Genomic DNA, 115,343 nt, shown 5'->3' with positions numbered 1-115,343 from the left:
TCTCATTATATACCAATGACGAGGGTGTATTCGGCTGACTCACTGTTAGCCATGCTCCGGAGATACGGAAATGTTGTTATTAAACCAATAGTTGGCGGTGGAGGCTACGGTGTAATTAAAGTGTTTCGGGATAGTCGAGGTTATGGATTTACTTATATGGACAGAACTCGAATTTACAAGGACTTTAGATCCATGAGACGAGCGCTTCATTTCGTCAAGGTTAGACGTAAATATTTGATTCAACAGGGGATTTCTCTCGCCAGAATTGGTGGGCGTCCTATTGATTATCGGGTCAAAGTAGTGAGGAATGGCGGTGTTTGGGAGTTTCGCTCTATGGTGGGAAGATTGGCCCGGCCTGGCCTGTTCGTAACTAATTTATGTAAAGGAGGCACGATGCTTTCTTGTCGAGAAGGACTTCGCAGATCCTTGCCTCGAATTAAAGCCTCAGCGAAGAAAGCAGAAATGCGCAGGCTGACGCTCGTATGTATCGAACTGATGGAGCGGCATTTCCCTGGAATAGGCGAACTGGGTTTTGATTACGCCGTGGATTATTCAGGTAAAATATGGATTCTGGAGGTTAATACAAGACCTCAGTAAATTAACAAAAATTTTAGAATTGACGATAATAGAGTAGTAAGATAAAATTGCGTTTAGTTGCGTTCTTTTGGGGTAAATTATATTGTGATTTATTTACAATAAAAATATATTTTTAGCTGTATACAAGTGGTTCAGTCCTGTGTATAACTATTATCCCCATATTCCACTGTGCAGTTATCACCTTTGTAACGCTTACGCACATATTATACACAGGATTTCCACATGTACTTGTGGATAACACGAACGCTTGTTCGAAAAATGATAGTTTGATATGATAGATTCAGATCCAAATACAGGAAAGGTAGATGAACGTTATGGTTGAATTGTCCGATGAGATGCTTCTAGACTCTTACCATAGAGCGATAGAACTGCAACTAGAGCATGATTTCATCGCTCTTCTACTCGTTGAGATTCGCAAACGAAACTTACACTCTCCAGTTCATGCGGTTCTTCATTAAAAGAGCGCAAAGTATACCTTTGTAGCTGGCTACATATAAATAAACCGCGAGTCACAAACATAAAAGGGTATCCTGATAGGCTAGTATTGATAGGCCTGTCAGAATACCCTTTTTTATTATGGTAGATAGAATTAGAGTTTCATATTACTACTGTGTCCTGGTGAAAGCTTGGCTTCCGGATCGATGTAGACTTTTGCATTATTCACAGCCGTTGGGGCTTCGCCGAATCCTACAGCAATTAGCTTCAGCTTACCTGGATATGTGGTGATATCGCCGGCTGCAAAGATTCCCGGAATACTCGTTTCCATACGTGAGTCAACGACAATGGAGTTCCCTTCAATATCGATACCCCACTCTGCAATGGGTCCCAGAGAGGAAACAAATCCGAAATTGACGATTACACTGTCGACTTCGATTTCTTGTGTTTCCTTGGTCTTGATATGAGATAAGGTAACCTTAGTAATAAACTCGTCACCATGCAGTTCTGTAATTTCAGTAGGTGTAATTACGTTAACTTTGGAAGCCATCAGATTCTCTACGCTGTGCTCATGCGCACGGAATTTATCCCGGCGGTGAATCAGGGTTACTTGCTCCGCGATCGGTTCCAGCATTAGTGCCCAGTCTACTGCGGAATCTCCTCCACCGCTAATCAGAACTTTTTTATCTTTAAAGGCATTTAAATCATTTACAAAATAATGAAGGTTGGCTTTTTCAAACCGTCCTGCGTCTGGCAGTTCTAAACGACGAGGTTCAAAAGCGCCTACGCCAGCTGTAATGATAATAGCTTTACTGTGATATTCTGCTACATCAGTTGTAACAACAAAATGGCGTTCGTCCCGTTTCTGAACAGAAATTACTTTCTCCTCCAGCCGGATATTCGATTGGAACATATCCATTTGCCGTGTCAGGTTGTCAACCAATTCTTGTGCAGTTACTTTTGGAAAACCTGCTACATCATAAATGTATTTTTCAGGATAAAGTGCAGCAAGTTGTCCTCCCAATTGGGGCATACTTTCAATAAGTGTTACTGATGCCTGACGCATCCCACCGTAAAATGCGGCAAACATGCCAGCTGGACCGCCACCTATGATTAAAAGGTCGCTCATAGGAACGCCGGATTGCTCTTGTGTCACGGGATATTACACCTCCGAGTTGATATATTCATTTTGCCATACTTGTATTCTTTCTTATTATAAACATTGTGACACATACCTGCAAAGAAAGACTTTAGAACACAATAAGAATGTGACGTTTTTTAGTATTTTAATGTTTGATTAATAGTACACTAAGGTTTACAATGGATATGGTCAATTTAGAAATCCTTTAAGTTTGATTGGAATTTCTTCTAAATATAAGTGTATAAATTCACAAAAAGGACCGTACATTGTTTCAATAAAAAATACAAAGACAGATTTACCTCTTGGAAGGAGCCGGAACATGAGTAGTATTCCCAAAATCGTAATCTTAGGCGCGGGCTATGGGGGTATTTTGACCGCACAGCGCTTACAGAAGGCTTTGAACTATAATGAAGCGGATGTCACGCTCGTAAACCGTCACGAGTACCACTATTTTACTACCCATCTACATATGCCTGCCGCGGGTACAGACAGTATTGAACACACTCGGGTGTCTATTTCTAAACTAATCGATGAATTCAAGATCGATCTCGTTAAGTCATCTGTTCAGGAAATTCGTACCCAGCAGAAAAAGATTATTTTGGAGGATGGTACTCTTTCGTATGACTATCTCGTCATTGCTTTGGGCGGAGAGCCTGAAACATTCGGTATTCCAGGACTTGATAAATACGCACTGACGATCCGGAGCATCAACTCCGTTCGTTTGATTCGTGAACATATTGAGTATCAATTTGCCAAATATAAGAACGAGAACAATGCTCAGGAGCATATTAATTTCGTAGTCGGTGGTGCCGGCTTTAGCGGAATTGAATTTGTGGCCGAATTAGCTGACCGCATCCCTGGGTTGTGCAAAGAATTTGACGTTGATCCAAGCATGGTAAATATATATAACATAGAAGCTGCTCCAACAGCTCTGCCTGGATTTGCTCCAGAACTTGTTGAGTATGCGATGAACTTGCTCACTAAGAAGGGTGTTACATTCAAGATGGGCGTTGCGATCAAAGAATGTTTACCAAACGGTGTAATTCTGGCATCAGGCGAAGAGATTAAGGCTTCTACAATTGTCTGGACAGGCGGAATTCGAGGGAATCGTCTGATTGAAGCTGCAGGATTTGAAGCTATGCGTGGACGTGTGAAAGTAGATGAATATTTACGTGCACCAGGCCAAGACAATATCTTCATTATTGGAGACGGCTCCTTGATGATTAACCCAGAAGGGCGTCCTTATCCGCCAACGGCACAAATTGCTATGCAACAGGGAGAGTGCTGTGCACATAATTTGGTGGCTGCGATCCGTAATCAACAACCCAAGAAATTCGCATTCAGCAATAAAGGAACAGTAGCTTCTCTAGGTAAAGGTCAAGGGATTGCTGTAGTTGGCAGCAAAACTTACAAGGGCTGGACTGCAGCTCAATTGAAAAAAGTTGTGGATATGCGCTATTTGTTCATTATCGGTGGGATTCCGCTGGTTCTGAAAAAAGGAAGATTCTTATAAGATGCGTCACTGCAGCGTGCAGGTGCGTGGATTGCTGACCCGAGAAGAATTGGACCGATATAACGGACTGATTGAGGTTGGATCTTATCTGGAGGATCAGAATCAGTACGATCTAGCGTATGTTGTTCAAAAGGAAATTGATCTGCTCATTCTCCCTGGCATTGAACGCTTAAAGGAAAAAGGGCGAGCGCGTGACAGGGCTACGGCTGAATATTTGGAAAGTCTGCGTGATGATGAAGATGACAGCGAAGAGGATGAGGAAGCAGGAACTTCGTTATAGCGTTTAAAAAGGGTGAGTCTCCATAAAGATCTGGAGACTCACCCTTTTTGTTATTACAATTACAATTTAAGCATTTCTTCAAAAGAATCCTCAGTCAGCAGGTTGCCGACATAGAAAGGTCCGAATTCGCCGTAGCGAGCACTGACTTCATCAAAGCGCATTTCGTAAACCAGCTTCTTGAATTGCAGCGGATCTTCAGCGAACAGGGTTACGCCCCATTCCCAATCATCAAAACCTACGGAGCCGGTGATAATTTGTTTCACCTTACCAGCATAACCACGTCCGATTAATCCGTGAGAAGCCATCAGCTCCCGACGTTTATCCATATCAAGCATATACCAGTTATCGGCGAGCTCGCGTTTCTTGTTCATTGGATAGAAGCAAATATGCTTCGCTTGCGGCAAAACAGGTTTTAGACGTGCGATAACATGCGGATTCTGCATAGGATCACTACCATCGCTGCCCCCCGCAAGGTAATTGCTTAATTCAACAATACTTACGTAGGAATAGGCTTTAGTTGTATATTGAGCAAAAGCGATTTTGTTAAAGGCCGTCTCAAGCTGGTTCAAATCTTCCAAGCTTTCGCGCAAGAACATCATTACGAAATCGGCCTTCTGGCCAACGATGGAATATACCGCGGAGCTGCCTTGTTTGGCTTCTTCGACAGGACTCCATTCTTGCATAAAAGCATGTAATTCTTCCAGAGCAACGGCACGTTCTTCATCATCTGCTGCCGTCCATGCGGTCCAGTTCAGTGAGCGGAAGTCATGCAATGCATACCAGCCTTCCAGTGTCATAGCGGCTTCGTTCATGATCTCACTCCTTAAAAGTTTTACGAAGCATAGGCTCCGCTTGAAATAACATCGCGTAAAACTTGCATCGGAAGCATACGCTTTGTTTTACGAAGCATAGGCTCCGCTTGAAATAACATCGCGTAAAACTAGCTACGAAGCTCCTGCATCATAGACTATGTATGATTTATTAATCTATATGCATTGTATCGCAATCAAGTTGCTTAGAGCAAATGATGACATTCCGTTGTAAGAGTATTAGACCTAATTTTGAATAAAGTTCATTGCTTCGTGACATTTTTTCTAGTAAACTTACTACTAGCTCGTATAAGATGTGCGCTTCTTTATAGAAAGGGGTAGTGACGGTAAGATGGGGTTTATTCCAGTGTTTATCCTAACCGTTTTATTCTTTGTGATGATGTTTGGTATTGGATTTATTCTTAACATGTTAATGAAGACAACCTGGTTTCCCGCTTATCTATTCGTACTTATTATTCTACCCGTCGTAGTCTATTCCATTTGGGATAGAAGCGCGATGTCGCTCTGGGAGCATCTCTCCAGTTTCCACTTTGTTGATTACTTAACTGGTGTCGCTGGTCTTGCAGGTGCTATATTGAGTGGATGGACCATTCAAAAACTGCGCTTTGGCGGTTACAAGATGTTTTAAAGATTTAATCGGAAGACCTGCGGCTCTGATGTGAGAGTCGTTTTTTTGAACATATAAGCTTTTAGTTCTACGCTAAGAATCAATTTTGAAATTCAGCGAGAAACGGAACCTTCCTCATTTCCAGAGGACAGTGAAGCCGTTTCTTCTTGTTTAATAGAGGTAGATAATCGTATGAAAAAGCTGATTATATAGCGAAAAGAGTCGGAATTGGTAGTTTATTTACATTTCCGGCGACGTTTTTTATGATAGAATAGAATCCTGTATGAATTCGTGAAAACAAGGGGGTATCCGTAGATGCGCATGAGTAACTTACATCATTTCACCGAACATCATCGGTACTGCGTTTCCCGCGAATTTGGTCTTAGTGTTATAGATGGACGTATGCTTAGCTCTGTGTATCAGCCTATGGTAGGAGCTTTTGCAATCAGTTTCTATCGCTTGCTGGTTGAACATGTGCCAGCAGATAGCATTGGCTATTCTGGAGTGGAGCAACAGCGCAGATTATTTATGACGCTAGGCGTTGAACCAAATGAGAAAGGCCGCAAATATTTAATAGATCAGGCTTCCCGGTTAGAAGCGGTAGGTCTGCTACAGACCTGTCGAATCTATGTGCCGGAAACCGATGATTACTTATATGAATATGAGCTTATGCCGCCGCTATCGCCAGCTGACTTTTTTGCCACTCAGCATTTGACGTTGCTGTTACGCGATAAAATCGGCAAATTTGCTGTGCTGTCCTTACGGGAACAATTCTGGAATCGAGAGCCAGAAGAATGGAGTCGCAGATCCATAGGCAAAGAGAATATCTCCGTGCCTTTTTATGATATTTTTCAACTTAATACACATGTCATTGATTATGAGCTGGAGCAGGCACTTGCAGAAGTAGCCACTGTGCGTCAGCCTGGTATGCGTGAATCTGGAGAACAAGCGATTGGATATAGTGATATTATTTTGCGTTTTCCAAGAGAGTCCGTGAACCGGGCTCATGTAGAAAAACTGCGTTTTGACCATACTCAAATGGGTGTTATTAACTATGTAGCTCATAAGTACGAACTCAGTCCGCAGGATTTATGTCGTCTGCTGGATGAAGATGGCGTGTTCTCACCGGATGGCGAGGTTATTCTGGATGCACTGCAATATAAAGCGAGCCAGCATTTCAGGCAGGATATGAAACGACAAGAAAAGCGTGAAGTTGCTGCTGCTAAGGTTGTTTCCATCCGTTCCAGTGCCTCTGAAGAGAATGATGATTCTATAGCACCACCGGAGCAATCAGTAGAGATGGAGTATTATGTAGAAGTACCACCACAATTTTTGTCCAAATGTGACATCCACCAATATAATATGATGCTGCGGAACGAACCTTATACGCGGCTGCTTCAAACTTTTTTCCCAGGTGCAGTACCCAGTCATTTGATGGATATGTTCGAGAAAATAGATTTGAACTATAAGCTAAGCGGTGAAGTAATCAATGTACTTATTCATTACTTAATGACTATGGTAGCCTCAGGTGGAGAACAGCGAATGAACCGCAATTTTGTGGAGGCTATCGCTTCCAATATGCTGGTTAAACAGGTGAACACCTACGAAAAGGCTGTAAAATATATCAGGGATCAGTCCAAAGTGAAAGGCAAGGGAGCTACAACTAACACGGCGGCAGGATCTCGATCACGTTCATATGCCAAAAATACAGGTCGATCCGCTAAACCGGAAATTCCGATTGTGCTGGACGATGGAAGTGCCGGAACGGTATCGGAAGAGGAATTCGCGGCGATGATGAAGAAAGCGGCAGAAATTAAAGCCAACAAGAAAAAAGGCGTTTCCCAAGCGCCGTAATGAAAGAGAGGTGGAACTATGGAGTCTATGGGCGATGTGCTTCGTTCGATTAACAATCCAACTCTACGGCAGCGTCAACGCGATCTTGAACAGGAGTTATTCAATCATCCGCTTGTGAAGGCATTACAGTCTGAACATCCTGAGTTAGATGATTCGCGACTGCGGCTTCATATGAGCCGCCTGTATCAATATGTAGAGGAAAGCCGCCACTGTGCGAACTGTCCGGGTCTAGAGAAATGTCCGAATGATTTCCCTGGTCACTTTAGCAAACTTACGGTCGAGAGCGTGAATGGTTCGGCGGACTTATATGAGCGCAAGACGGCATGCCGGCTTAAAGTGGCACAGGATAATCAGGATAGCATCCGCAAACGTATCCGTAGCTTTTATGTGGACGAGCGTGTGCTCAATGGCGGTTATGATGAAATAGATATTATGGGCAAGGATCCACGCCGGGTCTCTGCTGTTAATAAAATATTTGATTATATCACGAGCGTTAAAGAAGAGGGTCTGACCTCGCGCGGGATTTATCTACATGGGACTTTCGGAACAGGCAAAACATTTCTGATGTGTTACTTGCTTCATGAGCTTGCTGTTGCCGGCTATACTGGAGTTATCGTATATATGCCAGATTTTATCGAGGATTTGAAGTCGATCATGATGGACGGCCAGAAGATGAAGGAAACCGTAGATACGTTGAAAAACTGCGATTTACTTATTTTTGATGATATTGGTGCGGAGAACTTGAATCCATGGGCGCGTGATCATGTGCTTGGTGCGATTCTGAATTATCGGATGAACCGTAAGCCAACCTTCTATACCTCGAATTATCCGCTCGATGGATTGGAGAAACATCTTAGCTTTACAAGCAAGGATGGCGAGGAGATTTATAAAGGCCAACGTTTGATGGATCGTATTGCTCCTTTTGTGGATGTCATTCCACTGCATGGGGAGAATCAACGAGGGACGATTAGATAAACTTGAAATATTCATAACCGTAACATTCAAAAGAGCAGCGATTCTCCTTTTATTGGAGGATCGTTGCTCTCTGTTTTTTCTTATTTACTCTCAAAAACAGAAGCCGCCCCCTAAGTAGCATTCACTACTTTTGAGACGGCCTCTGTTTATATTGCGATGATTCCCTTACTCCGAAATGAACTTAATGATAACCATGCCGAAAAAGACAACGGTCATAAATGCAGTCATTCCGAAAAATCCATTCATTAAATCGCCTAGATCATTGCGGGGTTCTTCGTTGATATGTTCTCGTGGGTCCCGTGCTTGCGCGTTGACATCCATAGCTTCTGCCTCCTTACAGGGACAATGCCTGTATTGTTAAGATGCAAATTGAGTTGACCATTATGAAATAAGTCATTGACATTTAATGCGCTTTCTTAGAGTATACCGAAAGGCTGGGGAGATTGTAAAGAAAAGAGTAACGTAAATAAAATTAGTTTGAGGGCAATATAATTGTATGTGATATATAACATATCCCTTAAAGATATGTTATACTGGAATTGTGTCGGTAAGTGGTAATTTGGTTATCATATTACATGAAACAATTTATTAACTTATATTTTCGGAGCAGCTTCCATAAACTAAGCTTTGGTTTAGAGTGGAGTAATGTTTCGTAAAACTTTAGAGGAGGAACAATATCATGGCTATCGTGAACGTGTCTGACCAAACCTTCAGTAACGAAGTGGAAGGTCAAGGTACTGTAGTAGTAGACTTCTGGGCTCCTTGGTGTGGTCCTTGTAAGATGATTGCTCCAATCTTGGACGAATTGTCCGCAGAACTGGGAGACAGCGTGAAGATTGCAAAATTGAATGTGGATGAGAATCCGGAAACGGCTTCCCGTTTTGGCGTGATGAGTATCCCAACCCTGATCTTCTTCAAAGACGGTCAACCGGTAGATAAAGTTGTGGGATTGAACTCCAAAGAATCCCTGAAAAATATCGTAGCTAAACATCAATAATTGTTAAATGCTACTGTTCGGGCCTCGGCCCTGCCGCTCAGCGCCTTCGGTTCATTCCGGAGGCGTTTTGTGTGCTGAATGCCAATTAATTATGGGTCCAATTTAGCTGGAGGGGATCATTTTGGACAATATCCGCAACAAACTGGCTCTATTACCCGACCTGCCCGGGTGCTATCTGATGAAGAATGAAGAAGGCACCATTATTTATGTGGGTAAGGCGAAGGTGCTTAAGAACCGGGTTCGCTCTTATTTTACAGGCAGTCATAATGGTAAAACTCAGCGGCTTGTCGCTAATATTGCAGATTTCGAATATATTGTTACGTCCAGTAACATGGAAGCGCTCATTCTCGAGTGCAATCTGATTAAGAAGCATATGCCGCGTTATAACGTACTTCTGAAGGACGATAAGACATTTCCTTATATCAAAATAACGAATGAAACTCACCCTCGGCTTGAAGTCACACGCCGGGTGATTAAAGATAAAGCAAAATATTTCGGCCCTTATCCTAATGGTTATGCTGCACAGCAAACGAAAAAGCTCCTCGATCGTATGTATCCGCTCCGTAAATGTGGCGTAATGCCAAAGGAAGTCTGTCTTTACTATCACATGGGCCAATGCTTGGCGCCGTGTGAGAAGGAAGTGCAGAAATCCGAGTATGAGCAGATTACGCAAGATATCGCTGCTTTTCTGAGCGGAGGTCATGATGCGGTTAAGAAGGATCTACAGCAGAAGATGCAGGAAGCTGCTGAGGAATTATATTTTGAACGGGCGAAGGAACTGCGGGATCAGATTATCCATATTGATGCATTGATGGAGAAACAAAAGATTAACACCACAGATACTAAGGATCGTGACGTATTTGGTTATGCGGTAGACAAGGGATGGATGTGTGTACAGATTCTGTACATGAGACAAGGGAAGATGATTCAGCGCCACTCCTCTGTCTTTCCGTTCTATGGGGAAGCCTACAGTGACTTTATGTCTTATGTGACGCAGTATTACAGTGATAATCCTGCTCTGCCGCAGGAGATTCTTCTGCCGGATGTGCTTGACGAGGAAGCAGTGGTTGATAAAGAAGCTAAACCGGCGATTGTCATTGCTGCTCCAGCCGAAGAAGATCTACAAAAGGGGGAAGATACCCCCGAATCGCCTGAAGAAGTTGAGGCCCGTGAAATGGCCGCTGCGGAAGCATCAGCAGCAGGTGTCGTTGATGCTGCAGGTGGCGCCTCTATTCTACAGGAGTGGCTCGGCACCAAAGTGCTAGTTCCACAGCGTGGCCTCAAGAAGCAGATGGTCGGTATGGCCTGCCAAAATGCTACAGTCGCAATCGACGAGAAGTTCCGGCTTATTGAACGAGATGAAGTACGTACCTCTGGTGCTGCAATGAGCTTAGGCGAGAGCTTGGGGCTCGAACGCTTAAGCCGGATCGAGGCGTTCGATAACTCGAATATTCAAGGGACTAATCCGGTTTCTGCGATGGTTGTCTTCATTGATGGCAAGCCCGCACGAAAAGAGTATCGTAAATATAAGGTTCGTACGGTGGTGGGTGCGGATGATTATGGAACGATGCGCGAGGTCATCCGGCGGCGGTATGAACGGGTGCTGAAAGAGAACCTGCCGATACCAGATCTTATCGTAGTCGATGGTGGTAAAGGGCAGATATCCTCAGCTATTGATATTCTGGAGAACGAGCTGGGGTTATTCATTCCGGTCTGTGGTCTCGTTAAGGATGATAAGCATAAGACGGCTCAGCTTTTGGTTGGAGATCCGCCAGAACCTGTCGCTTTGGCTCGGGATAGTCAGGAATTTTATCTGTTGCAACGGATTCAGGATGAGGTGCATAGATTCGCCATCACCTTCCACCGTGAACAACGTGGGAAGTCCATGGTTACTTCTAAACTGGACTCCATACCAGGTATAGGCGAGAAGCGGCGCAAGGCGCTGCTTAAGCATTTCGGATCACTAAAGAAAATTAAAGAAGCCTCCATAGAGGATTTTAAATCACTTTCTATTGGCGAAAAGCTGGCTAGTCAAATTCTTGAGGCGCTCAAGGATGAAGAGCCAGCGACATAGGCATTCGAAATACTGGAATGATGTATACGTAAATATAAAAAAGGTGTCACAGCAGTTTTCTGCTGTGACACCTTTTTTAATTATAGGTTATCCACCCGTTACTTCTTTAAATTACAGATGTAGGTTCAACCGGCTTAGGTTCTGATTTTTGCGGTGGATTAAACCGATAGACGATGTAGGCGACTATGAACGGCATGATAATCGCGAAGATACCAGCCCCTACATTCACGCTTTCCTTCATAAAGATCAGCGTAGCGCCCATCAGAATGCTGTCAAACACGACGTGACTGAACATGACGGCAATAAAGCCGTAACGAAGGAATATATAGCTAAAGAGCAAACCGATCACGGTCAGCTCAATAGGACGGGAACTGATGGGGTAGATCGGATACAGCGTATGGCCAAACGCCCAAACCAGCGTGGTGATCAGGCAAGCAATGAACGTGCTTCGGAATACTTTTTTCAACATAGGAATTCCGAAAAAACGATAAATGGCTTCCTCGGATAAACCAGCGAGCCATGCAACGATGGGCAGCAGCCAAGCATATCTCATGTTGTAAGGAGATTGAGTAGCGTCAGTAGTGGACCAGTTCTGCAAGGTAAGTGATAATACGATGAACATAAGGGTCTGCACCCCTAGCAGCACGAATGCCCAGACGTATCCAGCCCGGATACTATCCAGAACATATTTTCCATAGCCAGGCTCTTTAGCACGAGGCCATGGGTTCATCCCCTCTTCTTTTTTCCATAGGCCGTCCCCTCCAACTAAAGAAAAATAGAGCAGGGAAGACATTAGGAGGCTATATAAGGCATAAATGATGAACATTATGACGGAAGTTATCTGAGCCTCGAGTCCTTCGCCTGAGGATTCAGGGAGCATATTATAGGTGCTGATCATCATGATTACAAAATAAGCTGAGCTTAGGAATATTCCACGCTTAAAGGAGGTATGTTCTCTTCTAAGTATGCTGTAGATGAGTGCCAGAATTCCTAAAGCTAAAGTAGGCAAACCGTAGCCGAATAAAGTAAACTTTTCCGCGAGAGAGGTCTGGTCCTTTACATAGGTGGTATGCCAGGCTGGAGCGGTGAATCCTGCTTTAAAGCTGGATACCTGTTCGCCAGTGAAATCGAAATAATAGTGTAGTAAGGATTCGCCGATCTGAACGGAACGATCTGTATACACGAGCCCGTAGTTTCCCGTATTCGATTCAATTTGTAGCTTGGCGGGATTTACATCCCATTCCTGAAGCCAGGGACGGGCAAGATTTTCTTTTTGTGCAAGTGATAAGGTAGTACCCTTGTCCTCTTCTTTTGCACTGGTGGATACATTGTTTGGTAATCCGGTACCTGATCCTTCTGCACCTTGTGTGAAAGCGACAACTGCACCAGTATACATATTGAGGTCAACAGAGATCAGTGGCTCTTGTTCCGCTGAAGGACTAAGTGTTACACGGAAAATGTCAAAAGGATATCGTTGATCCAATTTCTTTTTTGTATAGTCCTCCAAAAGCTTCTCGCGGGACATATAACCATAAAAGGAAGAGTCCGTATCGTACAGTACATTCCACTGATCGGTTGGTGCTTTGGTGTAGTTCAGCTTTTGTTCTGCGAATGATATGGCTTTGTCGCGGGCTTCCGCCTTACTGATGACAGTAGTATCTTCCCCGGCAGGGCTATTTAGCACCGAGGGAGCAATTTGAAACATAATAAATAGAATAAGACCGATAATGCCCGAGATGATGAGCCTCTTGGAGAGGGCACGTTGCTGTAAGGGCTGGCCAACGGGATTCATGTAACGCCTCCTTGTAAACTGACAATGTTATGTTCCATTATAGTATTAGTGCCATGATAGTTACAAAAATCATCGTATATTCTTTTTATGGGTAATAGAGATATTATAGAATAGGTAGCTGAATATATACCATGAATTTAAGGTGATTATTTCTTCATTTTTCATGAAAATCGATGCAATTGCAGGGAAAACACGGAAAAGTGATGAGAAAAGGCACTCTTAGTGGTACATCCTCTCCAAACCGCATTTTTCATATGAATCACCATTAATAGTGTCTTTGTGATTTATCGAAATAACATATATAATTTGTATGCAATTGTATATAGCCGAATTTCAGGTGAAAACGGGGGAACCATAAGAAGTAATGAAAAGATGAGTATACGCCATAGGCGTTGTCTTTATTCATCAGGGGTGAATTTCGTTCTAGGAACGAATAGGGCAGCCTGCACAGTCCGAATCCGTCAGCTAACCTCGTAGGCTAATTTACTGCAGGAACCAAGGGTAGCATTGGTTTTCCAGTGCTTTTTTTGTTGGAATTCTTTAAATTTAGATAAGAGGGTGAGCGTAGTGGCTTCACAGTTTCGCAGGGTTTCTGAATCAAAGTTCCTGAAGCTCTCTCCGCCTCAGATTATGGTGCTTGGTTTTGCATCGATCATTCTGATTGGAGCCTTGCTGCTTATGCTTCCCATTTCAAGTACCAGTGGGAATGTTGTGAGTTTTATTGATGCGTTGTTTACTGCAACATCGGCCACCTGTGTGACAGGACTTGTGGTGCTGGACACCGGGACGACATTCACCATTTTTGGGAAAACCGTAATTATGGTGCTTATCCAGGTTGGTGGCTTAGGGTTTATGACAATGGCGACCTTATTTGCCATGATGATGAAACGCAAAATTTCCTTGCGGGACAGACTGATCCTTCAGGAAGCAATGAACCAAGGCTCTATGGAGGGGATTGTTCGACTGATCCGGAGAGTACTTATTTATTCCTTGGTCATCGAAGGCTGTGCAGCGGTGCTTCTGTCCATACGCTGGGCGTTTGATATGCCACTGGGAAAGGCCATTTATTTTGGAATATTTCATGCGGTGTCTATGTTTAATAATGCTGGATTTGATATTTTCGGGGATTTCCGGAGTTTAACCGATTATGTATATGACCCGCTAGTGAACATCGTGGTGATGTTTCTGATTGTCTCTGGCGGTATTGGTTTTATTGTCATGTCGGATCTGGTGGAGTTTCGTGTCAAACGTAAATTATCTTTGCATAGCAAAGTTGTACTCTCCACCACTGCAGGGCTTATTCTTATCGGCGCTTTGGTTATTTTTATATTTGAATTTACGAATCAGCGCACACTGGGGAATTTAAATTTCGGCGGCAAAATATTATCGGCATTCTTTCAGTCCGTATCGCCCCGAACCGCTGGCGCCAATACGGTGGATATTGCCGGACTGCGGCAAGCCTCACAGTTCTTTATGGTTATTCTTATGTTTATTGGTGCATCTCCAGGATCAACAGGTGGCGGGGTCAAGACTACAACCTTTACGATTATGATTGGTGCAGTAATCGCGATGCTGCGCGGACGTGAAGATGTTGTACTGTTCCGTTACCGGTTGGCGCAGGAGCGTATCTATAAAGCGTTGACGCTAACATTACTCGCTTTGCTATTGGTCCTCACGGTGTCGATGTTACTGTCCACAACAGAGGATAGTAATTTCTTAGCGATATTATTTGAGACGACCTCAGCTTTTGCCACGGTGGGACTAACCATGGGCCTGACACCTGAACTGTCTATCTTCGGCAAGATTCTGATCTGTCTGACGATGTTTGCGGGGCGGCTAGGTCCATTGACATTAGTGTATGCGCTTGGACCAAAACAGGGTAAACCATTGTATAAGCACCCAGAAGGTAAAATAATTATTGGATAGGAGTTAATCCGAAATGAAAGCACAGCAATTTGTAGTAATCGGGTTAGGCCGCTTTGGCTCAAGCCTTGCACTTGAGCTGATGGAAATGGGCTACGAGGTGCTCGGCATTGATCACCATGAGGAGCGTGTGGAGGAAATGAGCGATCACCTGACGCATGCGGTAGTGGCTGATGCTACAGATGAAGGAATTATGCGCTCGCTCGGCGTACGGAACTTTGACTGTGGGATTGTAGCGATTGGTGACAATATGGAACGAAGTATTCTGGCTGCGATTTTGTTAAAAGAGATTGGAGTCAAGCAAGTGGTAGCCAAGGCGATCTCGATCCTTCATGGTCGTGCGTTGTCCAGGCTGGGCGTGGACCGGGTTATTTTTCCGGAGCGGGATATGGGCATTCGTGTAGCACATCAGCTCGTGACACCCAATTTGCTGGATTATATTGAACTGTCCAAGGATTATAAAATCGTCGAGCTAACCGTTCCGTCTTGCATGAACGGGAAAAGCTTGTCAGATTTAAATACAAGAGCGAAATATGGCTGCAGTATTGTTGCCCTGAACCGGGAAAGTGGAATTATAGTGGCTCCAACGGCACATGATCATTTGAGTGAGGGCGACGTTATGGTACTCATTGGTTCTAATGAAAGTATTGATCGATTTGAGGATGAAGTTGTAAACCAAGATTAAATAGAAAAGCCCTCCGTCCTTTACATGGGACGGAGGGCTTTTTTTAATTAAGGCTGCACGCAGAGGTATGTACTATTTCTCTCGTTCCGTTAGAAACATCTCTTCTGTGACCTGCACGAGGCTGCGGGCCGCTGTGCTCAGGCTCCCATCGTCACGGTAAATCAGGCAGGTAGTTCGCTGAGTCTGCTCCAGCTCCTTAATATGCAGAGAGACCAGCCCACCGCCGTTTAACAGCTGCGGACGCAGATAAGACTTGGGCAGTAACGCTGCCACATTGACTGTCGGCAGCAGCCGCACGATGGCTTCGAAGGAGTCAATCTCCATCCGAACGTCTGGATCAATTCCACAGCGCTGGAACAGATCGTCTGTTAGACGTCGGTACCAGGTGCCTTTGGAGAACAGGATCATAGGCAGTCGGGACAGATCATCCATGGTTAGCTTGGTAGATTGATTCAGAGGATGATGCTCAGAAACAACCAGTCGAAGTTGATCCTCAAACAGAGAAATACAGCGCAGTCCAGGTTCTTGAATAGAGGAAGCGATCAGACCTATATCTGACTTTCCTTCACTGACAGAGGAGACAATTTCATGTGTTCGGCCTGTGATTAGCTTCAGCTCCGCAGTTGGGTATTTCTCCATATATGCGTTAACTAGTGGAGGCAGAGTGGTCTGCAGTGAGGTAAGTGACGCCCCTAAGGTGACGAGCTTAGGCTCGCCTTCTTTGTATTTTGACAATGCCTCCAGAAATTTAGAGCGCTGCTGCCGTTGTTCAAGTGCGTAGGAATAAGTAAGACGCCCAACCTCGGTTAACTCCAGACGCTTGCCATAACGATTAAATAGCGCGACACCCAGTCGTTCTTCCAGCTTGGAGATTTTACGAGATAGGGCAGGTTGGGACAGATTGAGCTGGCGGGAGGCCCGATTCAAGCTGGAGTGCTCCACAACCGCTGCAAAAACATCTAAATCGTCAAACATATTTATGATCCTCTCGTAGTGCAATCTATAAACAGTAGTGATGAAATTCATAGCCATGAAGACAATACTTCTTGCTCCATAAGGAAATAAAAGATTTGTCGGAAAATGTTGTTTCTCTAAATGAGAATTATTATCATATAAAATCTATTCTTATGCGTTTATTGTATAACGTTTAATAATTAGATTGCAATTCCCTTATAAGGGAAAAAGGAGTAACATGAAAAGTGACACAAGATATTCACATTTTGTGAAAAAGAAAACAAAGTCCGGAAAACCAAGGATAGCGGTAAATATAGACGTTTTGTCATGACATATTCTACGTTATCCTGTGTCAAATGTAGTTCCGGCGGTGAATACACAATAATGAAAACGCTGTTTTAATCGGAAAGGGGTTACTTTGTATGAAAGGATTTTATTCCAGAAAGATTCATTCCTTGCTAGGCGTTATCCCGCTTGGAGCTTTCTTCATTGAGCACATGATGACGAATTTTGCGGCTGTAGAGGGTGGCGCTTCCGGTTTCACTGACAGCGTGATATGGCTGAATAGCCTGCCGCTTGTCTTCTTCCTGGAATTGTTCGGTATATGGCTACCTCTGCTGTACCATGGCGTATATGGACTGTATATTGCCTATCAATCCAAGCCGAACTTGAACCGTTTCAACATTGAAAGAAACTGGCGTTATACGCTGCAACGCATTACAGGAATTATTACCTTTATCTTCATAGTCTGGCATTTGTTCCAAACCCGGGTTCAGGTGGCAGTTGGTAGTGTTGAGCATGAAGAGCTGGGCGGTCTGATGCATGATATCGTGACTCAACCACTGATGTTGACACTGTACATTATCGGTATCGTTGCAGCATGCTTTCACTTCTCAAACGGCCTATGGTCTTTCTTGATCAGCTGGGGAATCACGGTAGGACCTCGTTCACAGCGGGTATCCTCTTACCTTTGTCTCGGTATATTTGTTCTTGTAACGTTTATGTTCCTCATTTCGCTAGTCACTTTCCGTGATGCTGAATTTCAAACCGCAGCTTCCATAGCTCAGTCCATAAAGACTTTCATCTAAGTAATTATCCTCTCAGGACTAGATTCCAGAATCCTTTCTGATATTTTCAATAAAGGGAGTGAACTATCATGGCAACAGCAAATATCATTATCGTGGGTGGCGGTCTGGCCGGCCTGATGGCTACCATCAAGGCGGCGGAGTCCGGTGCGCATGTTCAATTATTCTCATTAGTGCCTGTAAAAAGATCACACTCCGTTTGTGCGCAAGGCGGCATCAACGGCGCGGTAAATACGAAAGGGGAGGGCGACTCTCCTTGGGAGCACTTCGACGATACCGTTTACGGCGGTGACTTCCTGGCGAATCAGCCACCGGTCAAGGCGATGTGTGAAGCAGCACCGGGTATCATCCACCTTATGGACCGGATGGGCGTAATGTTCAACCGCACACCTGAGGGATTACTCGACTTCCGTCGTTTCGGCGGAACGAAGCGTCACCGCACTGCATTTGCTGGCGCAACGACAGGCCAACAGCTTTTGTATGCGCTGGATGAGCAAGTGCGCCGCTGGGAGTCCGAAGGTCTTGTAACGAAACGTGAGAACTGGGAGTTCCTCTCGGCCATCGTCGACGACGAAGGTGTATGCCGCGGCATAAGTGCCCAGAATCTCAAGACGATGGAGATTGAGACTTTTCCTGCAGACGCTGTTATTTTGGCTAGCGGCGGGCCTGGTATTATTTTTGGTAAAACAACGAACTCCGTAATTAATACAGGCACAGCAGCAAGTGCGGTGTACCAACAGGGCGTACATTATGCCAACGGAGAATTTATCCAGATTCACCCAACGGCTATTCCAGGAGATGACAAGCTCCGCTTAATGTCGGAATCAGCACGTGGTGAAGGCGGCCGCATCTGGACTTATAAAGATGGAAAGCCGTGGTATTTCCTTGAAGAGAAATATCCAGCCTACGGTAACTTGGTGCCGCGCGATATTGCTACACGTGAGATTTTTAATGTGTGTGTGGATCAAGGGCTGGGCATTAACGGTGAGAACATGGTGTATTTGGACCTCTCTCACAAGGACCCGAAAGAGCTGGACGTGAAGCTTGGCGGGATTATTGAAATTTACGAAAAGTTCATGGGGGATGACCCTCGTAAAATACCGATGAAAATCTTCCCGGCTGTGCACTATTCCATGGGCGGTATGTGGGTTGATTACAACCAAATGACAAACATTCCTGGTCTGTTTGCGGCAGGCGAATGTGAATACCAATATCATGGAGCGAATCGTCTAGGCGCTAACTCTCTGGTATCTGCCATTTACGGTGGTATGGTTGCTGGACCAAAGGCTGTTGAATACATCAAAGGTCTGAAGAAATCGTCACAAGATATCTCTTCTTCTGTCTATGATAGCTTCCACAAAAAGCAGACGGACAAATATGAGTCTCTGCTAGCGATGTCAGGTACAGAGAATGCTTATGTGATTCACAAGGAACTGGGCGAATGGATGACCGCCAATATGACGGTTGTACGGCACAATCCGAAGCTGGAAGCGACCATTGGCAAAATCAAAGAGCTTAAAGAACGCTATCGCAATATCAATATGAACGATACGTCACGCTGGAATAACCAAGGTGTAGCTTTCACCCGTCAGCTATGGAACATGCTGGAGCTGTCCGAAGCGATGACACTGGGAGCGCTTATGCGCAATGAGAGCCGCGGCGCTCATTACAAACCGGAATTCCCGGATCGTAATGATGAGGAATTCTTGAAGACCACGAAAGCAGCTTGGACTGCAGACGGTCCGCAAATCTCTTACGACGAAGTCGATGTCTCACTGATCCCTCCACGGGTCCGTGATTATTCGAAGGATTAATCTTTCCAGCAGTGAAACAGCTTGCGAGGCAAGCTTAATGAAATAAAATTAGGCAATTTGAGGAGGGAACCATTATGGCGGAAACTGCTACAGCTCCCAAAAACGTAAAGTTTATCATCACCCGCCAGGACGATCCACAAAGCTCATCTTATGTTGAGGAATTTGAGCTCCCTTATCGTCCGGGTATGAATGTAATCAGTGCTTTGATGGAAATTCAGCGTAACCCTGTGAATGCCAAAGGTGACAGCACCGTTCCGGTATGCTGGGATTCCAACTGTCTAGAAGAAGTATGCGGAGCTTGCTCGATGGTGATCAACGGCAAACCTCGCCAAGCCTGCGCAGCGCTTATAGACAATCTGGAACAACCTGTACGCATTGAGCCAATGAAGACATTTCCGGTGGTGCGTGACTTAGTGATTGACCGTACCCGGATGTTCAACGCACTGAAACGAGTAAAGGCCTGGATTCCAATCGATGGTACGTATGACCTTGGGCCGGGACCACGTATGCCGGAGAAGAAACGGCAATGGGCTTATGAATTATCTAAGTGTATGACTTGCGGCGTATGCTTGGAAGCTTGTCCGAATGTCAACGAGAAGACGGATTTCATCGGACCCGCAGCCATCTCTCAAGTACGCCTGTTCAATGCTCATCCTACGGGTGAAATGAATGCGGATGAAAGATTGGACGCATTGATGGATGATGGCGGTATTGACGGTTGTGGTAACTCACAGAACTGTGTGCGCGCTTGTCCAAAAGGTATTCCTCTTACCACCTCCATTGCAGAAATTAATAAGCAGACGACAAAACATATGTTCAAACGCTGGTTAGGTGTGTAATAAGTAGTACCGCCGGATCTTTAATATTGAGCTATCCTCAATGGTGGATTTATATTCGCTGAGGATAGCTTTTTTGTTTATAATTGGTAGGGAATAGGAAATTCGTCTAGCTCAGAAGAATGAATAGCATATGCTATAATATCCATTGTTAACGTACGTTAGGTGTGGAACAACAGGGAGGAATAATCGTGATTTGTCGGGAGCATGATGGAGCAATTGTAATGGTTAAACAGCATGATCACGGGAAGTTAGCTGGAGAGCTTGCCATTTGGTTTAAGGAAGAGCATGTGCCAGAAGAAGGACGCCGGGATGAGGTGCTTTGGGCGGTAGCTGAACATGACCGGGGCTGGATTGATCTGGATGAGACGCCCTTTTGGAACGATGCGGAACACGCGCCTTACAGCTTTATTGATTTTCCTGTAGTGCCGAAGCTGACCTTTTATAAGCGAGGACTTGATGAGATCGAGGCGCGGACACCTTATGGAGCGCTTTTGTGCAGCTTGCATTTTGAACGACTCATTAAGATTTCGGGACTGGATTATCCAGAACTGACTTTATATCAAGAGCATGAAGAGGAACGTAGATCCCGTATTCACCGAGAACTGGAAGTATCTAAACCTATTGGTGAGGATGAGCTGTATTATGATGCCCGTCTTTTGGAATTCTGCGATGACTTATCTCTATATTTGGCTTTAAATGAACCGGGTAGCCCGAAATCTGAGGAGCATCCATGGTGGCGTGAAGGATTCTCTGGCAGTGAAGATTTCAGTTTTACGTCAGGTCGTACGATAACCGTGGAGTGGAAAGATAAGTCAACGTTAGTGCTGGATCCTTTTCCCTTTAAGAAGACGGTGGAAGTAGCCTTTATGCTGAAACGAGTCCAACGATCAGAAATTGCTAATAGAGGCATCGCACCCGCATACCGTGATACGCCAGAGGAAGAATGTAGAATTGTACTGACGGCTCTAAACGAAAGCTGAAGGGAAGGAGAAACTCCGTATGAAGATACAATCGTCTGGGGCTTCTCCCAATAAGAAAAATAATCATTCAGGTAAAGGCACCCACTCTAGTGCCTCTGGACGTCGATCTAAGGGCAAGACAACAATGACCCGACGGCAATTCCTGGTTCGAGGTGCGGCTACTGTAATCGGCGCAGGCTTGCTCACAAGTGGTTACGCTTGGCAAGGGGAGCCCAACTGGATTCAGGTTACTAAGCTGAAGTTGTCCTTCAAAGATATTCCCTCTGCTTTTTCAGGCATGAAGGTTGTCCATTTCAGTGATACTCACCTTGGGTTTAATAAGGATGCCCGTGATCTGGCTCGACTTGCAGAACGTATCGCTAAGGAGGAACCGGATCTTATATGCTTTACAGGTGACATCGTGGACAGCAACCCTGAGGATCTTGTAGATGCCATACCTGTATTGGCAGAGCTGAATGCTCCACTAGGAAAATATGCGGTGCTAGGCAACCATGATTTCAAGAATACGAAGCGGATTATCGAGTTGTTTACATCTGCTGGTTTCCGGGTGCTAAGGAATGAATCTTATCTTCTGAAAAGAGGCGGGGCAGTTATGGCTGTGACCGGACTGGATGATCTGCTGCATGGCGAGCCTGACCCTGTGAAGGCACTCAAGGGTGTACCTGCAGGAACCTTTACCGTTCTGATGATGCATGAACCGGATTATGCTGATATAGCACAGGCTCATTCCTTTCATCTACAGCTATCCGGGCACAGCCATGGAGGACAGATTCGCCTGCCGTTTGTAGGTGCGCCATTCACCCCTTATGGGTCTCAAAAGTACATAAATGGATTGTATTATACAGATACCAAGCGCATGCCAGTGTATGTGAATAGAGGTTTTGGCGAAACAGTCATGCCTTTTCGTTTTCTATGTAGGCCTGAGTTAACGGTGCTGACATTGCGCCATTCATCGGATGAATAGGCTGATATTTTAGCGGCATGGAGGAGGAGAGAGTATGAGCACTTATGAGGCAGTATCGTTCCAGGCGCAACAAGGTGTGGCGGTTGACCTTAGGATGATTCAGCCCGAGGATGCCTGTCATTTGCAGCAACTGCTCTCCCACCCAGAAGTGCAGGCTCATATTCAAATACGCACCGGAGCTGGATCAGACCTTGCTCAGGTGGAGAAGCTGGTGAACCGGATGTTATTCGCATTCGATCCTTGCGCGTTACATGCGGGTATCTATTTAAAGGAGCAGCAGAAGTTGATCGGTATTGTTGCTTTACAGCATTGGAACCGCCGTGAGGGCAAGGCCACGTTAGGATATATGCTAGACCCGGCGTACTGGGGAGGCGGATTGGCGACAGAGGCGGTTGGCTTATTTTTAAATTACAGTGTTCATACGCTTGGGATCACACGGATCGAAGGGCGCTGCCGAGGAGATAATATTAGATCCGAACGTGTAATGCTTAAGAACGGCATGATGCTGGAGCGAGTGATGCCCAGAGTAGGCTCCTTGGACGATGTAATGAAAGTATTCACATTGTTACACAAATGAAATAATGCCGTTATGAAACTCTAACAGTGTCCGGTTAAACTAAGTACATGACCCCCTTTTAAAAATATACTGCTTTGGGACCCGATGATTCGGGTCCATTTTTTTTTGTCAGGACCTAATCCGATCGTTTATGATTAACAAACAGTCGAATGAATTGAGAAGGAGGCGTAACATTTTGAATGATGTAATACAGACGTTAATGAATCACCGTTCTTTCCGGCAGTATTCTGATCTACAAGTGGAGCCGGATAAGCTAAAGATAATGATCGAATCGGCCCAAGCAGCGCCCTCATGGGTTCATGGACAGCAGGTCTCCATTATAGCTATCAAGGATCCTGCGCGTAAGCAGCAGCTTTCGGTCTTGTGCGGCAATCAGAAGCATGTAGCAGCAGCCCCCATCTTTCTGGTGTTCTGCATGGACTTCTATAGAGCGAAATTAGCAAGTAAAATGGAAGGCAAGTCTTTTGAAGCGGTAAAAGATGTAGATGCTCTGCTCGTTGGAGCTACAGATGTTGGTATCTCAGTGGCTAACGCGATTGCAGCGGCAGAATCCATGGGACTTGGGATCATCCCTATTGGGGGTGTCCGGCGCAATACAGCAGGCGTTATTGATCTGTTGAAGCTGCCGGAGTACGTATTCCCTATCGTCGGGCTCTGTGTCGGATATCCAGCCGAAGAGACCGCACAGAAGCCGCGGCTGCCGCTGGAAGCGGTGTTTCATGAGGAACAATACAATCCAGATGTGGAAGGTCTCCTGGAGGCGTATAATCAAACCCACCGTGAATATATGCAGCAGCAGGGATTAACGGAGAGAGATTGGACGAGCACGATTGCTCATTTTTACGATATCAACCCGGAATATGGGGATGCGAAGCGCACCCTGAAGCAGCAAGGGTTTACCTGTGACAACCTATAAATAAACGACAATGCACCAAGCGGAGATTGGTTTAACGGAGGGTAACCCCACCCCTAAACCAATAACGCTTGGTGCATTTGTTCAAAATAAAAGAAATCTTTACAGTGAAACTTTAATTTTCTCGCGCTGCTTGTAATAAACCCAATGTGTAAAACCTATCGCTTTTAGCTGTGCAGCTACCGCATCTAGGTCTTCTGCGACTCGGGACGGCTTATGCGCATCCGAACCGAAAGTAACCTCAACGCCAAAATGATGTGCGCGCTCCAGTATATCTTCTGATGGATACCAACCGCCAACCAGCTTGGTTCCGCCTGAGGTATTAATTTCGATCGCCACGCCGCATTCACTAATTACTTGCAGACAGTCATCAATTGGCTTTGGAGCAGGGATTTCTGAAAAAGCAGGATAATTTCCCTTCATCGCATCAATGTGTCCGAGAATTTGAAACATGCCACTGCGGGCGGAATCAGCAATCAATCGATAATAATCAGACTTCACACGAATCTGTTCATTTTTGCTAAGCCCTTTCCAGCGACCCTTGTTAAAGATACTGACGCCACCAACACTATGTACCGATCCAATCACATAATCAAAAGGGTAGGCGGATAATGTTTTGCGGTAAAGCTCGGCATGCTCAGGGAAGTAGTCTGATTCAATACCTAGCAGAACGTCGATTACACCTTCGTATTCTTTTTTGAGGGAGAGGACTTCCTCAACATAGTTTGAGAATTCGGACTTACCCATAGCAATTAGAGGAAAAGCTTGCTCGGAAGGGCTTCCGAAATATGGGGTGTGGTCAGAAATGCCTATTACCCCTAAACCTGCTGAAATTCCGGCTTCGATATAATCTCTAATCGTTCCATCAGCATGGCCACAGCGAAAATGATGTGTATGCAGGTCAAATTTCATCAAGATCAACTCCTTTAAACAAGGTTATGCAATTAGCTCAGAAGTATCGATTCCACTTTTGGGTGTTTTTTATTCAGACCCAATAAATTGTGTCTCCGGCATACCTTTGAGATCACTGAGAAACTGTCTCATGGCTGAGTTCACGTATTTTCCAGACTTCGTTATGACGCCTACAGGATGCGTGACTTCCAATTCAATAATAGGCACAATTTTGAGGGAACCGGCTCGCACCTCAGCGGTCACTGACTGCTTGGAAATAATGGCTGCACCTAAATCGAGTTCTACCATCCGTTTCACTTCCTCGCTGCTGGTCAGTTCCATAATTACCTGTGGCTCTATGCCATGCTTGGAGAATACCTCGTCGGCAAATTTACGGCCCACTGTATCCGGTGAGAGCAGAATTAGCGGGGTTTTGTTTAGGGCTTCTATACCTGCAGTCTTAACTTGAGCCAGGGGGTGTCTAGGTGAGACCACCAACTCGAATGTATCATAATAAAGAATGGAAGTAGTCATACTCGGACTTCGTCCGATCAAATAGCCAATGCCGACATCGACAATGCCATTCTCGACATGTTGATAAATTTGAGACGAGGACATAGAGGAAATAGATGTTTTGATATGAGGGAACTGGTCTTTAAAATAGGACAAAATACGCGGCAAAATTTGAATGGCGATAGAGGTAGTAGTGCCGAGAATAATATGTCCTTGGGGATTATCTTCAAGGTCCGCAAGTCTCTGTTTAAGCTCCTCGACAATCGTTACAATTTGTTCCGCATGCTCCAGAAATACAGTTCCTCGATCGGTTAACGTAACAGGCTGGTTCCGGTCAACCAGCTGTGTTTTGAACTCTTCTTCAAGGCTCTTGATTTGTGCTGAAACCGCTGGTTGGGTCAAGTTAAGCAGTTCTCCGGCCTTGCGAAAGCTCATCGTTTTGGAGATCGTTATTAGTGTCTCCAGCTGGCTGATGTTCATGGAATACCTCCTTTGGACAAGCAAATATGAAAGTGATGGGGTGAAATATTACGTTCCATGTTGGCATTTGATTTAAATTATAGGAGATAATACCCGACAGAGCAATGTTGCAACATAAACAAACTTGGGTTCGAATTCGACATGTACATTAATTTTTGCTGAATTGTGCCGATATATAAAGTATAATAAATCCATATTACTTGGGACTTTTGGTATATGACTAAAGCACGATAAAGGGGGAGACAGGACTTTCATGAAAGCAGAAGTAATTAATCCGTTTTTAGAATCTGCACGGACAGTTATAGAACAAGTGATTCAGGTCTCGCCTTCCACTGGGAATTTAGGCATCAAAGAAATTGAACTGATCGATAATCATATATGGATTCAAGTGGGAATGACAGGCCAGCTGAGCGGAAATATTATATTTGGTATCGCAGAGCAGGTAGCCTTGCGAATGGTATCGATTATGATGGGCGGCTATGTGATTACGGAGATGGATGAGATGGGTCAGAGTGCAATTTCAGAGCTGGGCAATATGATCAGTGGAAATGCTAGTACGATTCTATATAATCAGGGGGTTTCAGTGGATATAAGTCCTCCCCAAATTATGAAGCTTGAGAGCATGTCCTTTTTGCCTCGCAGAGCACTTAGTATTCCATTGTTGATGGATGGGGTTGGAGAGATGGATATTCAGGTGATGATCTCTTAGGCAAGAGTTAGGAGCTGAAATACTTTTTATGGTACTTAAAGATAAGGTTGTTGTGATTACAGGAGCATCCAGCGGTATTGGTGCATTAACCGCACAAATGCTTAGTAAGCAAGGTGCGATTCCGATCCTTTTGGCACGTTCCGAAGCGAAGTTGAAAGAAACGGCGGCCGGTATTCCGGGCGTTTTTGGACTGTATACATGCGATGTAACAGATGCCGACGGTGTACAAGAGACCTTTGCTCAAATTTTGGCGACTTACGGCAGAATTGATATTTTGCTAAATAATGCTGGTTACGGTAAATTCGCCGCTTTTACAGAGATGGAGCCTCATGAGTTTGATGATATGATGGATGTTAACTATATGGGGATTGTTCGCTGTACGAAGGCTGTTGTTCCACATATGTTAGAGCGGGGAAGTGGCCAGATCGTAAATGTGGCTTCTATGGCAGGGAAGATCGGTACAGCCAAATCGGTAGCCTATACAGCCACCAAGCATGCTGTTCTCGGATTCACGAATGCACTCCGTCAGGAGCTGCGGAAGAGCGGAATCATCGTCTCGGCTGTGAACCCTGGTCCCATTGCCACTGATTTTTTCAAAACGGCTGACCCTTCCGGCAATTATGAAAAGAGCGTAGCTCGGATGATGATGACACCAGAACATGTCTCTTCCAAGATCGTAAAGGTCATGGAAACTGGCAAAGAAGAGATTGATCTTCCGGGTCTGGCAGGGTTTGGTATTCGGCTTTATGGTCTGTTTCCTCGCTTGGCGGACAAGCTTACTTATAATGCGATGAACAGAAAATAGAGCCTGCCGTCAGCATTATTGGCCTTCCATTTGGTGGAGAGGCCTTTTTGGCATATAATGAAGATATTATCTCAAGCGAAAAGGATGAATTACACTTATGAATAAAGCTTCTTTTGCGGCTATCGGCATTCAGGAAGACCTAGTTGCCCGATTGTCGGAATTCGGTATTAACGCTCCATCCCCTGTACAAGAGCAGACGATTCCACTTCTGCTGGAGGGAAGAGATGTTATTGCTGCTTCCCAGACTGGAACGGGTAAGACCTTGGCCTATCTGTTGCCTCTGCTTCAAACGATCAACCCGGAGCAGAAGGTGGTCCAAAAGCTGGTGCTCGCCCCTACACAGGAGCTGGCGATGCAAATCTTACGTGAGGCGGAACGTTATGGCGAACACCGTGGGATTCGAGTAATGGGTCTTATTGGCGGGGCAGCCATCAAACGCCAGATTGACAAACTGCGTGAGCATCCACAGCTTGTTGTGGGAACCCCTGGCCGGATTCGTGAATTGATTGGTCTTCGCAAGTTAAAGATGCATGAAGTCAGCACGATCGTTCTAGATGAAGCGGACCAAATGTTTCAGCTAAGCGGGGCCGGAGAGGTAACGAAAATTGTTAGCAGCGCACTGCGTTCACGCCAGCTCGTTATGCTGTCTGCAACCATTGGTCCGGAGACGAAAGCCTTGGCAAATCGTGAAATGAAGAACCCGGCAGAGGTTGGAATTGCTCCTGGTGTCATGACAGCAGAGAGTTTAGAGCATCATTACGTTGTAACTGAAGAACGCAACAAAATAGACATGCTGCGTCGGGTCATCCGTCATTACAATCCAGATAAGGCGATTGTGTTCGTGAATGCGACTGATGATATTGCAGAGGTAGAGGCTAAGCTAAACCATCTTGGACTGACCGCAGCCGCACTTTACGGTGATGCTGATAAAGTAACGCGCAGTAATGTACTGTCACGTTTCCGTGAAGGGAAATTCCGTGTGCTTGTTGCCAGTGATGTAGCTGCCAGAGGACTGGATATTGAGAATTTGTCACTGGTAGTAAGCTTCGATCCTGCCTTTGATTCCGAGCATTATGTACACCGTGCGGGTCGTACGGGTCGGATGGGAAAACGCGGATTATCCGTAACGATTGTGACAGAGCAGCAGACCTTTATTATGCGTAAATTTGCGCGTGAACTGGATATTGCCCTTGAAGAGCGGGAAATGGTCGGTGGCAAGGTGCTAGCAGCAGATGAAGCGCGCAACGCTTTGAATAGTGGACGGGGACGAAATGAGAGCAGCGGACAACGCCGCGATGTTTCTTCTCCGCGCAGCAGTAAGCCACAGGTGCGAACATCTGGGAATGCAGGAACTCAGCCGTCTACAACCAGCACAGAGCAGCAACCTGTTAAAAGACTGGCAACGATCCAGACAAGTGAGGCAAGCGTAGAATCACAGCGCGATTCTCAGCGCAGTGTGAACCCTTCTGCAGGCGCGCGTGGAGGTGCTACTCCTGCACGAAGCAAACGCAGCAGCAATGCGGAACGTGAGAAGAACCGTAAGAATAAAGGAGCACCAAAGTGGTTGAAAGACAAAACTCCGAGAGGTGACGGTCAATGAATAATTCTCCCGTATTGCAAATTACGGGCCTCAGTGGTGGATACAGCCTGAATAAGCCGGTGCTGCATGATATTGCACTTCAGGTGCAGCCTGGCGAGATGGTTGGTTTAATTGGTTTAAATGGAGCAGGAAAAAGTACGACCATGAAGCATATTCTAGGATTGATGTCGCCCCATAAGGGCGATATCACAGTAAAGGGTAAGACTCGTGCTGAAGATCCCATCGGATATCACAATGCTTTGAGTTTTGTACCTGAATCGCCTCTTCTGTATGATGAAATGACAGTACGTGAGCATGTTGAATTTACAGCAAGAGCGTATGGGGTAGAACAAAGTGACTACGAAACTCGCACCTTACATCTAGCCAAGCTGTTCCATATGGAAGATAAGATGGACACGTTGTCGACTCATCTATCCAAAGGGATGAAGCAGAAGGTTATGATCATGTGCGCTTTCGTGGCACGCCCTGCGTTATATGTGATCGATGAGCCCTTTTTAGGACTGGATCCGCTCGGGATTCGCTCTCTGCTTGATTTCATGATGGATCTGAAAAAATCAGGCTCCTCTATTCTGCTTAGCTCTCATATTCTTTCTACCATTGAGAATTATTGCGACCGCTTTATTGTGCTGCATAGAGGTAAGGTGATTGCTCAGGGAACGCTGGCAGAAATTGCGGCAACCACTGGACTACAGGGGCTGACTTTGGAGCAGCTGTTCTACGAGCTGGTTCAGGGAGGGAAATAATATGGATTTGAAAGAGCTGCGGCGCACGCGGCGAGGTCGATTCATGGGAAGTATGCTTCCTTATGTGGGATATATCATTCAAAGCGGCGTAGCTATGGTCTTCCTCTTTGTGTTGATTGTCTTCTCTGCTTGGTATACATCGTTGTTACAGAATGTGCCTGAAGGCATTCCTATCCGCTGGATTATGCTTGCAATACTGCTGCCTGCAGCAGTAAATAGCAGCTTCCGCACCTATTTGCAGACTCCGGATACGATCTTTCTATTGCCTCAAGGACATCGAATGAAGGAATATTTCGCACCTTCGTGGGTGAGTGGGAACGTATGGAAGATTGTTCGATTGTTATTTGTACTCATTACCCTTTGGCCGTTGTACATACGTACAGATGACTCGCCTAAGCGGCTGTTATTTACAATATTGATTCTGATTGCTGTGAAGCTAATCGCGAGTTACGGCTTATGGAAAGAGATAGCTATGCTGTCGCGTCCGATGGCAGGCATATTCACTTTCTTACGCTGGGCAGTAGGAGGATTAATTATTGCCGCTTGGTTGTGGCAGCCTGCCGGTAGAAGCCTGATATTTATGGCGCTATTAGCAGCAGCCTATCTTGTTGCACTATCCGTACCTGGACGCCACGCCGTACCTTGGGAAAGACTAATCGCCATGGAAAAAAATCAAGGTGGACGCGCCCTGATGGTTCTGGGTTGGTTCGTGGATGTACCGGGCCGTGAGCAACGGGTATATCCTCGTCGTTATCTTTCCAAATGGGGGGCTCGGCTGCCTTGGCGTAAGGATACGGCTTACCGCTATCTGCTGACCAAAAGCTTCGCCCGAGGAGATATCTTCGGAATCATTATGCGGATTTCGGTACTGGCTTTGCTGCTGAATTGGTTGAACCATGACAGTTACTTCGGTACAGCCATCTATTTGTTCTTCCTGTTCATTATTGGTGTACAATTGTCGGCACTCCGCAAATTGCATAGTGAGTCTTTTTGGTTGACAGTGTATCCCTTTCCTGAAGGTAGTAAGGCGGATAACACAACGCAATTCGTATTCCGCGCGCATCTGGTAGTGGCACTGATTCTTGGTTTACCTTTCTTAGCCTCTATAGGCGACCGCCTACTACCAGTGATTGGTACCTTTGCAGCAGGGATTCTGGTATCCTTTCTGTTTAAGGGATACTTGTCCCGCAAAGCAGCACGGATGGTTGATGAGGATTTGTAAGAGATTATTTCAAAATAAAAAAGGCTTTCTCAAAAGTAGAGGATTCTACGGATGAGGGAGCCTTTTTTTGTGTGGGGAATGAGGTGTACCACTGGAAAAGGGAAAGAGCTCAAGGCTCTCTCCCGAGACTGTCATCTTTAGTTAGACAAAGAGTGAACGGCTGATGATTACCAGCAGGATAAAGAGAACCAGAATGGCGCCAGTGCTTGTGAATCCACCGCCACAACAACCGTTAAATCCGCCTCTTACTTCTTCGCTCATGTTCATTCCCCTTTCGGTGTGTGTTGTACTTGAGTACATCGTATTGTATGTGCGGAGAGAGAAGCATGTATAGGCCAATGCCGGAGGAGTCCAGAAAAAAATCAGCCCCGTAGAAACGGAGCTGATTGGAAGGAATATGAAAGATTTTTTAAGCTTTTTCCAGATCACGAACGCCTGCGTATACAAGATCAAACAGATCTTCGAGCTGTTCTTCTTCGATACAAGAGAAAGCAATCCGCAGATCTGTTTCACCGAGAGCGATAGTGCCCAGTCCGTAATTATGAATCAGGTGAAGCCGAAGAGCTTCAGCCGAAACAGTATGCAGCTTCAGACACATGAAGTAGCCGGAGTTAAAAGGATAATACGTCCATACACCATCGCCGTATTTGCCGCTATCGAGCAGCGCTTTTACTTTATTCGCACGGCCCTTCATGATTTGGAACTTCTCTTCCTTCTGTTCTTCGAATTGTGGAGATTTTAGTGCATCCAATACGAAGGTCTGTGATGGGTGTGCACCGCTGGAAATAGTGGCGCGAATGATGCCTAATGTTTTTTGCTCCAATGCAGCCAGCAAATCCTTGTCTTCCGAGGCATAAGTGATGAAGCCAACACGGAAGCCCCAGACGAATTCTTCTTTAGTTGCACCGTCAATTTTGATTGGAAGCACACGTGGGTGCAGATGAGCAAGCTTACCGAATAATGATTCCTTTAGTGAGTCTTCAAAGAACAGTCCGAAGTAGGCATCATCACTTACGACAACCACGTTAATGCCTTCCTCAGCCGCACGAAGGATAGCTGCGACGATTTCATCGCCTTCCTTAATCCCTGGAGTATATCCTGTAGGATTGTTAGGGAAGTTTAGCAGAACGATCGCTTTTCCGCGTTCTTTTTGAGCCAGTAGAGCTTCTTCAAGACCCGTACTGTTAAAGGTCATTTCTTCTGTGAAAAGCGGATAGTTAACGGTCTCCCCATGGCGGCGAATTCCGAAGGTTAGTTCATAGTTTTCCCAATTCTTATCTGGGTAGATGATAGCGTCACCTGGCTCAGCGAAGAGGTCAGCGACAATGCTAAGCCCATGAGTCAAGGCGTTGGTTACAACAGGATTGCTGATGGTTTTATCTTCTAGCGATGGATTTTCGCGCAGCATCTTTTCACGCCATACAGTACGCAGCTCTGGTTTACCTGCTGGAGGAGCGTAACTATACAGATCCTTAGGATTGTAAGCGGAAAGTTTATCCTGAATGACGCCGAGGTGCATAGGTACACCGCCTTCGGTAGCAATACCGATGGTTGCGTTGTATTTCTTGGCGTGAGCTCCTGCTTCAGCAGATTGACTCAGGATACCCTCCTTAGGGAAGTAAATTTCTTTGCCAAGCGTAGAGAGCATATCATATACATGTTCATTTCCTGCTTTGATACTTTCGTTTAATTGTCCAGCTAGTGGATTCATCAGTTTCATCCTTCCAGGGTTCTTTGGGGATACATACTGTTAACATTGCCTAACATTATATCACCGCCACTTGCAACCGTCACTTGGAAAGATACGTTTTTTTAAAATTTAAGGAAGTTTAAGTTTTACACTATACGTAGCGCTTATTTTGAACGAGAAACTGGTTTATCCTTATCTATTATTCGGAGTGGTAGGGGCAGTATTTTTTCATCATTTCAATGGTTTCTTCATCACGTGGATGATTTCTTTCAGATAGGCCGGAAATGACCCCGGAACGTCCTTCTTCTTTTAGATTCTGCCCAAACTTAAACTTCGCCGTGATCTCATCTGGGGTAATGCGCACTACCGCGACGCCCTTTAGACGGGGACGGTATTTAGGGTCCTCTGCATCTATCTGATTATAGCCGCCCTCGGGCTGGAGTTTTTTCATAAATAAGGAGAGTACGATGGCTTTTTCGCTAATGTCTTCGACGGGCTCGGCTATGCCGTAGGCGGTAACACTTTTAAAATATGCGGTTGCTGGGCAGGCCATCTCTGGATCGCTAAAATAAGACGGAATCAGTGCATACTCATCCGCTACGGTAAAGCAGACCTTTTGCTGATTGCGGATCGCCTTCATTTTGCCGCCAGCATGACTACCGTGGAAATAGAAACAACCATCTGTATATACAAAATTCAGCGGTGTCACCCGCGGTAGCCCCTGTTCATCGCTTGTACCGAGAAAACCGAAGCTCATTCCGTCTAGAAAAGAGATCAATTCTTCCTCCTGATCTACTTGAAATTCTTTTCTGCGCATAGGGTTCACGTCCTTATTCTTAAGAGTGTAGAGCATTTGCTCCGATGTAGATGTTCTTTCAAGAATAGTAGAGTAGTTGACAATTAAAAAGGACCAATTAAGATAGTTTTTAATGGACCACTTGCTGGCCAAGGAGGGAAACAATGAATATTACGCTGGCATTCGATCAATATCTGGCGATACACCGCTACAAATATTTAGCGTTATATCATGCACTTCGCGCTGGAATATTGGAGGGAACTCTCCCGGGTGGCACTCAGCTGCCGTCTACACGAAGTCTGGCTATGCACTATGACTTGTCGCGCGGATCGGTCTCGCAGGTGTATGAAATGTTGCTCGCTGATGGTTATGTAAGGACGGTGACTGGACGAGGGACATTCGTATCAAAAGATAGCTTTGTTTCAGCTTCTGGAGATAATAAGCGTGAAAATGTGACTTTGGGTGAGGCGGCAGATGCTGCTGGGGGAGGCTCTGCATCTGAGAGAACGATCCCACTTTCGGTATGGGGAGAACGACTGCTCACGCGCCCGACACCCTTGTATGAGCAGCGTAGCAAGAATGTTGTAAGCTTCCTTAGCGGCGGTATGCGGATGGAGTACTTTCCTTACGCCGAATGGCGCAGTGCGCTAACGTATGCTGGAGGGAAAGAAGGCGGTATGCTGCAAAGCACTTGTCCTCCCGAAGGAGATGAAGGGCTTCGCAAAGCTATCGCTGCGCATCTGCGGATTACCCGCGGGATTCGTGCGGATGTAGAGCATATCGTATTGTTTAGCGGTTCGATGCAAGGCATCGTTATTTTGACCCAGCTGCTGCTGGATGCAGGGAACGAAGCGGTTGTCGAGGATCCGGGTTTCCATGGGATTCGCCGAGCGGTAGAGATCAATGGGGGACGATTGCTGGTAGGAAAGCTGGATGATAGCGGTCTAATTCCGGAGGATTGGGATGCGCGTCTGTTGTTTGTTACACCAAGTCGCCAATTTCCTACAGGTGTGGTGCTCCCTTTGGAACGGAGGCGTATCTTGCTGGAATGGGCGCAGCGACATGAAGCGGTAATCATTGAAGATGATTATGACAGTGAGTTTCGGTGGTCAGGACGTCCAATCGAGCCATTAAAAGCGCTAGATCGCGGAGAACGGGTCGTGTATATTGGCTCCTTCTCAAACACGATGTTCTCTGGCCTTCGGCTTGGCTTTGCTGTGCTTCCACCCTCTCTGGTAAAGCCGACGATCGCCGCTAAGGCGCTATATGAGCCTTTACCAGTCGGACTGCTGGAACAGCGGGCATTGGCTCGTTTTATGAATACCGGCGGCTATGGCCGTCATCTGCGTCGGATGACCCGCATTTATGGTGAACGCGGTCGCATCCTTAGGACGATGCTGTCGGAACAGCTTAATGAGCTGTTTGAGCTGCTGCCTGGCGATGCGGGGCTGCAAGTATATGCGCGGTGGCTACGCAGTAGAGAAGAGTTCGTGGCATTCCGGGCGGCAGCGCACAGGCGCGGCACGGATTTCAGAGATGTGGCGTTATATCAAGTTTCGCCGGGGGAGCCAGCCGCATGTTTTGCTTTTGCCCATCTGAATGCTGTGGAGCTGGAGGAAGGAATAAAGCGCCTGCTTTTGGCGTGGGAAGATGTACAAACTGCAACATGACAAGGTATGATGGTGGGGATGGGAAGCAAAACGAAGTGAATGCTGACGATGCAAGTTTTGCGGAGTAACTTAAGCAGATTATGCTAACAAAACAATGTGAATGCTTACGAAGTGAGTTTTGCGGAGTAACTCAAGTAGATTATGCTAACAAAACTTTTGGGAGGGAACGTTATGCTGCACGCATCGCCATCCTCTTTTGTTATATTACCTGCCTTGGCGAAGATTGTGTGCGAACCAAGCTGGAAATGGCAAAAAAGAGAGAAGTCGCTGCAAAATTATGATTTATTCTATGTATGGAGCGGGGAAGGGACGGTTATTCGTAACGGGGAACCCTTCCAAGTGGGCAAGGGGAGCTGCTTCTTGTTCCGTCCGGGTGACCATACTAGCGCTACTCATAATCCGCAAAGACCACTTGTCCTTACATATATTCATTTTGATGTCACCGGAGAGGTGACGGATGTTCCGCTGCCCTATCGCGTACTTGCAGAAACCGTTGAATTTGAGCATCTGCTTGCTCGTTACGTCCGGCTGTTCCTAGTGGATACGTACGCGGCTGAGGAAGAAGGGCAGCTTGTTCTAAAGCAACTAATGATTCATCTGCTTAGGGAGGACCGAGTGAAGCCTGTAGAACGTTATGCTAGCAACCATTTAACAGAGATTATTCACGAAATAGCGAATTATGTGAGCCAACATCCCGGGATTTCGCATCGCGTAGAGGATCTTGCTGCACGTGCAGGGCTGTCGCCTCGGTATTTCTCAATTAAGTTTAAGGAGCTTACTGGCTCTTCCGTTCAATCTTATGTCATTCGAGCTCGGATTGAGCGTGCTCAGCATTTGCTGCTCTACGCTGGGATGAATGTTACTGAGGTAGCGGATGCACTTGGATACCGTGACATTTTCTTTTTCAGCCGTCAGTTCAAGCAGTATACCGGAAAAAGTCCATCTGAGATCCGCTGATTTGCATTCGTTGTTTCAGTTATTTCATCCAAGGGTAAATACTTTGCAGTTTAGTTTACAGAGAATTTACATAACTTCTTGGAAGGGGAGACGCATGGGATGATGATCAGACGCCGAATCTGCAACACCGATTGTAAAAGTGGAGGCGCAGGGCTTTTTAGAAACCGTTTGAGAAGATTAAAACAATCGAGTGCTTTTGCCATAGATAGCTGGTTCTAAACTGAGCAGGTATACAATCGCTGGATATGACCAAAGACTTTAAATAACCGGGGCCAACAGGCTTCCGGTTTTTTTGAAATATAAGACATAAACGCTTACCGTCCTTTTAAGGATGCCGCTAGGCATTTATGCATGGCAAACTGAAGGATTTACCGTTCCTCTCGTTGTATTTGATACAATAGAATAAATCTCCTGTGAGGGTAATTTTGCATTCTGTTGCATATCTTACATTCAATTGCCCAAAAAACGCCCATACTAGAGATTATCACGGTGATCTATTGCATGATGTAACAGAGTTCTAGAGCATATAGGTGGGAGGAGAGATAAAATGTACGAAATCGTACTGATACGTCATGGTGAAAGCCAGTACAATGTGCAGAATTTGTTTACGGGTTGGAGTGATCCGGATTTAACCGAAAAGGGTATTCAAGAGGCTAAGGCTGCTGGCAAGCTTTTGAAGGATGAAGGGTATACATTTGATCTAGCTTTTGCATCGGTACTCAAACGATCGATCAAAACACTCAACTATGTTCTCGATGAAATGGATCTGCTGTGGATTCCTGTGCAAAAGTCCTGGAAGCTGAATGAACGGCATTATGGTGCACTTCAGGGACTTAGTAAAAGTGAAACGGCGATAAAATACGGTGAAGAACAATTGCATCTCTGGCGACGGAGTTTATCGGTTCGGCCTCCACTGCTTGAGCTTAATGATCCTCGGTATGCCAGAAATGATATTCGTTATAGCAGTATTCGTCCTGAGGATATTCCGCGAGGCGAGAGTCTGGAAGATACTGTTCATCGTGTGGGTGATTTCTGGAGAAACCGCATCGTTCCCCTTGTACGTAAAAAGGAACGGGTGCTCATTTCAGCCCATGGCAATACACTGCGAGCGTTGATCAAATTTATGGAAGATATTGATGAGGCAGCACTGCTGGAGCTCAATATTCCTACAGGAGTACCACTCGTGTACAAACTGGATGAGGACATTAATCCAATCAGCCGCTTTTATTTAGGAGATCCGGAACAGGTTGCGGCCAAGGCGCGTGATGTTGCTAAGCAAGGACATGTGTAATAGGCATAACAGATGTAAAGAGAGCATATAATGACTTGAAAAGATTAAGGGACAGCCATGGGGCTGTCCTTTTATTTTTAGTGTGGAGTAGGTGTCCAAAAGGTAAATGCAGTAGATGTTAATATATTCTCCATTGCCAATGATAGAATAATACTATATAGTTACATTGATAATGATTATCAATATCATTATATAATATGTCGATTGGAGTGAATTTATTTTGTTTAAATCTCCAAAAACTTATCTATTGCTTGTGTTTACTTTGGTTATAACGTTACTGCTAGCAGCTTGCGGACAAGCAGTTGAGCATAACACCTCCTCAGTAGATGGGACAGAGAGTGCCGTATCTTCATCAAACACCAATGACTCATCCAGCAAAGTGGACATGGTTACATATCAAGCAAGTAACGGAGACATTCAAGTACCCAGACATCCGAAACGGATTGTGGATTTAACCTCCTTCGACACTGGATACTTCTTGGCGTTAGGAATCAAACCGGTTGGTGTTATGAATGGTGTCTTAAACAGTCCCTACTTTGAAGGAATGCTGGAAGGCGTTCAAGGCCTTGGGGATGAGCCATCTCTTGAACACATTTTAGAGCTGAACCCTGATCTTATTGTTGTATTCTCCGGAATGGAAGGACTCGACAAGCTGGCCGAAATAGCGCCAGTAGTAGCCATTCAATACGGTGCAAAAACTATCAGAGATCAAATGCTTGATTTCGGTACATTAACGGGGAAAGAAGCCGAAGCTAAAGCTTGGGTGGAACAATGGAACAAAAAAATCAAAGAATTGAAGCCTAAGGTGTTAGCAGCTGTAGGTGGCAAAACCGTTTCAATCCTGAATCCATTTTCCGGTGGACTATTCGTATTCGGTCACAGCTACGGGCGCGGTGGAGAAATTATTTATAATGAATTTGGCCTGAAAGCACCTCCTGAAGCGCAGAAAGAAGCTATAGACAGCGGCACTGGTTGGGCAACAATCTCCCTTGAGAAGCTGCCTCAATTTGCTGGAGATATTGTATTCACATGCCCATGGGCTGGCGATACGAGCGATCCGAAAATCGTCTATGACAACCCCTTGTGGAAGCATCTTCCTGCCGTAAAAGCAGGCAACGTATTCCAACTGGACCCAACCGCTGATACATATAGTGATCCCGTTACGCTTGAAGCGCAGTTAAATTACATTACTGAGAGTCTTTTATCTGCAAAATAATTCTACTTCAACGAAAGTTCACGAACTTGCATTTGGTTTTTATAGCAGGGAGAATCGGCATTAAGCGATGCTGATTCTCCCTGCTATTTTTAATGTAGCTGTTTTATAATGGGCCCATCTTAACTTCGGTTTATAAGTTTAGCTATCGGCCGAGTGAGCCTTTTTAGTTATTTTGAAAAACTTGAATTCTGTGATACATGAGTATATTCAATAAATCTATGAGGATTTTCTATGTTAGGATGATATTTCTGATGATAGTATTCAATGTAAGTTTAAAAAGTAAAGGAGGAATTAATGAACATTTTCGCACGTTTTAATTTGTAAGTATGAGTTAGGAGAATTATGCAAAAAATCTAAACCGGTTTAGATTTAATCAGTAACACACTTGATGCTTGAATAAGCCTTACTCCACAGCGGCTAGCGCTCTTAGAGAATAACTCCTTCCTGAAAGTAAAATCATCCTATTGGTTTATGAAGCGAACGTTTATGCATTAGAAATTTTTAATTGAAATCTCGCTCTTTACGATGACCCATTATCCTAAGCTGTACCTTAATCGAAAGGAATGGTGATAAGTATGAGGAAAAATTGTAATCGCTTACTTAAAATATTATTCTGCTGCATTCTGATAACCTCAATCATAACGCCTAGTACCAGTTCTCCCGTTTTGGCTAAGGTTCTCCCGGGATTAGCGGATGTGTCCAGAGAAGTGGCCGCTGAAGGTATTGTGCTTCTGCAAAATCCGGATTATAAACTAGCAGGATCACAAGTAAATGAGAATGAACAAGTGCTCCCTATCAAGAAGAGTGAAAATGTATCGGTGTTTGGCCGCATACAAGCGCATTATTACAAGTCAGGCACAGGGTCTGGGGGCGCTGTAAGGGTAGATTATGTGAATGGGATTCTGGAGGGTCTTCGTAATAATCCCAGTCTCAAGTTAAATGAAGATCTGGCGAAGGTCTATGCCGACTGGATCAAAAAGAATCCTTTCAACAATGGCGGTGGTGGCTGGGCAGCAGAGCCGTGGTCACAGGCAGAAATGCCTTTAACCGATGAAATTGTGGATGCAGCAAAAGCAAAAACGGATACAGCTGTGGTCATCATCGGCAGAACAGCCGGTGAAGATAAAGATAATACGGACGTCAAGGGTGCCTATAAGCTGACAGACCTTGAAGTAGACATGCTCAACCGGGTCTATGCCAAATTCGACCGAGTGGCCATCGTATTGAACGTAGCCAACGTTATCGATATGTCATGGGCTAAAAACTATCCCAAAGCTGCTATTTTGTACACATGGCAAGGGGGGATGGAAGGCGGTAGCGCAGTAGCCGATGTACTGACCGGAGATGTTACGCCAAGCGGAAAATTGAGCGATACGATTGCAGCTACACTTGCTGACTATCCTTCTACTGCACATTTTGGCAGCAAAACTGAGAATTCTTATAGTGAGGATATTTATGTAGGCTACCGCTATTTTGAGACCTTTGCTCCGGATAAGGTGCTCTATCCATTTGGGTACGGACTGTCCTATACCAATTTCAAGATCACGACTGATAATGTCAACGCTGGTGAGAATGAGGTTGCAGTGACTGTAACTGTTCAGAATACAGGTAAGGTGGAAGGCAAAGAAGTTGTACAGATTTATTACGGTGCACCACAAGGTAAACTTGGCAAGCCGGCCAAGGAGCTTGCTGCTTTTGCTAAGACCCGGCTGTTACAGCCTGGGGAATCACAGTCGATCACCATCACGTATGATACCAAAGATATGGCCTCATATGATGATAGTGGAATTACAGGTCATGATTCATCTTATGTTTTAGAAGCTGGTGACTATAATATTTACGTAGGCAACAGTGTAAGTGACAGCGAAAAGCAAGGAGTATACAGCCTTAATGCTTTGAAGGTTGTAGAAACCTTGCAGGAAGCGCTCGCGCCAACTAAGGAATTTGATCGTATCAAACCAGGACAACCGAAAGAAAATGGTACTTTTACCACTGTCACTGAAAAGGTACCGACACGGACTACCGACTTGGATGAAAGAATCAAGCAAAATCTTCCTGCGTCCATTCCACAAACTGGGGACAAGGGTTATACCTTATTGGATGTATACAATCAGAAAGTGACTATGGATCAGTTCATTGCACAATTGTCCAACAACGATCTGGGGGCCATTATTTTAGGGGAAGGGATGTCTAGCCCTAAAGTTACTGCCGGAACCGCTGCGGCTTTTGGTGGTGTCACTAAAAATCTGCTGAAATTCGGACTCCCTATCGACAGTGCTGCCGACGGTCCTTCAGGAATCCGGATGGAGACCAATGCAGAGAAGGCAACCAGTATCCCGAACGGGACGATGCTTGCCTGTACGTGGAACACCGAGCTGAATGAAAGATTGTTCGATCTTCTCGGTAAAGAAATGCTGATTAACAATATCGATACGCTGCTTGGACCGGGAATCAATATCCACAGAAGTCCCCTGAACGGAAGAAACTTTGAGTATTTTTCAGAGGATCCGTTACTGACAGGCATCATGGCTGTTGCGCAGACAAGAGGTCTTCAGAAGAACGGTACATCACCTACTATTAAGCATTTCGCAGCGAACAATCAGGAAACGGATAGACATCTTGTGAATGCACTTGTCTCTGAAAGAGCGCTTCGCGAGATTTATTTGAAAGGTTATGAAATGGCAGTGAAGAGTGGAAAGGCGCGTTCAGTGATGACGTCCTATGGTCCGGTAAACGGAACTTGGGCTTCCAGTAACTATGACCTGAATACGACCATCCTCCGTGGAGAGTGGGGCTTTGACGGGATTGTCATGACAGACTGGTGGGCGAAGATGAGTGAGGATCAGGGCTTCTATGCCACTACCAATCGTTATGATGAAACCAACGGCAAAGCCATGGTCCGTGCCCAAAATGACCTTTACATGGTAATTCCGAACGATTATGCAGAAACGCATAAGAATCGGAATAACAGTACCTTTAATACGATGACATCGCTTGCTAACGGCAGTCTGACCCTGGGAGAATTGCAGCGTTCTGCCAAGAATATCACGAGCTTTTTGATGAAATCTCCAGCCTTTGCAAGAACGGCAAAGATTGATTATGTGGTCAATTATACGCCGGGAAGAGATTGGTTCCGGGTGAATACGGACAAATCAGGAGATCCACAGCTCTCTGATATTACGGTTGGCGGCAAAAAGATCAAAATATTTAATCCATTGAAACTCGACTATAAAGCCTTTGGTGAAACGACTGAAACTAGCAGCTATCCTAAAGTCAAAGCTACGGCGATAGCTGGTGTAGACGTAAGTATACGACAAGCCGATAAAGATAGACCGGCTGCTGTAATTACTGCTTCGGCCGGAGGAGAGAAACGGATCTACAAGGTTATTTTCTCTTCGGAGGAAGGCTTGGAACCGATTTTTGAGAATCCGACCTATGCTTATTTAAAGAATATCTCTATTGATGGTAAGCCGCTTGAAGGGTTTGCACAGACTAGGTTCAGTTATGATGTAGGTCTCAGTAACGGGGCTACTTTACCTGAAGTTACGTTTGAAACGAATGATGGTGTAAAAGCAACGGCCAACGTAGATCTCATCAATAAAAGAGTGACGATCAAATGTATCAGCTCCGATCAGGCGAATTCCTATGTGATACAGTTTGGTACGACACCACAGAGCGATGAGTTCGATAGTACAAATCTAAGCAACTTCTGGACGATTAATAAAGAGACTGCTACCAATACAGAAAACAACAAAAACTGGTCTTTGAGCACTGCTCTCGGCAATTTGAGAATCATCGCTGAAAGAGGCGACTTCTGGAGTGATCATGCAGATTTGAAGAACTATTTCCAGCAGGAGGCCTTCGGCAACTGGGAAGCAACAGTGAAAATTAATATGAGCAAAGCGCCAAATCAAAATTATAACGGCGTCGGCATCACGGCTTCACAGGATAACAATAACTATATCTGGGTGAAGTATGAATACAGTAGCGGCAAGATCATCGGTATGACCAAAGAAACCGGAGGTACGGAGCCTGTTACCATCGGACAACTGTCTGCCAGTCAGCTCACCAGTATTTTTGGAGAAAAGAAAGAGCTGTATTTACGTTTGAAAAAAATAGGCAACAGCTATTCCGGTTATGTCAGCGCTGACGGCAAGGAATATATTTCACTTGGCAGTACAACTGCGAATTATGCCAATCCGAAGTTTGGATTACTTGCATCTAATGGAAGTCAGAATCTTACAGATCCATTTGTTGTTGATTTTGATTATGTCAGAATCAACAGTGATGTAGCTTTGGCAGTAAAGAAGATTGGGAAAAATACTAAATTGAAGGTAGCTGAGACGGAATTTGCCTCCATTACTCCGATAATCACGCCAGTAAGCAGTAATGACGTAGACGGTGGATTATGCTACACCAACACAAGTAAGGGAGAAGCCATCTCCTATAAGGTAAATGTAGAGAAAGAAGGCATGTACAAAGTCACATCACGAATTCGCTCTAGCCAATCGGATGTCGCCCAAATGTCCTTTGGCATCTATGATGGCGATAAGCTACTGGGTACCTTCGACCTCACCACGACTAAAGGGGTATGGAAAACCTTTAGAATTCCTGATATTCAGCTGTCGGCGGGCGAGCATACCCTTAGAATTGTATTTGAGAGTGCTGGTATTGACCTGAACTGGCTAACCTTCCAGCTGAAGCAGGACAATGTAGACACATCGGTGTTAGATGCGGATATCAAGGCTGCTCAAAATATCGATATGAATGCATACACAGCTTACAAAAAGCTCAAATTCAACGCTGTGCTGGATGAGGTTAAGGCTGTTCTTGCTGAGCCGATTAACGACGAGGTTGTTGCAGAAGCCATAGCTTCCTTGAAAGCGGCTATAACAGATTTGAGCATATCGTCTATGCCAATCAATATTGCTCCGAGAGAGACGCTGAAAGTAGAGAACGGTATTAGAATCTATCCTTATAATGCACCATGGATTTATGCAACGAATACCCAGTTCAGATTCGAAAGTGGTACGGACGCCATGAGTTATGTCAATTCTAATGACCTTGTTTATTTCGGTCAGGTTGACTTAACTAATCTTGTGGAAGTAAGAGTGCAGTATGCCCGTGAAGGCGGATCGTCTCCATCTTTTAAATTCTATACAGAGGCTGACAATACGGGTAAACCAGTTAAAAGAGCTACTACACAAGGAAGAGCATACGCTGATGCTTACAGCGGCGGAGGTTCTTTTGAACTTGGTAATGAATTTGCAAGCATTAGTTTTGCTCAGAAAGCAGGCGCTGCTTGGGGGAATTATGGAATGGCAAGCACTAAACAAACGCCTGGAAATTCTTACATTGATCATTATTTGACAGCGGAAACCTTCCTAGACAGAACCAAAGTGACTGGAAAACAAAATGTGTATATGATTTTTAACGGATTAAATGCAAATTTACAATATGTTGAACTCATTTATGCTGATCCGATTGAAGTCACCTTCGATCAGAATTATCTGGACTCACCGGCTCCTACCAAAGTAACCGCATTTAAAGGTGAAGCATTAAGCACCTTACCTCGGGTACCGGAACGTGAAGGCTACATTTTTGCTGGCTGGTTTGATAATAAAGAAGGGACTGGTAATGCATTAACCGTAGAAACGGTAATGAACATAAGCACGGTGTATTATGCCAAATGGACAGAAGATACCCATGCTAAAGAAATTATATCGATTGTTCAGCCGCAACTGCTGAGTGTGCCGTTCGGAACTGCTGCAGGAGAATTGAATTTACCAGCTACAGTGGAAGCTACATTGGGCAACAAAAGGGTAATTCACTTGCCTGTACAATGGGATAGTAAAGATTTCAACGGTGGAAAAGCGGGGAGTTATACGCTGGCAGGTAGCTTTGAGCTTCCTGAGGGGGTATTGAATAGTACCCATCAAACTGTTTCTATTACAGTGGTTGTACTGCCAGAAGGCACTAAACCTATCCAGATTACTAAAGTTGAGAAGCTGGAGGGCAAAAATGTTGAATTTGGCACCGCTTTTGATAAGTTGGAATTGCCGTCTTCAGCTACAGTAACGCTTGATACCTATGAGCAGAAGGAACTTGTTGTTAAATGGAGCCCTGCTGGTTATAACGGCAATGTGGAAGGATCATACGTGCTGAGCGGTACTATGGTATTAGAAGAAGGAATGATCAACCCTAATGATCTGAAAGCTTCCATCACCATTCAGGTAATGCCCGAAGTGATTCGTGTCGCTGAGATTGTCACAGTGCAGGATTTGGAAAGTAAGAGCGTTCCATTCGGCACTCCATTTAATGGATTGAAGCTACCATCATCGGTCATAGCTACTTTGAACAACGGTGAGACAAAGGCGATATCCATCGATTGGAATAGTGAAGGTTACAATAGCGATAAGCAAGGAGCTTATATCCTGAAAGGAGCGCTAGTACCTCTGGAAGGTGTCAGCAATCCCAAAGACCTGAAGGCATCCATTACGATCGAAGTACTGCCGGAGGTCATTACGATACCGGAAATCACGGCAGTGCAAGCACTAGCAAGTAAAAGTGTTGCTTATGGTACCAGTTTTGACGCACTGGAGCTACCAGCTTCAGTATCAGTAACCCTGAATACCGGGATGAATAAGGTCGTTTCTGTTCAGTGGAACAAGGAAGGCTATAACGGTAATACGGAAGGAACGTACACCATCAAGGGGGATCTTGTCTTCCCTGAGGGTATAGCTAATCCACTTGGCCTGAAGGTACAGATCTCTGTGATCGTTAAACCTTACAGCGGTGGAGCTGGTGGTCAACCAAGTACACCAACACCGACTACCCCAGCGGAACCTTCAGTACCATCGATTCCTGGAGAAGTCGTAAAACCTGGAGAACAGCAGCCTCAGTCTCCGATAACAGATGGAAAAACGAAGACACCGGAGCTAATCAGACAAGAGCTTAAGAATAAGTTTAAAGATGCTACTCTAATTCCTAGCTGGGCAGAATCTGCGATTGCAGCGCTGGTGGAGAGAAATATTATCGGCGGACGCACAGACGGAAGCTTTGATCCAAGTGGGAAGGTAAACCGTGCCGAGTTTGTTGCCATGGTAGTAAAAAGCTTCAACTTCAGCATGGGCGAGAATCAAAAGCAGTTTACTGACGTTCTGAAAGATGCTTGGTATCAAAACTATGTTGAGATTGGGACTTCTAATCAACTGATCAATGGTATCGGTAATGGCATGTTTGCTCCTAATAGCAGCATTAGCCGTCAGGACCTGTGTGTAATTCTATTCAATGCATTGAAGAGACTGAATGTTAAATTTCCGCAAGCGACTAACCATGACTTCCCAGATGATGCTTCTATTGCGGGTTATGCTAAAGAAGCGGTCTATGCCTTCAAAGATCTTGGTATAGTAAATGGAGGCAGCGGTGGAAAAATGGATCCGACAGCTTCGGCCTCAAGAGCTGAAGCAGCTGTGATCATCAACAATGTACTGGATTACTATGCTAGCGTAACAAGCTCTAAAGTGAAATAAACAAAACAAGGGTATCCCGGCGCCGATTTTTAATCGGTTAGGGATACCCTTATTTTGTTATATTATAGCTTTACTAAAGCGGCCGATGTAGCGTCCCTAGCAATTCCCCCATCTTTACCTTCGTGTTGACCTCAAGCTTGGGTCTCGGGGTAAAAGTACCGCTCTCCATAAGTAGTACTACAGTAGAGCCGAACTCGAAATAGGCTAGATCATCGCCGATTTGCCACTCGGTAGCGTTAGCATCCGTATACCCGATGCTGCTGACGTTCATCGCGCCTACCTTTACTACTGCTGTTTCTCCGTAGTCTCCGGCGATATACGTGATAAGACGTTCATTGCGATTCAGTACGCCCTTCATATGTCGCATGCCGAAATCGTTGACAGGATAGGCTCGTCCACGAATATGATCACTCTCAACCTTATGTCCAGTAAGGGGAGAGTGAATCCGGTGATAATCCGTAGGACTTAGATAAAGGACGAAGAAAAATCCTCTCTTGTATAGCTCCAGATGCGGAGAATGATTCAGTAGATCCTCGATCTTATAATCCTGCCCTTTTACATTCATAATCGTACCAGAGGAAATGTCACCCATAGCAGTAATCATTGCATCTACGGGACTAACTAAAGCGTCAGCATCGGTTGCAATAGGCCGCATGCCAGGCTTCAGCCGGCGGCTGAAAAACTCATTAAGAGTGAGATATTCTCCAGGATTCTTCTCCGCTTGGGCGGAGGGGATTTGATAAGTCTTAATAAATACCGGGATTAGAAAACGGCTGAGTCTACTATGAGAAAAAGACCCCATTAACCGTGAAAGCCATCGGTGCGAGGATAGCTCGGTCATTAGCCGCAGCAATTGTTTTACCATGCCCATCTCCCTTCCATAATACAGCAGTACGGTCGTATGTGGCCGCCTTCTGCTCTGCATTATATTGACATAGAATAGGAGACAAATCAATAACTGTTATATATGAGGCTGTTCTTTTCTAGTAAAAAACGTGCGTATCCCATAGGTCTTCGGTAACTCTCCTTCCAAATCTCCGTAAGGCCGGCTTTGTGAAATCCATAGCGTTGGTCGCGGCCATTGCATTCTATGAAGAAGATGCGACCATCCTTTGTAATGCCTATATCCAGTCCGATATCGGCCAGCCCTGGAAGGTCTTGTTCGAGACAACGAGCTATAACAAGGCTAAGTGTTTCGACAGCCATACGGATATGGGCCGCTATTCCTCTAGAGAAGGCTTTTTCCAGCGCAAAGGAAGAGCTTAACGCTTCTCCTCCACGGGCTATATTAGAGACAAACCCCCCAGGGGGTGCTAGTTTAGCAAAGAGACCGGTAACCTGCCAATCGCCTCCCCAGCCGCGTTGAACGGTGACGCGTAAATCAAAGGGACGTCCTCCAATCTCAGCAAGGGGAATACGCTCCTGCACGAGATAAGGGACAGAGGCAAGGCGTGCCCGGAGCATTTTTGGCAGCGCCCCCTGATATACAGGAGTGCTTATCCAGCGCCGCATGGAGGGGGAGAGATAATTTAAGCTCCAGCGCTGAGGCCCTTTACGAACCAGTCGCATGACCCCATTCCCAATGCTTCCACGGCAAGGTTTAAGAATAAGATCGGGATAACGATTCATCATTTGTTTGAGTCCAGATACGCCAGTTGTTGCTGGCAAAACCTCACGCAGCTCTTCATGCTGCTCAAGCAGTTCATGGATCTCATCCTTGCCGTATCGATTGCAAGTATTGTACACCAAAGGATGGTGCCGTAGCAGACGTTGCATTCCTGGGCTATTCTGGCTGTATATGGCCCGGTTATGGATGACAGTTGGCGTAGAAACTACTACGCTTTTATATCCATGAGATCCCTTTATATAGGCGGCGCTGAAGCCTGAGTCTGTATCGATGTCCGCGAGCTTCAGAAAGCAGGGAACTAGGCCGTATGCAGCGGCCGCCTCTTCATAGTTGGATAGAGACTCCTGTCCTGTTTTTAGCCGGGGAACGCCCCGGTGCATATCGGCATTTAGTAGTATTCCAACGAGCTTATGCCCCATGTTTGTTCCTCCTGTTTCTTCGGTCACGTGATTCCCGCTTTTACTACTCTTGTCATTGTATGTTTGTACCCGCATGTCAGGGTGGACGAATGCGCGGCGGCAGAAGCCTTTTTTTAAATATAAGAAAGTATAAATTTCATCAGAATCTTATTAAGGGCTTATCGCAAAAGGGTGTCATCAGCCCATACCGCTGCATATGATGCCTAGGAGAAACAATAGATGGAAGGAGGAGACTGCTTGTGAGGGGTTCCAAAAAAAAGCAGCCGCGCAGTCCACAAAAACGACTCTACTATGTAGATAATCCCAATATAAAGGAACTGAGCATGCTGGAAAGCAAAGGCAGTTCTAAGGATTCGGGGAGCAGCAATGACGGAGTCAGTAAAGCAGAGCTCGCTGATGTTCAGGTAAGTGGAGGAGCAATCGCTGAAGTCGTTCAAGAGGAATCAATTTCCGTACCAGTTCTGCAACCAGAGCCAGAGCCTATAGTGGAAGAGCAGCTTCAGAAACAGGCGGATAATCTTCCTGAGACGATTTGGTTCGCTCCTGAAAAAGAGCGGTTCCAGCCCGTTTATACAGATGATCTATCGGATGCAGCAGTTACAGGAGCTAAAATCGCTCCACGTACCATTGACGGTTCTAAGCTGAAGTTCGGCATTATTGGTACACCATGGTTGCAAGATTACGCTGTACAGAGCATCAATATCGCGGACAAGGCAGTTACTTCTTCGAAAATCGCGCCTGAATCCATTGTGGGTGAACATTTAGCTGAAGGAAGCGTAAGTGGCGGTAAACTGCTGGATCATTCCATCAGTGGAGAGAAGCTGAAGAACGGTAGTATTAGTCCAGAGAAGCTGGCTGATCGGATTATCGGCGGCGGTCAAATTGCGGATAAATCAATTGAGAGCCGTCATTTGAGCGATCTGATTATTACGGCTGATCTACTGGAAGATGGAGCGGTTACTGGTGAGAAAATAGGAAGCAGCAGCATCACAGGCCGCCACATCGCAAACGGGAGTATTGACCGTTCCAAGCTAGCTGATGCAGCAGTATCTGGCGATATAATAGCCGATGGTGAAATCAGCAGCTCCAAACTGGCTGATGCTGTGATTGAGGGTCGCCATCTTAGCGATGCTTTGATAACCGCTAGACATTTGGCTCCGGGAGCGATCGGACCAGGGCAGCTTGCCAGCAAGCTGATCGGCAAGGAGCAGCTCCAGTCGGGTGTAATCGAAGGCGCACATGTAGCGGATGGTGCTATTGGTTCCAAGCAGCTAGGTGCAGAAGTAGTGAGAAGCATCCATCTAAGTGCAGAAAGCGTACACGGTTCCCATATCAGCGACGGGGAAATAACGAGTCGCCATCTAGCTGACCGAAGTATCTCCTTTTTAAAGCTAACAGAGGGTGCGGTAGGTACTGCACAGCTGGTTGAGCAAGCGGTCACCTCATCGAAAATCGCTGATCAAAGCATACTCGCACATAAGCTAGCAGATGAAGCTGTAACCACCAGACATATTGCCAAATCCGCCATACGCGGACCGCAAATTGCTATGCAAGCTGTTTCCTCTAATCATCTGGAACGTGAGGCTGTGAACCACTCCCATTTAGCTTCGGAAGCGGTAGGCTCGGAGCAGCTTATGGATGAAGCTGTTCATACGGAACATCTATCCTCTGGTGCTGTTACTGGAGAAAAGCTGGCCTCAGAGTCTGTGGGTGCGGAGCACCTGCGTCCACAGAGCGTTACTTCCGCCAAGTTAGCGGACGGAGTGGTGAGCTCGGCTAAACTAGCAGCAGGATCGGTCATTGGAAGTACGATTGCTCGTGAAGTGGTAAGTGGTGAGCATATCGCTTTTTGTGCAGTGGAGGAGAAACATCTAGCAGATGCCAGCGTGAGCGGTCGTGCCTTGCAGGATGCTGTAGTGGATAAAGATCATCTTGCCACTGGAGCTGTGGAACGGAGACATCTCGGAGAAAATAGTGTGACTACTGCTGCGATTCAGTCCGGCTCGGTTTCGGGAGATAAGCTGGCTTCTGCTGCGGTGAGAGAGATTCATTTGGCCGCTGGGGCAGTGCAGCCACATCATCTGGCAGATCATGTGGTGACATCGTTAAAGCTGTCCCCGGAAAGTGTATCGACGGATAAGATTAGTGATTTATCGGTCACATCGGCTAAGCTTGCTGATGGAAGTGTGGATTCCAGTAAATTAGCAGTGTCGGCAGTTCAGGCAGAGCATTTATCTGTGAATGCAGTTCATTCAAAATCCATTAGCGATAGTGCGGTTCAGAGCAGACATATGAATCCGGGAAGTATCGGCGGGGCGCATATCCGGCCGTTGTCCATCGGAAATGGTCATATCATTCCTAATTCCATCTCTTCGATTCAAATACAGGAGGGCAGCATTAGCGGGTCTAAGCTGGCCAAAGGGGCTGTGGATTCCCAGCATCTTTCACCGGGCAGTGTAGACGGCAGCCATCTATGTATGGATACGATTGAAGGACGTCATATCGGGCATGGTGAGATCAAGCTGGCTCATCTAGCCGAAGATGCACGTAGTTCCGACTTGCTGCCAGAAGGCAGTGTTACCGGAGAGAAGCTCGCAGAAGAATCCGTAGATTCTATTCATCTAGTACCCGCAAGTGTAGACGGAAGTCATCTGAGGCTGGGTGCAGTAGAAGGTCGTCACATTCAGCATGGTGAAATCACACTGGCTCATTTGGCAGAAGAAACGTTTAGCTCTGAGCTACTGCCTAACGGTAGTATTACCGGCGAGAAGCTCGCTGAGGAATCCGTAGGTTCTATTCATCTCATGGCCGGAAGCGTAGATGGCAGTCATCTGAGCTCGGATACAGTGAAGGGACGTCATATTGGGCACAGTGAAATCACCTTAGCTCATCTAGCCAAAGATGCACGTAGCGCAGACTTGCTCCCAGATGGCAGTATTACCCGAGAAAAGCTGGCGGAAGAATCTGTGAACTCAAATCATCTTATACCTGGAAGTGTGAATGGCAGCCATCTGAGCCCGGATACAGTAGAAGGCCGCCATATCGGGTACGGTGAAATCACCTTAGCTCATCTAGCCAAAGATGCACGTAGCGCAGACTTGCTTCCAGATGGCAGTATTACCAGAGAAAAGCTGGCGAGAGAATCTGTAAATTCAAATCATTTAATACCTGGAAGTGTGGATGGCAGTCATCTGAGTCCGGATGCAGTGGAAGGCCGTCATATCCGAAATGGTGAGATTACGTTAGATCATTTGGCAAAAGAAACGCGCAGCTCTGAATTGTTACCCGACGGTAGTATCACCAGTGAGAAGCTGGCAGTAGAATCCGTAGATTCAAATCATCTAATACCAGGAAGTGTAGATGGCAGTCATTTGAGTCCGGACGCAGTGGAAGGCCGTCATATCCGAAATGGTGAGATTACGTTAGCTCATTTGGCAAAAGAAACACGTAGCTCTGAATTGCTGCCGGACGGTAGCATTACCGGTGAGAAGCTGGCAGTAGAATCCGTAGATTCAAATCATCTAATACCAGGAAGTGTAGATGGCAGTCATTTGAGTCCAGACGCAGTGGAAGGCCGTCATATCCGAAATGGTGAGATTACGTTAGCTCATTTGGCAAAAGAAACACGTAGCTCTGAATTGCTGCCGGACGGTAGCATTACCGGTGAGAAGCTGGCAGAAGAATCCGTTAGTTCTATTCATCTTGAACCTGGAAGTGTAGGGAGTAGTCATCTGAGTTCGGGTGCAGTAGAAGGCCATCATATCGGGTATGGTGAGATTACAATGGCTCATCTAGCACCAGAGACACGCAGCTCAGAATTACTGCCGGACGGCAGCATTACCGGAGAGAAGCTGGCAGAAGAATCCGTAGATTCAAACCATCTGGCACCAGGAAGTGTAGATGGCAGTCATTTGAGCTCAGGTGCAGTAGAACGACGTCATATCGGGTACGGTGAGATTACCCTGGCTCATCTAGCACCAGAAACACGCAGCTCCGATTTCCTGCCGGATGGTAGCATTACCGGTGAGAAGCTAGCAGAAGAATCCGTAGATTCAAACCATCTGGCACCAGGAAGTGTAGATGGCAGTCATTTGAGCTCAGGTGCAGTAGAACGACGTCATATCGGGTACGGTGAGATTACCCTGGCTCATCTAGCACCAGAAACACGCAGCTCCGATTTCCTGCCAGATGGTAGCATTACGGGTGAGAAGCTTGCAGAAGAATCTGTAGATTCAAACCATCTGGCACCAGGAAGTGTAGATGGCAGTCATTTGAGCCTCGGTGCAGTAGAAGGACGCCATATCCGTTATGGTGAGATTACACTAGCTCATCTAGCATCAGAGACACGTAGCTCCGAATTTCTGCCAGATGGTAGCATTCCCGGTAAAAAGCTTGAGGGTGGATCCATCTCTGCTTTCCACTTGGCTCCAGGTAGCGTGTATGGGGGGCATTTAGCAGGTGGTACGATAGATAGCCGCCATATCCGGCAAGGAAGTATTAACCTGAATCATCTGGCGGAAGAGGTATTTAGCGCCGATCTGTTGCTAGATGGCAGTATTACAGGTGAGAAATTGGAGGGTGGATCTATCCAATCATTCCACCTGGCTCCAGGTAGTGTGTATGGCGGTCATTTGGCAGGAGATACAGTGGATAGTCGCCATATTCGATCTGACAGCATCACTCTGAAGCATCTGTCAGAAGAGGTTCGTAGCTCCGAACTGTTGCCGGAAGGTAGCATTACCGAAGAAAAACTGGCCGAAGGTTCAGTGAATGCTTCACATTTACAGCCATGGAGTGTGTACGGAGAGCATCTTGCTGATCAGATTGTAGCAGATCGGCATTTGCAGCCCGGTATCATCAAACTGGAGCATCTTGCGGATGAAACACGTAGCTCTGCGCTGCTTCCTGATGCGAGCATCAACGGAGCTAAGCTGCAGGCAGGTAGCATCGAGTCCACTCATCTGGCTGATGGTTCGGTAGGGACGACAGAGCTTCAAGATGAATCGGTGGTGGCTTCCAAAATCTCTTCCTTCGCTATTCAAGCCCGTCATCTAGAGGAAGAAAGCGTTCAGGATTATCATATTGCTCCTGGTGCAGTAAATGGTGCTCATTTGGCAGTGAATTCTGTAAATGCTGAACATCTATCCTTCAGTCCGATTCAGACTGCAGGTAAGCGAGAAGCGCTTCAGCAGTTTGGAATGACAGCATTCATGTTCAATGGGGATGCTGAGAGTGTGGAAGTGACCGTATCGTTCGATGAGAACTTTGGTCATACCGGTTATGTGCTCGTCGCCATGACGAATCAACCATATTTCTATGCTTCCTTAAAGAGCAGAGCCAATGGAGATGCAGTGATACAAGTGGTGCGCTTGCGCGAAACTCCGCATTTCTATGGGGTCATTTCTTGGATTGCTATCGGCGCTCCGTTAGCCAAACCGGCAGTGGATGATCGTGTGTTTGATTAATTCGCAGTGATGATGTACAAAATGCTAAGCGCAGCCGATGGCTGCGCTTTTTGTTGTGTTGTCCTCCTAGCAATTAAGAGGGTGAGTACATTTGTCCTGTTTTCCACACGACAGGAGACAAAGGCCGTTACCCTGTTCGGCGTAGTACATAAACTGTGATGTAACCCTCAGCCTGACGAATAGGCTCTGTAAGGAAGGTGGATGAGCATGAAGCCCAAACGTACTTCTGCCCGCCGCACGGGACGGCGGGTCTCTCGGATCAAGCGGCGGACTTCACGTCCGGTGCGGCAAGTCGCTGCAGTCCCTACTGTTAACCATCCAAATCCCTATGTTTCGGTTATTATTCCGGCCATGAATGAAGCGAAGACCATTGCGGGAGTGATAGCCGGAGCTAGAGGGGTCCATCCGCGCTGCGAGGTTATTGTAGTCGTCAACGGATCAGCCGATCAAACGGCAGAAATTGCCCTTTCGCTTGGTGCGCATGTTATTTCCTATGAGTTACCGCTTGGACATGACGCTGGCCGTAGTGTCGGAGCAGAGGCAGCTAAGGGTGAGGTTCTCTTGTTTACAGATGGGGATTTAGTGATTCCTGCCTCGGGGCTACGTCCTTTCGTCACCGCTGTTAGCGGTGGCGCAGACATAGCGCTTAATGATTATTCCGGACCGGTACGGAGACTTTCGCCCCATCCGGTGGTGCTGTCCAAACATGCACTTAATATTTTGCTTGGCCGTCCGGATCTAAAAGGATGTTCGATGACGGCGGTTCCGCACGCAATCAGCCGAAGAGCGCTTGAAATCTTAGGGAGTCAATCATTATCTCGTCCCCCTCTGGCACATGCTCAGGCAGTTCTGAGTGGTTTACGTGTGGTAGCTGCTCACAAAGTGCATGTAGGGAAACTGAATGCGGTCAGACGTAAGGAAGATGGCACAGATCCTTTGCAGCAGTTGATTACAGCAGATCATATGGAGGCTGTATCCCTCTTGCTTGAACACCGGGGAAACAGGGCGGGGTTCAGCGACGGAACCCGGCGCAGAGAGATGGTGAGATGATGGTTGCTCTGTTACAAGTATCTGGTAGCTCTGCCGTTCGACGAGGAACAGCAACTCGTACGGTAAAGAAACGTTCAGCATCTAGTCAGGCCAAAACAACACTGGCACCCCGCCAAAGGGTAGCGAATCGTTCGGTAAAAAGAGGCACCCCTACCGCTCGGCCACCGATTCTGTCTCGGCAATCAAAGGTAGGTCGCGAGGTGCTGAATTTACCGAGCTTACGTGGGACCTTGTCAGTTATTATCTCCGCGCGTAACGAGGAGCAGACCTTGGGACGTCTGCTGCAACAGGTATCGCGGCTGGGACCTACTGAAATTATCGTCGTGCTTAACGGTTGCAGCGATAGCAGCTTTCCCATCTCCAGACAACATCGTCAAGCTATAGTTGTGCATTGTCCGGAGTCAGTTGGACATGATGTAGGGCGGGCTATTGGTGCGAAGCTGAGTCGAGGAGATATTCTGCTCTTCCTGGACGGAGATATGGTTATCCCTGCCTCTCAGCTCGGATTATTCACAGCTGCTGTAGATGGTGGAATTGACGTGGCTCTTAATGATTTGGATCCACTGATGCCTTCTTTTGGATTATGCGATGATGTTACTCGCAGCAAGCTGTTTCTGAATTATGCTCTTGGACGGTACGATCTCGGAGTTAGCTCTATGACGGCTGTCCCTCACGCGCTTTCCCGGAGAGCACTTGAGACTATAGGCTACCGTGAATTAATAGTTCCTCCTAAAGCCCAAGCTCGTTCTGTATTAGAGAAGCTAAGGGTGGAGAAAGTTGGAACGGTGAATGTGATTAAGCATAATCGGCTGCGTCAAGCGAACATAGGCGCTGGAAATGCTGTGGAGAAACTGATCATAGGGGATCACGCAGAGGCTCTCTTTGAGGTGCTTTCCCGTCGAGATGATGGGGGCTTACTTAATAGCGAAACGCAGCGTGAATACCGCAGACAAGTAGCCGCTTGGAGGAACCGGATATGACGATGACTAGTATTATTATTCCGACCTACAACGCGTTGCCACTGCTGCGGTCCTGTGTGGAATCGATACGTGCTTATACTCCACTGCCTTACGAGATCATCGTTGTAGATAATGCTTCATCAGATGGAACGGATGCCTATTGCCGCGCGAATCGTATAACGTTTATTTCATTGCCTGAGAATAGAGGCTTTCCATCCGCCTGTAATTTGGGTCTACTGCTAGCATCAGGAGATGAATTGTTACTGCTGAATAATGATGTGGTGGTTTCCCATAGATGGTTAACTAATCTGAAGAGATCGCTATATAGTGCTCCTGAAGTTGGTATTGTTGGGCCAGTGACAAACTATGCGAGTGGACGTCAACAGGTGAAGACTGATTATGAAAGTCTGTTAGATTTTCATAAGGCTGCAGAGATAACTAACCGTTCCAATCCTCAAAAATGGTTGGAGACTAAACGTTTGGTAGGATTATGTTTTTTATTCAAAAGAGAGCTACTTACTTCCGTAGGTCTGTTGGATGAGAGATACTCACCTGGACATTACGAGGATGATGACTATTGTTATCGCGCCAGGCTAAAGGGATACCGATTGCTCATCGCAGGGGATTGCCTTGTACACCATGAAGGAAGTGCGAGCTTCAAGCAGGTATACCACACCGGGCTGCAGGAGCTGGTGGAACGAAATCGTAAGCTCTTTATGAACAAATGGAATGTGGATCCAACGAGTTTCATATAAAGTGCAGATCCGAAGGCAAAGGACTTAGATAAAGAGGAGGAAAGTAAGTGAAAGGAGTCATACTGGCGGGCGGAACAGGATCCAGACTTCAACCGCTGACCCGGCTTATGAACAAACATTTGCTTCCGGTCGGCAAATATCCTATGGTCTGTTACGGCATAGATCGGCTTCGCCGGGGAGGGATTACCGACATTCTTCTGGTCATCAGTAAGCAATCTGCTGGTCTGTATACGGATTTTTTAGGCAGCGGTGCAGCATTTGGTGTATCTCTGACTTATAAGATTCAGGAAGCTGCTGGAGGCATTGCAGAGGCTCTCGATTTAGCAGAAGGATTCATTTTCCCTGGGGAACGGTTTGTCGTATTGCTTGGTGATAATCTGTTTATGGATGATCTGACGCCTTACGTGGAGAGCTATCTCCGGCAGCCTGAAGGTACAGCCAAGGTATTGCTGAAGCCGGTGGACGACGCACGTAGATACGGTGTTCCCGTGTTCGATAGTCAAGATTCCGCATGGATTGCTTATATCGAAGAGAAACCTGAGCATCCCAAGACCAAATTTTGCGTAACAGGTATTTATATGTACGATGAAGCTGTGTTTGACATCATCCGCCAAGTATCCCCTTCCAAGAGGGGGGAGCTGGAGATTACCGATGTAAATAATATATATGCTGCTAACCGCAGGCTCAGTTATGATGTTCTCAAGGATTGGTGGAGCGATGCGGGGACGTTCCAGTCTCTGCGGGAGGCGGGAGAGAAGCTGAAGGATGCACTGCCATAAGTGGCAGCGGTAACGTGGAGTGGTCGGCCTTGGGTCGGGCACTCCTTTTTTATAAACTATAAGAAAGTATATCTTTCACCATACTTTGCTTATATTTCTAAGAGAAACGGGGGTCGTCCTTATGGACGGCTCCCGTTTTTTCTTGATTGGCGCAGCAGTCCGGACGCCTGATCTCAAGCTTGCGTAGAGATATTATCTTCATCAATCCGGTTCTGTTTGCGGTATTTGAGCGGTGAGGTTCCGGTCATGGTTTTAAATACTCTTCCAAAATGGGTCAGGTTACCAAATCCTGCACGCTCAGCGATTTCCGAAACGGTTAATTTGGAGTCCTGCAGCAGGGAGCGGGCTTCTTTCAGGCGGGTGTTATTTACATATTCGCTGAAAGTAAAACCGGTTGTGTCCTTGAACGTTCGGCTTAAATGGGAGGTGCTTATGGAGAACCTGTCCGATATGTATTCCAGAGACAGAGGCTCAGCGAAGTTACCGTTGATGAAATGGATGATTTGGGAAATTTTCTTATGGGTCCGGTTCGTTTCTACAAAATGCTCGTTTTGATCCGGAAGCTTTTTTCGTTGGATGAAGATCAGCAGCTCCATCAACAGGATTTTCCGATAGTAGTCGAAATTTGGAGGTCTCTTGGTGTCTTCATGAATCAATTTGCTAAAAAGATTCTCGACAAAGATCTGGTCGTTGCCGCTTAACTTGATCGCATTTGATCTGGAGTGAAAGCAGGAGAAGAGGTCACATGGAAGAGGGCTGTCCGCAAAAAAGTCACGAAGGAACTCCCTTTTAAACAATAAAGTAACTCTTTCGTACATCGTACCGTTTACATTAATCAGTCTGTGCAGGTCATTAGCGTTAATGAACAATAAAACCCCGCTGACGATTTGAAAGGTTCGGTCTTCTATAAAATAGTACAGCTCTCCAGACACTAAGTAGAGAATTTCATAAGCATCGTGATAATGATTTGAAGGCATACTTGAGACATTTTTTTTCTCTCGGCTAATGTGAAAGGGATCAGACTTATAGAAGTTCATTTCCAGGGGTGTCATCTCCAATCCGGCGGGAATGATCCTCGCAGAAACATGATCCATACCTGAATCAATCGTATCACGTTCATTGACCTGTTGAACAGGATAGAAATTAAATAGCGGTAAAAGTAGAAAATCATTAACAATAACAAAATATGCAGAGATTGAATAGAAATGAATGCGCTATATTTACATATAAATCGTATTTAAGGAGGGGAAAAGAAAATCAGGGTCCGCTGCAAGTGAAAGTTAAAGCGCTTAAACTATTATCTGCGAAAAGAGGGAACGAGAGTGCAAAAGAAGGGTCATTTGAAAAGAAGGCTGCACCAATCCATTTCTTTGTTGCTCGTGCTTATACTGCTGCCATTCCAGATTGCAAATGCAGCACCTGCACCAGATGCTGTCGGTTCAGATTCAATAACCGGTGTAAAGACGATTGCCGAATGGGTGTTTGATGAGGCCGCTGAAAATGTGGGGGTAATCTCGGCTACATACGGCATCTATGAGACAGCGTCTACTTTTCGCAATGTAGGCGGTGTATTCGAGGATGTGGATGTAAGCAAGAAAGCGATCAGCTATCAGGGCTGGGACAATGGAAACGGGAAAAAGTATTGGCTTGCTACCGTGTCTACAACCGGGTTTGAGAAGATCACCTTATCCTCTGAGCAAAATTCATCCGGGTCAGGTCCGCGTGATTTTAAAGTGCAGACGAGTGTAGACCGACAAACGTGGGAGGATGTGCCGAATACGAATCTTAAAATGGCCGTCTCCAGTTTTGATTGCCCGGGAGATACCTGCAGACTGGTGAATACTCCCCTTCCGAACAGCGATGATCGGGAAATATTATATATTCGCTGGATCGTCAGCTCCGATAGCAACACCAGGGGGAATGATGAGGGCATAGGGGGTTCAGGTTCCAGTAGAATCCGAAATATCAAGGTGTCCGGCGAGCCGATCCCGGGGAAAGAACCTATCATTCCTACCGTAGATCTTGTCCAGCAGCCTGCAGACGGTTCTGGAAATGTGTCTCCCGAAGCTCCCGTTGAAATCAAATTCAACAAGGCCATTGCCCTTGATCCGGGTTATGCTGTCCGATTTGCCGATGAGAACGATCAACCGGTTGATGGGGTTACACTTGAAGTCTTAAACAGAGATACTTTGCGGATAAACCATCCTCCGTTGACTTATGGGAAGTCTTACACGGTAACTATACCCAAGGAGCTTATCAAGGGGGCAGATCTTGTGCCGCTAGTTCGGGAAGTTTCCTGGAGTTTTGGCGTTCAGGATTCGCCTCTTGCTCCAAAATCCATCAATATGACGTTTAACGGAGATCCAAAGACGAGCATTGCCTTGGCCTGGTACACGGATGCAATGACGGATACCGTGGTACAGGTTATAGAAGCCTCAAAGGTTATGGGGAACATTTTCCCGGAGAACGGGGCTTTGACTTATCAGGGAGAGGCCGAAGAAATTGAGACCTTTATGAGTAAAAGCGACAGAAGTACGAACCATAAAACGAAATTTATTAGTCATAAAGTCATTGCAGACCAGCTTCAACCGGGAACAGCTTACAAATTTCGGGCAGGTAACGGCAAATCAGGTGATTGGAGCTCTATCGGCTCGTTCACTACCGATGCTGCCGGCCACCAGCCTTTCCGTTTTATCGCTGGTTCCGATTCACAGGCTTCCAGCAAGTCTGACTTTGAGCCTTGGGGTGATACCTTCCGGAAAGCAGTTGATTATATAGGCGACCCTAAATTCCTGATCAGCGCCGGAGATCTGGTGGATAACGGTGATTTGGAGGAGCAGTGGCAATGGATGCTCGGAGCAGCCCAGAATCAATTGCTGCAAGTGCCATATGTGCCTGTACTTGGCGGTCATGAGGTCATGGATTATGACGGAGACGAGACGACGCCGAATAACAACTTCTACAACCATTTCAACTTGCCGAAACAGGTTGTTGCGGATACTCATGAAGGCTCTGTGTATTCTTTTGAATACGGTGATGCACTCTATCTTGTCTTCAATTCGCAGTATTCGGGGGCACTTGCAGAGAATGGGAAAGAAGTGGAATGGGCAGATGACCAATTCTGGGACCAGGTGGCCTGGATGAAGAGTACGGTCGCCCGCAGCGACAAGAAGTGGAAGTTTGTTACTTTTCACAAAAGCCCCTATGCAGCAGGTGACAACTCTGCACAATGGGAAGACGATCGCGTCCAGTTTTACAAGAAATACCTGATTCCCGCCTTTGACGAGATGGGCATCGATATGGTGTTCGAGGCCCATGATCATATGTATATGAGATCCTTCCAAATGTACAATGATGAAGTTATTCCCAAGGAAAAACTGACATTTGATGGAGAGGGCAATGCACTCAACCCCAAAGGCACGGTCTATCTCATGTCCAATGCATTCGGAAATAAATTCTATTATAAGAACAATCAATATGAACTGGATGAGAATGGAGAACCCCGCGAGATTCAGGACGAAAACGGGAATCCGGTTCCTTATGATGATTACTTTGCAGCCATCGACGAACAGCCGGAGAAGAAGATGTTTACGGATGTTTCCATCACAGACCGGGTGCTTTCCTTTACAGCATATACCGCAGCCGTAGCGGATGAGAATCAGCCGGACACCGTTGGCGACGGCCTAAAAGCATATGACAAGTATGGGATCAAGCGAACGGACACCAAGCCGGACCCGGCGGAAGCGGTGAAGGTGAAATTGAACGGCAGCAAGGCGGTTCTGACCTGGAGTGCACCTTCCGCAAGTACAGAACCTGTAAGAGGATTCCGGATTTATGAGAAGAATGACAAGGTGAAGACACACTGGAGTATATATGTGCCAGCAGCGGAAGGTCAAACGGAATACACCTACACGGTAGATGATATCAATCCTGCGAAAAAATATGAATTTATTGTCAAAGCGGTCGGCACAAGAATCAATTCAGATCCGGTCGAAGTCAGTACAATCGAAGGTCCAAGCGAGTCGGAGCCGCCTTCAGCACCTTCAGATTTAAAAGGAACTGCGGTTTCTCCTTACCAAATCAACTTGAAATGGACGGCATCGGCCGGCAATATTCAGGCAGCGGGCTACAACGTATACCGCAACGGCAGCAAGGTCGGCACGACGAAGGAAATATCCTACGGCGATACCGGGTTAACTCCGGATACGGCCTATAGTTATACTGTGAAGGCCTATAATGCAGAAGAGAAGGAATCGCTGGCGAGCAATACCGTTCAAGTAAAGACCAAACCTTCATCCACTGGAGAGGGTGTCCATAAGGCATTTCCGCAGCATACGTCTTATGTGGCCGGCTCCATTAAGCCGAATCACTTGACTCAGGCCCAACTGGACGCTACGGTGGGCAGATTATATAACGAGTGGAAAACAAAATATCTGAAACAAAATCCATATCAGTCAGACCAGTATTACGTGTGGTATAGCGACGGAGATTGGTTTGAGAATAACGAGATTACAGTTTCAGAAGCGCATGGCTACGGAATGCTGATTACCGCTTTGCTCGCGGGTCATGATCCGGAGGCTAAGAAGTATTTTGACGGGATGTATCGCTATTTCAGAGCACATCCAAGTGAAATCAATCCCGATTTAATGGCATGGCAGCAAGCGGATACTGGCACCGAAATTATTGATATCAATGGTGTGGATTCGGCAACCGACGGCGATATGGATATTGCTTACGCTCTTCTGCTTGCCGACAGTCAATGGGGCAGCAGCGGGGAGATTAACTACTTGTCCCAGGCCAAAAAGGTAATCAACGCCATTATGAAAAGCGATGTCAACCATTCCGAGTGGACATTGAAATTGGCGGATTGGGTCAGTGACAATGATTCCATGTTCGGCAATGCTACACGTCCTTCCGATTTTATGCTGCAGCATCTGAAAGATTTTAAAAATGTATCCGGAGACCCCAATTGGGATCGTGTTACCGATAAGACCTACAACATCATTAATAGTCTGTATGAAAATTACAGTCCCAAAGCCGGTTTGTTGCCGGATTTTGTATTCAAGGATGATACGGATGGGCAATACAAACCGGTAAGCCAGAAAATATGGGATACCCCGGATGGATACTTCCTGGAATCGGAAAATGACGGGGATTACAACTACAACTCTTCCCGTATTCCCTGGCGGATCAGTACGGATTATCTCCTGACAGGTGATAACCGGGCTAAAGAGCAGCTCAGCACGCTGAACCGCTGGATTCGGGCCAAGGCGGATAATGATCCGGCCAAGATCCTTGCGGGATATAAGCTGGACGGCACGGAAGCAATCAATGATTATGCAGACACATCCTTCTCCGCACCGATGATGGTCAGCGCCATGATCGATTCATCCAATCAGGAGTGGCTGAATAGATTATGGGATTATAATGCGGCTGTTTCCACCGAAGACGATTTATATTTTGGCAATAATTTGCGTCTGCTCAGCATGATTGTGGCATCCGGCAACTGGTGGACACCAACCATCGTTGATACTGAGGCTCCCATGGAACCAACAATAGAGAGAGCGGAAGCGGTATCCAGCTCTGCCATTGATCTAAAATGGACACCTTCCACGGATAATTTTGGAGTAACGGGATACAGGATTTACCGCAATGACGTTGAAATCAAGATCCTGGAGGCAACAGAATACAGAGATAGCGGTTTATCTGCGGATACCCAGTACAAATACTATATTATTGCTGTTGATGCAGCAGGAAATACGTCCAAGATAAGCAATGTGAGAATCGTATCTACATTAAAGGCCAGCGGGGACGGTAGCTCGGGCAGCGGCGGAGGTGGTAACCCGACTCCAACGCCAACGCCGGCAGCTCCGAAGCCAAGTGAAGGTCCGTCGACAACACCGGCACCAACACCGGAACTGCAGCCAAAGAAACCTGTTTTCAGTGATATCGGCAGCCATTTGTGGGCCAAAGAGGCTATTGAAGCTCTGGCGGCTAAAGGAATCGTTCAGGGAACGTCGAGTACTTTCTTTGAACCGGGCGCCAAGATGAAAAGAGCGGATTTTATCTTGCTTCTGGTCAGAGCGTTTGATTTAAAGGCTGGGTTTGAAGTGAGCTTCGCGGATGCCGATCAGGACGCATACTATTATGAAGCGCTGGGAATCGCCAAACAATTGGGCATTGCCAGCGGAGTCGGCGGCAACAGGTTCAATCCGGGAGCAGAGATTTCCCGGCAGGATATGATGGTATTCATCGTAAGAGCATTGCAGAAGTCAGGAAAATTAGCAGAGGCCGGTTCTATCTCCGACCTTGGCAAATTTGCGGATGCCTCTAAAGTGGCTGATTATGCCGTGAAGGCAGCAGCCGTACTGGTCAGGGAGGGCATTGTCCTTGGTGAAGGGAAATTGCTCCATCCAACGGGAGCTGCAACCCGCGCCGAAACGGCGGTTCTCTTTTACAGAATCATCAATAAATATTATTAATCCAAAAGGCCAACAGCCCGTTCCAAATGGACCGGGCTGTTGGCCTTTTATTTTCCATTTACACGGCCTGTTGCAATTTTCTAAAGTATCCTGAGTTCGCCAATCCACTTGTTTAGAGACGTAACTTGCCTTTATATCCTCGGCACCGTCCCGGCTTCTGCCGCATATGCTGTAGCAGGGCGTTTGAGCAAAGGAGACATGAAGGTGCAGAATAAAATAACCAAGGTCCTGCAGCACATGGCCCATACGCACGAACAGATGGCGCGGATACTAGATGCCGAGCGCCACGTGGCTGTCCGTATGTCGCAAATTGTCCACGATCTGCCAGATGCAGATCCCGGTTTTGACGGTATCAGCGGGATGATCGAAAGCTCAACTCAAGTAAACAAGAATATTATTGCTTACTTGAATGCACTTGCAGATCTGGAAGAAGCGATGGCTGAAGGGGTAGGCAGAGTAATTAAGGAATTGAACGGCCAAGAAGAAGAGTAACGCTATAGGAGCAGGAGGCGGATGATGAGCAGAGAAAAGGCTTATCTGCAAATGCTGGAGTCGACCGCCACTATCCAGTGGAACATTGCAATGATTCTGGAAGCTAAGGCGGTTGAAGCTGAAAAAGTAAAACAGTGGGCACAACATCATATCCACGCTAGAGCTTTCGAATCTCATGAAGAGCAGCTGAAGGAATCCCTCTCCATTCACGAAGTTATCGTGGAAATGGTCGAAGGGCTGACTAAACTGGAGAATGGACTCTACAGCAATTTAAAAGCAGTGCTGGGCAGTGGTGAAGATGATGGTGGCGGGGAAGGTTTTGGAGACATGTCAGGTGATGGATTCAGTTTTGGAGAAGACAGCAAATGAGCGGGGACCGTCTCTCTGAACATGCCGTCAAGCTGGAGATGATCCGCTCCATTTCGCGCAGTCAGGCTGCTTTGGCGGCCATCTTGGAGAGCATCGCCGAATTGACGGGGCAATCTGAGCTGACGGCCCGCAAATTGAGCGACAATATCAGAATCTTAAGTGGGTATCAGAGCGCGATGTGCCGGATGATGTCCGGGATTTCACTACATCAACCGAAACGGGGAATTCCTGCTGCGCCATGGCTGAGCAAGGCATACGCCGTAGGAACCTCCAGAGATCATGGAGCACAGGAGGAATAGAAGCATGAAGAAAAAGAGCCTTAGAACATTACGTTCAGGCAGAACCCGCAGACGCACACTACTGCTCTCGCGGAAAACGAAAGTGCGTAGAGGTCTAGCCCGCAAACCCCGCAGAGGACTTTCTCGGAAAGTCGTTCGTTATGGAAAGACGAAGAAGGGTCTTTTGGTACGAAAGAAAAGAAGACTCCGCCGCAAGCTTGTTCGAAAGGTGAGAGTTATACAAGCACCAGTTCATATAGTGCCGGTTATCGAGGCTCCACCTGCCCCGCAGGTCATTCCGCTCCCCCCGGACCTTGGCGTTTCGCCGGAAACGCCACCGGCAGACGCCTTTCAGCAGGGGTACACAGAAGCATACAACGTGGGGTTCGATGCCGGTTTCGCCAAGGGCTTCGAGGACGGGCATAAGCTGGAGTTTAATTGAGCAGCGGCAGGTAAGTTAAGAGGAAGGGACCCGGAGATCTAATCTATGACGTGTTATTCTGATCTTTCGTGTCCCTCAGCTTAGAGGGATTGCATCCTCTCTGGAATCATCCTACTATCGGAATTTGTCTCAGAATATGATAGACTTCTAAAACGAGAATCTATTCAGAGGTTTTCAGATGTCGATAAGAAAGAGGGGATAGCAGGATGCAAGTAATAAATGGGATCAGAAAAGCTAGACAGGATGAGATCGAAGAGATCATGGAATTGATCTCAAAATGTGTACAAGTTATGCAGGCCGCTGGAAGCGACCAGTGGGATGAGAGCTATCCGAATAAAGAGATTATCGAACTGGATATCGCACAGGGTACCTTATATGTATGTGAAGAAGATAAAGCTATCGCGGGTATTCTTGTACTGGATGAGAATGCTTCTGAGGAATATAAGAAGATCGAGTGGAAGCAAAATCAAGGGCCACATCTGATTATGCATCGTTTAGCAGTTCATCCACATATTCAGGGAAAAGGGATTGCGACTAGGCTAATTGCTTTCGCGGAGGATTACGCAGCGCGTAATGGTTACACAAGTATTCGGCTGGATACTTATGCGAAGAATACTAGAGCATTGGAAATCTATCCTCGCCTTGGTTATGACCATAGAGGTGAAGTGGGTTTTCCGAACCGCACGGCGAACTTTCCAGTATTCGAGAAGGTGCTGAAACCGGAACATAGTTAGGAAGCTTTAACATAAAAAAAGGTTCAGAGGGTTAACCTCTGGACCTTTTTTCTTTATTCCCTTAACGGCATGTCTGATATCGAGTATCGGTATTTTTTTGATCCCGGTTAAGGATAAGAAGCCTTCTACCGGATACGCCGATCAGGTAACGAACGTTAACGATATCTTCATCGCTCATATCATCAATGGACAGAACTGCTGTAAGGCGTATTCTTGTTGATGTGCGACCCGTAACGGTGAGTCTTCTTGGGATAAAAGCAATGGTTCCTGTATCTCCCGATATTACATAAAGCCTGTTGTTTCTAGAAACGGTTTTTAAATTACAGAACATGGTGTTGCTCATTGTAATGCCCCAGTACTTTCGAAAATACGAAATAACCTTAGCTCTGGTACTGAATCTAACCGGCAGACGATAATAATCGGCGCCATCAACGCGGATCACTCTACGAGAATCGGCAGAGTCGTAGACCTCGAACCATACTTTTTCAGCAGCGGCGATGAATGCTTGCAACTCATTTGGGGTTTGAGAAATTGTTGGCATTTGATCTCCTCCTCGCTATTACTTTATTAAAAGCGAAGCTATCGGTTCGGGTGATGGGACGAGTATAAAAGCGGAACTTAAGAAACATTGATAAGTAGTGTGGAAAATCATAATTTAAGTTAGGTTTTTTTACATACGAATAGAGATAATCATTGTTTTTAATTGTGAATAGATCTAATCAAGAAATTTGTGTTAGTTTAAATAACTTTCGTTGACATTAAACCTGTCTTTGTCTTATGATTGATTTATTCAAATTTGGAATAGAATAGCTTCTCTTTTCGTATATCCTTAATAATTGGTTTAAGGGTCTCTACCGGAAACCGTAAATTTCTGGCTACGAAAATATGCTACGGCATATTTTTGTGGCCTTTTTGTGTTACACCGTGAAACGGCAAACGAATGAACAATGAGGGGGATAAGGACAATGGGGAACATTCTGATCAAAAATGCTGAGATCATTACAATGAACAAACAGGAGGAAATTATTGTCGGGGATGTTCGAATTAATGACGATCTCATTGTAGAAATAGGCACTGGTCTGATCCCGCAGGGAGACGAAAAGGTCATCGATGCCACGAACCGTACGCTAATTCCCGGTTTTGTTCAGACGCATATTCATTTATGCCAGACGTTATTCCGTGGGAAGGGAGATGATCTGGAGCTTATGGACTGGCTGCGTAAACGGATTTGGCCGTTAGAGGCAGCGCATGATGAGGAATCCCTTTATTATTCGGCGATGCTCGGTATTGGAGAACTGATTTCCAGCGGAACCACTACGATTGTTGATATGGAGACTGTTCACCATACGGACTATGCTTTTCAGGCCATTGCTAAAAGTGGAATACGTGCTTTGTCCGGTAAGGTAATGATGGATCAAAAAGGAGGAGATGTGCCTGAAGCACTGCAGGAGGATACCGCTTCTTCTTTACAGGAAAGTGTGGATTTGCTTGAAAAATGGAATGGCTATGGCAATGGACGAATTCAATATGCGTTCTCTCCGCGTTTTGTAATATCCTGCACCGAACCCTTGTTAACCGAGGTACGAGATCTCTCCGCAAGGTATGATGTGAAGGTGCACACCCATGCTTCTGAGAATTTAGGGGAGATTGAGATTGTACAGGCGATGACCGGGATGCGTAACATCGTCTACCTGGACCATCTAGGATTAGCTAATGAGCGCTTAATACTGGCGCATTGTGTATGGCTGGATGTTGAGGAGCGGCGCATATTGCGGGATCGTGGAGTTCATGTAAGTCATTGCCCTGGCTCAAATCTGAAATTAGCCTCCGGAATTGCTGATACACCGGGGATGCTCCAAGATCATGTGTCACTAAGTCTGGGTGCTGACGGTGCACCGTGTAATAACAATCTGGATATGTTTAATGAAATGCGGCTCGCAGCAATTATTCAGAAGCCTCAACATGGACCTACGACGATGGATGCCCGCAGTGTATTTCGTATGGCAACTATAGGTGGGGCAAAAGCGGTAGGGATGGAAGATAAGATCGGTAGTATCGAGGTGGGTAAAAAAGCAGACCTAGTGCTCCTGAATCTCTTCAATTTCCATACCTTCCCCTCCTATGACGTAGATCCCATCTCTAGAATTGTATATTCAGCTACCCGGGCAGATGTGGAAACTACGATTATCGACGGGGAGATCGTGATGGAAAGAGGTCTGCTGAAGACTGTAGATAAGGAAGTTGTGTTAAATGAAGCGAACCGTTCTATTAAAAGATTGCTTAAGTATAGTTCAATCGTCTGAAGATTGATCAACTCATAGTTAACAGGGATGTTCCAATGCCGAAAGAGCAGCGGGGCATCTCTTTTTTTGAATGGAAGATAATTCTACCATTTTGATAAAAAAAGTAAGTATTGTTATACTAGAACAACCTGATATTTTACAAATTACTAGAATAGATTTGATATTTCGAACAAATGAACATGTAAGAGGGGATTATAAGTGAAAAAGCAAGGGCCGGATCGCGCCCATTTTTTTATCGTTGTTATATTGTTATGGTTAAAGCTGTTGCTTCTGAGAGTGTTGTTCTTTGATAGAATTGCTTGGGAATGGATTGCAGCGGATGTAGCGCCCGTTCTTTTTATTATGGGGATTTTAACGGTGATTACGCCATCTAGGGTGAGAACAACCGTCTATTGGATATTTAACGGCTTTTTATCGCTTTTGCTGTTCGCAGCCGCTGTATATTTTAATCACTTTGGTTCTGTTCCAACCTACCTGGCCTTATCTGAAATCAATCAGGTATTTCAAGTGAAGGCAAGCGTAGAATCTACCATAAAGAGTATTGATTACTTATTCTTTACGGATTTTGTCATCTTCGCTATCTATGGTTTGATTCGCAGATGGAAACAAGGAAAGACCTACCCGCGTGAACGCTTTAGTTCCCGGAAGACAGGATTCGTGCATGTGGTGGTGATTCTGGTATCCATTATTGGAGGCTTTTCTTTATCGGCATATTCTGTCCACTCTGCACGGGGGATTACAAATGAGCTTGTACAGGCGGAAACTGCCGGATTTCTAAATTATGAAGTCGTTGCTGCGATTAAGATTAATGAAGATAACAATCTCATTGGAACGGGTGATATTAAGGATACGATTGCGAAGGTTGACGCCCTGCAATCTTCCTATCCTTATAGTGACAAGCCAGCGGGTACGACTCCTGATTATTTTGGCTCACAAAAGGGTAAAAATGTAATTGTGCTACAATTAGAAGCTTTTCAGAATTTCCCACTACATCAATCCTTGGATGGTCAAGAATTGACGCCAGTCATGAATAAGTTAGCGGATGAGGGCTTTTATTTTCCTCATGTTTACCAGCAGATTGGTCCAGGGAATACATCTGACGCTGAATTCATGAGCAATACGTCTATTTATCCGATTGGTACTTTGGCCATGTCTACCGGATTCGGGGACAGAGAATTGCCAAGCTTACCACGACTGCTAAGAGATAAAGGGTATGAGGCATACACCTTTCATGTGAATAAAGTAGGGTTTTGGAATCGGAATGAGCTATATCCGGCGCTTGGGTTTAATGGTTATTATGACAAAGATTATTTTACGAATGATCATTTTAATGCGTTTGGTGCTTCCGATGAACAACTGTATATTACGGGTGTCGAGAAATTGACAGAGCTGAAGAAGAAGGGAACTCCCTTCTACGCACAGATGGTGACAGCATCCAGTCATCATCCTTTCAAAATCCCAGATTCCTTTAAGAAAATCACTGTGCCTGATAATTTGAAGGATACGATGCTTGGTGATTATTTGACTGCTATAAACTATACTGATTATGCCATAGGTACTTTAATAGAAGGTTTGAAAGAAAATGGATTGTGGGATAACACTGTTCTGGTCATGTATGGCGACCACTTTGGCCTGCAGCCTCAGGACGTTCCGCCAGAGCAAGTGGAAAGTGCACTTGGTGTTCCATATGATTCCCGGATCAGCCGCTTTAATATTCCACTCATTGTGCGTGTGCCGGGAATGGAGCAAGGGAAGGTAGTAGAGCGTACGGGAGGACAACTAGATATCCTTCCTACGATTGCTAATTTAATGGGTGTTTCACTACAACAAGAAGGTTATACAGCCTTTGGTCATGACCTGCTCAACATTGATCGTAATGTGTTAGGGATGAGATATTATTTGCCTTCCGGCTCCTTCTTTAATGATGACATTCTCTATGTCCCTGGAAAAGGATTTGCAGATGGTGAAGCTGTGTCGCTGGATACGCTCAAGCCGGTAACGGACTTCTCGAAATATCAGAGCGATTATGAGTATGTATTGAAGCTAATGAATTTGTCCGACGAATATGTGAAGCTGTTACCACAGAGATAGGGGGAATCATGAAAAAGTTCTGGAAACCGGAGTATCTCGTAAGCCTTGCCGGCTGCGGTCTCATTATTTATCTGCTATTCGTAGGACCTTTTATTGGGGTTGCTGATAATGGAGATTTCCTGCGTATGATGAATACCATCGGTCTGAACTACTATGATACTGCAGCATCGTATACCGACCAGTTTTTTAATTTTAGCCATTCTCGTTTTGCGTATGAGAATTTGTTCAGGGGCTTCTATCCTTCTTCACAGATTTTGATTGTGCTTGTACCGAGGTTGATCGGCGGGCTCATCCATGGCAGCTTTTTTGATGTTAGATTGCTCGGTGCAGTTTACGGTCTTCTTTTACTGGTGGCGACCTGGCTGCTGGTGAAGTACAATGCTCGCGGCTCTTATGTTACGGGGCTGCTGCTAGGTGCAGCTTTATTGTTTGTATTCTATGATATTGGGTATTTGGCATACTTCAACTCCTTGTTTGGAGAACCGGTATCGATGGTGTTTATGCTGCTGACCTTTGCACTGGGGTTAAGATTAACTAGCCAAGAAAAGCCTACGACTAAAGGGTTAACCTTGTTCTTTATTGCGATACTGTTTCTGGTCACCTCCAAAATTCAGAATGCGCCGATTGGGATTGCCTTTGCATTGATCTTCCTGCGGTTTATGACGCTTGATGGTGAGCGAAAATGGAGAAAGCTGGCCTTACGCTTTTCGATTGCGATATTTCTGGTATCCATCGTTATGTACGTGACGGCGCCAAAAGAGCTGAAGCATATTAACCTGTATCAGACTGTGTTTTTTGGGATATTAAACGAATCACCAGATGTGAAGGGAGATTTGCAGGATCTCGGATTGCCGGAGCGGTTGGAGGTACTTGCGGGCACGAATTATTTTCAGACCGATACAGTGATCAAACAGGATGATCCTTCGCTGGTACCGGATTTCTACGACCGGGTATCCCATAAGGATGTATTGTTCTTCTACTTAAAACATCCAGGACGGTTAATAGATAATATGGAATATGCTGCTAGTAACAGTATGGCGATTCGTCCTTATTATCTAGGGAACTATGAGAAGAGTGAAAATAAGCCAGCAGGTGCATTATCGTACACTTACAGCGGGTGGAGCGAATTCAAGAACAAGCATATTCCGCATACGCTCGGATTTCTCACTATATTCTATCTGGTGTATTTTGCCGTGGCGGTGTTCCAATATTTCCGTAGTCGGGATGTTCGGGGAAGAGTTGCTGGTGAACTGCTGATGTTATTGGGACTGATAGGGATTTTCTCCTTCCTGGTTCCGATTCTTGGGGACGGAAGGGCTGACATTGGTAAGCATTTATTCTTGTTTAATGTGTGCTTCGATATGATGGTTGTAGTCATGTTCGGATGGGTTGTACACAAGGTAGTGGGAATTGTAAGACGTTAATTTATGAAACAAATCAAACAGCAAGTTTCCGATTATGGAGACTTGCTGTTTTTATTAAAATATAAGAATTTATATGTTCCATGTTGTAAATTATCCTTATACTTCTCGCTTAAATGCTTACCGTCCTTATAGGGACGTCGAAGGTGTTTATGCTTGTTCATCCTCTAATAGCTCACGCAGCATACCCTGGCGGTCATTCATAAATGCTTTGGTCACGGTGTAGTGCTCTGTTTCCTCCAAGGCGACAGACCTTATGCCCTCACCTTCTAGAAGAAAAATCTCAGCTCCCGGATAGGACATTAGAATGGGAGAATGGGTCGCGATAATAAACTGTGAATCCTGTTGCACTAGCTCATGCATACGCACCAGCAGAGACATTTGCCGTAGAGGAGATAGAGCGGCTTCAGGTTCATCGAGAATATAAAGACCACGCCCTCCAAAACGATGAACGAACGCTGCGAAAAAAGACTCTCCGTGAGACTGCTCGTGCAGAGACTTGCCTCCATAGGAGTTCTTGATTGGTGGACCAAAACTAGGCTGTTCATCTAATTCATCAATGTAGGAAGCCACATTATAATAGCTCTCCGCGCGTAGAAAAAAGCCGTCCTTCGGACGTCTAACCCCTCTAGCAATTCTAAAATACTCATAGAGACTCGAATGTGAGGAACGAGTGTTAAAAGAGAAGTTAAGTGTTCCACCTTCAGGGTTAAAGCCCCACGCAGCAGCAATTCCCTCTAGCAATGTAGATTTCCCTGTGCCATTCTCCCCGACAAGAAAGGTTACTGGCTTTTGAAAAATAAGCCGATCCAGTGTTCTTACGGCTGGCAGATGAAATGGATAGGTTTGGAATGATGGAACCTGATCACGAAGCAGTTCTGCATGGCGCAAGTACAACGTGGTGTTATTCATAGTGTCCCCCTTGTGAATGCCATAAATAATCATTTCCGCTCAGATATGACGAGATGTAAGTCTCAAGCTAGACCTTTATAGTGTGTGTTCTAAAAGTACGGTTTTCAGCACCGAGAAGATTGAAAGAAGGTAGAAACTGAGGAGCGGAGCGTAGTGAAAGCTACGTGAGCACCGGAAGTTTCGCCTGAATTCAATATTCGATGTCGAGTAAGCTTCTTGGGCTACTTCGTGATCAAAAGCGGACTTTTTGAACAACCTCTTATAGTATACCAGCATCCTGTAAGTGGATGAAATCTTCTAAGGTTCGGGCAAGCCGGGCAAAAGACAGGGGACATCTGCCAATTTAGTTCTAGTAAAGACAGATGTCCATGAGGCGAGTGCTGACTCCGCATATAGTTATACTGTCTTGAGAATACGACGGGGCAGGGTGAAGGCCGTGAAAGCGAGAAAGAGAAAAAAACACAAGCATCCGCGAGAATATCGCGACGGTTATCACGAAGGATATCGTCTTGGCATGTGTGAGGCTGTGCAGCGTCTGAATACTCCAGGGGTCGAAGCTTGCCGACCATTTAAGTTAATGTATGTTCCTCAAGGATTTCAGGCGATCGACACTGGCGTAACGGAGGCGCTGCAGCAGCTTGTAAGTGAGCTTGTAATAAGTACTCCTGAAACGATGCTGGAAACCGCGGCACGGGAAATGCCTGGGGCAGTGCTAGTGATGAATGGGCTTCATGTATTCCCAGAAAATCATTTAGAACAGATTTCGGAGATAAGAAAGCTAGGCATCCCAACCGCCATTTGGTTTGTAGATGATCCTTATTTTACAGAGGACACTTCAGTCATTTGCAAGCATTATGATCACGTATTTACACATGAGCTGGGTTGCGTAGAGTTTTATCAATCCCTTGGGGTGTCATCGGTTCATTATTTGCCACTATGTGTCAATCCAAAGATGTTCTACCCACGGCGTACCGGCCCGCAATATCAGTATGACATTGTATTTATTGGTAATGCATTTCGTAATCGGACAGAGCTGTTCGACGAACTGGCACCTTATCTTAAGGGGAAAAAAGTGCTTATCGCTGGGGGGTTCTGGGAACGCCTCGCAACCTATGATCAACTTACACCTTTTATCAGCAATGGCTTTATCCCGCCTGAGGAGACAGCCAACTACTACAGTGGCGCAAAAATAGTCATTAATATTCACCGCCCGTGGGAAGAGGGTCAGGATAACCGGAATAGCTACCGCCTTCCTTCACGCTCCATTAATCCGCGCACCTATGAGATCAGCGCCTGCGGTACTATGCAGCTTACGGATGTTCGTGAGGATTTGGGAAATTATTATCGGCCTGGTTATGATCTGGATACTTTTGGCTCGGCTAAGGAACTGCAGCAGAAGATTGAGTACTATTTGAAGCATGAAAAAGAGCGGCGAATCTATGCTTTACGGGGATTACGGACTACCATGCGAAACCATACATTCACTGCGCGTATGCCTCATTTGCTGAATGTAATTGCTTCACGTGTATGAAATCTATAACGGGATAAAGGAGCGAGGATTATGAACAATAATGAATTTATTATGCCTACCCCCCCATTACCTCTTACACCTCCGGAGGAAGAAAAGCTGCGTGGTCGTCTGAGTGGTTTTAAGGGGGGGTATGATGAGGGCTATTTACGGGGGCGCCTTGCGATCCTGAATGGTCGATCTGAAGAAGTATTTCCTGTGCGGAATATTCATGTCATGTATGTCGCTTCTGGCAAAGGCTACCCTTACTCTCCTTTAGATGATGCGGTTCTTTGCGCGCTACAAAAATTAACAGCTCAAGTCACAATTACGGATGTGCGTCAAAATCTAGTAGAGCTGGCTGCAGCGCAAAGACCGGATCTGGTATTGGTGCTAGACGGTATGGATTTACCTCTTGAGCAGATCGATGCTCTACGCACTAGTGGCATTCGGACAGCTATTTGGCTTACTGATGATCCTTATTACACTGACTTTACGGTCAAGATTGTGGCTCACTACGATTTTGTATTCACACTTGAACGTAATTGTATTGATTTCTATCGGGGACTTGGTTGTCCTGAGGTCCATTATCTTCCTTTTGCTGCTCACCTGGAGCATTACCGTCCTACTACAACACGTTCGTCAGTGAATCGGGAAGTTAGCTTTATTGGCTCCGCCTATTGGAACCGGGTGAACTTCTTCCGTGAGATTCTTCCTGATTTAATGAACTATAACACAGTGATTAACGGAATCTGGTGGGATCGTCTGCCTGAGGCTCCGCTCTACGGTGACCGTATTGAAATTGGCAAATGGATGTCCCCACAAGAGACGTCAGTAGCTTACAGCGGCTCCAAAATCGTCATTAACCTCCACCGCTCGCACATTGATGAAGTGGTTAATAACAATACGCTTTCGATTCCTGCCGTTTCTCCTAATCCACGTACCTTTGAAATTGCAGCAACGGGCACGTTGCAATTAGTAGATGCTAGAGATGATATGGGATCTTTCTACAAACCGGATGAAGAAATTGTGACCTTTGCGAGTCCTCAGGAAATGATGGATAAGATCCGTTATTACTTAACCCATGAGGAGGAACGCCGGGCAATCGCGCTGCGTGCTTTTGAACGGACGCTCAAGGATCACACTTACGCAAAACGTATTCACCAGATGCTAACAGTAATCTACGGCTAGACTTAGGCCCAAACTGGATATGGAAATGTGCGCTTAGCAGGGGACAGGTGTCGTGCCGGCATCTGTTTTTCCTCGATATACTGTAGAACCGGACCTCAGCGTATGCCTGTAACCTGATGAAAAGAAGCTGATGGAGCGGCTTGGATAGCTGAGCGGAGGCAAAAGTGGGTTATGGGCTGAGAGGGCGAGGCTCAGGCTAAGCGAATGCTTCCGAAGCGAGTTTTACTGCGAAGTAAGAAACTTGAGCAACGCTTCGTAAAACTAAGCGGATGCTTTCGAAGCGAGTTTTACTGCGAAGTAAGAAACCTGAGCAACGCTTCGTAAAACTAAGCGAATGCTTCCGAAGTGAGTTTTACTACGGAGTAAGAAACTTGAGCAACGCTTCGTAAAACTAAGCGGATGCTTCCGAAGCGAGTTTTACTACGGAGTAAGAAACTTGAGCAACGCTTCGTAAAACTTTTAGGGAGGTGAATGGCTGCTCCAGGCCCTCGTTAGGGAGCGCCGAAACGCCATGGCTGATAAAGCTACAATCGTCCTCTTTTCACATGTATCTAATACACGCAGTATTACCGGAGCGGAGAAGCTGTTGTTGTTTTTCGCTCAGGAGCTTTCTCCGTACTTTAATTGTATTCTCGTTGCACCACAGGACGGCAAGCTGACTGCTCAGGCTCGAAGCTTCGGAATAAGTGTACAGTTGCTCTCGATTCCTCTTTTATATGGAATGTACACTCCTTATGCAGGGCTCGAGGCAGATGCTCGTAAATTCCAGGAAAGCAGGGAGTACCACGAGTTAACAGACTGGCTGACCTCTCTGCGCCCGGCGTTTATTATTACAAGTACCTGTGTGCATGCTTTGCCAGCAATGGCTGCCAAGTCACTGGGCATTCCGGTGGTATGGAAAATATCAGAGACGATAACAGACAATGAATATACACCCATTAGTGTAGGGCTGATTCATCGGAATAGCGATGAGATTCTGGCTATTTCACAAACGGCAGCAGCTTGCTTTCCAGAGGAAGTAAGAGCGGAGAAAGTGATTCAGCTTCCCCCTTCTTGGAATGACAAAGAGATGATGATTGAGGCTTGGAGCAAGCTTCGGGGCGAACGACGGCGAGAGCTAAAGATTAAACCGCAGGAGCAGCTGGTCGGTTATATTTCTTCCTTTATTAATAAGGAAAAAGGATTGGAACATTTTGTGAAAATGGCTGTGCTTGTGTACGCGGTCCATCCTAGTGCGAAATTTGTTGTCATAGGTTCAGCTGGTGACAAAAGCTACTATGATCGGTGTGTCCGCAAGGTAAAGCTCGAGGGTCTGTATACCCGATTTAAATTTGTTGGTTATGCTGAATGCCTTCCATCTGCTTATTGCGCTATGGATGTGCTGGTTGTTCCCAGCCTGATCCGCGAAGGCTTTGGAATGACCGCTTTGGAAGGAATGGCTTTTGGAAAGCCTGTGGTCGCTTACGACTCCGGGGGCTTGCGGGAAATCCTGCACTCAGCAGGCTGCGGCGAAAATCTCGTGCCCGCGTCGGACATTTCCGCGCTGGCCGAAAGAGTCAACGTTATGCTGGCGCAGCCGGGACTGGCGATAACCATAGGCGCCCAAGCGCGGGAGCGAGTCGACGCCGTTTATGGTCCGGCGGCTTATCGGAGCCGCCTGCAGGGTCTTGCGGAGATGTGGAGCCTCCGCTATTGCAGCACACCACCGGTGCGCGAGGCTGACAGCGTGGTGGAACTACCCGCTGTCCTGCCTGAATTGCCCGCTGCGTCGCCGGCTTTGTCGCGAAGCAAGGGCCTGCCGAGCCGCGTCGCCCGCAAGCGACGCGGCAAAGCCCGGGCGCGCCGGCGAAGCGGGCGCCCGTTGGTTTTACGCCGCGCTGCTCGCAAGCGGCGTAAGGGTTCTGCCCGGCGGCGGAGCACCGCCGGGGGCAAGCGCCGCCGAGCCCGCCGGGGTGGGCGGCGGCGCGCTGCGTAAGTGCCTCGCTTGCCGCGAAGGTGGCAAGCTGAGCGGAAAGAGGGGCATTTATGCTCCAGATTGTCGCGAATTCGGCTAAACGAGCGAAAAGAGGGGTATAAATGCCCCAGATTGTCGCGAATTCGGCTAAACGAGCGAAAAGAGGGGTATAAATGCCCCAGATTGTCGCGAATTCGGCTAAACGAGCAAAAAGAGGGGTATTTTTGCCCCAGATTGCCGCGAATTCGGCTAAAAGAGCGAAAAGAGGGGTATTTATGCTCCAGATTATCGCGAATTCGGCTAAACGAGCGAAAAGAGGGGTATAAATGCTCCAGATTGTCGCGAATTCGGCTAAACGTGCAAAAAGAGGGGTATAAATGCCCCAGATTGTCGCGATTCCAGCCGGAACCGCCAAAAGAGCAGTATAAATCCCACAAATTGTCGCGATTCCAGCTGGAACCGCCAAATGAGCGGTATAAATCCCGCAGATTGCCGCGATTCGAGCCGGAACTGCCAAATGAGCGGTATAAATCCCGCAGATTGCCGCGATTCCAGCCGGAACCGCCAAATGAGCGGTATAAATCCCGCAGATTGTCCCAATCTGCTATTCTACCAATCCTGCTAAAAGCCCAACCCGCGCTTCTAGCAGCCTCAGTCCACCCGACTGAGCCAAGTCAGACCATCATCAAACAGGCAGGGGAGTGAACTCATGAAGATCATGACGATTTTAGGCACGAGGCCTGAAATCATCCGCCTCAGTGTTATCATTCCGCTTCTCGACGAACATGCTGAGCGGCACATCCTGGTGCATACCGGCCAGAACTTCACCGCCAGTCTCAGCGGCATTTTCTTTGCAGAGCTGGGACTGCGGGCGCCGGATTATGTGCTGCAGGATAAGCAAGCAGGACTCGGCGGCCAGCTTGCCGCCATGTTCGGAGGGCTAGAGAGCATTTTACAGAAAGAACAACCAGACCGTGTCTTACTTCTGGGGGATACGAATAGCGCGTTATGCGCGATTTTGGCCGAACGAATGGGTATTCCGGTGGTGCATATGGAGGCAGGCAACCGTTGCTATGACCTAAAAGTGCCCGAAGAGAAAAACCGCCGTGTCATAGATGCCGTTTCGACCATTAATATGCCATATACACAGCAGAGCAAAAGACATCTAATCAGCGAAGGCTTCCCAAGCAGACGTATTGTGTTAACAGGAAATCCGATTCATGAGGTCATGACTCATTTTGAATCGAAAATCCAGGCTAGCAGCATTCTGGAGCAGCTGAATCTTACCTCAGGGCAGTATTTCCTTGTAACAGCACATCGTGCAGAGAATGTAGATGATCCAGAGTCCCTTGTACAAATTATGTCAGGTCTTAACGCAGTGGCTGAGCATTTTGGAATTCGTTTAATATGCAGCATTCATCCTCGCACTCGCTCCAAACTAACTGAGCAATTTTCTCTTCCAATGAACCCTCTCGTTGAATTTCATGAGCCCTTCGGATTTTTTGATTTTGTTTATTTGGAACAGCACGCCTTGTGTGCCATCACCGACAGTGGGACCGTACAGGAGGAATGCTGCTTGATGAAAGTACCAACCGTTACGATTCGCAGAACAACGGAGCGTCCCGAAACGGTAGATTGCGGAAGTAACGTGGTGTCAGGTGTTGACCAGAAAAGTATTCTACGTAGCGTCAAGCTGATGGCGGCGCTCCGTCGGGATTGGGAGGCTCCGGAAGGTTACTTGACTCCGGATGTTTCGGTAAAGGTAGTTAAATTTTTGCTTGGAGGGAACCTGCATGTTCAATAATAAACGGATTGTGGTCACAGGCGGCACCGGTTCCTGGGGGCATGAGCTGATTAGGCAACTTCTGCCGCAAAATCCTAAGGAAATTATCGTATTCTCCCGCAGTGAGTCCGCTCAGGTGGCGATGAGCCGGGAGTTCGAGGATCAACGACTCAGCTTTATCATTGGCGATATCCGTGACAAGGATGCGCTGGTCGCCGCGTGCCGTGGCGTTGATTATATCTTCCATTTGGCGGCGCTCAAACATGTTCCGGTCTGTGAGGATCAGCCGTATGAAGCGCTCAAAACCAATGTTGTAGGCACTCAGAATGTAATCGAAGCAGCCATTGTGAATGGCGTTGAGAAAGCCATTTACATTTCTACGGATAAGGCTGCAAACCCGTCGAACTTCTATGGAATGACCAAAGCGATTGGAGAAAAATTGTTCGTCTATGCCAATCTAATTGGCTCAAACACCCGTTTTGTAACCGTACGTGGAGGAAATGTGCTCGGAACGAACGGCAGCGTCGTACATTTGTTCATGAAGCAGATCAAGGACAAGGGACAGGTACGTATTACCGATATGAAAATGACCCGCTTCTTTTTCACACTACGCGATGCGATTACGTTGTTATTTAAAGCTTCTGAGGTTAGCTTAGGTGGAGAAATCTTTGTCATGACGATGCCTACTTGCCGGATTATCGACCTGGCTGAGGTGTTAATCGAGGCCTCTGGAGAGCCGAATGTAAGTATTATCGAGACCGGAATTCGTCCGGGGGAGAAAATACACGAGATTCTAATGAGCGATTTCGAAAGCTTAACAACCGTTGTCTACGATGAACAGTATCTAGTGATTCTCCCTACGCTGAACATGCCAGAGTTAAAGGCACATTATAGCGCTTATCCTCATGTCTCTTTTAATAGTTTCAGCTCCGAGACGAATCTAATGGATCAGGAAGAGATCAAAAGCATCTTGATTCGAGGAGGTTTCCTGCAATGAAGCTGCTTATCCTTGGTGGAAACGGTATGGCGGGGCATATGCTGGCGGATTATTTCCGCCGCCAGGGCAAGCATCACGTCTTCCATACAACCCGGGATAAGAGCGATCTTGGCGGGCTGTATGTAGATGCGAACGATATAGCCGGAGTAGAGAAGCTGGTCGATATCGTCTCCCCTCATTGCATCATTAATGCGATGGGGGTACTCAATCAATTCGCAGAACGTGACAAAATAGGGGCTTACCACGTGAATGGCTTTCTTCCTCACCACTTGTGGCGGATGGCGGAAGCTGTTCATGCAAGACTTATTCATATCAGTACCGACTGCGTGTTTGAAGGAACACGCGGGGGGTACACAGAAGAGGATGTTCCTGATGGAACCTCTGCCTATGCGATTTCGAAAAGTCTTGGCGAGGTGCGGCAACCTGGGCATCTTACGATCCGGACTTCGATTATTGGTCCGGAAATCCGCCCAGACGGCATTGGTTTGATGGATTGGTTTCTGGCACAGCGTGGTCAAGTGTCAGGATACCGCCGGGTGATGTGGAACGGAGTCACTACACTCCAATTAGCTAAGGCAATGGATACGCTGCTGGATTCCACGGTATCGGGGCTGATCCATTTAGCGCATCCGAAGCCGGTAAGTAAGTATGAGCTGCTTCAGCATATTCAGGCTGCTTTTCATAAAGAGGATGTGGAAATCATCCCTGAGGATGAACATGTTCAAGATCGAACATTAGTGAATACAAGAACGGATGTTAATTTACCGTTGCCTTCGTACCCATTGATGCTGCAAGAACTGGCTGACTGGATGAAACAGTCAGAGATGTCCCCATGAAAGGTCAAAAACTACTGATTACCGGGGCTGCCGGATTCACCGGTCGACATGCCGTTCATTTGTTCTTGGCAGGAGGCGCTGAGGTTACTGCTGTGGTGCGTCCGCCATCCACAGCGGGTGCCCTAGCTTCCGCTTTGTTTCCAGAAGGAGTGAAGGTTTATTACTGTGATTTAAGCAATCGGAAGGCCGTAGCCGAGATGATCAAGGAAACTACACCGGAGGCTGTCCTTCATTTGGCAGGAAACAACTCGGTGCCCGAGTCTTGGCGTAACCCTTTGCTCTTTATGGAGACGAATGTGATGGCAACGTTATATTTGTTAGAAGCCATGCGAAATCTACCTACCAGTCGAATTCTTGTAGCAGGCTCGCGACTTAAATTCAAACCGGGTGTGGTGGCAGGACCCCCACACCCATATAGCCTCAGCAAAACAATAGAAGAGCTGGTGTCTCTGGCTTGGGGGACGCTGTTTAAACAGCCCGTTCTGCTGGCTGAGCCCTGCAACCTAATCGGTCCCGGTCCTTCTACTGGTTTCTGCTCTTTATTGGCACAGCATATTGTTCGTAGTGAAGTACATGCAGGCGAAGAAATCCCTCCCTTTAAACTTTCATCTCGCTATGCATTACGTGATTTTTTGGATGTACGCGATGCTGTAAGAGCTTATGACTTTATATTGCGCGAAGGTACTAATGGAACCATTTATCAAATCGACTCAGGGACACAACGGCAACTTGGGGATATTGCGGAGCAACTGATAAGCCGCTCCAGTGCTTCAATTTCGATGGACTGGGGACCAGCACAAGCTGCTCTCTCTATTCCGGTTAACGGAGTGGCGGGGGATAAACTAATAACTTCAGATGCCTTTGCAACACCTGAAGACAATGTATCTTCACTGGGCTGGAAGCCGGGAATTGAGTTTGGTCAGTCCTTAACAGATATTTTGGACTATTGCCGCGTGAACTGGGAAGGACGGATGTTATGAGACCGAAAGTATCGGTAGTGATTCCTTTTTATAACTGCCCTTATATAGAGCATGCTTTGCAAAGTGTGCTTTCACAGTCTTGGGAGCCATACGAGATCATCGTCGTCGATGATGGCTCGACTGTTCATACAGATTTGATCAGACCGTATTTTCCACGAATTCATTATTTGGGAAAAAGTAACGGAGGGACTGCCTCCGCACTGAATCACGGCATTTTGCATGCAAGCGGAGACTATGTGGCTTGGCTCAGCTCAGATGACTTATTCTACCGAGACAAAATCAATAATCAGGTGCTGTTCATGGAGCAGAACAACCTGTTCATCTCTTATACCAACTTCAATTTTATTAACGGTCAATCTCAACTAGTTCAGATGAACGCATCGTTATTGTTTCCTAGTCACCTCGATTATTTACGTTGTTTTTTACAGGGGAACCCTATTAATGGCTGCACGGTGATGTTCAAACGAGAGGTATTTGGAGCGATTGGGCTTTTTGATGAATCACTTCCCTATACACATGACTATGATTTATGGTACCGCGCGATTCTGAACGGGTATGCACCTGTGATGCTGAATCAGTCACTCACCGCTTACCGTAATCATGAAGGGATGGGGACGCTTAAGTATTACGATGTCATTATGGCAGAGGCAGCTGCAACCAACGCTCGCTACAAGGGTCCGCTCCAACACTTGATCTCTTCGATGGGGGGGTAAGAAGGTTATGTGCCGGGAAATTGAAGTGAATGACTTTCTACCAATCTTATTGGAGCAGTTGAAATTCTGTGAAAGTATACTGGATATCGGCAGTGGCACCGGTACCCTGCTTGAACAGTATGAAGCCGCAGTTGTCCTAGGACTAGAAATTCACAGACCTTACCTACTGCATCGTGAATATAAATCACCTCACATTATTCCAGTGCATGGTGATGCTAGTCATATGGATAAATTATTTCTTCCTAAGACGTTCTCGGCAGTCACTTTTATCGATTCCATAGAACACTTTGAAAGGAAGGAAGGACAGAGATTACTCGGGATGGCCGAGAGAATCGCCTATAATCGTGTAGTCGTGTTTACACCTCGGGGTTTTTTTCCGCAGGAGGGAACGGACCATTATCACTTGCAAGGAGAACATTATCAAAAGCATCGGAGCGGATGGGAGCCGGAGGACTTTATGGAGCTGGGATATGCTGTAACTGTACTTAAAGGCTTTCATCATGCTCAAAATCCATCGTTTCTTGAGGCGTATGGTGAAGGCCATGCCCCGGTAGATGCCTTATTGGCTTGCAAAACAGTATAAAGAGCGAGCTTCAGGTGAAGGAGGTGAGCGCATGAGTGAAGAACCTAAAGTGTCGGTGATCATTCCTTTTTATAACTGTCCATATGTGGATCTCGCCATCCAAAGCGTCTTGGAACAAAGTTATTCGAACATAGAGATCATTGTAATCGATGATGGATCTACTCTTTGGATGGAAAAGCTTGAGCCCTTCAGGGATAAGATTATTTATATACGAAAAAGCAATGGAGGAACCGCCTCCGCGCTAAACAGAGGGATAGGAGTAGCTACCGGAACTTATTTTGCCTGGCTAAGTGCTGACGATTTATTTCATCCGAATAAAATCAATCACCAGATGCAAATGCTCAAGAGCACAGATACTTTGTTTAATTATACAGCCTATTATTATGTAAACGAGCAGGGTGAGCGGATTTCAGAGACGATAAGTATGATTTTTGACAGCAGGGCACAGTTTATTGAGACCATGATGTTAGGCTGTCCGGTGAATGGAAGTACGGTTCTTCTCCATATGGATATCTTCCGCACAGTAGGGAAATTTAATGAGAAATTGTTGTATACACAAGATTATGATCTATGGCTGCGTATTTTGCCGTATTATACATGGTCTTATATAGAGGAACCGCTGCTTGATTACCGAGTTCATAACGAAATGGGCTCAGTGATTCACAAAGAGGAGCAGAAAAAGGAGATTGAGCAGGTACAAGCAAGACATCGCCGGGTTCTATCACGCTTGTTGCAAAAGGAGAGAAGGAAATGAAATTAATATTTCCTGTTCTAACTCTAACTAGGGGCGGGGCGCAGCGTATGCTCACGGAGCTGGCTAATCGTCTGACAGAAATGGGTCATGAAGTGACGATCCTCTTACCCAGTGATGGTGTCGTAGAATACGAGATGAAATGTAAACTGATCTATGCAAAAGAAGGAGAACTGGCAGCAAGCGATTTTCCTGCAGGAGATGTGATTATCTCCAACTTCTATACCACAGTCGAGGTATCACAGCGGGCAAGTGAAGAGGGGAAAGGCATTCATGTTCGATTGGCGCTTTGTTATGAGCCTACCTTTTTACCTGACAATAGCCGTTCTTTTTCATCGTATAATATTGCATCCAACCTACTGGTTCTATCACACTGGCAACAAGGAATTGTCCAGATGAACCATGGGATTAAAGGGAGAATCGTACCGATCGGGGTAGGTCCTGTTTTTAAAAATACGAAAATCCGTGATCGTAATAAAAGGCTGGTAATTTCCGCGATTATGCGCAAACCAGAGGGCGGATTCTCAGCTCACCGTGAGCAGGATTATTTACTTCGGCAATTAAACAAGGTTAAAGCCCACCATCCAGAGGTTGAAATATATTTAATTTCTCCTCCCGGAGAACAAGCGGAATCTGCAAGGCTACAAGCCCTAGTGAACGACGAACGTTACCAAATAAGAACTCCAGCGAATGATACAGAACTTTGTTTCCACTATAGTGAGAGCGACATTTTCGTAAGTTCGAGTACGTATGATACAGGTTCGTTACCAGGGATCGAGGCTATGCGTTGTGGTGCAGCGCTCGTTACGGTTTACGCCGGTGGGAATAAGGAATATTGTACACATGGTCATAACTGTTTAATGTCCTACCGGTTTCAGAATCGGCTTGCAGATGACATTATAACCTTAATCAGAGACCCGTCTTTACGCCGTCGATTGGCTCGTAAGGGGGAAGAGGTTTCACAGGATTTCACTTGGGAAAAAAGTACACGAATATTTCAAAATATGTTATTTGAGATTGTATCAAGAAATCCATCTTAGTATGTCCCAAAATTATAAAAGAACCTTCAAATCCACAAAAAAGTGGTTTGAAGGTTCTTTTGCAGTTAGAAGATGGCAAAGGAGTTCATCATTTCACGAAAAGACTGCGCATATTTTTCCGTACCGTAACGTGAAACCATATAATTTCTTCCTTGCTGGCGGAGTGCATTTCGCATTGGCATATTGTTCATTAGCTCTAGCCCTTCATTGACGGCCGTTTGGATGTTGCCAAGAGGATAAAATTTACCTGAAATATTATGCACAATAAAAGATCTAACGCCGTCGGAATCCGTGCTAAGTACGGGACAAGTGCAGCAAATGGCTTCCGCAACGGCATATCCAAATCCCTCTGTAACCGAGGTGGATAACAGAAACCCACCAGAATTGGCTATCGAGGAATAATAAATCGGCATCACATGATTTGGAATATTGGTAAAGGTACTCAGACGGTCATTCAGACCTAAGGTTTGCAATTCTTCTTGGAAGAGCTGCTTTTGATCCTTTGTGGCTAATTCAGGATCATGAAACATCCATAAATGAAGGTTTGGTTTGTGAAGGCGAATTTGATGGGCAATTCTCAAATATTCGCGCCAATTTTTGTTGCTTTCCAGACGCCCGACCCAAGCGATGACCGGATCAGCGGGAGGCTCAGCAGGGATGTGCTGAAAGGACTGAACATCAACAATATTGGGAATGACATACCGATGTAGCCATGGACAGATTTCAATAAACAGCTCCAGTAAATGATCCGTTGGTGGGATTAAGACAGCGTTACAGTAGGAGCGGAAATAAGGAATAGCGTCTTTAATTAGATCTTCCGCATGACTTCGTTTTCCAAGTCCTTGAGATTCGTATATCAAAATACCGCCATAACCGAGCTCACGCAGACGCTTAAGCAATAAATAATCGGATGTAACAATAATGGCATCATAGTTATGTGTCTCAAGTACTTCTTTAATCTCCTCATCTATAGAGGAAATGAAGACCGGAAAGTTAGCCTTATTCTGGCTTCCTGAACCAGGCATTAGATATAAAACATGACATTCGATCCCATTACGCTGGAGACTCTCGCACCGCAGTTTATTTAAAGTCTCCACCCCGCCACTCGGTATATAAAACGTGAATAAAACTTTCATGCACGTGCCTCCTGACTTTTGCGGAGCAATACCGACTCGTTGAAATACGGCTTACTGTTTATAAGATACGCCGATGTGCATCCGCAGGTGACGGTAAACAGACATAGTTCCAAATCCTTTCAGGATAGCTTGTTCTTCGGAAGGTCATGCTAACGACTGTTACGCTGCACACACATACAACAATAGAGATGGAGGATGAATTCATGATGCGATCCAAGATCAGCATGTCAGTCTCAGCCGCATTACTTCTAGGCTTGGTGAGTATTACAGGGTGTGGGACGAACACGGCAGAAAAGACTAATGTGCAAACTAAAAATGTCCGGGGGGTAAATGACGGACGTATCGGTGTAAACTCCGTGCGCGGAGGAACAATGGGTACGCATAATATTACAAAAATGGAGGTCAGTCAGGAGCTTGCTGATCGTATTGCTGCTATGCCTGAAGTTCGCACTGCGAACGTAATGCTTGCAGGTAAAAATGCGTATGTCGCCGTAACGTTACATGATACAACTACTGGTCTTCGGGCCAAAGGTACTACATCTTATCGAGCTAAATCGTCTACAGTTCCTCACAATTATGGACCGACTGGAGTAATGTCGGGTACAGGAAGAGTGAAAATAGGACGCGATGGAATGAATGATACAGGGGCCGTAACGAATGGAACAAACGGAGCTCTGAGAGGCACTGTGAATACAGTCCCTGGTACAACAAGCACTGGACCTGCAACACTTGGCATGGGTACTCACAGAAATGGAACAACCGGAATGGGAAGTCTGGGAACAGGTACAGGTACAGGAACGACTGGGACAAGAACCCATACTTATAATAATGGACCTCTGCTGAATAGCAACGGTTCGAAACATGATGTCAATATGGGAATGGGTATTGGTAACGGAATGGGCATGGGAACCAGAAATACAACCGGAACCGGGACCGGAATGACAGATGGTTTGGGGACTGGGATGGGTATTCGCAGTACCACTCCAAACTACACCAATAGTACGCATGGTACGAATTACAGAAGTAATTCGACTCACATGAACAATACAAATAACACTATGAATATGAAAGAAACAGATACAGTAACTAAAGAAATTAAAGCGAAAATCGCTGCTGAAGTTAAAAAACATGATGCAACGATTAAGGATGTATATGTATCAGCAAACCCAGACTTTGTAGAGCGGGTTAACGTTTATGCAGAAGAGGCCCGTGCTGGTCATCCAATCAAGGGTTTTGTGGATGAATTCCGAACGATGGTTGAGCGAATCTTCCCGACGCGTAATTATTAATCAATAGTTCGATTTTATAAACAATAAAAAGCAACAGTCCTCACCTTTGTGTCGAGAATTGTTGCTTTTTTATTATATAACCACCTTATTAAATGGTAATTGGGCGACCGCCAATCCATACGCCTCGCAAATTCAATTCAGCGTCAAGACGCAGGATATCACCACGTTTTCCGGCTTCCAAGGTACCGATCGAACGCTCCATTCCAATGGATATCGCCGGAGTAAGGCTTGCAGCACGGGAGGCTTCTTCTAAGCTGAGCCCTACTTCTTGTATGAGATAACGGAAGCCGCGAATCATGGTAAGTGTACTACCCGCCAAAGCGGCAGGGTTATCTTTAAGTGTGGCGATGCCATCTTGAACCAGCACAGGTAAATCACCGATTGTATATTCACCATCACTAAGACCAGTTGCAGACATGGCATCTGTAATTAATAACAAATTGTTATCTTTTTTTAGATTAGCCACTAGAGAAATCGCTGCAGGATGAACATGTATGCCATCGGCGATGATCTCCGCACGAATGCGTTTATCGAACAGTACAGCACCAGCAGTTCCAGGCTTGCGGTGATGTAGCGGTGTCATTGCATTAAACATATGCACGGCTTGATTTAATCCGGCATCTGCCGCGGCAATAACCTCTTCAAAGGAAGCATCGGTGTGACCGAGAGCAGCGGTAATACCATGCTTACGGAGCCAGAGGATAGCTTCTAGTGCACCTTCGCGTTCCGGAGCCAAGGTGACTTGCCGGATCATGCCCGGATAATCATTCTCCCATTGTTCCAGCCACTCAATATTGGCAAGAACAATATGCTCAGGGTTTTGTGCACCGGACCATTTTGGGCTGATGAACGGTCCTTCCAAATGCATGCCCGCGATTTGTGTGTATGGCATCTCAGTGGCGCGATATGCGTTTATTTCGGCAAATACTTGGTCAATGGCTGGCTTAGAGGCAGTCATAGTCGTAGCCAGCATGGTAGTTGTGCCTTGGGAGCTGTGAAATTTAGTGATGGTATTTAAAGATTCAGCATCACTATACATAAAGTCGTGGCCAGCTCCACCATGTACATGCACATCTACAAATCCAGGGATGAGCAGGTCTTCCGAAGCTTGACCATCAGCTGGCCAGTGCGCGTAAGCCTCTGGAAGCCATGCTGCCTCGCCAGCATAATGAATTTGCTCACCCGATACGGCAATCACGCCATGCTCAATTAATCCTTGGGGAGTCAGCACCTTACCAAACAGTAATTTTCCTGGTTCTTTATTTATTTCAGCCATTTTCCTGCTCCTTCATCTACAAGGACGATTACATTCGGATGGCTCTGCAGTAAAGATGCAGGGCACTGGGTAGTAATCGGACCTTCAACGGCATTCCGGATGGCTTCAGCTTTGCCAGCACCGCGTACTAACAATAGAATCTGGCGAGCTTTGAGAATGCCGCCGATGCCCATGGTTATTGCTTGCCGCGGTACATCGTCCAAAGAGTCGAAGAATCTGGCATTTGCTTCCCGTGTGTCTTCAAGCAAATCAACGACATGGGTTTTGCTGCTCAGATTGGCATCTGGTTCATTGAACCCGATATGGCCGTTGCTTCCAATCCCGAGGATCTGCAAGTCAACCGGTCCGTTTTCTTCCAGCATTTTGTCGTATGCGAGGCACTCCGCTTCCATATCTGCTGCATTGCCGTTAGGGATATGTGTCTGTCCTGGGTCAATATCAATATGATTGAATAATTGCTCGTTCATGAAACTGCGATAGCTCTGCGGGTGATCAACAGGCAGTCCGATATACTCATCAAGATTGAAGGAAGTGGCTTTCGAGAAGCTTACAAGTCCTTTTTGGTGCATTTCAACCAATTTGGCATAAACACCAACTGGGGAACTTCCGGTCGCTAGACCGAGCACCGCTTTTGGATTGCTATGAAGCAGGCTGGCGATAAGATTCGCACCCGTTTGTACAAAATCTTCATCACTATTGAACTTAAGAATATTCATTAAGATTGACCTCCTCGTTTGTTTCGGTAATGTTGGACATTCAAATAAGATTGCTCCAGTCTAGGAATAAAATCCCCAAAACGGGTGCTGACCATTCCAGTAAACAAAATATCAATGATGTGTAGCTGGGCAATACGTGAAGCCATATCTCCTCGGCGCATTCCTTTTTCCAGAGAAGAGGAGAAGAGTGGAATATCAGCCAGAGTTGCCAAGGTGCTGCTGCCGTAAGAGGTTAGAGCGATGGTGCTTGCTCCGCTGGCTTTGGCACAAGTTAAAGCATCAATGGTCTCAGGGGTTTCTCCGGAATACGATACTGCGAATACGACATCGCCTTCAGATAGCGAAGAGGCAGATGTAATCTGCATATGGGAATCAGCGAAAGCGGTGCAATTCACGCCAATGCGGATCAGCTTCTGATAGAAATCTTGTGCGACAATGGAGGAAGTCGCCATCCCGTACAGATCCACTCGCCGTGCTTGGCACAATAAATTAACGGCTGCTTGTAATCGTTCCAGATCTAGGAGTGAAGTAGTATCCCGAATGGATGTCAGGTGGTTCGTTTGCATCGCTTCCACAATTACGGAAAGCGGGTTACCTGCAACGATATCCTGATAAGAAGAACCGCCATCCTGAGGCGCTGCATCGCTATGAGCAATTTCAGCCGCCAGCTTTACTTTGAAATCTGGGAAGCCTTTAAAATGCAGAACCTTACAAAAACGTGTGATAGTAGCAGGACTAATACCGCATTGCTCCGCGAGTTCTGTGATGCCCATATGAACGATTTCACCTGGTGATGACAGGATCCGTTCCGCCAGCTTGCGCTCCATTTGAGAGAGCTTGGACTTTTCATGCTCAAGTGCATATAAAATTGGGGACATCAATCCACCTCGACTTCTAATGTAGCTTTTTAAAATTATTTTTAAAATTACTTCTTCAAATAAGAAAATTATTTTCATACTCAGAATAAAACAAAATCTATCCGGATGCAAGGGGTAAAAATGAATACAATATGGATAATATGCGAGAATTATTAGTCTCTCTTCTATTTAAATAAAAACGGCCCACTCACAGAAGACTGCGAGGTGGACCGTTTTTGAACAATACCTGAAACGTGCTATACCGTAGAACGTTCAATAATGCGATACTCAAGCTTACGGTGTACAGGATGACTATCATTAAGGATCTGATCATAGATGATCCGAAAAGCTGTAACGCCCATTTCGGGTAACTGGTTATCTATGGTGGTTAGACCTAAAAGTCGTCCGATCGGCTGGTCGTCAAATCCGATGACGGCCAGATCCTCAGGAATACGGATACCGTTCTTCCACGCTTCGATGATTAGACCGGCTGCCACATGATCGCCTGAAATAATTAGGGCATTAGGCCGGTTCTTCATTTTCAGCAGTTGGTGCAGTACACGTCCACCGTCCTCTTCATTCATACAGTTATACATCATCCATTCTTCCTGAAAAGGCTGGCCTGTAGCGGCTAGAAAGTCACTAAAGGCAATTTGCCGGATAGAACTACTGCTGCCATGTTGTCTGCCTTCACAGTAACCTATCTGTTCATACCCCTTATCATGCAAGTACTGCAGGCCGGAGCGAAAAGCGGAATAATGTTCGATATACACAGAAGAGAAGCGGCGTTCACCTCTATCTTGGCAGATGACTATCGGGCCATATGCTGTATATTCATCAATGACTTCTGAGCTCATTCTCGTAGATACAATTACCACGCCGTCAATTTCTTTGTTGCGCAGCATCTCCAGTACCTTGAGTTCTTCTTCATGACGATAATCGGTCTGGCACAGAATCAAGCGGTATTGCGCTAGCAACGCTTCTTGGGCTAAGCCTTCAATAATTACAGAGAAATAAAAAATGTTGATATTAGGGATAATAACGGCAATGGCGTGGGTACGACCGGTAATTAGATGCACGGCATTCATATTACGCGTGTAGTTTAACTTTTCAATCGTATTTAAAACAGCGGTTCGTTTGGTTTCACTTACATAAGGATGATTATTGAGTACTCGCGAGACCGTTGTCACGGAAACACCAGCCATACGGGCGATTTCTTTTATATTAGCCATTCGAGAACAACAGCCTCCCTTTGGTGCTTGTGTGTAGTGTCTAGTCTTTTTATTCTATCATATCGTCCGTAAATTACTTTGCAAATAAAAAGCTTGCTATGGAATCCATTTCATAAATTAGACTGTAGTTGCAAGGGATTACCGGACTAAACCGGCGTAACCTAACGGGCGTGACGGACCGGTACATCTAGTTTCATTTCTAATGTAAAGGTCCTAGGATCGGCTTCATTTAAAATCTACAAAAAACGGTTGTCATCGTTAAAAGATGACAACCGTTTTTTTCTTTGTAGCTATACAGTTTGTGACGCTTTTGGTGCTCTATTGCGCAGCATCTCCCACACAATAAATGCAAGGACAAGCAGCTGAGGCACTAAAGTTTCCCAAGTTGGATACATCCCGAGCCAGCTAATAGAAGGTAACCCATCCTGTACATGTGCAGGTAGTTTCCCTGCGACTTGAAGGGAGTGAATGCTCTCTCCAAGAAAGCGGAATACTAAATAGTAAATAAGAAGTGTAGCTGTACGGAAGAAGGCGGCAATCGGCAATTTCGCACTTAAGGCAATAATTGCGTAACCCACAATCCCTAGAATCACTAGAGCACTACCGATCCCTAGCAGCAATTGAGAAACTTTAATGGAAGGGGCCATCCCTACATAAAAAATGGTGGTTTCTGCTCCTTCACGTAAAATCGCAAGCGCTGCTACGGAGGACAATGACCAGAGATTGCCCTTGGCTAATGCTCCATCCACTTGCCGTCCAACATAGTTGCTCCAATTTGCGGTGTTTGATTTACTATGCAGCCAGCGTCCAATGGTAAGCATCATAATGACGGCTACAAGACCTGTGATGCCTTCAATCATCTCGCGTGCTCCACCAGATGCGGCGCGGGAAATGGTATAGGTGAGTAGAACGGCTAATCCGATACTCGCTACAAGTCCTACAGCTGCGCCAGACCAAATCCATTTCTGTGCTTTTGCGTTGCCATCACGTTTCAGGTAGGCAAGAAGGGCAGACAATACGAGGATCGCCTCCAGTCCTTCACGCAGAAGAATTAGCGCAGCATCCCAAGCATTATAGGTTGTCTCACCAGCCAAAGGAGTCAGCTCAGTGACCATATTATCCAGGATCTTTAAGGCTTGATCTAGCTTAGGTGGATTAGAGAGCAAATAGCCAGTGACTGCTGCACTTTCGTTCTCAATATTGGTATAGACCGCTGGAGATGCGATCTGTACTTGTCCTTCAGCAGAGGGCCAATCTACGATGAATTGCTCCATGATGTTAGCTGCTTCTGCGCTGTTGCCTGCTTTGGCGTTGGAAGCAGCTTTGTTGAGATGGCTGATCAGTCCTTCAATAGATGCTGGTTTACCAGAAGTATCCCCAGCATCTATTGCTTTGCCTTCACTGTAATCAGCAAGCAGCTGATATAAGGCTTCTGCTTCTGATTTCGCCGACTCCTCGCGGAGCGGTTCTGCCTGCAGCGCAATGCGCAGCAGGCTGATCTTCGTCTCCAGCAAGCTGTAGACGGCGGAATTGTCGGCCCGGATGTTGCGCTCTGCCGGCTTCCATCCGCTGACGATGTCACGGTACGCTGCCGCTGCCGCGCTCCAGTCGGCGCTGCGCACCGCATCCCGCGTGCGCTCCGCCGCGGGCAACAGCTTCGCCGCCGTCTCCTGGCCGGCGGCTCCAGTGTCACCGCCGTCCGTGCCGGAGGCGGCGGTGACATACGCGTCCACGCTTCTTGCGAGCGTGGATAGTGCAGCTTTGGCGGGCGCACCATCGCCCGCCGCAAGGGCCGCCGCCGCGTCTGCAAGCGCGGCGTCAACGGCGGCAGCCGGACCGGCAAGTGCCGGGTCCGGCGTGTTCTCGTTCGCGGTGCGCCACAGCGCAGCGAACGCTTCTACATCGGCGGCGGCCGCGTCCCAGCGGCTCTGGCCGGCTTCGACGAGCGCGCTGCCGACAGGCGGCAGCAGCTCGTCGACCGAGCCATCACCCTCCGCCCCCGCCGGGTTAGAAAGCATCAGTATACATATGATGCTAAACAGAATCAGTACGGCTGCCTTCGATAGCAGCCGTTTATTAAGAGAGTACATCGGGATAATCCCCTTTCAATAATGGACAGGAATATTCGATTGGAAAATTAGGGCAGGCTTAGCCTAAAAGTGTTTCCCCGATGTAGCCGCCTTGGCGAATACCTGGGAAGCAGGCAAATACCGCACTGCCTGTATGCGTCATATATTCGTTTAGCCGATCACTTTTCGAGAGGCGCTGCTGGATCGCAACAAATTGCTTCATTAAATCCCGTTGAAAGCTGATGAATAATAATCCTGCATCGAGTTGACCTGTTGCGATATCTAATCCGCTCGAAATGGAGTAGGAGCGGCGCAGCATTTTGACTGTGCCGTCACCATGCGCTAAGGCTGAATGTGAATCCGGCGGAATGACGGGCTTCCCGGAAGCATCAGCCGCTTTCAGATTCAGATCATCGAATTCATCCTTTGCACCGATAGGTGCTCCGCTATGACGATAACGGCCGAAGGTGGCTTCTTGATCGCTCAGAGAGGAACGGTCCCAGACCTCAATTCGGAAACGTACACGGCGAACTGCCATATAAGTGCCGCCGCTCATCCATGAAGGACCGTCACTGCTGCTGTTCCAGACCACTTCGTTCATTTCTGCTTCGTTCGTAGTATCTGGATTTCCTGTGCCGTCTTTAAAACCTAGAAGATTACGTGGCGTCGCTCCCTTAGGATCTGCTGTTCCTGTGCGCTGGAAGCCTTCCTGTGTCCAGCGGAGTACGGCTGTGCCACGGGCGATACGTGCCAGATTTCGGATGGCATGGAAGGCCACCTGCAGATCATCAGCACATGCTTGGACACAAATATCTCCACCACACCACTTAGGATCCAGGTTGTCTCCCGTAAATGCTGGAAGGTCGGCTAATAGGGTTGGACGCTTGGAAGATAAACCGAATCTGTTGTCAAAAAAAGAAGGGCCGACACCAAAGGTAAGCGTACAGCGTGAAGGGTTTAAACCATCCACTTCACCTGTATCGGAGGGTGGGAGATTAGGGTTGTCATTGACGTCGCCAATGAGGCTGCCAGTAGTAAGAGAAGCTGCGGCAGTTGTCCATGCTTGCATTAGCTTTTTTACATCGGATAGCTTCGTTGTGGTCAGATCAAAGGCTGCGAAGTAAATAAAATTTTGCGCAGGGGTTAGAATGCCGGCCTGATGACTCCCGTAAAAAGGAATGGAATCAGCATCGGAGGTTACTGTTGGCTCAGCTACGGCATTGCGCGCAGCCATAATTCCACCAACACCTCCACCACCTAATAATAGACCAAGGCTAGTGGCGCCAGTAAGCCGCAGCATATCGCGGCGGCTTAGTTTTTTATCTAATATAAGATTGCTCTTGGTTTCTTCATTGAGAGGGGCACCCTCTGCATTCGCTGGTACACCGGTAGATCTATTTTGCTTATTCATGATGATCACACTCCTAGAATAGTTCCCATGTTGGACAATGGCTCAGCCAAGGCATCCAAATTCTGACTCAACTTACGCACATCTTCTTCCTTCAGCTCTTCATAGGAAACATATCCATCTCCAGATTTGAAAGGAGCAAGCTCAGCTTGCAAGGCTGCAAACCGTTCACCAATCGTTTTTTCCAGCTCAGCATCTTTTTTCGCCAGTTCTGGCTTTAACAGCTCGTATATCTTTTGGGCACCTTCAACATTAGCGACGAAATCGTACAGATCTGTGTGGGAGTAACGTTCTTCCTCACCTGTTACTTTAGAAGAAGAAACCTCATTAAGCAGTTCTACAGCACCAGTAACGAGCAGATTGGCATCGATCTCTACGGTCTCTACTTTCGCACGTAGAAGCTGGGCATCTTTCAATAATTGGTCAGCAACTTCGGTCATATCTTTGGTAGTGTTATCCTGCCAGAGTGCCTTTTCAAGCTTATGGAAGCCGCGCCATTCAGCAGCATCTACGTCATTCTCACGGGCATCAATATTCGGATCCAAATCACCAAGTGCTTCTGCAATCGGCTCAATTCGCTCGTAATACATGCGGGCTGGTGCATAAAGTGCCTTTGCATCCTCAATCTTTGCTTCTTTAACTGCGTTCGTGAAATTTTCTGTTTGCTTTACAAATTCATCACATTGCTCGATGACATATGTACGATATTGTTCAACCGCTGATGTAAAGTCGGCAGTAGTTGCTGTAGTAGTATCAGATGTATTTGTTGCCTTGGTACTGTTAGCAGCAGCATTTGCAGAGTTATTATTGCTAGTGTTGCTGTTATTGTTGTTACTGGAACATCCGGTAAATAGTATGGAGGCTGCAATTAGACCTGCAGGCACGGCATATGTGAATTTCATTGAATGAAGCACCCCTTTTTTTATATGTGAATGATAATCGTTATCATTTATGCTGGACTTATCATAAGTCCGTATACATTTACTGTCAATATAAAATTGTGATGTATTTCATAGTTATATTTTGCAAGATAAAAAAACTCCCGGGACTGGGAGTTGAGTTTGTAGAAATATATCTAATTACATCCGGGTATTAGTAAGTTAACACTTCGTTTGATTTGATCATTTATTTCTCGAACGCAGCAGATATCGGACACAGCTACCCTTAAACGCAGCTTTTTTCGAGATTTGGATCGCTATCGCACCTCATAGTCGCTATTGGCCTAAAAAACACCAAAGATTGCTCTCTTTCTGAGGAATAGCTGCACTGGAGTCCGAAACCTAGCTCAAAAGGCGAAAAATATACTAATAACGTGATCTGGGTCCGTAACCCTCTGAAGGAGATGATGAATACACTGTTGAAGCGGGGAGTCAACGACCAACAACACAAAACAGCGATTCTCCAATAATGGATGAATCGCTGCTATGTGTTGCTTACAGTTTTTATAATTAACCGGGCCGTCTCATTTATAGGAAAAACTACTTATTCGACATCCCCATTCTGTGTCGTCTTTATTTTATTGTTCATTATGGGATTCATGTTCCGTAGTGGGATGATTTTTGAATACTTCTGCGGCTTCCTCAGCAGAAAATTCCGGTTCGAATTTACCGACTAGTGGCAATTTGTTTAATTTCGTAGTTTGTACCTCTGCCTTAGTAGGTTGATTATTTTTCGAGTTGCTCATACTTACACCTCCTTTTAATAAGAAACAACAAGTTGTAGTTTGCCCTGTAAGGAGATGATTCTATCCAAGAGATTTTAAGTTTTGCGGGTGAATGTCCTCACTAAAGCGGTGTAATAAGCTTCGGATGGTTAAGCCCATTTTGTAGTTATGACAGCACCATTAACTTCATCAATACATAATATGTTTTGACTGTATCCCTTTACCTTGTTATACCAAACAAACCCAGGGCAAGGAGGGGTGACACCATTGAAGGGGAACGAACACCACAGCAAATTTCTGTTGACTCATCGTGAGCGCGAAGTTTTCGAGCTTCTCGTGCAGGACAAAACGACTCGTGATATCGCTGGTTTATTATTTATCAGCGAAAAAACAGTTCGGAACCACATCTCCAATGTAATGCAAAAACTAAACGTTAAAGGCCGTTCACAAGCGGTTGTCGAGCTGATCAAGCTTGGGGAGCTGAAAATATAGCTGGCCATGTCTTCGGAAGTGACGCGTTTAAGCCTTCTCCACCTCTAGGGGTGAGGGAAGGTTTTTTGTAGTGTCCGGAATATTAAATTTGACTACATTTTATGGATTGACGGATATTGGGAATGGTTGTAAAATCATCTTAAAGTTAAAACCTTTAAACTTTTGAAATCATTTTGATACTTTCGATAAAGATGAAACTGACATTCAATGTTCGATTCTCAGTCAGGACGTAGTTGTGGCGAGAAGAGTTAGTCCTTTTTTATTTCCCTGAAAGTTATAACGTTTAAACTATTGAACTTGGAGGCATAGAAGCTTAGATGAACATTCATGATGTAGCCAAAAGGTCGGGGCTCTCTGTAGTGACCGTATCCAGAGTTCTTAACAATTCACCTTCTGTACGTGAAGGTAATAGGCGGAAAGTGCTGAGTGCTATGGAGGAATTAAATTATCAGCCCAATTCAGCGGCGCGGAGTCTCGTGCGTGGCAAGACGGGAGTCATCGGTATGTCGATTACCAACTTTAACGACTCCTTCTATGACCGCGTGATTCGCGTGGTGAACCGGAAGCTGGCAGAACAAGGTTACTTCTTGGCCCTGTCGATAGCCGAGAATGAGGATGAAGGCGTTAACTTCCTGTTTCAGAAGGACCGCGTTGACGGGATTATCCTGTTATCTCCGCTTGAGGAAAAAGAATATGTGGAGGAGCTGAAAAGAAAAAATATTCCGTTTGTCTTGCTGGATAACCAGCTCCAGCATGAGGATGTTCCCAGTGTCGTCGTCGATAACTATCAAGGGGGGTATGAAGCTACCAAGCACTTGATTGGTCTTGGACACACCCAGATCGCCTATATCGGTGGCCCTTCGGTGTTCCTGAGTGTAGCTGAGCGCAAGCGGGGTTATGTACAGGCGCTGGATGAAGCGGGACTAACGCCTTTCGGCACGGAATATTGCGGATTTACGGTAAGTAGCGGTTATGAGGTGGCCAAGAGATGGATCCGTGAAGATAAGCTGCCGACAGCCATTTTTTCAGGAGACGATTTTATTGCTTTAGGTGTTGTTCAAGCCCTGCGTGAGGAGGGGATTCTGGTACCTCAGGATATCTCAGTGGTTGGCTTTGATGATCAGCAGTTCGTAGGTGAATTTTATCCCCGATTGACGACAGTCAGACAGCCTGAGGCGCAAATGGGCAGCATTGGTGTTGATTTGCTGATGAAATTAATCAATGGGGAGGTGATGCCAGCTGTTGTAACGAAGCTCGCTCCTCAGCTTCTCGTGCGTGAATCCACCGCATCTGTAAGGTTAACCTAAATATTAGGAGTGAAACGAACTGTGAAGTACTTTTTGGGAGTCGATGCAGGGGGCAGCAAAACTTATGCAATGATTGCAAATGAACAGGGAACGGTCATTGGTGTAGGCAAGGGAGGGAACGGGAATCATCAAAACAATCGTGAGCAGGCGGAGAACAATTTGGAACAGGCTGTATCGGGAGCGATTATAGCGTCGGGGCTGACAAAGGATCAGATGGAGTATTCCTGGTTCGGTCTGGCTGGAGCGGACAGAGAATCCGATTTTCGAATTTTACGACCAATCATCAGCAGACTTGGCCTTCCCCGAACTGAGATTTCCTGCGATACCTGGATTGCCTTGCGATCAGGTACAGAGAGTAATTATGGGATCGTGCTGATCTGCGGCTCGGGAGTGAACTGCGCCGGTAAAAATCCGCGAGGCGTTACATACCAATGTGGTGGATTTGGCTATCGGTTCGGTGATTACGGCGGCGGCTATGATCTAAGTATTGAGGTATTCCGTAGCGTTCTTCGGGCGGATGATGGAAGAGAGAAAGAGACTGTCTTAAGCGAACGCTTAATTCATTTGCTGGGCTATTCCAGTGTTTCGGAGTTAAGGGAGGATTACCTGGATCATTCCAGAGACTTGCCTCCCCAGATTGCTGAGCTGCTGTTTCAAGCGGCAGATGAAGGAGACCAGGTTGCCATCGGACTGCTAACCAAGCAAGGGGATGAGCTCGGTTTGGCAGCGGTATCGACAATCCGCCATTTGGCTATGGTGGAGGATTCCTTTGACATCGTACTTGCAGGCAGCCTATTGACCAAGGGGGATCGCTCAGGCATCATCCGGCGGGCCATTGAACAGAGAGTGAAGCATTCGGCTCCAAATGGCACTTTAAGGATTCTAACCAGGGAACCGGTTGTAGGCGCGGTCGTTTTGGCAATGGAAAGCAGCGGTGTGCGTGTGAATCAGGAGGTTCTTGATCGTCTATCACTGGGTAAGGAGGGGCTATTATTATGAAGGAGACTTTGAAGCTCGTTGTCATCGGAGCGGGTTCATCGTATACGCCTGAGCTTATTGAAGGCATCATCATGCATCATAAAGAGCTTCCCGTCCGCGAAGTATGGCTGGTGGATATTGAGGCGGGAAGGGAGAAGCTGCATACGATTGCGGAATTAAGCAAGCGTATGATTGCTGAGTCCGGACTGCCGATTACCGTGACCCAGACGCTTGAGCGCAGGGAGGCTATCGCCGGAGCAGACTTTATCTGTACTCAAATCCGGGTAGGTATGCTGGAAGCGCGAAAATGGGACGAATTAATTCCGCTTCAATACGATGTCATCGGTCAGGAGACGACGGGTCCCGGAGGGATGATGAAAGGCCTGCGGACCATTCCGGTTATTCTGGATATTTGCAAGGACATCGAGGAGTTAGCTCCGGATGCCTGGTTGCTGAATTTTACGAATCCGGCCGGTATGGTAACTGAAGCTGTTCACAAATATTCATCGGTAAAAAGCGTAGGCCTGTGCAACTCGCCGATCGGTTTTCAAAAGTGGCTCTCTGAGTTCTTCGGACTTCCTATAGAGAAGATCTATGCGGAGTTTGTCGGCATCAACCACCTGCACTGGGTATCCGATATCGTAATTGACGGTAAAAGCAAGCTACAAGAGCTCATTGATTACCCCCAGAACTACAAGGCGAGTAATGTGCCGTTTGATTCCTGGGACCACCGGTTTCTGAATGCTTTGAAAGCCATCCCTTCTTATTACCTGAGCTATTACTACATGACGGACGCGATGCTTGCGGAACAGAAGGAAGCAGCAGCAACGACCGGATCGCGCGCTGAGGTAGTGAAGAAGGTGGAGGAAGAGCTGTTTGAGCTGTACCGGAACGTAGAGCTAAAGGAGAAGCCAAAGCAGCTGGAGCAGCGTGGTGGAGCCTATTACTCGGAGGCGGCAGTGCTGCTGATGCGCTCCATTTATAATGATTCCCGCGATATCCAGACGTTGAATGTAAGGAATAACGGAATGATTGACTTCTTGCCGGACGATGCCTCCATTGAGGTGAACTGTGTGGTAACTAAACAAGGTCCGCTGCCGATTCCGCTGCGCAAAATTCCGCTGCCCGTCAAAGGCCTGCTGGCCGCGGTCAAGCAATACGAGAGCCTCACCATCGAGGCGGCTGTGCACGGAGACCGTGATATGGCTCTGCAGGCTATGGTTCATCATCCGCTCGTGCCTTCGGTCACCGTAGCTGAACAGCTGCTGGATGAAATGCTGGAGAAGAACAAAGCGTTTTTGCCGTTGTTTCACTAGAATCGTCCAGAGGAGGAAAAACGGATGAACACGGCCGAGAAACCAAGTAGATGGAAGAAATTCACCAGTCAATTGGATTTACAGTCCATGGTTTGGCCGGGAATTATCTTTGTATTCATTTTTAGCTACATTCCGATGTATGGCGTGGTTATGGCGTTCCAGCAATACGATATTTTTGGCGGCATTATGAAGAGCCCCTGGGTTGGATTTATGCATTTCAGAATGTTCTTCGAGGCACCGGAGTTCTGGAATGTGATGCGAAATACCATTGTGATTAGCTTGCTTAAATTGATTATCTCTTTTCCAGCACCGATTCTTCTTGCACTGATGCTGAATGAGATCGGTAATATGGGCTTTAAACGCGTTATCCAGACCGTCAGCTATTTACCGTATTTCCTGTCCTGGGTTATTGTATCCGGTTTTGTATTTTCGCTGTTATCTGTTGACAACGGAACGGTAAACTATGTGCTGGAGCGATTCAATCTGGTAGGGGAGCCAGTTAACTTCCTGGCATTACCCAAATACTTCTGGTCTATTCTAGTAAGTGTAAATGTGTGGAAGGAGGTCGGATTTGGGAGCATTGTCTATCTGGCCGCGATTGCAGGCATTGATCCGACTTTATATGAAGCCGCTTCCATAGACGGAGCAAGCCGATTTAAGCAAATTCACTTGATTACACTCCCCAGCATTACCCCCATTATCATCATCTTTATGATTCTTGCCATCGGCAGTCTGCTTAGTGCGGGCTTCGAGGACATTTTGCTGCTGGCAACCAATCCAATCCTGCGACCCTACTCCGATGTTATCGACACCTATGTGTACCGTGTGGGGATATTAAATGCCAGATTCTCTTATGCGACAGCGGTAGGGCTTTTCAAAGCGGTGATCAGTGTCATTCTGCTGGTGATGGCCAACAAAATCGCGCGCCGGGCAGATGTTAGTCTCTGGTAGGTACTACTACTCATAGCGAATGCTTCCGATGCAAGTTTTATTGGGATGTATCGACTGTAAGTAATGCTCCATAAACCTTTTAGGAGAGGTGAACAATGAGACTAAGCCTGGGCGACAAAATCATGCAGCGGACTATTTATATCCTTTTGACGCTGCTGGCGCTACTTATGCTGTACCCATTTTGGAACGCGCTGGTCATTTCCTTTAATCTAGGGAGCGATACGGCGCTCGGCGGTGTAACCTTGTTGCCGAGAGCATTTACCCTGGAAAATTATTATATTGTGTTTCAGGATCATCGCCTGCTGAATTCTTTTCTGATCACCATTCTTAGAACGCTCGGCGGCACGGCATTGTCCGTCTTCTTCACGGCCCTGTTAGCTTACGGAATGTCCAAGAAAACATTGCTTTTTCGAAAACAATATATGGTGTTCTTCATGATTACGATGTTCTTCAGTGGAGGGCTCATCCCTAGTTATTTACTAGTTCGCTCTTTGGGTATGCTGGACACCTTTTGGGTTCTGATTATCCCCGGCATCATCAGCGTCTGGAATATGATTGTCATCCGCACCTTCTTCAACGCTTTGCCGGAGGGGTTGGAGGAATCGGCCAAAATCGACGGTTGCAGTAACTACGGCATTTTCTTCCGAATCGTTATTCCCGTCTCCGGCCCGGTGCTGGCCACGATTGCTTTATTTACTGCGGTCGGTTACTGGAACGACTGGTTTACGGGAGCGATCTATATTACGAAAGACGAACTGCTTCCTATACAGACCCTGCTGCGGCAGGTTATGAACTCCAACATTATGACCCAAATTGGTTCATCGAATGCCATCGCGCTGGATCATATGAACCGAAATCGGACGATTACTACGAAGTCACTGACCATGGCTACGATGATGATCGCTACTATTCCGATTATCCTGACGTACCCTTTTCTCCAAAAGTACTTTGTTAAGGGCGTAATGATCGGTTCATTGAAAGAATAGCAGTCTCCATATTATGTAGAAAGAAGGGAAAAGAATGGGCAATCGTATGAAATGGGTATCGCTTCTGCTGACTTCGCTGGTGCTTCTTCTCGCTGCCTGTAGCGGAGGGGGGAATTCTAACACTTCACCAAACACAAGCGAGAAAAATCTGAATACCGAGGTCGCCACGGATGACGGCAGCGGGATTAAGCCCGTCACCTTCAGCTTTTATGGAAATTACGACTGGCTTACGACATCACCATGGGGGGATAATGAGGCGACAAAATGGATTCAGGAGAACCGTAAGGTTACTGTTGAACCGATTCAATCGGGAGGTGCGGCCGGAGAAAAACTCAACACGATGATCGTCGGTGGTGATTTACCGGATGTCATTTTTACTGACCGGGGATCCTCAGTGGAACGGCTGGTGCAGGCAGGGCAACTTGTTGCGCTGGATGATTACTATGACAAGTATCCGAACTTCAAGAAATATGTGAAGGAATCCACCCTGAATTTGCTCCGTTCAGATGACGGAAAAATCTATCAAATCCCCAACTGGTATACATCCGGGCAATTCGGCAACGGCGGATGGATGGTGAATAAAGATATTTATAATGAGCTCGGCAGACCGGCGCTGGAGACCTTTGATGATTTGTATCAATATTTACGCTTGGTGCAAGAAAAGTATCCGGATGTTGTACCTCTGGAGGTTGGCGAGAAGGGGGCAGGTCTGGAAATTATGTATGGCGGTTTTAAGGAGAACTCCACCAGTAAGTTCATTTCACTCATGGGACATCCGGAAGGCGACAAGCTGTCATCTATCTTGGACGATCCCGCTTACGAGGAGATGGTGCTGTATATCAATAAGCTGTATCGTGAACGGCTGATTACGCAGGATGCACTGCAGCAAACCCAGGATGCGGTCAAAGAAAAGGTCAATACCAGCCGGGTAGCGGTCATGGTCGAATCCAATATCACTACGTATGGAGCCGAGGGACACCGTGCACTGACTGCGAACAATCCGGACAGCGGTTATGAAATTATTTGGCCGATTCATAAAGCCGGACTAGACAAAACACAAGTGTTTGTAAGCGGTTTCGAGACGCTGGGTTGGAACGTCAGTGTCATTACGAAAAAGGCCAAGGATCCGGAGGCCATCTTCGCTTACTTTGACTGGATTACGGGTCCGGAGGGACAGAAGGTGCTTTTCTTCGGTCCTAAAGGCTTGTACTGGGATGAGGAGGACGCAGACGGAGCACCAATTCCGAATGAGAAATACAAGACGACTCCTGCTAACGAACGTACCGAAACGATGAGAAAATTCGAGGACTTTAACTGGGCGGGAAATACGACCTTTATTGATACGGCGAAAATGAGCTTAGAGGCGTTGCTTTCCGCCAACCAGAAATCATGGGAGACAGTGGCGCAGTCCACGGTGACCTGGAAAACCGCGCTGGACATTACGGAATTTGTGAATACCGATCCGCTTCCGGATACGGAGATTGGCATCATCGCACAGAATGTCGGGGATATTTATACCCTTGCTTACGCACAAATGGTTCAGGCGAAGTCGGATGAAGAGGTATTGTCGGCACTGGAGACAGCCAAAAAGAACACCCAAAAAGCGGGGCTGGATAAGCTGCTTGAGTTCAGAACCGAAAAATGGCAGGAGAATGTCAAGAAAATCAACGCGACGAAATAAGACTTTTATAAAATCTTATACTTGTGGAGGCGATATTATGGCATTTGCTCTGAGATCGAGATGCATAGCAATGTTAAGCTTCGTATTGGTTTCTTCGATAGTAGGTGGTTCCGTGCCGGCTAAGGCCGATGAGGAGAGTAATCCCCCTTTTGAAACGGAAGTTATTGTACGGACCGTAAACCAGTTTAAGAACACGGCGGATGTCCATAATTTCATTCAGCTGTCCACAAGCTACGGTGTCGATGTCATCAGCATGAACGTGAAGCAGGATGAAGATGATGAGGTTCCGTCTGGAAGTGTATTTTATCAGAGTGATATCGCTCCGATCGCGCAAGGCTACGAGAATTTCGATGCCCTGCAGGCTGTCATTACAGCAGCCCATGCTGCAGGAATTAAGGTTCATGCCTGGATTCCCCAGTTCCATGATCAGCAAGCCTTCCTTGCTCACGATGAATGGCAGATGCAAGCGCTGGTTAACGGGGTTCAGACTCCGTTCACAGGTTCTAACGGCAACGAATACTTCGTCAATCCGATTCACCATGAAGTGCAGCAGTATGAGCGTTCCATCATTCAGGAAGTGATCGAGAATTATGCTGTTGACGGTGTTGTGCTAGACTGGATCCGCTTTGACAATTACAACATGGACGTCAGTGATTACACGGTTGCGAAGTATCAGGCGCAGTTCGGGTATTCCCCGCTCAGCATTGACTTCGATACGGATTCGCCTCAGCGTGAGCAGTGGAATGAATGGAGGACCGATCAAATCGGACAGTATGTGGGCGATATTCGTCAGGATATCACCCAGTCCTCGAAGCCGGATGTGCAACTCGGCGTGTATATTTTGCCGCCAGAATTCATTGAAGTTGGGCAGAATGTAGCGAAATTCAAGGATGATATCGACTTTGTTGCACCAATGGCGTACTTTGATGACTGGGAGTTCAATAGTGATTGGGTATACAGCACTTCCTACGGAATCCTGAAGGATACGAGCGACCGGATTAGCGGCAGTGACGTGGGAATTGTTGCGACGCTGGATAATGACTGGACAGATGATCAATATCAGGAGATTTACAAGGGAATCCGCGAGAATTATCCAGGTGTGAAGCGTCTGTCGTTCTTTGCTTACGGGGCCTGGCCAGAAGATGAGCTAGCCAATATCAAAGAACGTGAAACCTGGCCGACGCCAGGCTGGACGCCTCCGGTAGAACAAGACTATCCGGCTCAATTACCAGCAGGATGGAAGGCACGAAATATCGGTTCCATGCCGGGGAACGTTACCTACAATTCATCCAATAAGCAATATACACTCAGCAGCAGCTCTACGGATATTTGGGGAAATGGAGATCAACTGAATTATATATACCAATCCGTGAGCGGCAATGCGGAGATTATTGTTAAAGTGCAGTCCACTAGCCGATTGGACGGCTGGGCCAAGGCCGGCATTATGATTCGGGAGTCGCTGGGTCATAATTCGAAGCACGCAGATATGATGCTTACCCCCGAGAATGGGGCAACCTTCCAGTATCGTGCAGAGACCGCGGGCAATATGGTCGACCATACTGCGGCTGCCTCAGCTCCAAGATGGCTAAAGCTGACCAGAAGTGGAAATACCTTCAAAGGGGCTATTTCGACGAACGGGAATAACTGGCAGACGGTTGGAACTGTTCAGATCCCGATGAATCGCAAGGTGTATATTGGCATAGCGCTCAGCAATCCGGGGGATGATCCAAGGAATAAGGCCGTATTTGGAAATGTGAAAATTACGGATTAAGTCTAATACAATTACAACTATACATCATCATTCGCTTTATTTTCTATGGGCAAAGCAAAGATATCAGAGGCTTGATTTGTATTTAGACCTCCTGGAAAGCACCCGAAGCCTGGGGATTTGCTGTCAGGGAGAGAAAGAACGGATACCGGCTGACTTTGGAATCTGAGGATGTAATATAATCGGCAGAACACAGTGCAAAGCAGATTGGGTTAGAAGACATTCATCTCCGAAATACGGGTGAATGTCTTCTTTCTTTGCTCATAGTGTTCTGAAAATGTCATTTATCGTGTAATACAAAGCATTAAGTTCTTCCATATAAACTGTTTTTATTTTGGTTTTATCAGGATTGTCACTTATCATTTCCATAAAGACATCCGGATCATTAATGATACCATTAAGACTTGCGCGCTTTAACAATTCTGCATCGGAAATATCATCCTTAAACGACAGTCTTAAGATTTCCATAGTGTCGTTTACTATACCTTTGAAATTCTCTTCTTCCCCAAAGAAAGTTGCAATCTTATTCAAAAAGTCTGCATATTTATCTGGTATTTTTGAATTTTCTGAAAAAAATATCATTTATATCTTCTCCCTATATTAATCGAATTTTTAAATAGTTTTAAGTAATTGGCCAGTCTGAAATCATCTAATTATAGTCAGAAACATTATAATTGGATTTGGAACAATTGGCGGTTAAAAATGATACAGTAGTACTGTTTACACAGATTAAGTGAGTACGATATATCGGAAATTCTAACTTGTTTCATAGAGTTAAGTTATAGTTGACCAATTCGAAAGCGGCGGAGGCTGGGGATGCTAAAGACAGTATCAGTTATTTTTAATGAGCGACCAAAAAGGTGGGGATTAAGAGGGGATCCATATCTTTGGGATGAGCTAGAGAGGTACTTTCAGGAAGTGAATTATCCATGTACAGGTGAGGAGTTTGCAGAGATATTCAAATACGCATTTGAGGAATTAACAGGAAGTAGCTTAGGTGATTTAGATAAACAAATCTATTGTTAGAAATACAGTCATGGCGGTATGTCCAGTGGGCATGTTTGTCTGGAGTTTTGGATTGAAGTAGCGATTCCATTGCTAATTGAACGATTGGAGGGATGAGCAATTTAAATTGGTGAACAATCGGATGCATCTCACCTTCCCCCCACCACCAATGTAATGTAAAAACTAAACGTTAAAGGCCGTTCACAGGTGGTTATGGAGCTGAAAATATAGCTGGCCATGTCTTCAGAAGTGACGCGTTTAAGCCTTCTTCACCTTTAGGGGGGGAAGGTTTTTTGTTGTTTATGCATATTTGCTAAAAGAACATTCAATTGATAATCATTCTCAATACATATATAATTAATCCAAAGTAAGGGGAAGTAGGGATGAGCATGAAGCGTAGCGATGGTCTGAATGAAGCGGAAACGATTGATGCCCATAAGACGCTTAGATGCGAAGGGTTTAGTATTACTTACCAGTTGGACGGAAGCCACTTTGAGATAAAACCACCGGTCGAGTTAGGGGAGGGCAGCTGCCGGAGCCTGCTTACTCAGCGTTATCTTCAGATGACGGATTTTGATCTCCAATTTAATCGGGATATCGAAGCGAAGGGCGAGTTTAGAACACCTCGTACGGAGCTGATATTCTGTATGGGACATGGAATTGAATGGGGGACCTCGCTGAAGCAGGACTATTTTGCCATAGATACAGGAGAAAGTGTGCTGCTTCACGGCGGAGTAAGAAGTGAAAATTGTATATACCTTAGCGGAGCGGGCTACAGATTCCTCAGCATAGATATGAGTCCGGCACAATTTGAGCGGATGACCAGCGGACTGACCGAGGATACACGGCTCCAAGCCGGAGGAGGAGCTGGATTGTTTTTTGGCAAAAACGCTATCACACCATCTATCCGACTCATTCTGTCTCAAATTGCGGATTGTTCCTATAGTCAGGGTATGCGGGACCTCTATCTGGAGGGGAAAATGCTGGAGCTAATGGCTGTCTATCTCAATGAATCTTTATTTGAAGCTGATCGGATTTCCCACACAGTCAAGCTATCTAGAGATGATATGGAGAGCCTGCGACTAGCCAAGGAAATTCTGCAACGTGATTATTTACATCCACCGACGCTAGCAGGGCTCTCTCGCATTATTTGCCTCAATGAGTTCAAATTGAAGAAGGGCTTTAAGGAATTGTTCGGTTATACTGTCCATGCCTATGTGATCGAACAACGGATGCAAAGGGCACAGCAGCTGCTAGAACATGGAAATATGACTGTAAGTGAAGCAGCATCCAGAGTCGGATACGTGAATGTCAGCCATTTCTCAGCAGCCTTTCGTAAAAAATTCGGTGTGCGTCCTGGAGAGTATCTGATCAGTGGTAGACAGCGTTCTTTAGGAACAAGGATGTAAGCTCGCATCGAAAACAGATGCTCCTGATTTGGTTGATTATAATCCCGGAAACGGTAGCAACCATGAAGAGCGTTCCTATACACTAGTGCACAGAGAATCATTCTCAGTGCACTTTTTTTGTGCGTAATTATAAAGAGTGGGGGAACAGCTGTGAGTAAAACCAAAACTGGCATGTCGAGACTGTTGGAGATTGCCGGAGAGAAGCGAGGCCTGCTGATCCTGTCTGGTGTATTGTCATCTGTCAGCGCCGTGCTAATGCTGGTACCATTTTTGTCTGTTTATTTCATATTGGCCGAGCTACTGCGGCATGCCGCATCTCCTGGACAGGTTGATGGTGATGCTATGATTCGCTGGGGATGGATTGCACTCGGCGGATTGATCGGAGGTCTGGTGACCTCGTATTGCGGTATTATGTGCTCACATATTGCAGCTTTTCGTATTCAGTATAATCTGCGTGTACGAATGACCGAGCATCTGGGCAGACTGCCGCTCGGCTTCCTGAATGGAACTTCGACCGGCGCAGTGAAGAAGACGCTGGAACAGAATGTCGACAAGGTGGAAAATTTCGTAGCGCATCAGCTCCCAGATTTGGTCAGCGCGCTGGCGTCTACGGTGCTGATGATTGTGGCGATGTTCTGGCTGAGTCCGCCGTTAGCTGTTGCCTGTCTTCTACCGATCCTCATAGGAATGGTTGTGCAGTCAGCACTTATGATGAGCAGTAAGGGAAAAACCAGTGTGAAGCAGTATCATGATTCTTTGGAGCAGATCAATGCTTCGGCGGTGCAGTATGTGCGGGGGATGCCAGCGGTGAAGGTGTTCGGGCAGACGGTGCATTCCTTCCGAAAGTTCTACAGTGATATGACCAGATACCGTGATTATTGTCTGGAGTTTACGGACCGTTATCAGTCAGGCTATGTTCTGTTCAAAACATTACTGGCCTCCTCGTTTACCTTTATTTTACCGGTGGGTGTCTTTATTCTAAGCGGTCAGCCGAATTCCATGTCCTTTGCGCTTGTGCTGCTGTTCTTTCTAATTATGGCACCAGGCGTATCATCTCCGCTCTATAAACTGCTTATGCTGGCTTCGAGCACCCGGGATATCGGCGAAGGCGTAGAGCGGATGGATCGTCTTTTAGCGCAGCAGCCTGTACCAGAAATAGCAAAGCCGCTATCACCGCAAGCTTTCGACGTTGAATTTATGGACGTAACCTTTTCTTACAGTGAAGATGAGGGGGCTGCGGCTGCGCTCAGCGAGGTCTCTTTCCGGGCAGTACAAGGGAAGGTTACAGCGCTGGTTGGACCGTCAGGATCAGGTAAATCGACGGTGGCCAGCTTGGTGCCGCGGTTCTGGGACCCGCAAGAGGGTGCGATCCGTATCGGTGGAGTGGATATCCGTCATATGGCGATTCATGAACTGATGAATACAGTTGCTTTTGTATTTCAGGAGACCTTCCTGTTCTATGACACTTTGTATGAGAATATTGCCGTCGGCAAACCTGGAGCCACGCTGGATGAAGTCCAGGCTGCAGCAAGAGCTGCGCAATGCGACGAGTTCATCTCTCGGCTTCCGCAGGGATACGATACGTTAATTGGTGAAGGTGGCGTCTATCTCTCCGGTGGTGAAGAGCAGCGTATTGCGGTAGCCCGGGCTATCCTCAAAAATGCACCGGTACTTGTGCTCGACGAAGCGACTGCTTTTGCCGACCCGGAAAATGAGCATCACATGCAGCTGGCACTAACGGAGCTTATGCGCGGGAAGACGGTTATTGTTATTGCTCACAGACTCTCCTCTATTCGTGAAGCCGCACAAATTCTGGTACTGCGAGATGGGCAAATCGTGGAGCGCGGAGATCACGATAGTTTGATTGATCTCGATGGACTTTACACTCAAATGTGGCATGCCTACAGTGACGCTGGAGATTGGCATTTGGAAAAAGGAGGGGAACAGCTATGAAGGTATTGCACAATATTACTGCTGGCAAACCGCAGCAGCTGCTGAAGCCTGTACTTTTTTCCTTACTGGCTAACATAGTTAGTGTGCTTCCGTTTGCGCTTGTAATTGAGGCGGTGCGGTTGATTTTTGCTCCTTATATTACGGTGGGTGCAGAGCTTCAGATAGAACGGCTTTGGTGGATTTGCGCGGGACTAGCCGCTGTCATGGTACTGATGTTCCTGAGCGAGATCCCCGCTTACCGCACTGCATACCGCGGGGCTTACAATGTTGCGGCACAGGGACGGGCGGAATTAGCAGAACATCTGCGTAAGCTTCCGCTAGGCTACCTGACGCGCCGGGATCCAGGTGATCTGGCCAATATGATGATGGGCGATTTCACGCTGGTTGAGACAGGGATTTCACATCTGCTGCCACAGCTTGCAGGGGCTTTTGTACTGCCGATATTCGCACTTGCGGGTCTACTATTCCTCGACTGGCGGATGGCGCTTTCCATGTTCGTGGCGCTGCCGGTTGCCCTCCTAATTATGTACCTGTCAGGCAGACTGCGGCGCAGATTAGGGACGAATCATATGAAAGCGAAACTGAACGCCGCGAATCGGCTACAGGAGTATTTGAATGGTATTCGGGTGATGAAAGCCTACAACCTGACGGGAGAACGCTTTGTCCGTCTGGATAGCTCTTTTCGAACTTTGATGAAGGAAAGTGTGAAGCTTGAAGGGATGTTCGGACCGGTCATTCTAACGGCTATGGCTCTTCTTCGTGCGGGTCTGACCTTAATGGTATACGTAGGTGTGCATCTATTGTTAGGCGGGGAGCTCGGTATTTTGCAGCTGGCGGTATTCCTTATTGTCGGCACACGCATCTATGATCCACTGACGACGGCGCTCGCCAACTATGCTGAATTCCGGTACAACGAACAAGCGGGTGAACGCATCGTAGACCTGCTTCGCCAGCCGGTAATGACGGGGACTACAGCTCCGCTTCCAGAGAGCAGTACCATCCGCTTTGACAATGTTACCTTCAGCTATGGAGGTGAGCCTGTTCTCAAACAATTAAGCATAGAAATGCCGCAAGGTTCATTAACTGCAATCGTGGGTCCCTCCGGCAGCGGAAAGAGTACAGTGCTGCGTTTGATCTCACGTTTCTATGATCCTGACGAAGGAAGTGTTCTGCTAGGCGGACGGAATATTAAAGATATTGATCCAGAACATTTGCTAGGATCTGTGTCGGTTGTGTTTCAGGATGTGTACCTGTTCCAAGATACCATTGGAAACAATATTGCCTTTGGGCGGCCGGGCGCGTCGCAGCAGGATATTCAACAAGCAGCAGAAATGGCCCGTTGCCATGATTTCATAATGAAATTACCGCTAGGTTATGACACGCCGGTAGGTGAGGGTGGCAGTACGCTTTCCGGAGGGGAGAAGCAGCGGATCTCCATTGCTCGTGCGATTCTCAAGAACGCTCCGATTGTATTGCTGGATGAGGCTACTGCATCGCTTGACCCGCAGAATGAAGCCGAAATCCAGAAGGGAATTGATGCGCTGATTACGGGCAGAACCGTTATTGTTATCGCGCATCGGCTGAAAACCATACGAGGTGCAGACAACATTATTGTACTGGAAGATGGCCGACTGGTGGAGCAGGGACGGCATGAAGCTTTACTACTCCGAGGCGGATTGTACGACCGTCTCTGGAAGCTGCAGCAGCAATCCGTCGGATTCCGCATCACATCATAGGAGATGCTAATCAGACTTTTAGGAGGACAAATGTATGGCTTCACAAAGGATGAATCTAACTGGCCGATTATAAGCCTAAGTCTGGGAGAAAATTTTGATCAGGAAACGGTAGAGGAATATACCGCTTATTGGGAAGAATTGCTCTCCCGTCAATCCCCCTTTGGTCTGATCATGCTGCATTCTTCAGAGAAAAACGCACGTCCGGAGCGTGCAGTCACACAGCTGTATATGAACTGGTGCAAGAGGAACAAACATGAAATCGCTCAATATTGCTCAGGCATCGCGGTTGTAATGCAGAACGCCAAATTGCTCGCTCTTTACAAGCCGGTTACGGCAGTGTCTACTAAAAGAACCTACGGCTGTCCCGGAGGCGCCTTCGCGAAAGAGGTTGAGGCTATAAAATGGCTGGAGGAGCTACTGGCTCAAGCATTATCGGGTGCAAAAATTTAATATAGTTGCCCATATTTTGGGGATACACATTTAAGCTTTCTTCACCCTTTAGGGTGGGGAGGCTTTTTTATGTGCTTTCATTGTTATAGAAAGATAAGAATCCGCCAACCCCTCACAACCAACATGTCAGAGTAAGCTTTTTTAAATATAAATGGCGTGTGTTGAATGAAGATAAATAATAATTATTTGAAAGAACAATTAAAACATGTATATTGGCTAATGGTGGACCTTGTGCTGGAAAGACTACTATAACCAAGAAGTTTGTAGAGGAACATTGCCAATGGTTATTTCAAGTTGTCGAAGAGATGATGGACTTCTTTATTATTGACTTGCTGAAGTTACCTGATGACAAACCAATCATAATAGATTTAGGAATAATGCCTGAATTTATATTACTGTTTATCCCGGAAGAGAGAATGATATGTTTTTATACGTCCGATGCGGAGATAGAGAGATTATATTACTTTAGAGAAGACCATAAGATGATTCTGGACTGCATTAACGCTTATACGTTATATCCAGAAGAAACAATTAAACACAGTAATAAATCTATGATTAAGTTCTCCAATGAAATAAAGAATATTTGCACTAAGCTGGGGATCAAAACCATAGAAAGAACACCAAACATGAGCGTGGAAGAACAATTTAGGTTAGTTCGTGAACATTTTAAAATGTTGGGATAACTGAAAGGTATACCTACTCAAAGAAACCATTCCTTTGTCAGGAATGGTTTTTTCATAATATTTTGCGATCATCTAGTTGACCTAATGTTTAACATGATATCTTCCTTTAGGTACTACCAAAGGGGAATTTATACATAACTAGAAAAGTACACAGGTGTGCCCGTATAATAAATAGGAGCAAGTAATTGGCAGTAGACTGATGATGAGGGGAGATAAGACATGTTTTTCTTTAAGAAAAATAAAGGCATCACAAAAGAGGAACTGCAGGCCTTGGTTGAAGGCTTGGAGCAGTCTTATATGGATAAGGATGAAGAAGGTTTGAGCAAAAAATTTCATCCAGATAAGAGGGGAATGTCCTTTTTAAATCACTTTCAATTAATGATGACATTTCAAATCTATAATATAAAATCTGAAATTCTCGAATTTGAATTGCTGTCAATGGATGGCACTAACGCAGTCTTTACATACACTCGGAAGCATATTCATACCTGTGTCAACCCCGCCGATGAACGTGAGGAAAAAAGAAATCAAATTATCAGTTATTACGTTGAGGCTGTGAAGGAGAATGGTTCGATTTGGATTACGAGGTACAGCCCTTATAGCACGATTTTTGTAGATAAGAAGGGTGATTTCCTTAGTGGTGTGGATGCGGTCATTCCTCCTGGAGAAGAGATCAATTCAGGTATTGCGCGATTCATCCCGTATTTTCAGCTTGACAGCTATGTACCTGCAACATTCCATGTCTACAGTAACAGTCAATTTATCGGATATTATCCGCTAGGAGAATACCATCGGTACGAACCTTCGCATACGTTCACGATTAATTATTTTGATAAGATAGAGGCATCTTCTGTAGAGAAGCATACAGCGGATTATATCTCCCAAGAGACCTTGTTGACCGCTCAAGTACTGCATCAGACTGATAATAGCTCTGTAGTTGAGACGCAGTTGATGAGCAATAATGTATTAGAGCATGAACTTGTTACTAGCCTGCTTACCAAGAATGGCTTCTACATGATTAGATTTCTGTATGGCAAAGGGGAGCCGATGCCGCCAGAAGAGCGAGAAAAGTGGGAGCGTGAGATGGTCACTTTAATAGAAAAAGAGCACAGTAGTTAACTCAGAAACTTGCCGTTACAGACAGCACGCGAACCGTATCATAAGTAACGATAAGTTTTTTTGGTAATGAGAGACACCTGTAGTAGATGCGCTTGCTGGTTTGCGAGCTAATGAAGCCCGTTACTTTATGAATAAATACAAGCATGAATTTGAGGGGATGGAGATCCCAAAGGAGCTAGAAGAGAAGTTTAAGTTTGCTAGGCAGAAGTCCAAGCTAGCTGGAACAATTCGGGGTTCGTTTTTTGTAATTATAAAAGAATATTAAAGTAAGCAAAATTGCAACTTAGATGATTCATCAAAGAAAGGGCCATCCTGTAAAAGGATGGCCCTAAATCTTGCCAGTATAGATGATTTGCGTAGGTTATCTATGGGAAAGACCCCCAGTCAAGAGGCCGAATTTATTATTTGAACAACGAAAACTTGAGTAGCGTGCGTACTTCACAATTATTTTGCATGAGTAGCTAGGATGGTGAAATGTACGGTATAAATACCGTAGAAATGAGCTGAGGTGGCTAAGATGGTGAAATGTACGGTATAAATACCGTAGTCGCTATTGGCAAAGAATACAACAAACTTCAGGTTTTGTACATTAGCGGACTATTATAGTTCGGTGTTAACTTTCTAAAAAACACTTTTCCTTAACTGTAACTATTAATGTTAGTGATTTAGGTAATAAAAGAGTTAGTAATTTATTTCTTGGAGGATAGCTGTGGCATGCTTAGCAATGGCTATATCGACTTGATTGGAGGTTCTCTGGGAGCGTCAGATTTGATCTATTAAAATTGGTTTGACTAGTCACCTATCATTTGACAATGATAATGGTTATCGTTTACGATTTTGGCTTGTATAGGGATTTGCAGCTGCAAAGAATTAGCATGCTATTGGAATTGGGAGGATTAACAGTGAATTGGGAAGAATACATCCAGATATGGGACACTTCATGGATTCAACTGGTGGATATTCGCCAACATGTGATACGTAGACAGAGTAAGCAGCAACATATACT

96 protein-coding genes, 1 pseudogene and 2 riboswitches (2 of these 99 only partly in view) are annotated in these 115,343 nt (G+C 46.1%); of the genes and pseudogenes, 72 read left to right on the top strand and 25 right to left on the bottom strand.

Annotation, left to right across the window (positions count from 1 at the left end):
* Both MHI27_RS25895 and MHI27_RS25890 read left to right on the top strand, forming a co-directional pair.
* Positions 1-597, top strand: partial view of a YheC/YheD family protein gene (locus MHI27_RS25895; RefSeq protein WP_042191569.1) — the 3' portion only. The gene continues 66 nt to the left of window position 1, outside the view; only the last 597 of its 663 coding nucleotides appear in the window; its start codon lies off the left edge, out of view; the stop codon is at positions 595-597.
* A 314-nt stretch (positions 598-911) separates the two neighbouring features.
* Positions 912-1,055 carry a sporulation histidine kinase inhibitor Sda gene (locus MHI27_RS25890; RefSeq protein WP_036685584.1) on the top strand — a complete coding sequence of 48 codons (144 nt, stop codon included), beginning with the start codon at positions 912-914 and terminating at the stop codon, positions 1,053-1,055.
* Between the two features lie 131 nt (positions 1,056-1,186).
* On the opposite strand, the gene MHI27_RS25885 is transcribed toward MHI27_RS25890, so the two are convergent.
* Complete coding sequence (locus tag MHI27_RS25885) at positions 1,187-2,161, bottom strand: NAD(P)/FAD-dependent oxidoreductase (protein ID WP_094877850.1); 975 nt, start codon at positions 2,159-2,161, stop codon at positions 1,187-1,189.
* A gap of 331 nt (positions 2,162-2,492) precedes the next feature.
* Here MHI27_RS25885 and MHI27_RS25880 point away from each other — a divergent pair, with 331 nt between their 5' ends.
* Positions 2,493-3,686, top strand: coding sequence for an NAD(P)/FAD-dependent oxidoreductase (locus MHI27_RS25880; protein ID WP_042130890.1), 1,194 nt, complete (start codon positions 2,493-2,495; stop codon positions 3,684-3,686).
* A gap of 1 nt (position 3,687) precedes the next feature.
* Positions 3,688-3,966, top strand: coding sequence for a hypothetical protein (locus MHI27_RS25875; RefSeq protein ID WP_042191567.1), 279 nt, complete (start codon positions 3,688-3,690; stop codon positions 3,964-3,966).
* A 59-nt stretch (positions 3,967-4,025) separates the two neighbouring features.
* Here MHI27_RS25875 and hemQ read toward each other — a convergent pair whose 3' ends face one another.
* On the bottom strand, positions 4,026-4,778 hold the full coding sequence (hemQ, locus tag MHI27_RS25870) for a hydrogen peroxide-dependent heme synthase (RefSeq protein WP_042191564.1): 753 nt from the start codon (positions 4,776-4,778) through the stop codon (positions 4,026-4,028).
* A 349-nt stretch (positions 4,779-5,127) separates the two neighbouring features.
* Here hemQ and MHI27_RS25865 point away from each other — a divergent pair, with 349 nt between their 5' ends.
* The 3 genes from MHI27_RS25865 to dnaI all read left to right on the top strand — a co-directional run bounded on the left by MHI27_RS25865 (position 5,128) and on the right by dnaI (position 8,232).
* Positions 5,128-5,424 (top strand): YuiB family protein, encoded by a 297-nt coding sequence (locus MHI27_RS25865; protein WP_042130887.1) that lies wholly within the window; start codon positions 5,128-5,130, stop codon positions 5,422-5,424.
* A gap of 294 nt (positions 5,425-5,718) precedes the next feature.
* Positions 5,719-7,257 (top strand): DnaD domain protein, encoded by a 1,539-nt coding sequence (locus MHI27_RS25860; protein WP_042191562.1) that lies wholly within the window; start codon positions 5,719-5,721, stop codon positions 7,255-7,257.
* A gap of 18 nt (positions 7,258-7,275) precedes the next feature.
* On the top strand, positions 7,276-8,232 hold the full coding sequence (dnaI, locus tag MHI27_RS25855; protein WP_042191560.1) for a primosomal protein DnaI: 957 nt from the start codon (positions 7,276-7,278) through the stop codon (positions 8,230-8,232).
* Positions 8,233-8,397: 165 nt separating this feature from the next.
* On the opposite strand, the gene MHI27_RS25850 is transcribed toward dnaI, so the two are convergent.
* The gene (locus MHI27_RS25850) at positions 8,398-8,553 is read right to left on the bottom strand and encodes a YqzM family protein (protein WP_143759540.1); all 156 of its coding nucleotides are present in this window, start codon (positions 8,551-8,553) and stop codon (positions 8,398-8,400) included.
* A gap of 358 nt (positions 8,554-8,911) precedes the next feature.
* Here MHI27_RS25850 and trxA point away from each other — a divergent pair, with 358 nt between their 5' ends.
* Complete coding sequence (gene trxA / locus MHI27_RS25845) at positions 8,912-9,229, top strand: thioredoxin (RefSeq protein ID WP_042130884.1); 318 nt, start codon at positions 8,912-8,914, stop codon at positions 9,227-9,229.
* 121 nt (positions 9,230-9,350) lie between these two features.
* Positions 9,351-11,303, top strand: a complete 1,953-nt coding sequence (uvrC, locus tag MHI27_RS25840; RefSeq protein WP_339267016.1) for an excinuclease ABC subunit UvrC — start codon at positions 9,351-9,353, stop codon at positions 11,301-11,303.
* 106 nt (positions 11,304-11,409) lie between these two features.
* Here the strand turns inward: uvrC and MHI27_RS25835 are convergent, their stop codons facing one another.
* On the bottom strand, positions 11,410-13,095 hold the full coding sequence (locus MHI27_RS25835; RefSeq protein WP_405174986.1) for a CPBP family intramembrane glutamic endopeptidase: 1,686 nt from the start codon (positions 13,093-13,095) through the stop codon (positions 11,410-11,412).
* Between the two features lie 314 nt (positions 13,096-13,409).
* A riboswitch (cyclic di-AMP (ydaO/yuaA leader) is annotated at positions 13,410-13,589 on the top strand.
* Positions 13,590-13,725: 136 nt separating this feature from the next.
* On the opposite strand from MHI27_RS25835, the gene MHI27_RS25830 reads away from it, so the two are divergent.
* Together MHI27_RS25830 and MHI27_RS25825 are read left to right on the top strand one after the other, a co-directional pair.
* Positions 13,726-15,021, top strand: a complete 1,296-nt coding sequence (locus MHI27_RS25830; protein ID WP_076300399.1) for a TrkH family potassium uptake protein — start codon at positions 13,726-13,728, stop codon at positions 15,019-15,021.
* A 13-nt stretch (positions 15,022-15,034) separates the two neighbouring features.
* The gene (locus MHI27_RS25825; RefSeq protein ID WP_042191554.1) at positions 15,035-15,703 is read left to right on the top strand and encodes a TrkA family potassium uptake protein; all 669 of its coding nucleotides are present in this window, start codon (positions 15,035-15,037) and stop codon (positions 15,701-15,703) included.
* 72 nt (positions 15,704-15,775) lie between these two features.
* Here MHI27_RS25825 and MHI27_RS25820 read toward each other — a convergent pair whose 3' ends face one another.
* Positions 15,776-16,678, bottom strand: a complete 903-nt coding sequence (locus MHI27_RS25820) for a LysR family transcriptional regulator (RefSeq protein WP_042191552.1) — start codon at positions 16,676-16,678, stop codon at positions 15,776-15,778.
* Positions 16,679-17,079: 401 nt separating this feature from the next.
* On the opposite strand from MHI27_RS25820, the gene MHI27_RS25815 reads away from it, so the two are divergent.
* From MHI27_RS25815 to MHI27_RS25785, 7 genes are all read left to right on the top strand, one after another.
* Positions 17,080-17,745, top strand: coding sequence for a succinate dehydrogenase cytochrome b558 subunit (locus MHI27_RS25815; protein ID WP_042130879.1), 666 nt, complete (start codon positions 17,080-17,082; stop codon positions 17,743-17,745).
* A gap of 68 nt (positions 17,746-17,813) precedes the next feature.
* Positions 17,814-19,556 (top strand): succinate dehydrogenase flavoprotein subunit, encoded by a 1,743-nt coding sequence (gene sdhA, locus MHI27_RS25810; protein WP_042191550.1) that lies wholly within the window; start codon positions 17,814-17,816, stop codon positions 19,554-19,556.
* A gap of 74 nt (positions 19,557-19,630) precedes the next feature.
* Positions 19,631-20,395 carry a succinate dehydrogenase iron-sulfur subunit gene (sdhB, locus tag MHI27_RS25805; RefSeq protein ID WP_042191549.1) on the top strand — a complete coding sequence of 255 codons (765 nt, stop codon included), beginning with the start codon at positions 19,631-19,633 and terminating at the stop codon, positions 20,393-20,395.
* A gap of 188 nt (positions 20,396-20,583) precedes the next feature.
* Entirely contained in the window at positions 20,584-21,375 is a 792-nt protein-coding gene (locus MHI27_RS25800) for a DUF3891 family protein (RefSeq protein ID WP_341051834.1), read from the top strand.
* A 19-nt stretch (positions 21,376-21,394) separates the two neighbouring features.
* The gene (locus MHI27_RS25795; RefSeq protein WP_405174985.1) at positions 21,395-22,339 is read left to right on the top strand and encodes a metallophosphoesterase; all 945 of its coding nucleotides are present in this window, start codon (positions 21,395-21,397) and stop codon (positions 22,337-22,339) included.
* A 34-nt stretch (positions 22,340-22,373) separates the two neighbouring features.
* A complete protein-coding gene (locus MHI27_RS25790; RefSeq protein ID WP_405174984.1) occupies positions 22,374-22,916 on the top strand; it encodes a GNAT family N-acetyltransferase in 543 nt (180 codons plus the stop codon).
* A gap of 175 nt (positions 22,917-23,091) precedes the next feature.
* Positions 23,092-23,832, top strand: coding sequence for an NADPH-dependent oxidoreductase (locus tag MHI27_RS25785; protein WP_076285237.1), 741 nt, complete (start codon positions 23,092-23,094; stop codon positions 23,830-23,832).
* Between the two features lie 99 nt (positions 23,833-23,931).
* Here the strand turns inward: MHI27_RS25785 and MHI27_RS25780 are convergent, their stop codons facing one another.
* Complete coding sequence (locus MHI27_RS25780) at positions 23,932-24,741, bottom strand: histidinol-phosphatase (RefSeq protein WP_149644990.1); 810 nt, start codon at positions 24,739-24,741, stop codon at positions 23,932-23,934.
* A gap of 69 nt (positions 24,742-24,810) precedes the next feature.
* On the bottom strand, positions 24,811-25,713 hold the full coding sequence (locus MHI27_RS25775) for a LysR family transcriptional regulator (protein WP_042191539.1): 903 nt from the start codon (positions 25,711-25,713) through the stop codon (positions 24,811-24,813).
* A gap of 253 nt (positions 25,714-25,966) precedes the next feature.
* Between MHI27_RS25775 and MHI27_RS25770 the strand changes: the two genes are divergently transcribed.
* From MHI27_RS25770 to MHI27_RS25750, 5 genes are all read left to right on the top strand, one after another.
* Positions 25,967-26,422 carry a chemotaxis protein CheX gene (locus tag MHI27_RS25770; protein ID WP_042130872.1) on the top strand — a complete coding sequence of 152 codons (456 nt, stop codon included), beginning with the start codon at positions 25,967-25,969 and terminating at the stop codon, positions 26,420-26,422.
* 28 nt (positions 26,423-26,450) lie between these two features.
* Complete coding sequence (locus tag MHI27_RS25765; RefSeq protein ID WP_076300333.1) at positions 26,451-27,227, top strand: SDR family oxidoreductase; 777 nt, start codon at positions 26,451-26,453, stop codon at positions 27,225-27,227.
* Between the two features lie 97 nt (positions 27,228-27,324).
* A complete protein-coding gene (locus tag MHI27_RS25760) occupies positions 27,325-28,827 on the top strand; it encodes a DEAD/DEAH box helicase (RefSeq protein WP_405174983.1) in 1,503 nt (500 codons plus the stop codon).
* Positions 28,824-29,570, top strand: coding sequence for an ABC transporter ATP-binding protein (locus MHI27_RS25755; protein ID WP_076285232.1), 747 nt, complete (start codon positions 28,824-28,826; stop codon positions 29,568-29,570). The genes MHI27_RS25760 and MHI27_RS25755 overlap by 4 nt, the downstream gene beginning before the upstream one ends.
* Before the next feature lies 1 nt (position 29,571).
* Entirely contained in the window at positions 29,572-30,792 is a 1,221-nt protein-coding gene (locus MHI27_RS25750) for an ABC transporter permease (RefSeq protein ID WP_076285231.1), read from the top strand.
* 141 nt (positions 30,793-30,933) lie between these two features.
* Here MHI27_RS25750 and MHI27_RS25745 read toward each other — a convergent pair whose 3' ends face one another.
* From MHI27_RS25745 to MHI27_RS25735, 3 genes are all read right to left on the bottom strand, one after another.
* Entirely contained in the window at positions 30,934-31,053 is a 120-nt protein-coding gene (locus MHI27_RS25745) for a YjcZ family sporulation protein (protein WP_212567871.1), read from the bottom strand.
* A gap of 148 nt (positions 31,054-31,201) precedes the next feature.
* On the bottom strand, positions 31,202-32,503 hold the full coding sequence (locus MHI27_RS25740) for an aminotransferase class I/II-fold pyridoxal phosphate-dependent enzyme (protein WP_405174982.1): 1,302 nt from the start codon (positions 32,501-32,503) through the stop codon (positions 31,202-31,204).
* Positions 32,504-32,681: 178 nt separating this feature from the next.
* Positions 32,682-33,299 carry a pyridoxamine 5'-phosphate oxidase family protein gene (locus tag MHI27_RS25735; RefSeq protein ID WP_042191524.1) on the bottom strand — a complete coding sequence of 206 codons (618 nt, stop codon included), beginning with the start codon at positions 33,297-33,299 and terminating at the stop codon, positions 32,682-32,684.
* Positions 33,300-33,442: 143 nt separating this feature from the next.
* Here MHI27_RS25735 and MHI27_RS25730 point away from each other — a divergent pair, with 143 nt between their 5' ends.
* From MHI27_RS25730 to MHI27_RS25710, 5 genes are all read left to right on the top strand, one after another.
* Complete coding sequence (locus tag MHI27_RS25730) at positions 33,443-34,948, top strand: PLP-dependent aminotransferase family protein (protein WP_405174981.1); 1,506 nt, start codon at positions 33,443-33,445, stop codon at positions 34,946-34,948.
* Positions 34,949-35,119: 171 nt separating this feature from the next.
* Positions 35,120-35,905 carry an AraC family transcriptional regulator gene (locus MHI27_RS25725; RefSeq protein ID WP_042191520.1) on the top strand — a complete coding sequence of 262 codons (786 nt, stop codon included), beginning with the start codon at positions 35,120-35,122 and terminating at the stop codon, positions 35,903-35,905.
* A 547-nt stretch (positions 35,906-36,452) separates the two neighbouring features.
* Positions 36,453-37,196, top strand: coding sequence for a 2,3-diphosphoglycerate-dependent phosphoglycerate mutase (gpmA, locus tag MHI27_RS25720; protein ID WP_042191518.1), 744 nt, complete (start codon positions 36,453-36,455; stop codon positions 37,194-37,196).
* 220 nt (positions 37,197-37,416) lie between these two features.
* Positions 37,417-38,412 (top strand): ABC transporter substrate-binding protein, encoded by a 996-nt coding sequence (locus MHI27_RS25715; RefSeq protein ID WP_405174980.1) that lies wholly within the window; start codon positions 37,417-37,419, stop codon positions 38,410-38,412.
* A 695-nt stretch (positions 38,413-39,107) separates the two neighbouring features.
* Positions 39,108-45,944, top strand: coding sequence for a glycoside hydrolase family 3 C-terminal domain-containing protein (locus MHI27_RS25710; RefSeq protein WP_405174979.1), 6,837 nt, complete (start codon positions 39,108-39,110; stop codon positions 45,942-45,944).
* Positions 45,945-46,017: 73 nt separating this feature from the next.
* Here MHI27_RS25710 and asd read toward each other — a convergent pair whose 3' ends face one another.
* On the bottom strand, positions 46,018-46,809 hold the full coding sequence (asd, locus tag MHI27_RS25705) for an archaetidylserine decarboxylase (protein ID WP_042191516.1): 792 nt from the start codon (positions 46,807-46,809) through the stop codon (positions 46,018-46,020).
* An 86-nt stretch (positions 46,810-46,895) separates the two neighbouring features.
* Positions 46,896-47,990, bottom strand: coding sequence for a YheC/YheD family protein (locus tag MHI27_RS25700; RefSeq protein WP_076285226.1), 1,095 nt, complete (start codon positions 47,988-47,990; stop codon positions 46,896-46,898).
* Between the two features lie 239 nt (positions 47,991-48,229).
* Here MHI27_RS25700 and MHI27_RS25695 point away from each other — a divergent pair, with 239 nt between their 5' ends.
* The 5 genes from MHI27_RS25695 to MHI27_RS25675 all read left to right on the top strand — a co-directional run bounded on the left by MHI27_RS25695 (position 48,230) and on the right by MHI27_RS25675 (position 56,998).
* Entirely contained in the window at positions 48,230-53,455 is a 5,226-nt protein-coding gene (locus tag MHI27_RS25695) for a WIAG-tail domain (RefSeq protein WP_405174978.1), read from the top strand.
* Positions 53,456-53,662: 207 nt separating this feature from the next.
* Positions 53,663-54,505: a glycosyltransferase family 2 protein gene (locus MHI27_RS25690; RefSeq protein WP_405174977.1), complete on the top strand. Its 843-nt coding sequence runs from the start codon at positions 53,663-53,665 to the stop codon at positions 54,503-54,505.
* Positions 54,502-55,485, top strand: a complete 984-nt coding sequence (locus MHI27_RS25685) for a glycosyltransferase family 2 protein (RefSeq protein WP_405174976.1) — start codon at positions 54,502-54,504, stop codon at positions 55,483-55,485. The genes MHI27_RS25690 and MHI27_RS25685 overlap by 4 nt, the downstream gene beginning before the upstream one ends.
* Positions 55,482-56,219: a glycosyltransferase family 2 protein gene (locus MHI27_RS25680; protein ID WP_042191509.1), complete on the top strand. Its 738-nt coding sequence runs from the start codon at positions 55,482-55,484 to the stop codon at positions 56,217-56,219. The genes MHI27_RS25685 and MHI27_RS25680 overlap by 4 nt, the downstream gene beginning before the upstream one ends.
* Before the next feature lie 47 nt (positions 56,220-56,266).
* A complete protein-coding gene (locus MHI27_RS25675; RefSeq protein ID WP_042191506.1) occupies positions 56,267-56,998 on the top strand; it encodes a sugar phosphate nucleotidyltransferase in 732 nt (243 codons plus the stop codon).
* A 173-nt stretch (positions 56,999-57,171) separates the two neighbouring features.
* On the opposite strand, the gene MHI27_RS25670 is transcribed toward MHI27_RS25675, so the two are convergent.
* A complete protein-coding gene (locus MHI27_RS25670; RefSeq protein ID WP_405176797.1) occupies positions 57,172-58,050 on the bottom strand; it encodes a helix-turn-helix domain-containing protein in 879 nt (292 codons plus the stop codon).
* A 270-nt stretch (positions 58,051-58,320) separates the two neighbouring features.
* Here MHI27_RS25670 and MHI27_RS25665 point away from each other — a divergent pair, with 270 nt between their 5' ends.
* From MHI27_RS25665 to MHI27_RS25640, 6 genes are all read left to right on the top strand, one after another.
* The gene (locus MHI27_RS25665; protein ID WP_405174975.1) at positions 58,321-63,480 is read left to right on the top strand and encodes a glycosyl hydrolase family 8; all 5,160 of its coding nucleotides are present in this window, start codon (positions 58,321-58,323) and stop codon (positions 63,478-63,480) included.
* A gap of 204 nt (positions 63,481-63,684) precedes the next feature.
* Complete coding sequence (locus MHI27_RS25660; RefSeq protein ID WP_042191504.1) at positions 63,685-63,972, top strand: hypothetical protein; 288 nt, start codon at positions 63,685-63,687, stop codon at positions 63,970-63,972.
* Between the two features lie 24 nt (positions 63,973-63,996).
* Positions 63,997-64,341 carry a hypothetical protein gene (locus tag MHI27_RS25655; protein WP_042191502.1) on the top strand — a complete coding sequence of 115 codons (345 nt, stop codon included), beginning with the start codon at positions 63,997-63,999 and terminating at the stop codon, positions 64,339-64,341.
* Entirely contained in the window at positions 64,338-64,640 is a 303-nt protein-coding gene (locus MHI27_RS25650; RefSeq protein ID WP_042130853.1) for a hypothetical protein, read from the top strand. Before MHI27_RS25655 ends, MHI27_RS25650 begins: the two co-directional genes overlap by 4 nt.
* Before the next feature lie 4 nt (positions 64,641-64,644).
* Positions 64,645-65,061, top strand: a complete 417-nt coding sequence (locus MHI27_RS25645) for a hypothetical protein (protein ID WP_405174974.1) — start codon at positions 64,645-64,647, stop codon at positions 65,059-65,061.
* A gap of 206 nt (positions 65,062-65,267) precedes the next feature.
* The gene (locus tag MHI27_RS25640) at positions 65,268-65,795 is read left to right on the top strand and encodes a GNAT family N-acetyltransferase (protein WP_405174973.1); all 528 of its coding nucleotides are present in this window, start codon (positions 65,268-65,270) and stop codon (positions 65,793-65,795) included.
* A gap of 61 nt (positions 65,796-65,856) precedes the next feature.
* On the opposite strand, the gene MHI27_RS25635 is transcribed toward MHI27_RS25640, so the two are convergent.
* Complete coding sequence (locus tag MHI27_RS25635; protein ID WP_076285969.1) at positions 65,857-66,336, bottom strand: DL-endopeptidase inhibitor IseA family protein; 480 nt, start codon at positions 66,334-66,336, stop codon at positions 65,857-65,859.
* A gap of 258 nt (positions 66,337-66,594) precedes the next feature.
* Positions 66,595-66,693: riboswitch (purine riboswitch) on the top strand.
* 67 nt (positions 66,694-66,760) lie between these two features.
* Between MHI27_RS25635 and MHI27_RS25630 the strand changes: the two genes are divergently transcribed.
* The 3 genes from MHI27_RS25630 (at position 66,761) to MHI27_RS25620 (ending at position 71,613) form a co-directional block, all read left to right on the top strand.
* Positions 66,761-68,098 carry a 5'-deoxyadenosine deaminase gene (locus tag MHI27_RS25630; RefSeq protein ID WP_405174972.1) on the top strand — a complete coding sequence of 446 codons (1,338 nt, stop codon included), beginning with the start codon at positions 66,761-66,763 and terminating at the stop codon, positions 68,096-68,098.
* Between the two features lie 198 nt (positions 68,099-68,296).
* Complete coding sequence (locus tag MHI27_RS25625) at positions 68,297-70,189, top strand: LTA synthase family protein (protein ID WP_405174971.1); 1,893 nt, start codon at positions 68,297-68,299, stop codon at positions 70,187-70,189.
* An 8-nt stretch (positions 70,190-70,197) separates the two neighbouring features.
* Complete coding sequence (locus tag MHI27_RS25620) at positions 70,198-71,613, top strand: hypothetical protein (RefSeq protein WP_340972708.1); 1,416 nt, start codon at positions 70,198-70,200, stop codon at positions 71,611-71,613.
* A gap of 147 nt (positions 71,614-71,760) precedes the next feature.
* On the opposite strand, the gene MHI27_RS25615 is transcribed toward MHI27_RS25620, so the two are convergent.
* The gene (locus tag MHI27_RS25615) at positions 71,761-72,522 is read right to left on the bottom strand and encodes an AAA family ATPase (protein WP_149644975.1); all 762 of its coding nucleotides are present in this window, start codon (positions 72,520-72,522) and stop codon (positions 71,761-71,763) included.
* Positions 72,523-73,036: 514 nt separating this feature from the next.
* Between MHI27_RS25615 and MHI27_RS25610 the strand changes: the two genes are divergently transcribed.
* The 12 genes from MHI27_RS25610 to MHI27_RS25555 all read left to right on the top strand — a co-directional run bounded on the left by MHI27_RS25610 (position 73,037) and on the right by MHI27_RS25555 (position 84,857).
* The gene (locus MHI27_RS25610) at positions 73,037-74,053 is read left to right on the top strand and encodes a DUF3880 domain-containing protein (RefSeq protein WP_405176796.1); all 1,017 of its coding nucleotides are present in this window, start codon (positions 73,037-73,039) and stop codon (positions 74,051-74,053) included.
* Between the two features lie 51 nt (positions 74,054-74,104).
* The gene (locus MHI27_RS25605) at positions 74,105-75,220 is read left to right on the top strand and encodes a glycosyltransferase (protein ID WP_042194464.1); all 1,116 of its coding nucleotides are present in this window, start codon (positions 74,105-74,107) and stop codon (positions 75,218-75,220) included.
* A gap of 511 nt (positions 75,221-75,731) precedes the next feature.
* Positions 75,732-77,195: a glycosyltransferase family 4 protein gene (locus tag MHI27_RS25600; protein ID WP_405174970.1), complete on the top strand. Its 1,464-nt coding sequence runs from the start codon at positions 75,732-75,734 to the stop codon at positions 77,193-77,195.
* A gap of 366 nt (positions 77,196-77,561) precedes the next feature.
* Positions 77,562-77,879, top strand: a complete 318-nt coding sequence (locus MHI27_RS25595) for a hypothetical protein (protein WP_405174969.1) — start codon at positions 77,562-77,564, stop codon at positions 77,877-77,879.
* 4 nt (positions 77,880-77,883) lie between these two features.
* A complete protein-coding gene (wecB, locus tag MHI27_RS25590; RefSeq protein WP_341051890.1) occupies positions 77,884-78,978 on the top strand; it encodes a non-hydrolyzing UDP-N-acetylglucosamine 2-epimerase in 1,095 nt (364 codons plus the stop codon).
* Positions 78,968-79,954 (top strand): polysaccharide biosynthesis protein, encoded by a 987-nt coding sequence (locus MHI27_RS25585; RefSeq protein ID WP_076285977.1) that lies wholly within the window; start codon positions 78,968-78,970, stop codon positions 79,952-79,954. The genes wecB and MHI27_RS25585 overlap by 11 nt, the downstream gene beginning before the upstream one ends.
* Positions 79,951-80,790, top strand: coding sequence for an SDR family oxidoreductase (locus MHI27_RS25580; protein ID WP_076285978.1), 840 nt, complete (start codon positions 79,951-79,953; stop codon positions 80,788-80,790). Before MHI27_RS25585 ends, MHI27_RS25580 begins: the two co-directional genes overlap by 4 nt.
* A complete protein-coding gene (locus MHI27_RS25575; protein ID WP_405174968.1) occupies positions 80,787-81,770 on the top strand; it encodes an NAD-dependent epimerase/dehydratase family protein in 984 nt (327 codons plus the stop codon). The genes MHI27_RS25580 and MHI27_RS25575 overlap by 4 nt, the downstream gene beginning before the upstream one ends.
* Complete coding sequence (locus tag MHI27_RS25570; RefSeq protein WP_076285979.1) at positions 81,767-82,483, top strand: glycosyltransferase; 717 nt, start codon at positions 81,767-81,769, stop codon at positions 82,481-82,483. The genes MHI27_RS25575 and MHI27_RS25570 overlap by 4 nt, the downstream gene beginning before the upstream one ends.
* 7 nt (positions 82,484-82,490) lie before the next feature.
* Positions 82,491-83,066 carry a class I SAM-dependent methyltransferase gene (locus MHI27_RS25565; protein WP_339798435.1) on the top strand — a complete coding sequence of 192 codons (576 nt, stop codon included), beginning with the start codon at positions 82,491-82,493 and terminating at the stop codon, positions 83,064-83,066.
* Positions 83,067-83,097: 31 nt separating this feature from the next.
* Positions 83,098-83,820, top strand: a complete 723-nt coding sequence (locus MHI27_RS25560; RefSeq protein ID WP_076285981.1) for a glycosyltransferase — start codon at positions 83,098-83,100, stop codon at positions 83,818-83,820.
* Complete coding sequence (locus MHI27_RS25555; RefSeq protein ID WP_405174967.1) at positions 83,817-84,857, top strand: glycosyltransferase family 4 protein; 1,041 nt, start codon at positions 83,817-83,819, stop codon at positions 84,855-84,857. The genes MHI27_RS25560 and MHI27_RS25555 overlap by 4 nt, the downstream gene beginning before the upstream one ends.
* A 65-nt stretch (positions 84,858-84,922) precedes the next feature.
* Here the strand turns inward: MHI27_RS25555 and MHI27_RS25550 are convergent, their stop codons facing one another.
* On the bottom strand, positions 84,923-85,993 hold the full coding sequence (locus MHI27_RS25550; protein WP_405174966.1) for a glycosyltransferase family 4 protein: 1,071 nt from the start codon (positions 85,991-85,993) through the stop codon (positions 84,923-84,925).
* Between the two features lie 203 nt (positions 85,994-86,196).
* Between MHI27_RS25550 and MHI27_RS25545 the strand changes: the two genes are divergently transcribed.
* Complete coding sequence (locus MHI27_RS25545) at positions 86,197-87,282, top strand: YhcN/YlaJ family sporulation lipoprotein (protein ID WP_405174965.1); 1,086 nt, start codon at positions 86,197-86,199, stop codon at positions 87,280-87,282.
* 88 nt (positions 87,283-87,370) lie between these two features.
* On the opposite strand, the gene nagA is transcribed toward MHI27_RS25545, so the two are convergent.
* The 8 genes from nagA to MHI27_RS25505 all read right to left on the bottom strand — a co-directional run bounded on the left by nagA (position 87,371) and on the right by MHI27_RS25505 (position 96,524).
* Entirely contained in the window at positions 87,371-88,558 is a 1,188-nt protein-coding gene (nagA, locus tag MHI27_RS25540) for an N-acetylglucosamine-6-phosphate deacetylase (protein ID WP_405174964.1), read from the bottom strand.
* Complete coding sequence (nagB, locus tag MHI27_RS25535) at positions 88,546-89,274, bottom strand: glucosamine-6-phosphate deaminase (protein ID WP_405174963.1); 729 nt, start codon at positions 89,272-89,274, stop codon at positions 88,546-88,548. The genes nagA and nagB overlap by 13 nt, the downstream gene beginning before the upstream one ends.
* Complete coding sequence (locus tag MHI27_RS25530) at positions 89,274-90,152, bottom strand: MurR/RpiR family transcriptional regulator (protein WP_042191459.1); 879 nt, start codon at positions 90,150-90,152, stop codon at positions 89,274-89,276. Before MHI27_RS25530 ends, nagB begins: the two co-directional genes overlap by 1 nt.
* A gap of 236 nt (positions 90,153-90,388) precedes the next feature.
* Positions 90,389-91,363: a LacI family DNA-binding transcriptional regulator gene (locus tag MHI27_RS25525; protein ID WP_405174962.1), complete on the bottom strand. Its 975-nt coding sequence runs from the start codon at positions 91,361-91,363 to the stop codon at positions 90,389-90,391.
* A gap of 290 nt (positions 91,364-91,653) precedes the next feature.
* Entirely contained in the window at positions 91,654-93,453 is a 1,800-nt protein-coding gene (locus tag MHI27_RS25520) for an FTR1 family protein (protein WP_405174961.1), read from the bottom strand.
* Between the two features lie 58 nt (positions 93,454-93,511).
* Positions 93,512-94,843 (bottom strand): iron uptake transporter deferrochelatase/peroxidase subunit, encoded by a 1,332-nt coding sequence (gene efeB, locus MHI27_RS25515; RefSeq protein ID WP_405174960.1) that lies wholly within the window; start codon positions 94,841-94,843, stop codon positions 93,512-93,514.
* A 5-nt stretch (positions 94,844-94,848) separates the two neighbouring features.
* Complete coding sequence (gene efeO / locus MHI27_RS25510) at positions 94,849-95,742, bottom strand: iron uptake system protein EfeO (protein ID WP_405174959.1); 894 nt, start codon at positions 95,740-95,742, stop codon at positions 94,849-94,851.
* A 614-nt stretch (positions 95,743-96,356) separates the two neighbouring features.
* Positions 96,357-96,524, bottom strand: coding sequence for a hypothetical protein (locus tag MHI27_RS25505; RefSeq protein ID WP_179085837.1), 168 nt, complete (start codon positions 96,522-96,524; stop codon positions 96,357-96,359).
* A gap of 246 nt (positions 96,525-96,770) precedes the next feature.
* On the opposite strand from MHI27_RS25505, the gene MHI27_RS25500 reads away from it, so the two are divergent.
* The 8 genes from MHI27_RS25500 (at position 96,771) to MHI27_RS25465 (ending at position 105,985) form a co-directional block, all read left to right on the top strand.
* The gene (locus tag MHI27_RS25500) at positions 96,771-96,995 is read left to right on the top strand and encodes a LuxR C-terminal-related transcriptional regulator (protein WP_019908812.1); all 225 of its coding nucleotides are present in this window, start codon (positions 96,771-96,773) and stop codon (positions 96,993-96,995) included.
* Between the two features lie 317 nt (positions 96,996-97,312).
* Positions 97,313-98,302 carry a LacI family DNA-binding transcriptional regulator gene (locus MHI27_RS25495; RefSeq protein WP_149644961.1) on the top strand — a complete coding sequence of 330 codons (990 nt, stop codon included), beginning with the start codon at positions 97,313-97,315 and terminating at the stop codon, positions 98,300-98,302.
* 21 nt (positions 98,303-98,323) lie between these two features.
* Complete coding sequence (locus tag MHI27_RS25490; RefSeq protein WP_405174958.1) at positions 98,324-99,301, top strand: N-acetylglucosamine kinase; 978 nt, start codon at positions 98,324-98,326, stop codon at positions 99,299-99,301.
* Positions 99,298-100,596: a 6-phospho-beta-glucosidase gene (locus MHI27_RS25485; RefSeq protein ID WP_405174957.1), complete on the top strand. Its 1,299-nt coding sequence runs from the start codon at positions 99,298-99,300 to the stop codon at positions 100,594-100,596. Before MHI27_RS25490 ends, MHI27_RS25485 begins: the two co-directional genes overlap by 4 nt.
* A 24-nt stretch (positions 100,597-100,620) precedes the next feature.
* Positions 100,621-101,547 carry a sugar ABC transporter permease gene (locus tag MHI27_RS25480; protein ID WP_042191444.1) on the top strand — a complete coding sequence of 309 codons (927 nt, stop codon included), beginning with the start codon at positions 100,621-100,623 and terminating at the stop codon, positions 101,545-101,547.
* Between the two features lie 95 nt (positions 101,548-101,642).
* Positions 101,643-102,533 (top strand): carbohydrate ABC transporter permease, encoded by an 891-nt coding sequence (locus MHI27_RS25475; protein WP_042191442.1) that lies wholly within the window; start codon positions 101,643-101,645, stop codon positions 102,531-102,533.
* A gap of 34 nt (positions 102,534-102,567) precedes the next feature.
* Positions 102,568-104,214, top strand: coding sequence for an extracellular solute-binding protein (locus MHI27_RS25470; RefSeq protein WP_340972688.1), 1,647 nt, complete (start codon positions 102,568-102,570; stop codon positions 104,212-104,214).
* Between the two features lie 37 nt (positions 104,215-104,251).
* Positions 104,252-105,985, top strand: coding sequence for a family 10 glycosylhydrolase (locus tag MHI27_RS25465; protein WP_405174956.1), 1,734 nt, complete (start codon positions 104,252-104,254; stop codon positions 105,983-105,985).
* Positions 105,986-106,243: 258 nt separating this feature from the next.
* On the opposite strand, the gene MHI27_RS25460 is transcribed toward MHI27_RS25465, so the two are convergent.
* A complete protein-coding gene (locus MHI27_RS25460) occupies positions 106,244-106,564 on the bottom strand; it encodes a hypothetical protein (RefSeq protein ID WP_042191436.1) in 321 nt (106 codons plus the stop codon).
* A gap of 234 nt (positions 106,565-106,798) precedes the next feature.
* On the opposite strand from MHI27_RS25460, the gene MHI27_RS25455 reads away from it, so the two are divergent.
* The 9 genes and pseudogenes from MHI27_RS25455 to MHI27_RS25415 form a co-directional block, all read left to right on the top strand.
* Positions 106,799-107,008, top strand: coding sequence for a hypothetical protein (locus tag MHI27_RS25455; protein ID WP_405174955.1), 210 nt, complete (start codon positions 106,799-106,801; stop codon positions 107,006-107,008).
* A 362-nt stretch (positions 107,009-107,370) separates the two neighbouring features.
* The gene (locus tag MHI27_RS25450; protein ID WP_405174954.1) at positions 107,371-108,396 is read left to right on the top strand and encodes a helix-turn-helix transcriptional regulator; all 1,026 of its coding nucleotides are present in this window, start codon (positions 107,371-107,373) and stop codon (positions 108,394-108,396) included.
* 171 nt (positions 108,397-108,567) lie between these two features.
* On the top strand, positions 108,568-110,349 hold the full coding sequence (locus MHI27_RS25445) for an ABC transporter ATP-binding protein (RefSeq protein ID WP_405176795.1): 1,782 nt from the start codon (positions 108,568-108,570) through the stop codon (positions 110,347-110,349).
* Positions 110,346-112,085 (top strand): ABC transporter ATP-binding protein, encoded by a 1,740-nt coding sequence (locus MHI27_RS25440; protein ID WP_405174953.1) that lies wholly within the window; start codon positions 110,346-110,348, stop codon positions 112,083-112,085. The genes MHI27_RS25445 and MHI27_RS25440 overlap by 4 nt, the downstream gene beginning before the upstream one ends.
* A 30-nt stretch (positions 112,086-112,115) precedes the next feature.
* Positions 112,116-112,535: a hypothetical protein gene (locus tag MHI27_RS25435; RefSeq protein ID WP_405174952.1), complete on the top strand. Its 420-nt coding sequence runs from the start codon at positions 112,116-112,118 to the stop codon at positions 112,533-112,535.
* A 212-nt stretch (positions 112,536-112,747) separates the two neighbouring features.
* The gene (locus MHI27_RS25430) at positions 112,748-113,218 is read left to right on the top strand and encodes a hypothetical protein (protein ID WP_405174951.1); all 471 of its coding nucleotides are present in this window, start codon (positions 112,748-112,750) and stop codon (positions 113,216-113,218) included.
* Between the two features lie 219 nt (positions 113,219-113,437).
* Entirely contained in the window at positions 113,438-114,337 is a 900-nt protein-coding gene (locus tag MHI27_RS25425) for a hypothetical protein (protein WP_405174950.1), read from the top strand.
* A 73-nt stretch (positions 114,338-114,410) separates the two neighbouring features.
* A pseudogene (locus MHI27_RS25420) lies at positions 114,411-114,602 on the top strand (hypothetical protein); the annotation flags it as partial.
* Positions 114,603-115,239: 637 nt separating this feature from the next.
* Positions 115,240-115,343, top strand: partial view of an AraC family transcriptional regulator gene (locus MHI27_RS25415; RefSeq protein WP_405174949.1) — the beginning only. Its footprint extends 1,606 nt past the window's final position; 104 of the gene's 1,710 nt are visible here — the first part of the coding sequence; it begins with the start codon at positions 115,240-115,242; its stop codon lies beyond the right edge, outside the window.

The sequence above is a fragment of the Paenibacillus sp. FSL H8-0261 genome (assembly GCF_045040645.1).
Lineage (GTDB): Bacteria > Bacillota > Bacilli > Paenibacillales > Paenibacillaceae > Paenibacillus_AQ.
This window is presented reverse-complemented; position numbering and strand designations above follow the sequence as displayed.

Bases quoted from the DNA above. Each gene is read 5' to 3' on its own strand.
- MHI27_RS25650 (WP_042130853.1), top strand. From the start codon at position 64,338: ATGAGCGGGGACCGTCTCTCTGAACATGCCGTCAAGCTGGAGATGATC.
- MHI27_RS25610 (WP_405176796.1), top strand. From the start codon at position 73,037: ATGTGTGAGGCTGTGCAGCGTCTGAATACTCCAGGGGTCGAAGCTTGC.
- MHI27_RS25560 (WP_076285981.1), top strand. From the start codon at position 83,098: ATGAGTGAAGAACCTAAAGTGTCGGTGATCATTCCTTTTTATAACTGT.
- nagB (WP_405174963.1), bottom strand. From the start codon at position 89,274: ATGAATATTCTTAAGTTCAATAGTGATGAAGATTTTGTACAAACGGGT.
- MHI27_RS25865 (WP_042130887.1), top strand. From the start codon at position 5,128: ATGGGGTTTATTCCAGTGTTTATCCTAACCGTTTTATTCTTTGTGATG.
- MHI27_RS25735 (WP_042191524.1), bottom strand. From the start codon at position 33,299: ATGCGCAGAAAAGAATTTCAAGTAGATCAGGAGGAAGAATTGATCTCT.
- MHI27_RS25585 (WP_076285977.1), top strand. From the start codon at position 78,968: ATGTTCAATAATAAACGGATTGTGGTCACAGGCGGCACCGGTTCCTGG.
- MHI27_RS25730 (WP_405174981.1), top strand. From the start codon at position 33,443: ATGAATATTACGCTGGCATTCGATCAATATCTGGCGATACACCGCTAC.
- MHI27_RS25425 (WP_405174950.1), top strand. From the start codon at position 113,438: ATGTTTTTCTTTAAGAAAAATAAAGGCATCACAAAAGAGGAACTGCAG.
- MHI27_RS25790 (WP_405174984.1), top strand. From the start codon at position 22,374: ATGAGCACTTATGAGGCAGTATCGTTCCAGGCGCAACAAGGTGTGGCG.
- MHI27_RS25655 (WP_042191502.1), top strand. From the start codon at position 63,997: ATGAGCAGAGAAAAGGCTTATCTGCAAATGCTGGAGTCGACCGCCACT.
- trxA (WP_042130884.1), top strand. From the start codon at position 8,912: ATGGCTATCGTGAACGTGTCTGACCAAACCTTCAGTAACGAAGTGGAA.
- MHI27_RS25570 (WP_076285979.1), top strand. From the start codon at position 81,767: ATGAGACCGAAAGTATCGGTAGTGATTCCTTTTTATAACTGCCCTTAT.
- MHI27_RS25760 (WP_405174983.1), top strand. From the start codon at position 27,325: ATGAATAAAGCTTCTTTTGCGGCTATCGGCATTCAGGAAGACCTAGTT.
- sdhA (WP_042191550.1), top strand. From the start codon at position 17,814: ATGGCAACAGCAAATATCATTATCGTGGGTGGCGGTCTGGCCGGCCTG.
- gpmA (WP_042191518.1), top strand. From the start codon at position 36,453: ATGTACGAAATCGTACTGATACGTCATGGTGAAAGCCAGTACAATGTG.
- MHI27_RS25620 (WP_340972708.1), top strand. From the start codon at position 70,198: ATGAAAAAGTTCTGGAAACCGGAGTATCTCGTAAGCCTTGCCGGCTGC.
- nagA (WP_405174964.1), bottom strand. From the start codon at position 88,558: ATGGCTGAAATAAATAAAGAACCAGGAAAATTACTGTTTGGTAAGGTG.
- MHI27_RS25820 (WP_042191552.1), bottom strand. From the start codon at position 16,678: ATGTTTGACGATTTAGATGTTTTTGCAGCGGTTGTGGAGCACTCCAGC.
- MHI27_RS25470 (WP_340972688.1), top strand. From the start codon at position 102,568: ATGGGCAATCGTATGAAATGGGTATCGCTTCTGCTGACTTCGCTGGTG.
- MHI27_RS25775 (WP_042191539.1), bottom strand. From the start codon at position 25,713: ATGAACATCAGCCAGCTGGAGACACTAATAACGATCTCCAAAACGATG.
- MHI27_RS25525 (WP_405174962.1), bottom strand. From the start codon at position 91,363: ATGGCTAATATAAAAGAAATCGCCCGTATGGCTGGTGTTTCCGTGACA.
- MHI27_RS25835 (WP_405174986.1), bottom strand. From the start codon at position 13,095: ATGAATCCCGTTGGCCAGCCCTTACAGCAACGTGCCCTCTCCAAGAGG.
- MHI27_RS25890 (WP_036685584.1), top strand. From the start codon at position 912: ATGGTTGAATTGTCCGATGAGATGCTTCTAGACTCTTACCATAGAGCG.
- MHI27_RS25450 (WP_405174954.1), top strand. From the start codon at position 107,371: ATGAGCATGAAGCGTAGCGATGGTCTGAATGAAGCGGAAACGATTGAT.
- wecB (WP_341051890.1), top strand. From the start codon at position 77,884: ATGAAGATCATGACGATTTTAGGCACGAGGCCTGAAATCATCCGCCTC.
- MHI27_RS25630 (WP_405174972.1), top strand. From the start codon at position 66,761: ATGGGGAACATTCTGATCAAAAATGCTGAGATCATTACAATGAACAAA.
- MHI27_RS25635 (WP_076285969.1), bottom strand. From the start codon at position 66,336: ATGCCAACAATTTCTCAAACCCCAAATGAGTTGCAAGCATTCATCGCC.
- MHI27_RS25485 (WP_405174957.1), top strand. From the start codon at position 99,298: ATGAAGGAGACTTTGAAGCTCGTTGTCATCGGAGCGGGTTCATCGTAT.
- hemQ (WP_042191564.1), bottom strand. From the start codon at position 4,778: ATGAACGAAGCCGCTATGACACTGGAAGGCTGGTATGCATTGCATGAC.
- sdhB (WP_042191549.1), top strand. From the start codon at position 19,631: ATGGCGGAAACTGCTACAGCTCCCAAAAACGTAAAGTTTATCATCACC.
- MHI27_RS25685 (WP_405174976.1), top strand. From the start codon at position 54,502: ATGATGGTTGCTCTGTTACAAGTATCTGGTAGCTCTGCCGTTCGACGA.
- MHI27_RS25885 (WP_094877850.1), bottom strand. From the start codon at position 2,161: ATGAGCGACCTTTTAATCATAGGTGGCGGTCCAGCTGGCATGTTTGCC.
- MHI27_RS25670 (WP_405176797.1), bottom strand. From the start codon at position 58,050: ATGACACCCCTGGAAATGAACTTCTATAAGTCTGATCCCTTTCACATT.
- MHI27_RS25745 (WP_212567871.1), bottom strand. From the start codon at position 31,053: ATGAGCGAAGAAGTAAGAGGCGGATTTAACGGTTGTTGTGGCGGTGGA.
- MHI27_RS25440 (WP_405174953.1), top strand. From the start codon at position 110,346: ATGAAGGTATTGCACAATATTACTGCTGGCAAACCGCAGCAGCTGCTG.
- MHI27_RS25605 (WP_042194464.1), top strand. From the start codon at position 74,105: ATGCCTACCCCCCCATTACCTCTTACACCTCCGGAGGAAGAAAAGCTG.
- asd (WP_042191516.1), bottom strand. From the start codon at position 46,809: ATGGTAAAACAATTGCTGCGGCTAATGACCGAGCTATCCTCGCACCGA.
- MHI27_RS25860 (WP_042191562.1), top strand. From the start codon at position 5,719: ATGCGCATGAGTAACTTACATCATTTCACCGAACATCATCGGTACTGC.
- MHI27_RS25435 (WP_405174952.1), top strand. From the start codon at position 112,116: ATGTATGGCTTCACAAAGGATGAATCTAACTGGCCGATTATAAGCCTA.
- efeB (WP_405174960.1), bottom strand. From the start codon at position 94,843: ATGAATAAGCAAAATAGATCTACCGGTGTACCAGCGAATGCAGAGGGT.
- MHI27_RS25600 (WP_405174970.1), top strand. From the start codon at position 75,732: ATGGCTGATAAAGCTACAATCGTCCTCTTTTCACATGTATCTAATACA.
- MHI27_RS25815 (WP_042130879.1), top strand. From the start codon at position 17,080: ATGAAAGGATTTTATTCCAGAAAGATTCATTCCTTGCTAGGCGTTATC.
- MHI27_RS25825 (WP_042191554.1), top strand. From the start codon at position 15,035: ATGAAAGCACAGCAATTTGTAGTAATCGGGTTAGGCCGCTTTGGCTCA.
- MHI27_RS25480 (WP_042191444.1), top strand. From the start codon at position 100,621: ATGAACACGGCCGAGAAACCAAGTAGATGGAAGAAATTCACCAGTCAA.
- MHI27_RS25795 (WP_405174985.1), top strand. From the start codon at position 21,395: ATGAAGATACAATCGTCTGGGGCTTCTCCCAATAAGAAAAATAATCAT.
- efeO (WP_405174959.1), bottom strand. From the start codon at position 95,742: ATGAAATTCACATATGCCGTGCCTGCAGGTCTAATTGCAGCCTCCATA.
- MHI27_RS25580 (WP_076285978.1), top strand. From the start codon at position 79,951: ATGAAGCTGCTTATCCTTGGTGGAAACGGTATGGCGGGGCATATGCTG.
- MHI27_RS25765 (WP_076300333.1), top strand. From the start codon at position 26,451: ATGGTACTTAAAGATAAGGTTGTTGTGATTACAGGAGCATCCAGCGGT.
- MHI27_RS25475 (WP_042191442.1), top strand. From the start codon at position 101,643: ATGAGACTAAGCCTGGGCGACAAAATCATGCAGCGGACTATTTATATC.
- MHI27_RS25740 (WP_405174982.1), bottom strand. From the start codon at position 32,503: ATGAATCCACTAGCTGGACAATTAAACGAAAGTATCAAAGCAGGAAAT.
- MHI27_RS25550 (WP_405174966.1), bottom strand. From the start codon at position 85,993: ATGAAAGTTTTATTCACGTTTTATATACCGAGTGGCGGGGTGGAGACT.
- MHI27_RS25755 (WP_076285232.1), top strand. From the start codon at position 28,824: ATGAATAATTCTCCCGTATTGCAAATTACGGGCCTCAGTGGTGGATAC.
- MHI27_RS25615 (WP_149644975.1), bottom strand. From the start codon at position 72,522: ATGAATAACACCACGTTGTACTTGCGCCATGCAGAACTGCTTCGTGAT.
- MHI27_RS25460 (WP_042191436.1), bottom strand. From the start codon at position 106,564: ATGATATTTTTTTCAGAAAATTCAAAAATACCAGATAAATATGCAGAC.
- MHI27_RS25465 (WP_405174956.1), top strand. From the start codon at position 104,252: ATGGCATTTGCTCTGAGATCGAGATGCATAGCAATGTTAAGCTTCGTA.
- MHI27_RS25640 (WP_405174973.1), top strand. From the start codon at position 65,268: ATGCAAGTAATAAATGGGATCAGAAAAGCTAGACAGGATGAGATCGAA.
- MHI27_RS25780 (WP_149644990.1), bottom strand. From the start codon at position 24,741: ATGAAATTTGACCTGCATACACATCATTTTCGCTGTGGCCATGCTGAT.
- MHI27_RS25545 (WP_405174965.1), top strand. From the start codon at position 86,197: ATGATGCGATCCAAGATCAGCATGTCAGTCTCAGCCGCATTACTTCTA.
- MHI27_RS25505 (WP_179085837.1), bottom strand. From the start codon at position 96,524: ATGAGCAACTCGAAAAATAATCAACCTACTAAGGCAGAGGTACAAACT.
- MHI27_RS25645 (WP_405174974.1), top strand. From the start codon at position 64,645: ATGAAGAAAAAGAGCCTTAGAACATTACGTTCAGGCAGAACCCGCAGA.
- MHI27_RS25770 (WP_042130872.1), top strand. From the start codon at position 25,967: ATGAAAGCAGAAGTAATTAATCCGTTTTTAGAATCTGCACGGACAGTT.
- MHI27_RS25725 (WP_042191520.1), top strand. From the start codon at position 35,120: ATGCTGCACGCATCGCCATCCTCTTTTGTTATATTACCTGCCTTGGCG.
- MHI27_RS25750 (WP_076285231.1), top strand. From the start codon at position 29,572: ATGGATTTGAAAGAGCTGCGGCGCACGCGGCGAGGTCGATTCATGGGA.
- MHI27_RS25565 (WP_339798435.1), top strand. From the start codon at position 82,491: ATGTGCCGGGAAATTGAAGTGAATGACTTTCTACCAATCTTATTGGAG.
- MHI27_RS25690 (WP_405174977.1), top strand. From the start codon at position 53,663: ATGAAGCCCAAACGTACTTCTGCCCGCCGCACGGGACGGCGGGTCTCT.
- MHI27_RS25445 (WP_405176795.1), top strand. From the start codon at position 108,568: ATGTCGAGACTGTTGGAGATTGCCGGAGAGAAGCGAGGCCTGCTGATC.
- MHI27_RS25850 (WP_143759540.1), bottom strand. From the start codon at position 8,553: ATGGATGTCAACGCGCAAGCACGGGACCCACGAGAACATATCAACGAA.
- MHI27_RS25530 (WP_042191459.1), bottom strand. From the start codon at position 90,152: ATGTCCCCAATTTTATATGCACTTGAGCATGAAAAGTCCAAGCTCTCT.
- MHI27_RS25520 (WP_405174961.1), bottom strand. From the start codon at position 93,453: ATGTACTCTCTTAATAAACGGCTGCTATCGAAGGCAGCCGTACTGATT.
- MHI27_RS25575 (WP_405174968.1), top strand. From the start codon at position 80,787: ATGAAAGGTCAAAAACTACTGATTACCGGGGCTGCCGGATTCACCGGT.
- MHI27_RS25700 (WP_076285226.1), bottom strand. From the start codon at position 47,990: ATGGGGCATAAGCTCGTTGGAATACTACTAAATGCCGATATGCACCGG.
- MHI27_RS25680 (WP_042191509.1), top strand. From the start codon at position 55,482: ATGACGATGACTAGTATTATTATTCCGACCTACAACGCGTTGCCACTG.
- MHI27_RS25455 (WP_405174955.1), top strand. From the start codon at position 106,799: ATGCTAAAGACAGTATCAGTTATTTTTAATGAGCGACCAAAAAGGTGG.
- MHI27_RS25880 (WP_042130890.1), top strand. From the start codon at position 2,493: ATGAGTAGTATTCCCAAAATCGTAATCTTAGGCGCGGGCTATGGGGGT.
- MHI27_RS25830 (WP_076300399.1), top strand. From the start codon at position 13,726: ATGGTGCTTGGTTTTGCATCGATCATTCTGATTGGAGCCTTGCTGCTT.
- MHI27_RS25495 (WP_149644961.1), top strand. From the start codon at position 97,313: ATGAACATTCATGATGTAGCCAAAAGGTCGGGGCTCTCTGTAGTGACC.
- MHI27_RS25555 (WP_405174967.1), top strand. From the start codon at position 83,817: ATGAAATTAATATTTCCTGTTCTAACTCTAACTAGGGGCGGGGCGCAG.
- dnaI (WP_042191560.1), top strand. From the start codon at position 7,276: ATGGAGTCTATGGGCGATGTGCTTCGTTCGATTAACAATCCAACTCTA.
- MHI27_RS25875 (WP_042191567.1), top strand. From the start codon at position 3,688: ATGCGTCACTGCAGCGTGCAGGTGCGTGGATTGCTGACCCGAGAAGAA.